Raw genomic sequence first — 113,653 nt, forward strand, 5'->3', positions numbered from 1 at the left:
GCGTATCAATCACTTGCTGTACTTGTCCATCTACAGTTTCTGGCTGAGTTGGTTCTTCTACACTTTTTTCCTCAACAAAGCTCTGACGTTCAGGAATCCATTTCTCAGACGGACGGATGATAGCATAGCCATAGGCATCACTTTCCTCGGCAATCTGAATCCAGTCATCCTGGGTAAAGGATTCGAGCAGAATCATGAGAAGGATTGATTCTTCCTTAAATATCATACTTTCAAACTCTGTCGCAAAAGTTTCAAAAGCTTCCTTTACAGTGCTAATTGGTATCTCTGGTAAAGATTTAACAGATGATAAAGCTTTTTGATAGAGTTCCCTGATTTGATCATCGACTCCCCACATGACTTTTGGTGGCGAATCATGTCCATAACGCTCCATGATAGGAAAAAAGAGTTCTTCCTTACGCTGGTAGTGACGATCGAACTGGCCTACAAGTCCCATTTGCCGAACCAAACCCTTACGCATCTCCGCCAGCATTTCCTCGTCTTCCATCGACTCATAAGTGTCTAGCAATCTACGAACACGAATCAAGGCTGCACGAAGAGCTAGATTTTCATCCTTAAAGATACGCACAGGGTGACCTGGATGTTCGGTATCTTCAACTTCCACTCCTTTAACAGCATTTTTAAAGAGATTGGCATGGACATCACAGAGCTCCATGACATCTTCAAATGTCACACCTGAGTCAGAGTTCATCAACTCATGTTCCATGAGAGAAATCTCAATGGCTGATACACCTGTAAAGGTTGCGTCAAAGCGTTCCTGAACGGACTCTGGAGAAGCTCCATGATGCAATTCTAATAAAATATCCCGCAGGATATGAATACGTTCATCTGCCATTAGTCTAACCCGATCACTTCATAACCATTTGCTTCAAGTGTACGCACAATCTTATCCATAGGAGTTCCTTCAAGCTTTGAGCCTTGTTTGAGCGATACTTTTCGCCCAACCGTATTACGCATCAAGGGATTTGCAAGAGGTTTAAAACCAAGCTCAACCAAAATATCTAAAATTTCTGGATGTTTATCCACCACTTCCGCAACGGGAATAGATACGTCAATAATATTATCCATCACAACCTCCATTCTGTTTTCACACAGGATTTTCTTTTTTCATTATACCACAAGGGATAGGATAAAAAAACTAGCAGTACAAGCCTACTAGTTTCTTCCTATTACTCTGCTTCGATGATTTCTGCTTCTTTTCGAATCGTTTCTATATCTCTTTGATACTGATCTTCACTATAATTGACTAGTTTGGATAATTCCCTTTGCAAACTTTTACCCATAGGTTTCATGGTCGTATAGGTTAAACCACCTGAAACTACACCTCCTAGGATTGGGATAAATTTGCCCATTCCTTTAGCAAAGCCTCCCTTTGTCAGATTCACCCCAAAAATTTTCAAAACTTTTTCTAAAATGGGATACCACAAAGTCTTGGCCAAAGCCTTCTGGGGAACTGTCTTCATGACATGTTTAGCAACTGATACTCCCCCAGCTCGAAGGAGTGCTCCAGCACTATTGACCCCAAGCATGACCCCGAGATAGAGCAAGAGCGTATTTTTGGCTTCTTCACTTAATTCATTTCGTGAAGCCCAAAGATCATCATAGCCATAAATATATCCCAATTCTTGAGCCAATTTTAACGAAAAAGCATAAAACTGAGCAACATCAGTTGGAATGGTGATTGCAAGGGCTAGACCACCAGGAATACCTGCAAGAACAGAAGTTCCACTCGCCATTAGAACATTATCCTTAATACAAGAATCGGCAACTTTATCTAAAATATCCTGGGATAACAAGGCTGTTGGTCCCTCTTCTAGTAATCGAGGAATATCTTTTGGGTCTAATAGTTTGGAAAATTTATCTACTAAAAATTTTGAACGATCAACTTTAACAACAGGGAGTTTCACGACTTGTTGCAATACTTGCATAGCTAAATCTTGTTTAGACATCTAGTTTCTTCTCTTTTTCTTTCAATTTGAACTATATCATATCACATTTGCTCCATAAAAGAAATTTTAAGAACTTATTTTTTCTTTCTGATTAGCCTTTAAGTCTAGAATACTCTCATTCTTCTAAACAAAAAAGAGGGTTGCCCCTCTTTCTTATTTCTTATCCAGATTGCGTAACATTTCGTCAATCTTGTTTCCATACTCGATGGATTCGTCTTTGACGAAGGTCAAGTCTGGAATTTTATACAATTTCAAATTGTGACCAAGCTCACGTTTGATAGTTCCGGTTGCTTTTTCAAGCCCGATTTGAGCTTTTTGATTATCTGAGGCAAGGTTACTCAAAATAGTGTAGTAGACCTTCGCTACAGACAAGTCACCTAGCATCTGAACATCTGTGATGGTCACTCCTTGGACACGAGGATCACGGATTTTCTTTTGTAAAATCTCATTGACTTCACGCTTGATTTCCATGCCCACACGATCCGTACGGAAATGATTTCCCATGCTATTCCTTCCTCTCTATTGAATCAAAAGCTAGGCCAGCAGACCTAGCTATTTTTAAACTTATTGTTTTTCAATTCAAATTGAAACGAAGTTCAATTTGAATTCATCTGCTTCCTTCGCCGTGGTGAAAGTGATTGGGCTGATAATTCAGTTCAAGCATTGGTTTGCTTGCGTCCCGCATCACTTAAGAAAGGAGCAAAAATCTTAGCGTTTAATTTCTTCCATGATATAAGCTTCAATCACATCATCCATCTTGATATCATTGTAGCCATCAATCATGAGACCACCTTCACGGCCGTTTGTAACTTCTTTGACGTCATCTTTATAGTGTTTCAAGCTTGCAAGTTCACCATCGTAAATAACGACACCGTCACGAATAACACGGACTTTAGAGTCACGGGTAACTTTACCGCTAGTAACCATAAATCCACCGATTGTTCCGACTTTAGAAACTTTGAAGGTTTCACGGATAATTGCTTCACCTATAACTTTTTCTTCAAATTCTGGATCAAGCATACCTTTCATGGCTTCTTCCATCTCTTCGATAACCTTGTAGATGATGCTGTGGAGACGGATTTCTACATCGTCTGCTTCTGCTTGTTGGCGGGCTTGTGGTGTAGGACGTACGTTGAAACCTACGATAAAGGCATTTGAAGCTTCGGCAAGAGTCACGTCAGATTCGTTGATAGCACCAACTGCTGAGTGGACGATGGTAACTTTTACACCTTCCACATCAATCTTTTGTAGTGAGGCAGAAAGGGCTTCAACTGAACCTTGTACGTCGGCTTTGATGATGACGTTAACAGACTTAAGTTCACCAGCTTTAAGAGTATCAAAGAGGTTTTCAAGACTTACACGCTGTGTAGCTTGACGTTGTTTCATAAGAGCACGTTTGGCACGTTCTTCACCAGCTGCACGAGCAGATTTTTCATCTTCGTATACAGCAAAGTGATCACCCGCCATCGGTGCTTCGTTCAAACCTGTAATTGATACTGGTGTTGATGGTCCTGCAACCTTAACACGACGTCCAAGGTCATTGGTCATGGCACGGACACGTCCGAAAGTATTACCAACAACGATTGGGTCTTGGACATTCAAGGTACCTTGTTGAACAAGGAGGGTTGCAACCGCACCTTTTCCTTTATCCAAACGGGCTTCGATAACAGTACCGATGGCGCGTACGGTTGGGTCTGCTTTGAGCTCTTGAATTTCAGCTACAAGAAGAACAGTTTCCAAGAGTTCATCGATATTTTGGTTGAACTTAGCTGAGATTTCTACAAACTCAGAATCTCCACCCCAAGCTGTTGACATAACACCGTGTTCAGCCAATTCGCCGATAACGCGTTCTGGGTTAGCACCTGGTTTATCAATCTTGTTAATAGCAACGATGATTGGAACATTAGCTGCTTTTGAGTGGTTGATGGCTTCGATAGTTTGAGGCATAACCCCGTCATCTGCCGCTACGACCAAGATCGTAATATCGGTAACAGAGGCACCACGTGCACGCATAGAAGTAAAGGCCGCGTGTCCTGGTGTATCAAGGAAGGTAATCTTCTTACCATTTTCCTCAATCTGGTAGGCACCAATATGCTGAGTGATCCCACCTGCTTCTCCTGTAGCGACACGAGAATTACGTAGGGTATCCAAAAGGGTTGTTTTACCATGGTCAACGTGTCCCATGATAGTTACAACTGGTGGACGTTCAACCAACTTGTCTTCATTTAGATATCCATCTTCTACGAAGAAACGTTCGATATCCGCATTGTCCACTTCTACCTTTTGTTTAGCTTCAATTCCATAATCAACCATGAGGAGTTCGATTGTTTCTCCATCCAAAGATTGGTTTTGAGTGGCCATAACGCCCATCATAAATAGTTTCTTAACAATCTCAGCTGGTTCACGTTTGATACGTTTTGCGATTTCCGCAACAGTCATACCATCTGTATATTCAAATTCTGTTGGCAATTCATGGAATTTACGCTCTGTAATAGGTTTTGGAGCCTGATTACGGTTATTTTGTTTATTGCCTTTTTTATTTTTCTTATTGTTATTCCAGTTACTATTTCTTTGATTTCTCACTTGATTCTGACTACTTCGATTCTTTTGTTGTTTTCTAGGACCATCTTCCTCGTGATCGTAATCATCACGATCTTTGTCTGGTCGAGCTTGCTTTTTACGACGTGTATCCACTACAGCCTCTTTGGCTACAGGAGCTACTTCAACTACAGGCTGAGTTTGTTCAGCTAGTTTAGCAGCTTCCTCAAAGATTTCCTCTGGCTCCTTACGTTTATTAGCTTGAGCCAAGGCTTCTTTGGCAACTTGAGACTGTTTGAAGCGTTCCTCGCTTGAGCGTGCGTATTCTGCATTTTGCTCAGCCTTCAGAGCTGCTGCTCGGGCTTTAAAGTCAATACGAGGACCAGCTTGGTTGGGACGATTATCAGCTTGTTGGCGATAATCATTGCCACGATTTCCTTGGCCTTGTGGTTTCTTCCCTTGGTCGTTAAAACGACGATTGTCACGGTTCCCTTGACCAGGTTTCCCACCATTACGGTTATCGTTCTTTTGACGGTTACCGTTTTGTTGTTGATCGCGGTTGTTACCCTTGTTTTGCTTGCGTCTTTCCGCTTGCTCTTTGGCACGCGCTTCACGTTCCGCCTTAAAGTTTCGACTCTGCGGTCTTGCAGCTACAACTTTTTCTTCCTTAGAAGCTGCAGGTGTAGCTGGTTTGCTTTCTTCCTTAGCGACAACTGGTTTAGCTGATGCAGGCTTTTCAACTTTCTTTTCTACACTTGCTTTTGCCTCTGCCTTAGGAGCAGCAGGCTTAAAGCTAGCTATAATTTTTTCAGCAGCATCTGCTTCAACGCTTGACGAGTGGCTCTTTACTTCCAAGCCCAACTCTTTTGCACGCGCTACAACTTCCTTACTTTCTTTTCCAAGTTCTTTTGCGATTTCGTACAATCTTTTCTTAGACAAATCATGTCCTCCTCTTCTATTCCATAAGAGACCTCATTTTCTTTGTAAATCCAGCATCTGTTACAGCCAGAACCTTTCTCGATTTTCCGACTGCTATGCTTAATTCCAGTGTTGAAAACACGGTAATAACTTCTACTTGATAATAGTGGCTTTTATCCTGAATCTTCTTGGTTAGATTTGGGCTAGCATCATGAGCTAGAAATACCAATTTAACTTTCCGGTCTTGAATGGCTTTGACAACCATTTCTTCACCCGAGATGATTTTCCCCGCTCGCTGAGCCAATCCCAAGAGATTACTTACTTTTTGCTTATTCAAGTCCTAACTCTCTTCTTTTTACTTTGTGATCAACATAGGCGATCAACTCGTCATAAAAGCTTTCTTCAATTTCCATATTAAAGCTACGGTTAAAGACTTTTTTCTTTTTAGCCTCTAGGGCTTCTGCATTGTCTAGCTTGATATAAGCGCCCCGGCCATTAGCCTTGCCTGTCGGGTCGATAAAGACCTCACCTTCTTTGTTCTTGACAATACGAAGTAAATCTCGCTTGTCAATCACATCGTTGGAAACAACAGACTTGCGCAAAGGGATTTTTCTTGTTTTCATCTTTCCCTCCTCTAGCAGATCTTATTCTTCAGTCAATTCGTCTGTTTCAGCGTAATCCACTTGACCTGCTTCTTCCATAGCTTCAAATTCACTTGCAGACTTGATATCAATACGGTAACCAGTCAAATGTGCTGCTAAACGAACATTTTGTCCACGACGACCGATTGCAAGAGATAGCTTGTTATCTGGAACAACCACCAAGGCACGTTTGCTGTCATTTTCATCAAAGATAACTTGGTCAACTTCAGCAGGAGCAATAGCATTGTAAATAAACTCAGCTGGATCCGCTACCCACTCGATAACGTCGATGTTTTCTTCTACCGGTACCATGCGGTCGCTCTTAGCATCGTAGCGAGCTGGGTGGAATTTGCTAGTTATTTTCTTGATGTTAGCACCACCGCGTCCAACGATTGTTCCAATAGCATCCACGTTAGGATTGTGGCTACGAACAGCAACTTTCGTACGATCACCTGCTTCACGGGCTACGCTCATGATTTCAACAGTTCCATCATATACTTCAGGAATTTCTTGCTCCATCAAACGTTTGATCATTTCTGGATGGCTACGGCTAACAAAGACGTTTACTCCACGAGGATTATCTTCAACCTTGTAGACATAAACTTCGATACGATCATGAGAAGCAAAAACTTCTCCAGGAATTTGGTCTTGTTTTGACAATTGGGCTTCAATGCTGCCAAGATTGACATAAATGAAGCGGTTATCAAAACGTTCAACTGTACCTGACATGATTTCTTGTTCATGCTCTTTGTATGTATTGTAGGTAATGGCACGTGTTTGCTTACGCATTTTTTCCATGATTGTTTGTTTAGCAGATTGGGCTGCTACACGACCAAACTCTCCTGGTGCTTCTTCAAATTTGATTTTGTCACCAAGCTCATAGGCTGAATTAATAGCAAGGGCATCTTTTAAACTGATTTCCAAACGGCTATCAAATACTTCATCAACAACTTCACGGACAGTATAGACAGTAAAGTCCCCTGTCTTTTCGTTAAAATCAATAGCTACACTATCAGATTGACCATAGCGTCTACGGTAAGCAGAACGAAGTGATTCTACTACTGCGTCGATGATATCTTCTTTCTTGATTCCCTTGTCTTCTTCCAAAATGCGGAAGGCCTCTAGCATTTCTTTACTCATGTTCTTTTTACTTTTGAATTCTCAAAAGCTATCCTTTCTTTCTATAAATTTACTGCTAAACGTGCTTTTGATACCAAGTTATATGGAATTTGGACTGTTTTCTTGCGAGTTTTATCCATATATTCCATAGTCAACTCATCCTCTTCAAAGGACAACAAGGTTCCTTCAAAAACCTTTTGCTTATCGATGGCTTGATAGAGCCCGACATGGATGTATTTCCCAACCGCTCCAGCGACTGCTTCCTTGGTTTTCAAAGGACGCTCCAATCCTGGACTTGTAATTTCTAGGAAATATTGTTCTGGGAAGGGATCCGGCTTGATAGTATCTAGGACCGGACTGATAATTTCAGTCAAGTCTGCCGTATCATTCAAGGTGATTCCTTCAGGCTTGTCTACAAAAATACTAAGAATCATGTCACTGCCAATCTTTCCGTACTCGATATCTACGAGTTCAAAAGGAGCTTCAATAACAGGTTCTACGACTTCTCTGACTAATTCAACGATAGTTGCGATTGCGTCCACCTCCTCATAAGCAAGAGGCGAAGATATCTCCCCGCCTCTCTTTCTTATATTCTTGCTAATAGTATAGCACTTTTATGTACTAATGTAAAGCATAAGCACCCAAATAGCTTGGATTCAAGCTTTTTCTTAAAATTCTGCCTCAACTCGATAGATGACTTGGCCCTTGCTTGAGAACTTTTGCTCATACTCAGTCATGACATTTCCTTCAAAGTCGCTGGCATGTAAATCTAGCCAAACGCCATTGAGTTTCATGCCATATTGTGAAAAGCTCACTAAGCTATATTCAAACAAGCCACGATTATCTGTCTTGAAATGAATTTCACCGTGTTCAGGCAAGATTCGTTTGAAAGTATCCAAGAAGCTCTTATAAGTCAAACGACGCTTCTCATGGCGTTTTTTAGGCCATGGATCCGAAAAATTCAAATACAAGCGGTCGATTTCACCATCTTCAAAATAATTGGTCAATTCTGAACCATCAACCCATAGAAGTTTGATGTTGGGAACTCCAACTTCTAAGACCTTGTCTAATGCATAGCTTAATACAGACTTCTGAATATCAATCCCGATATAGTTGATGCCAGGATTTTGTTTGGCCATTCCTGTTACAAAACCACCTTTGCCGCTACCAACCTCTACATGGATTGGATTGTCATTGCCAAATAAATCTCGCCACTTTCCTTTAGCTTCTGCGGGGTTTAAGACAACATACTGCGGATTAGCCTCTAACAGTTCTGTTGCCCCTTTACGATTTCTAACTCTCATTTTTTCTTTCCATACTTATCTCGGAAACTACGCAAAGCATAGATTTCCCGATTTACATTATCCAAATCTTGATTTTCATAGTATTTGGTAATGAGGCTCAAAAATGACAGTTGAGCATACCAATATAACTTATTCAAGACAGTTTGATTATACTTATAGCCATAATTAGTTAGCCATTCTTGCCACTGATACTCTGGAATATAGTGACAGAGCAGATAGGCCACATCAAACATACGATCAGTCAAGCGAACGGAATCCCAATCTACTAAATAAATCAAGCCACTCTCTGTCTCAAACCAGTTGCTATGACGGACATCCCCATGGACTATGGTTGCATAGTCTTCCCTAAAGCCAGGAAGATTCTCACGCAAATCACCTAAAACCATACGTAGATACTGGTTGTTTTTTAAAGCATCCGGAGCCTTGTTTACCCATGACTGAAGTAAATCCGAAGGTGTTTCCATTGCATATCCCAATCGTGTCAACTGGGTCATTAAGGGACGTGAACAGTGTAAACGTGTCAAAATATCGATAATTTGTTTACGGTTCATATCGCTTGGCGTCAAAATTTTTCCTGTCAACCATTCCTGAGCGGACATATCACGGCCGTCTGGTAAACGACGGCTCCAGAGCAATTGTGGTGCAATTTGCTCTCTAGCTAAACCAGGCAGGATTGGAGAAGTATTCATTTTTATAAAAACACGTTTTCCATCAGGATAACTTCCCATATAAGCTTTTCCGCTCTTCCCAGATATCGGGGTTAGCGTTAGCTCAATATCACCCAAGTCCATTTCTTTCCTCCGAATAAAGTTTCCTTATTATTCTACTAATTTTTATGCTATTCGTCAACCAATCTTCTCAGTTGATACGGCAAATAAAGAAATTGCAAGACAAGACTTGCTCCCACAAGTGCTAGAACAAGAATTTTGTCCTTAAAAACAAGCAATCCTATGAGACTTTCCAAGATTAATACAAAAACCCCAATCGCTCTCAAAATTTCCTTCAAGCCTTTCTCTTTTTGCCCCTTACCTACTGGGAATAATTGCGTCAAATATTGATAGTCAAAGGCATGATAGAGGGCTAGAAGCTGGAATAACAAAAGATAATTGAATAAAATTACAATTGCGACTGCAATCCAAGATTGCTCAATGAAGATGAGAGCGGTCAAAGATAGGATTATGAGTCGCAGACTAAGGGCGAATAAATCTCCATTTCTCAGATAGGAACGAAGATAGAGGTTCTGCCAGATTTTTCCTGGCACTTTCTGAACTCCCTTGAGAATAAAGTCCAGATAAGCTCGGCGCTTAACACTATTTGAAATCCCCTTGACCTGTGTAAAGAGGGCAAAGAATCGAAGCAAGAACTGCTTACGTTTACTTTCTTGTGCAATGACATAATCCCAGTCAAGTCCATTTCCAAGGAAAAAGTTGCTAGACTTTTGGCGAAAAATCACATATTTTACTATCCCCAAGACAAGGAGATAGACTCCAAAAATCGGCAAACCAAGGCCCATGGCTAAGAATAAAGGCGCAAACAGGAGCAAAAAGAAAGTCTGTACACTGACCCAAAAGATGAAAGAAATCAGACTTTGCTTCTGGATGTGTTCTCTCACTTCTTCTTCAGCAACTAAAAGAAATAGTTTGTCAGGCACTTCTAGATAGGTCGCAATACCACCCCAAAGCAAAAGTAAAATAGATATCATCCCAATCAAAATTAGGATTGGGAAATGATTCTCAGGAAAGTGTTGGAGCAACTGGTTGTACTGGTAGGCCAAAAATCCTAACAACACCAACAAAAATAAGACAAAATGATCATTGAGCACATAACGGAGATAGGCCAAGCATTCCTTGCGAAATTCCTGCTTTCGTTTTAAAAACAAGTCCTTCATAGCTCCTCCTCTTTGGTCAGAGCCAAATAGATATCATTGAGGCTTGCTTCTGGCATGGCAAAAGCTTGTCTCAGTTCTTCAAGATCCCCTTTAGCCCTCACTTGTCCTTTGTGAAGAATGACAAAAGAGTCACACATCTTTTCAGCAGAATCAAGAACGTGGGTACTCATAAGGATAGACTTTCCTTTTTTCTTTTCCGCTTCTAGAAGTTGAATCAAATCTGAAATCGCTAAAGGATCAAGACCAAGGAAAGGTTCGTCTACGATAAAGAGACTAGGATCCACGACAAAGGCACAGATAATCATAACCTTTTGCTTCATCCCTTTGGAAAAATGAACTGGAAACCAATCCAATTTTTGATCCAAACGGAACATTTTTAAAAGCGGCTCTACACGTTCAAAAGCTAGATTTTGCTCGATACCATAGGCCATAGCAACCGTCTCAATATGCTCTCTGAGGGTCAATTCCTCGTACAAGCTAGGAGTTTCAGGGATATAACCAATTTTCTTGCGATAGTTCGTAGCATCCTCTCCTAGAGTCAATCCGTCAATCTTAATCTCCCCACTATATGGCGTCAAAAGACCAATAATCTCATTGATAGTCGTAGATTTTCCCGCACCATTCAAACCTATCAAACCTACCAACTGTCCGCTCTCAACTGTAAAGGACACATCTTTCAAGACAGGGACATGAACATAGCCTCCTGTCAGATTTTTAATTTCTAACATATTTTCTCCGAATCTGGTATAATGTAGCTATATTATATCAAAATTCAATACACTAGAGGTGGTTTTTATGTCAGATTGTATTTTTTGTAAGATTTTAGCAGGAGAAATCCCTGCAGCCAAGGTTTATGAGGATGAGCAAGTCCTTGCCTTTCTTGATATTTCTCAAGTAACACCTGGACATACCTTGGTCGTACCTAAAGAACACTATCGCAACCTTTTAGAAATGGATTCGACGAGCGCTAGCCAACTCTTTGCAAGGATTCCAGTCATTGCTCAAAAGGTTATGAAGGCTACCCAAGCTGAAGGCATGAATATCATCGCCAACTGCGAAGAAGTCGCTGGACAAACCGTTTTTCATACCCATGTCCACCTTGTTCCTCGTTATAGTGCAGATGATGACCTAAAAATTGACTTTGTTGCCCATGAACCTGACTTTGACAAACTTGCCCAAGTCGCTGAAACGATCAAAAACGCTTAAGGAGTTCCTATGAAACTATCAAATTTACTACTTTTTGCTGGATCAGCAGTCGGATCTTACCTCCTCGTTAAAAATCGTGAAGTTATCACTGAAGAAGTTATAGATACAACTGATCGCGTTGAAGCAATCAAAGGTGATTTAGATGTTATCCAAAATAACTTACAAATTATCAATCAACAAAAAGAAGTCATCAAGGAATACCAAGAAGACCTAACCTATAAATTTAAAGTCTTAGAGAAAGACCTCCAAGCAAGACTTGCTGTGATAAAAGAACTACGAGAAACTGAAGAAAACTAAAGAAAGGAAAGCATCCAACTTTCCTCATATCCCCTTAAATCCATCTTGGATTACCAGCTCCTAATAGAAAAGGGAGGGACTAAACATGAAACAGTTTTTAAAAGTCATCTTGATTATTTCTGGTTGCTTCTGTCTTTTTGTAACCCTAGCTTTTCTACTTGTGGCCAATCTTTTCAAGGCCTCATCAAGTGACATTCGAGAAGGAAATGAAACCTTAAAACAAATCTTTATCTCCCTTGACCTGCCTCCTGAGAAAGTTGAATCAAACGGACACTATCAATACGAGGGGGGAGGCTTGGATTTTTATGTGACTTTTTCAGATGAGGTTATCAATAGCCACCCTGTCCTGAAAGAAAGTCCAAACCTCACTAAAAACCGACTCAAAGTCTATGTCCTACAGGCAGGTGATATTTCCTATAGAAAAGTAGAAGATAATTTGTTTAATCATGGTTTATTCCAGTTTTTAGAGGAGGAAGGCGAGAAATATTTCCGAGAAAACGGAAAGAAATCACATTCTTCTTACACAATTCTAACTTTGAAGGATTCGGAAAGCATGAAAAAGGGAATCGCATTCTATGAAAAAGCTTTGACCTTGGTGGATATCCAGGATAATTCGGCGATTAAGCACATTGATACCGTAACTGTGAAACCCGGCAAAGAATCAGAACTCAAGCAACTCATCCAGGAAATGGATAAAGCCGGCTTGCTCATTCAAAAGTATAAATAGTAGACTAACTGGAAAATGATTTTCTGAAGCTAAATTTTTCAAGATAACACAAAAAGAGCCAATCGGCTCTTTTGTTTTATTCACCTTCGAAGGCATCCTTAATATGGTCAAAGAAGCCTTTTTTCTTTGGATTAACTTTCAAATCACCTGCAGCTGCGAATTCTTTCAAGGCTGCTTTTTGACGTTCGTTCAAGCCTGTTGGAGTCACGACATTAACAGTGACATATTGGTCACCAACAGCACCACCACGAAGGCTTGGAGCTCCCTTACCACGTAGGCGGAATCGTTTACCGGTTTGAGTTCCCTCTGGAATCACTAATTCAACATCACCGTGAACAGTTGGGATATCTACAGTATCACCAAGAGTTGCTTGGACGATATTGAGGTTTAACTTGTAGAAAATAGTTGTTCCTTCACGTTCAAATTTGTCGCTCGGCTCAACATTAACAACAACATACAAGTCACCGTATGGTCCGCCGTTAAATCCAGCCTCCCCTTGACCAGCTAGACGAATTTGTTGACCAGTTTCGACACCTGCTGGAATTTTTACATGGACACTGTGGGCTTGTTTTTCATGACCTGTTCCATGACAAGTTGTACATGGATCTTTGATTTCTTTTCCACGACCATGACAGACATCACAGGTTACTTGGCGACGCATCATACCAAGCGGTGTTTGAGTATCGACGTTGATAACACCAGAACCGTGACAGCGTCCACAAGTAACTGGACTTGTTCCAGGCTTAGCACCAGATCCGTTACAAGTACGACAGCTAGCTTCACGATTGTATTTGACTTCTTTTTCAGTACCAAAGATGGCTTCTTCAAAAGTCAAATTGACGCGATATTGGAGGTCATCCCCTTGACGAGGTGCGTTTGGATTGCGAGAAGAACCGCCTCCGCCGAAAAAACTTGAGAAGATATCTTCAAAGCCACCAAAGCCTCCTGCACCATCGAAGCCACCGAAACCGCCTGCACCACCAAAGCCACCATTGGCACCAGCAGCACCATATTGGTCGTAAGCAGCACGTTTTTGTTCGTCACTTAAGGTCTCATAAGCTTCTTGAACTTCCTTGTACTTGTCCTCAGCACCAGGCTCCTTGTTGATATCTGGGTGATATTTTTTAGATAATTTCCGATAGGCTTTCTTGATTTCATCCTGAGATGCATTCTTTGAAACGCCCAAACGGTCATAAAATTCAGTATTGTTCATACAAGATACTAAGAGCGAACAGAAAGCGACTGAAATTTAGGAAACCGACAAGAAATCCTGATTTCTTAGGTGGTTTATCTAATTTCCAAGCTTTCCGCTCGAGTTCAATTCCCCGAACGCTCTTTGTTCCTTTCTATTGATGTTGTAAATCAAACCACGATGTAGGTCGGGTTCAATTCCTTTCTTTCATATTGAGTAAGAAACTTTAGAGCTCGGCTTCAATTCCCCGAACACTCTTTGTTCCTTTCTATTGATGTTGTGAATCAAACCACGATTTAGGTCGGGTTCAGTTCCTTTCTTTCATATTGAGTAAGAAACTTTAGAGCACGGGTTCAATTCCCCGAACACTCTTTGTTCCTTTCTATAATTTTTATGTAAATCTTCAGAGGCTGTTTTCTATACTTCGCTTCACTTGATCAAACTCTTGGTCTGATAGAGTAAATATCAAATCCTCTTCTGAGTAGTCGTTTCGTTCTTTAAAATAGTTGTCCGTATTAGCTGCCAAGCCTAAACTTAGAATCACTTTTCTTGCAAACTCTTGATGGGCAAAACCGATAGCCGTAATGATCTGTTTATCTTGCACAAGAACTTTCGGTTGGAAATTTTCACGTGGAAGAAATTCAAAATAGTCAAAGAAGTTTTGCCAAATTCCACCTGTAAATTTCGTGTCCTTCAACAGACCTGCTTTCGCTAATAAAAGAGGCGCTGAAGAAATGGCTGCAATGAGGATATCTTGCTCACCAAGATCCCTCAAGAACGAAATCAATTTCTCATCCTGTAGGGCAGGGCCTATATTGACCATTCCTGGCAAAATCACGCAAGAATACTCTTCTATACAGATTTGATCTAGTGTTTTAGTTGGTTGACAGGGCAAGCCATCCTCAGAGACCACCATCGAATGATCTGAAGCGGCATAATCAATCATGACGTCAAAAGACAGAGCTAAAGTACTTGTTAAAGCGGTTATCTCATAGAGAGAAAAATTAGGATAAATGATACAAAGTACTTTTTTCATACGCAACATCCTCTATTTTACCGAAAAACAGAGGCTGGGTTGCAACCTCTGGATTTCTTCCTATCATTACGACATTCTAAAACAAAGTCGATTATACTTTGTTTTAGAACTAGTAAGGCTGAATTGAGTTTCGGCTAGATCGAGCACGCCCTAACCTCTTGGTGAAAAAGACAAATCTTTCTAGAAACTAAAGTTTCTGCGTCAGATTTCCTATTTTCACTGTGAGGTTTTAACGGGCTTTGCATCTTATTTTTCAGTAAACTCTCCGTCTACGACGTCATCGCCTGCGTTTCCTGTTGCTTGTGCGCCTTCTGCTCCTGCTTGAGCTTGTTGCGCTGCTGCGGCTTGTTCGTAGAGTTTAACAGCAAGTCCTTGTGCTTTTTCGTTCAATGCTTCAAGTTTTGCTTTCATTTCGTCCAAGTTGTTGTCTTCTTGAGCTTTCTTAAGATCATCAAGGGCAGCTTGTGCAGCATCACGTTCTGCATCGAAGCCTTTGCCTTCAGTTTCTTTGATTGTCTTTTCAGTCGCAAAGATAGCTTGGTCTACTTCATTACGAAGGTCAACTTCTTCTTTACGTTTCTTATCTGCTTCAGCGTTTGCTTCTGCATCTTTCATCATGCGGTCGATTTCTTCGTCTGTCAAACCTGAGTTCGATTGGATAACAATTGTTTGTTCTTTTTGAGTTCCAAGATCTTTGGCTTTAACAGATACGATACCGTTCTTATCGATGTCAAATGTAACTTCGATTTGTGGGATACCACGAGGTGCAGCTGGGATATCTGTCAATTGGAAGCGTCCAAGAGTCTTGTTATCTGCTGCCATTGGGCGTTCACCTTGAAGAACATGGATATCAACGGCTGGTTGGTTGTCTGCTGCAGTTGAGAAGACTTGTGATTTAGATGTTGGAATCGTTGTGTTGCGGTCGATGAGTTTTGTGAAGACACCACCCATTGTTTCGATACCAAGTGACAATGGCGTTACGTCAAGAAGAACAACGTCTTTCACATCACCAGTGATGACACCACCTTGGATCGCAGCACCCATAGCAACAACTTCATCAGGGTTTACTGATTTGTTTGGTTCTTTACCAGTTTCAGCCTTAACAGCTTCAACAACGGCAGGGATACGAGTTGAACCACCGACAAGGATCACTTCGTCGATTTCTGACAAGCTCAAACCTGCATCAGAAAGGGCTTGGCGAACTGGAGTTTTAGTACGTTCTACGAGGTCACGAGTCAAATCGTCGAATTTAGCACGAGTCAAAGTCATTTCCAAGTGAAGAGGTCCAGCCTCACCAGCAGTGATAAATGGCAAGCTGATTTGAGTTGAAGTCACTCCAGAAAGGTCTTTCTTCGCTTTTTCAGCTGCGTCTTTCAAACGTTGAAGAGCCATCTTGTCGTTTGACAAGTCGATACCATTTTCTTTCTTGAATTCTGCTACTAAGTAGTCGATGATTTTTTGGTCAAAGTCGTCACCACCGAGTTTGTTATCCCCTGCAGTTGCCAATACATCGAAGACACCATCACCCAATTCAAGGATAGATACGTCAAATGTACCACCACCAAGGTCGAATACCAAGATTTTTTCTTCTTTGTCAGTCTTATCCAAACCGTAAGCAAGAGCTGCTGCAGTTGGTTCGTTGACGATACGTTCTACTTCAAGGCCAGCGATTTTACCAGCGTCTTTAGTTGCTTGACGTTGAGCATCGTTAAAGTAAGCTGGAACTGTGATAACAGCCTTGGTTACTTTTTCACCAAGGTATTCTTCAGCATAACCTTTCAAGTATTGAAGGATCATAGCTGAAATTTCTTGTGGAGTGTATTCTTTCCCGTTAGCAGAAACTTTTTCAGAAGTTCCCATCTTAGATTTGATAGAGATGACTGTATCTGGGTTTGTGACTGCTTGACGTTTTGCAGCGTCACCAACGATGATTTCACCGTTTTTGAATGACACAACAGATGGAGTTGTGCGGTTTCCTTCTGGGTTTGCGATGATTTTGCTTTCTGTTCCTTCAAGAACTGCTACTGCTGAGTTTGTTGTACCTAAGTCAATACCGATAATTTTAGACATGTGTTTTTCTCCTTAAATTTTATATTCTATTTTTCTTTTTGATACTCTTCTTAGGTGGCGGCGCCGTCAGAGCTTAACTTCGTTAATCTCTTTGACTAAACTTTGAGCCTAAGGTCTCAAAGTTTGCGCAAATAGCGCCACGGCGAAGAGTATCGCCAATGGTTCGCTTCGCTCACTATTGGTAAAGCCGAACCATTTTTTATCTTTCTTTCATAGTTTAGTGTCGTTTCGGACAAGGTTTTTAAGTTCTCTAGCCTAGTTATATACAACCACCATGGCTGGGCGTAGGATGCGGTCATGGAGTTTGTAGCCTTTTTGAAAGACTTGTGCGATGGTGTCTGCTGGATGCTCATCATCAGCTGGAACTGTTTGAATAGCCATATGGTAGTTATGGTCAAACTCTCCATCAGCTGCGATTTCCTCGATTCCTTCTTCTTTCAGAGCGTGAATCAAACTTTCTTGGACCATTTCCAAGCCTTTTTTGACATCATCTGTCAACCCTTCGACAGCAAGAGCTCGTTCAAGGTTATCAAGCGATGGTAAGATAGCTTTTGCCAAATCTTGACTGCGATAGCGTTGCAAGAGTTGGCGCTCTTCGTTGGCACGGCGCTGAATGTTTTGCATTTCTGCATGAGCACGAAGGTATTTATTTTCAAATTCTTCAGCACGTTCATTGGCCAAGTCCAATTCAGACTTTTCAGGAGTTGTTTCTTCAGCTGTTTCCACAACTTCCTCTTCTTTTACTTCTTCATTTTTAATATCTTGGGCCATTTTCGCCTCCTTTAATGATTTCAATCTTAATTCACTTCATAGTGATTACTGCTGAGATAGCGGTAAAAATCCGTCAACTTCATAGTCAAAACTCGATTAACTACATTGAGTTGATTGACCAATTGTTGATAATCCAGATTAACGGGACCTATAATTGCAAGAATTCCAAACCCACGATAGGGAATCAGGAACTTACTGCTAATCACTGCTAAGTCAGCTAAACAGGATTCTTGGCTATCCGCAACTCGGACACTTTGCATCTGGTCGCCAATCAGATTTTCTCGAATTTCCAAAGCAACCTTTTGTGGCTGATCAAAGAATTGATAGGCAGCTAAATTAGCGAAATTCAGAAGATTGACTTTCCCAGAAACCACGATATTTTCATTGAACATTTCTTTAAAGATATGTTCGATGAGATCCATAACATTATCCGTTGTTGTGAAGTAACGTTGGATAATTTGCGGGATCTCTGTCCGAATCTTGTAGTGAATATCCAAAACAGTCTGATCCAGGAAACGTTCTTGAATCATGGTCTTGAGGCGGTTCAAATCCTCCTGCAAGAAATTTCTCGGAATCAAAAACTGACTGGTAACTGTTCTAGACTCATCAAGCGTAAAAACAGCAAGAGCTGTATGTTGCCCGAGGACAACAATATCAAAAGCTGTTAACTTCTGCCTACTTGGTTCTACATCCAGTGCTACAACCGTACAACCACTCAAGTCTGTCAAGATTCTCGTTGCCTCTTGAAGAATATCCTCAAGCTTGAAGAATTCTTGATCAAAGGCTTTTACAATCTCATAAACTTGATTCTCAGCTAAACGGTCGAAGGATAAGGAGTGTTTGACATAGTATTGAAATCCAGCCACACTCGGCATCCGACCACTGGAAGTATGTGCCTTTTCAAGCAAACCTTGCTTTTCTAAAGCCGCCATGTCATTTCGAATGGTAGCACTACTAGAGTTGATAGACTCTTGTAAGGCTTTGGATCCAACAGGTTCGTGCGTTTTGGTAAAGATGTCAATAATCAGATTTAAAATATTCTGCTGACGTTCTGTAACCATCTCGCTACTCCTCTCTGATAGATCTTTTTAGCACTCGTAACCTCCAAGTGCTAACTTATGATTCTATTATACACCCTTAGAAAAGAATGTCAAGACAAAAACTCAAAAAATTAGCACTCTTTTATCAAGAGTGCTAAAAATCAGTCTGAGGACCTAGAAAATCATCTTACATTCTCAAGATATTTCTTTTTAAGTCTGTAAAAACTATAGATTAGATAGGAAATCATGAGGGCATAAAGGGCAAAAATAAGGAAGAAAGATTGAGAGAGACTTTCGCGAAACAAGCTCATACAAATAACTAGACCGCCAGAGATAGAAACTGTAGATGTACGAAGTCTAGATTTCACATCAGCCCATTGAAGACGATTATCCATGAAAGATTGATCATTTAAATCTACATCACAAATTGCTTTTCCAAAAACAGAATAAGAACAATTTTCCACAAATTCCCATCCTCTATCCTTCATACTTTGTAAATCTACCTCATTTTTTCTAAGGTAGCTAGTATTCCACACACGGTACATCACATCATCTGGTTGGCATTGTTCAAAATAGAAAAAGCCAAAACGATTCGATTTAAATTTCCAACCTTTCAAACGCATCTCATGCAAATAATCTTCTACCTTATCCAAATCAAAAATGGTAAACATTCGAAATTGTACTTTGCTATTCATTGTCTAACCTCCAAAATGGTTTTATTTATCAGATAATTCTTTCCACTTTTGAAACAATCTCCAAAAAATATAAGAAATCTGAATCGCGAAAACTATCAATAAAGTACAGTCTATGATAACAATCAAAAACATTCCCCAACTGAAATAACCTCTTCCACTGAGTAACTTTGAGAAAACCGGTAGTAGAGCCGAAAAGAGAAGCAAAATAGGAAGCATCCGCATTATTAAAATGCGCTTGACCATGGCTAACTTCTCGGCCGCGTCATTATAAATTTCAAACTCGGCATCCGACTCAACTCCAGAATAAAGCTTTCTAAAATAGGAAAACCCATTAAAGTTTGTAATATGCTCCCAGCCACAATCTTTAAATAGTTGTAAATAGGAAGCTCTCTCTGACTTTTTCATAGGATAAAAGTCCAACTGATAAACCACCTGGTCCGGTTGGCACTTTTCAAAAGTATACTTAACCGCAACTACTAAGTTAGAGTAGTTTACTTCCTTAAGTTTCCAGCCCTGAGCATGCATTTCTCCGAGATAGAGAGCCTCTCTATCATAATCCGCAATGGTAGCAATTCTATAAACAACCTTCTTTTCCATCAAAGCTCCTCCCGACTATTTCTGTAGAGCCGCTCAATACGTTTCAACTCAATCTCTAAAACTTTTCGACCCAAGTCTGTTATCTGATAGATTTTACGTTTTTCCTCTTCTCGGACAAAAGAAACCAAACCATCCTTTTCCATCTTTGACAAGGTCCCATACATGGTTCCAGGACTAATGGAAACCTGTGAATCTGTCATCTCTTTAACCTTTTGAGTAATACCATAGCCATGGTTCTCCTTTTGCAGACAGAATAGAATATAAAAACCCGTTTCAGTCATAGGAAGGTAAACCCGCCTAATCTTATCTGTTAATTCCATTTAATCAGTCCTCCTATTTAGTTCGATATATCGCACCTCGTTATATAAAATATATCACATCTCGATATAATTTGCAAGAAAAAAAGATCGTCCTCACGGACAATCTTTCTGATTTATCATTAGTATAGATCTAGGTAGTTATCAATTTCCCATTGTGAGACAAAGGTTGCATAGCTTGCCCACTCAATTCGTTTGGCTTCAAGGAAGCTAGTGTAGATGTGTTCACCGAGAGCTGCTTTAACCACTTCGTCTTCTGTCAAAGCTTTCAAAGCGTTGTGAAGAGTTGATGGAAGGTCTGTGATACCAGCCTCTTTACGCTCTTCTGCAGTCATGATATAGATGTTTTCTTCAATTGGTGCTGGTGCTTCGATTTTGTTTTCAATACCGTGCAAACCAACTTCCAAAAGCACAGCCATAGCGATATATGGATTTGCCATTGGGTCTACTGAGCGTAATTCCAAACGTGTTCCCATTCCACGAGTAGCAGGAACGCGGACAAGTGGAGAACGGTTACGACCAGCCCAAGCGATGTAAACCGGCGCTTCGTAGCCTGGAACCAAACGTTTGTATGAGTTAACTGTTGGGTTCATAATAGCTGTGTAATTGTAAGCGTGCTTGATCAAACCACCAAGGAAGTGATAAGCTGTTTCTGACAATTGCATTCCTTTTGGATCATTTGGATCAAAGAAGGCGTTGTTTCCTTCCGCGTCAAACAAGGACATATTGCAGTGCATCCCTGAACCAGCGATACCAAATTTAGGTTTAGCCATAAAGGTTGCATACAAACCATGTTTACGAGCAATGGTTTTTACAACAAGTTTAAAGATTTGAATCTTATCACAAGCACGAAGAACTTCATCATACTTAAAGTCAATCTCATGTTGACCTACGGCAACTTCGTGGTGACTTGCTTCTACCTCAAATCCCATTTTAGTCAAGACATTTACAATCTCACGACGAGTGTTATCAGCAAGGTCTGTAGGCGCCAAATCAAAGTAACCACCCTTGTCATTCACTTCAAGAGTTGGGTCTCCATTTTCATCAAGCTTAAATAGGAAGAATTCTGGCTCTGGTCCAAGGTTGAAAGATTTGAATCCAACTTCTTCCATATGACGAAGAGCACGTTTAAGATTTCCACGAGGGTCTCCTGCAAATGGTTCCCCTTCTGTTGTATAGACATCACAAATCAATCCTGCGACACTACCGTTCTCATCTCCCCATGGGAAGACCGTCCAAGAGTCCAAATCTGGATATAGATACATGTCTGATTCATTGATACGGACAAATCCTTCAATAGAAGACCCATCAAACATAGCCTTATTTGACAAGACCTTGTCTAGTTGTTCATCTGTAGCAGGAATTTCGACGTTTTTCATCGTTCCCAAAATATCTGAAAACATGAGACGGATAAAGGTTACATTTTTTTCCTTAACTTCACGACGAATATCTGCAGCTGTGATTGGCATGTTTTTTCTCCTTATATTTGACGACTAGCGGTTGCCTAACCGCGACCAAAAGGTGATTGTTGAGAAGCAAAGCGACTTTGTTGAAGAACTTCATTCCTAAGTGCTCGGCGCACCTCAGTTTGACTGACAGGTTTTTTAGCTTTCGCCTCACGTTCGGCATATTTTTTCTTGATAGCAGCAATGTTGAGGCCTTCAGAGATATAGTCCTTAATCTCAAGCAACCGATCCATATCATTTAAAGAATACATCCGGCGATTACCTTCGTTTCGATCAGGTTTTATCAACTCTTGATCTTCATAATAACGAATTTGACGCGCTGAAAGATCGGTCAACTTCATAACACTGCCAATGGGGAAAACTGCCATATTGCGACGAAATTCTTTTTCCTTCATGTGCACTTCCTCTTCTTTCTGTCTATTATAGTCTAAAAAAATTCAATCGTCAATTGTTTATGTCATATCTTGTGACATAATTTTTATTTTTTCTGCAAAAGGCTCCGTAAACGATCGATATCGTAATTGACTAGAATTGCCACGAAAACACCCATAAATGTCTCAAAAACTCGAGCAAACACGTACAAAACAGTCTCTCCGCTCGGAATTGATAGGGTAATAATCAGCATGGCTGCAACTCCCCCAATGACCCCTGACTTATTGTTCATGGCAACATTTGTCATGATGGTTAACATGGTACATATCGGAACCACAAGGAGAGTTACCCAAAAGGCTCCATGAAAAAAGTTGTTCAAGAGAAAGAACATCAGCGCATAAAAACCACCGATACTATTCCCTAAAATACGTGATGTCCCAAAGTGGACACTCTTATCAAAGTCTTCTCTCAAGCTAAAAACGGCTGTAAGAGCCCCAATCTGAAGTCCCTTCCATCCAAAAAAACCAAAAATCATGAGAACCAAAAAAACAGCGATTCCTGTTTTAAACGTTCGCATCCCTAACTTAAACTTAGATTTATCAAATGTATACTTTTTAAAATAACTCATCATTTCATCTTTCTTTTTTCCATTTTATCATAATTTTACTTTTTTGAGAAAAGGATTCCTCAATTGAAGAAAATAGGAACTAAAAAGAGAAGGGTATAAATCCTTCTCTTTTATATTCCAATATTCTATTTTAGAATAAATACATGAAAGCCAAGGTCACGAGACTAGCAAGCAAGCCCACTCCCCAGAAGAAGAAATCGACCTTCCACTCACTCCAGGATTGACCTTTACCAGAAAATCCACCCAACTCAAAATGGTGATGAACTGGTGTCATCCGGAAGATACGTTTTCCTCCAGTCAACTTAAAGTAGGTAACTTGCATCATGACAGATGTTGTTTCAAAAACATACACTATCCCAATCAAGAGCAAGGTCCATTCTTGGTGTAACGCCATAGAAATAGCGGCCAACATTCCTCCAAGAGCAAGACTTCCGACATCTCCCATAAAAACTTTAGCAGGCTTATGGTTAAAGACAAAGAAACCAAGAAGACCACCAATCATGGCAAGAATCACTAGGAGAATATCCAATTGGTTTTGTACATAAGCAATGACTCCATAGGCAGATAGGCTAATCACTACTGAGATACTTGCCAACCCATCAATTCCGTCAGTCAAGTTAACAGCATTCGAAAAACCAACTAACCAGAAGAGAGCAAAGAAAATGTAAAGAACGCCTAGGTGCAATGGATACCCAAATACATTTAAGACATCCCCTCCTCTTTCATAAAAGAAATAGAAGATTACTCCTCCAACTAATTGAAGTAGGAGTTTTTGCTTGGGATTAAGTCCTTCATTGATTTTGCGGAAAACCTTGAGGAAATCATCCAAGAAACCGACCAAACCATATAAGACCAGGATAAAAAGAATCATCCCAGCATTATTGGTTAACTGATTCGTCGCAAGAGCAAGAACTAAACTAACTAAGACACCCGTTACAAGAAAGACGATACCCCCCATTGTTGGGGTTCCGGCCTTAGCCTGATGTTGTTTCACATCCTCATGCATCTGTTGACCGGTAATCTGTGCTTTATGGTAAAAACGGATAAAGGCTGGAATTCCTATGACTGTTAGAATAAAGGCAATCACTCCAGCAAAGATAGAAATAAGCATTCTAATCTCCTAATGTTATTTTTATTTTCTGTAAATCTTTTAAAGCTGTATTGGAACGAACACTTTGCTTTTTAACAGTTTCTCCTGTACCTTCAAACTCAACTTCAAGATTCAACCATTTGGCAAAGGTTTCAACATTTTTCTTAGACCAGCCATATAAGTCAGGCATCTCTTCTACCTTGTCTGAAAGGAGTAAGATTTGCTCATTAGCGTCTAGATTGGTTCCTTCTGCCACTGAACTGTCCTTGATTTTTGTTCCTGAACCGATAACGATTGGTTGAACAAGATTGCGTCTCAGTTCCTCTGCCATATCTCCCGGACTATAGTCCTTGGTCGCTGGCATTGCATAACTAGTTGTTGTTGTAACTTGATCCAGATTTTTAGCTGTAGACTGAAGATTAAGAGATTCTTTCATGGCAGAAGCTCGTTCAAGAATAGGATTAGCAAATTCTCCAAACCAAGGGTTAGAAAAGTGTTCTGGCTGTTGAACCGTTACATACAAGATAAAATCAGGATTTTCAGCAGGATTCATAGTCACAACTGAGAAAATATAATTGGTAGAACCAACCAAGTATCCTCCATTTTTCTCATCAGCGATTTGAGCCGTACCGGATTTAACTGCTACATTTTGTCCAGGAACTGTTATAATTGGCTTTCCTGTGTAGTGATTATACATAGTTCCATATAGAGGGTCCGTCCCAACTAAGATCATGTGATTTCGAGTTGTGCTTGCTGCCTCTTTGGAAACAGGATTTCCTACTATTTCTTTTTGTGACTTACGTACAGACTGATTGTTAGTATCATAAATAGCACTTATAAATTTTGGCTCCAGCATAACTCCATCATTAGCAATAGCTGTAAAGGCACGAAGCATTTGTGTTTGTGTCACTGAAATTCCTTGCCCAAATGAGCTTTGAGCAATACTAACAATATTATCAGCTGGAAGTTGACCAGCGTATTCATCTGTCAAGCCAAAGCGAGTTGGAACCCCAAATTTAAAGCGTTTTAGATAATCCAACCAAGTAGCATCTCCCATTTTTTGTTCAAGTAGACTCATTCCAACATTACTGGAGTGAGCGAAACCTTGTAAGAAAGTCATCATCCCACCAGTAGTCAAACCTTCATTAACATCCCAATCTCGAGTCGTCGCATCCGCTATTTTGAATTCACTGCTATTGAAGTATTCTCCACTTGGGAAGGTATTATTATCAATAGAAGAAGCTAACGTCATAACCTTCATGCCTGATCCTGGTTCATAGTTACTTTGATAAAGAATATCACGCCAAACAAAGTCCTCAGTGATTCCTTCTTTAGTATCTGCATTAAAGGTAGGTCGTTGGGTGGTAGCGAGGATTTCACCGGTCTTTGCACTGACCAAGGTCGCGGTCATATACTTGCCTTTTAGTTTTTCTTGGAAGGCATCCATTTGAGTTTCCATGAAAGATTGTAGCGGACTAGACAATGTTGTATAAACATCCTTGCCATCCACAGTTTGTTGCGATACCAGTTCTGTACCTGGTACGATATTTCCTACACGGTCTTTTTCATAGGTAATAATACCGTCTGTCCCAGCAAGAATGGTATTTAAAGAACTCTCCAAACCAGAAGTCCCTAACAAACTCTTACTACCATCCTCATTTTCATGAAGTTGGGCTAAGCCAATAAAGCTAGAAGCAAATTGTCCATTTGGATAGCTTCTGTTAGGGCTAGTTGTAAAGTCAATCCCTTCCACACTAGCATCTTTCAAATCTTTTTTAATAGCCATCATATTGGCATATGTAATCCCATTTCCTTTTGCACCAAAGGAAACCTGGGTCAGATTTGGTTGAGCCAGTTGCTCTTTCACATAAGCCTCATCCATATCCAAATACTTATGGAAAATTTCTGCTACCTTATTAAACTGCGAATCCTCTACATAAAGAATTTTTCCCGTTGCTGACTTGTATTTTTTATCAATAACAGCATACACGTTATAAGAGGTCGCATCTTCAGCAATAGGCACTCCATTTCGGTCATAGATAGTCCCACGTTTGGCAGGAACTGTTCGGGTTGTTTGGTGGACCCTGCTTGCTTCCTTAACTAGGTCAACACCAAATTTTGAGCCTGTACCAATAATTACCGCAAAGTTAACCAAAAAAACAGCAAAGAGAAAGACGGCCAAGAGACTGAGACTCTTCCCAACTCGTCTGCGGTTTTCAAGGGGAGATTTGCGATTCTTAATGGCAAAGTGTACTATTTTTTCTTTCCATGTTTTCATATATTACTCCGCCGATCGGATATTTCCATTGTTTAATTGCAAGTCTTGCGAATCCGCGACACCCGCCAAACGTTCTGATCGGATCAATTCATTAACTTCTTGTTTAGCATCATCCAACTCTGTCTTTTTTTCCTCAATTTGTGAATTGACTGTTGTCAAATCACTCTGAACCTGCAAAAGTTGAGTCTGCATATAGACTACACTGATTGCTAAGACGAGAGCCGTGATGGCAATTGAAAGGTAAAAGGCCTTTTCAACACGTGAAAATTTTTTTATACGAGCTTGTAGCAATTGGCTCGTTGTTCCTCTGTTTTCTGCCATGGTTTCCTCTTACTTGTGAATTTTTCTTGCCACTCGAAGCTTGGCTGAGTGGGAACGATTATTGGCTTCCAATTCTTCCTTGCTTGGTAAAATCGGTTTCCGAGATACCAATTCCATTTTGGGCTTGAGATCGTCTGGGATGAAAGGCAAACCTTTTGGCACCTCCACTGTTGAAGCCTCTTTGAACAATTGCTTGGTCAAACGGTCTTCCAGCGAATGAAAGGTAATAACTGAGATTCTTCCATCCACTGCTAGTAATTCCATAGCTTGTTGGATGGACTCATCTGCAGCCCCGAGTTCATCATTGACCTCAATACGGATAGCTTGGAAAATCTGTTTAGCGGGATGACCTTTTTTCTTGAGTTCCTTAGCAGGCTTGGCGGACTTGATAATCTCGGCCAATTCTGTCGTTGTCTCAATCGGCTTCAACTCACGCGCCTGTTCAATCTTCCGAGCGATCTGCTTGGAAAACTTATCTTCTCCATATTTGAAAAAGATTCGTACCAAGTCATGATAGTCATAATGATTTACAACCTCATAAGCTGTCAAACTAGCTTCTTGGTTCATCCGCATATCGAGTGGAGCATCCTTTTTATAAGAAAAACCACGTTCACGCTGATCCAACTGCGGGCTCGACACACCTAAGTCATAACAAATTCCATCAATCTCGGTTACACCTAAGTCATGTAAGCGGTCCTTCAAATGACGGAAATTATCCTTGATGAAGGTGACCATTCCCTTTTCAATATAGGGAGCCAGACGTTTTTGCGCATTATCAATGGCATTCTGGTCTTGGTCAAAGGCATAGAGGTGCCCCTTTTCACTTAGTTTGCTTAATAAATACTCGCTATGGCCCGCTCCACCTAAGGTCGCATCAACGTAAATACCGTCAGGTTTCACATCAAGCATATCAATAGTCTCATGGAGCATGACCGTTACATGATGAAATTCTTTAGTCATATCTTATCTATTTTACCACAAATCCGACTAGCTTGCACTCACTAAAGCTAAAACATTCCACTGTTGCTTTATTCCTTATACTCGACAGGCTTCTCAGCTACTTGAGCTAGCCCTGAGTCTACTTCTGGATTCAGGTGATGATGAACTGCCTCTGCCACTGCTCTTGGTATACCAACAGCGACAATCTCATCCACACTGGCTTCCTTGATTTTTGTCAGAGATTTGAAATATTTCATCAAATTCTGCTTGCGTTTGGGGCCTAAGCCTTCAATTCCATCCAATTGAGAGGAGAAGGAATTTTTAGAACGAAGTTGACGGTGGAATGTAATGGCAAAGCGGTGCACCTCATCCTGAATGCGTTGCAAGAGGAAAAATTCCTGAGAATTGCGAGACAACTCTACCACCTCAAGCGGATCTCCAAAAAGTAATTCATGGGTTTGGTGCTTATCATTCTTCTGCAAACCTGCGATTGGAATATCCAACCCCAACTCTTCTTGAATGACCTGTTTGGCAATATTAACTTGGCCTTGTCCTCCATCAATGACAATCAAATCTGGCGGGGTCAAGCCATCACGCTGGACGCGCCCATAGCGTCTACGGATGACCTCACGCATACTAGCATAGTCGTCTGGTCCGACTACGGTCTTGATTTTATACTTGCGGTAATCTTTTTTGCTTGGTTTCCCGTTGACAAAAACTACCATAGCAGAGACAGGACTGGTTCCCATGATATTAGAGTTGTCGAAGGACTCAATTCGGACTGGTGTTGGAATCTTAAGCAGACGTCCTAAATTTTCAATGGCCCCTTGAGTCTTTTCAACTGATTTCTCTAATAGATTAAACTTCTGCTCCAGACTGACACGAGCATTTTTTATGGCGAGATTGACCAGTTGCTTCTTCTCACCACGTTGGGGCTTGAGAATTTTGGTATCCACCAAAGCCTTAACAGCTTCTTCATCAATATCCTGAGGAATCAAGATTTCATTAGGTACCAAGTGAGATTTTTCTTGATAAAACTGCCCAACATAGGTCAGGAAATCTTCATCCGGATCATTGTAGTAAGGAAAGAGATTGACATCCCGTTCAATCAGTTTACCCTGACGAACAAAGAAAACCTGTACACACATCCATCCCTTATCTACATAGTAGCCAAATACATCACGATTTTGGAGGTCCTTGGCCATAACTCGTTGCTTGGTTCGAAGAGTTCCAATCGCTTGAATCAGATCTCGGTATTCAGCCGCACGCTCAAATTCCATACTTTGGGCAGCAGAGTTCATCTTTTCCTTGAGGTCATTTATGATTTTGTCATCTTGTCCTTTTAGAAAATCAGAAACTTCTTGGGCCATGGATTTGAAATAGGCCTCATCCTTGTGGCAGACTGTGTGAGCCATGCACTGACCTATATGGTAATAAAAACAGACCTTAGATGGTGGATTGGTACACTTGCGGAAAGGAAAAATTCGGTCTAAAAGACGTTTGATTTCATTGGCAGCACCCACATCCGGATAAGGTCCAAAATAGAGACCTCCGTCTTTTTTGACCTGACGAGTAATGATTAGTCGAGGATAACGCTCATTGGTGATTTTGATAAAAGGATAGGACTTATCGTCCTTGAGCATAATATTGTACTTAGGCTTATTTTCCTTAATGAGATTAATCTCTAAAAGAAGCGCCTCAATATTGGACTCCGTGACTATAAACTCAAAATCTACAATCTCAGACACCAAGGCTTCTGTCTTGGTATCATGACTTCCGCGGAAATAAGACCGTACACGATTACGCAGATTTTTAGCCTTTCCTACATAGATAATTGTGCCGTTTTTATCCTTGTGAATGTAACAACCAGGGCTGGTAGGCAAGAGCTCCAGTTTTGATTTAATCAAGTTATTCATAGTTCCATTATAGCAAAAACTCCTTACCATTGCTGACATCAAGAAGTCCTATTTGAGCTTAAAAACACTTATTCTCCAGAGCCGTAAAGTTTCTGAACTGCTTGAACATCTTGAGCCTGAATACCATAGTATGACCCCGCTGGCTGCATGACCGAAACTTCATTGGTATGTTCCAAACCAATGGCATGCCCTAGCTCATGCTCTGCTGTATGCAAGATGCGGTCGTAGGTATAGCCATAGTTTTGATTAGATAAATAATAATGATTCAGGCGAACGGTCACTGAAGTGAATTGTTTGGTTAGGAGATTTGTCTGACTCTCCGCCTCACCAGCAACGGCTGTCGAACCATCATTCATTTCAGTCGCAAAAATATTGGCCTGATCCGGTTCGGTTACAATTTCAAAATGAAATACTCCAGTCTGATTCCAGTTAGCAATAGCTTCAAGATAGGCCCTTTGGAAAGTCGCATCCATTTGAGGATCGATATAGATAGTCGCTTGCGCCTTTGGCCATTTTGCCCCTGAATCTTGATGATGATCGGTCTGAGACAAGCCTTGCAACTTACCAGTTTCTTGCCATTGATGCCAACCTGCTTGACCAACTTGAACTAGTTGTCCCGCTTGATGGAAGACACCAGATAAATCTCCCGTCACATACCAGAGAATCCCTAAAGCAATGAGAATTAAGACTACAAGAGTCCACACAAGGCGCCAGAACATGCGCCAAATCCCTAGTAACAATCGACATAGAACACGTATAATCCAGAACATGATTTCCCGCCTTTCTAAAAAAATAAGAATCTATCTTTTAGCCAAGGTTTCCCATTCTAAAGATAGATTTCTTATTTTACTCGAGTAAGCTGAAAGAAAACTAAAACCACTTTGTTCACTTATCTTCCGATTATTTTTTTCAAAAATTGTAAACACTTAAACTTGATTGGATTTGGATAATATCGGAAAGTTCCTGCCTTTCTCACAATATAACCATTAAAGTTCTGCTTAAATCGTAATACGCCATCACTTCCATCAAAAATCCCTTGAATACCCAGAAAGTTATATTTGCCAATTCTTCTTTCCAGAGCCTGCTTCATTGCATGATATTGAAGCAAAAACGGAGCAGAAAACTTCTGATACTCTGTAAATGAGCCTCCAAACAAATATGCTACTTCCGTATTTGTGTAAATGATTAAAGCACAAGCTAAAGCAATGTTGTCAGATTCACTATCCAAGTTCCACAAAAGATCTTTTTTCTTTTGTAAAGCTTGATATTGCTGTTTAAATTGCTTTGATCTTTCATCAAGACCAGCCTGCTTCACATCGAGAGCTTCGATTGATTTTTTAGGATTCACTTCAGCAATTAGAAAAGCCGCCTTGTCCTCAAAAGCATCATACAATTTACAGTAATAATCTAAATTCTTATCCTTAAACCCTTGTATTTTTCCTGTTTCTTCAATAATTTGTTTGAATTTCGAAATTTCATTTCGTTCTATATTTCTTACAATCAGATTAAAATCATATGCTGATTGAATATTTCGAATACTGTTTTTATTAAAGGATTTCAGCAAAGATTTCTCATCGTAACCCTCCAAATCTTTGATAAAATGCCAAAAAATTTCGCCATTAGGATAACCGGTTGGCAAACCATCAAATTGGTAGCCTAAATTACACAAATCTTGGATAATACTTTTTTCTTCTTCATCTATTGGCTTCCCATCACTGTCAAAAGCTTAACAGGTCTCATAGGGTTTTACAAGCAACTCTAATACACCATTTTGCTTGGCATATTCTTTTAACTCCGCATAAAAAACTGGAAGGGCATCTTGTTGGATATAAACGGCCCCGAATTGAGCTCCATATGCAGACCACCTAGCATAGGCAAGCTATAAACCAGAGCTGCAACTTGAATTTCTCCTTCTTGTTTTAAAGCAAGATAAACAATTTGAGCTCCTCTTTTTTCTATCAAATCACCCATCTGGACAGATTGCATAAAGGAACGAGAAAAAACCTGATTAGAAGTAAGTACGAAACTCTTCTTTCGTGAGTGTAATTAGTGCCATATACTTACTTTCTATGTTTTTTTCTTAATGTTTTACGGAAATCAAGAACAAGTCTTAACAGAGGATAGAGAGGATGAGTGGGCATTGTAAATTCACCCAAGTATTCTTCAATCGTTGGATTAAATTTCTCCTTAAAATGATAAAGTCCACCATCTAAAGCATTCTCGACGCCTCCTAAATTTTGCCATAAAATGCCACGTTCAAAGGAATATCGAGCTGTCTCATACCAAGTCAAAATAGGAGCTTTATAACGTCTAAAATCTTCATTCATTCCTGCGTATAGATTGACAGAAGTTTGTCCGAATTCTAAAGTCAAGGTAGCCGCCAAGGGAACTCTTGATTGACCTGCATCCATATATTCCTGCAAGAAAGTCAATTCCTCTAACAAACGTTCTTTTTCCTTCTTCTGCGCTTCTACTTTTGAAGTGCGAGTTGACTCAGTAAAGGTCTCTTCCAAGGTTCTGTTTTTCGCCAACTGTTCTTCTAATTCTTGCGAACGTTTAGAGACATCCAAGGTTGCCAAGGTGATGTAGGCCTTGTCCTTAAAATTATCTAACAACTTTTTATAATAGGCTTCATTCCTCAAATGAATCTCTTTTCGCTTCTCGGTTTTTTTCATCAAAAAGGAAAAAGGCGCTAATAATTCAGTTCCACCAAATTGGATCTCTACTCCCTTATTTTGCGCTGTTCGAATAGCCTGTTTTGTTGACTTAGAAAGTTTATCTTCTTCAAAATTTTCCTTGTATATTTTCGCCTGAATACGAGGTTGAATAGTGTCTCCCATTTCCTCCGTTTTTCCTGACCACCTTACTCCCATTTGTTGCAAACTATCAATAATAGCCAAATTTTCAGGATATTCTGTCTTTTCCTGATTGATTAAACTTTGAGATAGGCAAATACTTGGGTCAAAAGTCACAAAAACCGCTCTCTTACTGCGAGCATAAGACTTAATAGACTGCAGGACAAACTTTAAAAGTTCTGTATCCCTATAATCCAATATGGGACCTCTTGGAATATAAAACATTTTATACCCCAAAGGCAGAGACTTAATGAGAATACTAGCCACAGCCAGTAATGTTTTCCCTTCATAAACACCAAGTCTCTCATGATTCCAATCAGATTTCACTTTTTCCCAAGCACTACTTTGTAATATATTGACCAACTCATGTTGTTCGATAAATCGATCATGCTCTAACGAAGAAATACCAATTTGATAACGATACATATCTCACTCTCTTTCACCTAGTATCTCATTACTATTTTACTACTTTCAATTAAAAAGTCTAGTGAAAATAAACTCTCATTTTCATTTTTAACCTTAGAGAAATAGTCTATATTATTTTATCGATAAAAAACTAGCTCAATCTCTCTTCCAAAACAAAATCAATCGGCAGTGTAGCCAAAAACCGTTCCAATTGTTTTTCCCAATAATACCATTCATGAGTTCCTGCACTATGGCTATAGGTCACATCAAAACCAAGCCTTTTGAGGTTCTTCACCGCTAGGTTATTGGCAGCATACAAGAAATCTTGCTCGCCACACCAAACCCAGAGTTTGGTCTCCTTGTCTGACTTTTTGGCAAGGGTCTCAAGCGAGTAAGGGCTATTTACCCAATCATTAACTTTGCCAAAAACACCTCGCCAGTAGGCACGCGTTCCTAAATCTTGACTCTCAGGAGAAAACTCCTCGAAGCTAAGCGCTCCAGAAAAGCTAGCCGCATGAGAAAAACGGTCAGTTGACAGTGCTAACTTAAAGGAACCGTAGCCACCCATTGATAAACCAGCAATGAAGGTTTTATCTCGCTCGTTGGTCATATTGGGGAAGAAGCGTTTGAGCACCTTAGGCAATTCTTCTGCTAGAGCCGTGTAATAGTTATAGCCATACTGAGTATCTGTATACCAGCCATTGTTTGTATTTGGCATGACAACAATCAGATTGGTCCCTCGTAGCAAGCGCTCTACATTGGTCCGCTTGAGCCAACTGTTGTGGTTCCCTGACATTCCATGAAGGAGATAGAGAACTGGAATATCTTTACTGTTTGGCTCTGTCACCCGAGATGCATCCGGATAGAGTACATTTACTCCCCACTCCATACCTAAAACTTCTGAGTAGTACTCAATCTTCATTACTGCCATAACTTGCTCCTTATTCGTTTGAGATAAGAAAAAGCCGAAACTCGACTTTCTCTCTTGCTATTTAATCCTTATTTTGCTTCCATGACTACTGGTAAAATGGCTGGACGACGTTTCGTTTGTTCAAAAAGGAATTTAGCCAAATTGTCACGAACCTTACCTTTAAGATCAGCCCAGTCAAAGTCCTCACCTTGGAGATAGTCTTCGACCGTTTGGTTCACCAACTCTGTACTTTCGCGCAGAATATCTCGACTCTTCTTGAGATAGACAAAGCCACGTGTATGCACTCGCGCTTTGGCAATGATTTTCTTCTCGCGACGGTTAACAGTGATAGCCACGATGAAAATACCATCTTCTGACAAGACCTTACGGTCACGAAGAACAACATTACCAACATCCCCGATGGCATTTCCGTCAATCAAGACATCACCTGCAGCAACTGCACCAGACGGGACAAAGTCCCCATGTTCATAAGACATGGTTGTACCTTTTTTCGGGATAAAAATGCGTTCTGGCAACAACCCTACGGCCATAGCAGCCTTGGCATGAGCGTCCAACTCACGGTATTCACCCTGGATTGGGAAGAGATACTGGGGTTGTAAAAGATTAATCATCAATTGAAGATCACGCGCATTCCCATGTCCTGATACACGTAAACTTTGAGTAATCGGCTTAACGACACCACCTGCTTGGTAGACCATATTTTCTACACGTGCCATCACAGCTTCTTTAGCGATTGATGGCGTTGTAACGATATAAACCAAGTCTCCATCCTTGATTTCAACATAGCGGTGACGACCGATAGACATTTTACGGAGTCCGTTAATCGGTTCACCCATACGCCCAGTTTCAAGAATAATTAACTCGTGGTCTTCAAAACGAGACATATCTTTAGGTTTAATCAAGAGACTTTCGTTAGCCAATGACAATTTTTTCAAGCGAATGGCTGTACGAACGATATTTTCAATATCAAATCCAGTCAAAACAACGCGACGTCCTGTATCTGCAGCAGCATCAAAGACTTGTTGAATACGAGAAAGGTTACTTGCAACGGCAGCTACGATGATACGTCCATCCCAGTCAGAAATGGTTTGCGTAATTTCATCACCAACTTCACTTTCGCTGGCTACTTGAATATTACTGTCAGCATTTGCAGAATCACTTAGAAGAGCCAAAACTCCTTCACGACCAATTTCAGCTAGACGTCCGAAATCTGTTGCGTATGATTCGCTAGCCGTTTGGTCAAATTTGAAGTCCCCTGTATAAACGATACTTCCTTCAGATGTTTTTAAAACGACACCCAGACTCTCTGGGATAGAATGAGTTGTGCGGAAGAAGGAAACCTCCGTACCGCGAAAGTCGATTTCTGTATTTTCATCAATAACATGGAAGTCATCGAATTTTTTAGCACTATCATTTCCTTTAACAAAAAGCTTAGCAAGCTCAATTGTCAACTCTGAACCAAAAACAGGAACTTTCACTTCTGACAAAAGATAAGGAAGAGCTCCAATCGCATCCGCATGTCCGTGCGTTAAAAAGACACCTGCAATACGGTCGCTATTTTCAAACAGATATTCCATATTTGGAATAACGACATCGACACCCAACTGCTCATTTTCAGGATATTTTAAACCTGCATCTAAAACAAAGATTGAGTCATTAATTTCTGCGATGTACATGTTTTTTCCATTTTCACGAACACCGCCTAAAGTTGTTAATTTAATATTGGTCATTTTTCCTCCGAAGCATTACTATAACGTGTTTGTAGAGTCTTCACAACTCTCTTTTTTTAAAAGTTCAATTTACTTTTATCCGAATCTTTTCCTCTCATTATACCATTTTTTTACTAATTTTCAAAATGAAGATAGGATTTCAACTAGAGAACATTCACTACTCATCATCAAATAGGTTTTTTGAGATTCCGTCTAAAATCATTAAACTATCAAACCAAATGAAGTTACGAATTCTCTAGCTGACTAAGATGAAAAATTACTCAGTAAACAACTACTAAGTCGGAGCAAATAAAAAAAAGATTTAGAAGCTCTAAATCTTTTTAAGTATCTTTAATTTGGATAAATGTATCTTACAGTACCTCTTGATGCTGTTGGATTAAACCATCCACGATAGTTTCCGATTGGTTGAGTTCCACTACCATCATAGTTTGCTTCCAATACCTGGATAGAATTTTCACTTTGTACATCTGTTACATAAGCAACGTGTCCATATTCACCACCGTCCCAAACGGCGATTGCGCCTACTACTGGAACATCTCCTACACGATAACCTTGAGTACTAGCATAAATCGCCCAAGTATTAGCATTTCCCCACCAGTTGCTAGCCCAAGGTGCCAATTCTTTTACGCCCCAGGTACACTGACCAATAGGGTATGAGTTCCCGTAGTTTGTAGGAGTATTTATGACAACATCATCAGCTGCTACCCCATTCACAGTACTTGTTGCTTCATAAGCCGGAGCATTGTATGAATAGCTAGCTTGAGTTAGACCACTCACTTCTAGCACATCACCTGGGTGGATGGTGTCAAAAATGCTTTTTCCATTATTTGCCGCCAACACATAAGGATCCATACCACTTGCAGCAGCAATACCAAAAAATGAATCACCATCTTGAACAACGTAAGAGTCTGCGCTAACAGTCTGAGCACCAACTGTAGCCAAAATAGCTGTAGATGTTAAACCAAGAGTCAGTTTAGCAACTGTTTTTTTCATAACAATTTTCTCCTAAAATTTTATTGATAATTTTTAATTTTTATGTTGATAAGAGAATCATACCTGATTTACATGTCAGTTGTTTTAGATTTATGTTGTAGTCATGTTACAAATCTGTATACTTTTACTACATAAAGTTAAAAATCACTTACAAAAAGAGACTGAAATAGGTTACTTCAGCCTCTTTGTATTTATTTTTTCATCAAGAAATCATATATTTCCTGTACTGTTCCAAGTGCCATCATTTCTTGATCTTTAACAGTTAGTTTGAGATTTTGATAAATCTGACTTTCAGCGATGTCCCGTTTAGCCGCATCTTTATTAACCCTCATCACACCATTTTCAATGGTGACAAAACCAAGTTCTTCAAAAATCTGAATCATTTTGACTAGCAAGATCTGTTCTATCTTCAAATAAGCTGATAAGTCCTTGAGCTTATAACGAATATCAAATTCTGGGAACTGGTAGATTGTCTTGTAAAGCTTAGCGAATTGCTCTCTTGTACCATAACCTGTCAAATAGTATGCTTTAGCGATATCATTTTTAAAGTAAATAGCAGAGAAATCCTGTTCTTGCAACACTTGTTTGAGAAGACTGAGATCCTCGGGAATATTTTTTACAACGATTGCTGGGCTAGAAAGCATTTCTGGTAAATCACTGGTAAAATCTAGGACAGGCACTCCCTCTGGTAGCTCTACACTCTTACTACGGATGTTAAAAAGTTGAACACCGTCCACACGGGCATCTACCATCATCAACTGGAGGGTTGTTTGCCCATTCCATTGGTTAACAGAAAGGGTAACTGCCAATTCCAGTTGTTTTACCTGAGAAAACTCTGTAGCCTTTGATCCTTGACCAAAAGCTACTACCTCAAAGCTCGCGATCCCTTTGGAAATCTTCAATTTCAGATGACTGTCTCCCGCTCCCATAGAACGAGCATTTTCAACTTGAAAATCTCGAATATAAAAAACAGGTTTTTGGTTATCCATTCCAAAAGGAGCTAATCGTTCAAAGCTTTTAACCGTCTCTAAACTTAGGCTTTCCAAATCTAATTCTTCATCTAGATATAATGTATTCTTGCCCTTGGCATCTATCCCTTTGTCTTTTACATAGGTTTCTAAAATTTCCGATAAGGCGTCTAGCTGTTCCGCTTCAAGTGTCATACCTGCAGCGCCTGCATGCCCACCAAAGGCGATAAAAAGTTCCCGATGCGGATTCAAGGCTTCAAAGATATCGACTGCTTCAATACTTCGAGCACTTCCCTTGGCACGGCCATCTTCAATATTCAGAACAATAACTGTCTGCCCTAATTCTTCCAACAAGCGCCCAGCTACAATCCCAAGCACTCCTGGATTCCAACCTTCTTTGGCTAAAACTTGAACACTTTTGTTAGGGTCTACCAAACTTTTAGCTACTTCATAAATGGCTTGAACGATTTCCTTACGTTCTTCATTTTTATCTTGAATCATGAGGGCAATCTCACGCACCTCTTCATCATCAAAGCCAGTTAGTAACTCAATAGCTGGATTGGGATCATCCAAGCGTCCTAGCGCATTCAAACGAGGAGCTAGTTGAAAACCAACTGTCTCTTCTGTAAGGTCACTACTAGAAATCCCTGCAATTTCAAATAGTTCTTGGAGGCCTAGTCTTTGGGTATTGCGCAAAACTTCTAGACCATATTGAACCATAATACGATTTTCATCCGTCAAGCTGACCATATCGGCAATTGTCCCAATAGCAACCAAATCAAGCAACTCAACCTGTACTTCCTCCAAGAGGGCACAAGCTAGTTTAAACGCCACTCCACAACCTGCTAAATGTTTAAAAGGATAGTCTGCTTCTGGACGTTCAGGATGGACAATCGCATAGGCATCTGGCAAAACTTCTGGCATAGAGTGATGGTCTGTCACAATGACATCTACCCCCATAGATTGAGCCAAGTCAATAGCCTCATGGCCTGCAACTCCATTATCTACAGTTACAATCAAAGATATCCCTTGTTGCTCAATGAAGTACTTGTAAACACTAGCATTAGGACCATAACCATCTGTAAAACGATTAGGAAGATAGACTAAACACTCGGCTCCTAATTGTTCTAATGTTTCTTTAAGGATAGAAGCTGATGTCATCCCATCTGCATCGTAGTCTCCATAAACGAGAATAAATTCACCCTGCTCTATAGCACGACGAATACGATTCACTGCCTTGTCCATATCGTGGAGAAGATAGGGGTCGTGTAAATCATCTAGACTTGGTGCCAAAAAACGAGACAAACTATCTTCATCCTTAATACCACGGCTAAATAATAGACGAGCAGCTTCAGGCCCTAGCCCAGCTTTCTTGGCGATTTTTGTAAAATCCGCATCCTCAACTTGAGGTGCAAATTGCCAATTATAAGTCGGAATAATCAAAATTCATCCACTCTTTCTTACGATTCTATCGTTTTATTATAACATGATTTTTAGTTTTTCTCTTGCTAATCTAACCACATTCCTTGCTAAATTTTCAGGCCACTTCAGCTAACACCCAGCATATTTAATTACGCAAAAAGCACCTAAACAACCAAGCTTTTCAGCTTAGCAATTCAGGTGTTCCTTATTTTAAAATTTATTCTTTAATTCTCGCTTCTGTATCAGCCACTAGTTGAGCGAGACTCGTTAGGCTCAATTCTTTTTCCATAGCTTGCTGGATTTTTAGCAATTTCTCATCTAAAACCACATGAATATTGGCTCCAACTGGACAATTTGGATTAGGATTATCATGAAAACTAAAGAGTTGTCCAGTCTTTCCAAGGCATTCCACTGCTTGATAAATATCCAAAAGACTGATATCCTCAAGATTTTTGATAATCTCTGCCCCTCCAGTTCCACGCGCGACGGAAATCAAGTCTGCTTTTTTCAGTTGGGACAAAGTTTTTCGGATAATAACAGGATTGACTCCAACACTACTAGCTAGAAAATCACTAGTCACCTTGCTTTCCTTCCCCTTTAGGGCAATGATTACCAACATATGTGTCGCAATGGTAAATCGGCTTGAAATTTGCATGCAGTCCTCCTTTATTATCAACAAAGCTCATTCTTCTCTTATATTTATTATATCTCCTAGAGTTGTAATGTCAAGAGTTACGACTAAGCCAGTCGTCCAATTCAACATCATGTCCTTGACTCTGAGCGATTTCGTGCAACAAGTCCTGATTATGGGTATGGTGAATTCCATTGACTAAGCTTTCATAGTATACCTCATAGTAGGGCAATTTCAAATCTCTAGCCAATTGTAATTCTGATTCAACATCGTAATCAACACGACGAAAATCGATATCTTTCAAGCCTTTTTCATCAAACTCTAAAATCATGTACTGAGCACGTAAATCCTTGCGAAGACTTGCTGATAAAAAGAACGGTTGCCCAATTGATCCTGGATTTAAAATGAGTTGTCCCTCGCTCCCATAGCGAAGAAATTGCTGGTGAATATGCCCATAAATCGCAATATCATAGTCAGGATTGGTTACCAAACGGTCAAAATCTTCCTGCTTGCCAAGATGGATCAGTTCTCTTCCCCAATTTTTATCCGGCAAATGATGGCTTATCCCTACCTTCAGATTTCCAAACTGGCGGTGTGTGTGCATGGGAAATGCCTGTAGAGCTTCAATATCATCTAGACTAATTTCTTCCATAATATACTGGCATTGGCGCAAGAGGTATCGATGGCTAGGTCTACTTGTATCTAATTTTCGATGAGCAGCCCGCCACAAACTCTCTTCCCAATTCCCCAAAACTCGAACCGTTATTGGCAAGTCCTCTAATCGTCTGAGAATATTTTTTCGTCCTGTCCCAGGCATGAGAATATCTCCCAAGAGCCAATATTCCTCAGCGCCTGCCTTCTCTGCATCTGCTAAAACAGCTTCCAGTGCTCTTGTATTTCCATGGATATCTGAAAGTACCGCAATTTTTGTCATATGATTCCCTCTTGCATTCTCTCCTTTAATTATAGCACTCTCAAAATCAAAGTCAAAAAGCATTTTTACTATCATGTTTTACTTTACTTTTTTAGTGAAAAGGATTACAATGAAGGTGATAAGAAATGAGGAGGTTTTTGATATGACACAACGTTACGAAAACATCATGGTAGCAGTCGACGGTTCTAAAGAAGCTGATTTGGCTTTTATCAAAGGAGTTCAGTCAGCATTACGTAACCAGGCTAAATTAACCATTGCGCATGTAATCGATACTCGTGCTCTTCAAAGCATTTCAACATTCGATGCAGAAGTTTACGAAGAGTTACAAGTCGAGGCACAAGAGTTGATGGCAGAATATGAAAAGCGTGCAAGAGACGCTGGTCTTAAAGATATTCAAGTTGTCATCGAAATGGGAAATCCTAAAACTCTTTTGGCTAAAACAATCCCTGATCAAGAACACGTTGATTTGATTTTGGTTGGAGCAACAGGGCTTAACGCCTTCGAACGTTTGCTTGTCGGATCTTCATCAGAATATATCCTACGCCATACAAGCGTTGACCTTCTCGTCGTCCGAGACAAGGATAAAACTTTATAAACCAAAAATAAAAGGAGCATCTGCTCCTTTTATTTTTGGTTTTCTCTTTCCTTATGACGTTCATAAGCCTTGATTTGGCGCTCTATTTCCTTTTTTATTGCAGGCTCTGGAGCGTACTTTTCTTTCCAGTTATCTGGTTTCAAGATTTTGTGGGTTACTGGATCAAAATGAGCCTTACCATCTGGGAAGATTTTACCCATGTTTGCTTGATGGACAATCTCAAAGATTCTCTCTGGGTCTACCCCCATTAAAACGAAACTTCCATAAGTAAAGTAGAGCGTGTCAATCAAAGCATCCACTTGACCAACGAGGGTTTTCTCAGCTGGTGTTGACTGAGATACTTTTTCGGCAGCTATATCAAGTGCTTGGTGTAAATCCTGCACAGCTTGTTGGAATTCCTCTTCAGAATTGCTTGCAGCACGGACAAATTCAACTAACTCTTCAATCTTAAAGCCAGCACGGTGGGTCGCCCCTTCTAAATCCCAAGCTATAGGTTCTTCTTGAGTTCGCTCATCCATCATACGATGGAAGGTCTTAACCTTGTTGAAATGATAGTCACGACTGACAAAGACTTTTTCAGAAGCCAAGACTCCAAAATATTCCAAAGCCTTGTGAATCCCATCATCTTGGTTACTGGTAGTAATATGCTTAGCAACTTCTTTTACACTGCTACTACCATTTCCCATGGCAACAGACATACCAACACCAGCCAACATTTCCAAGTCATTATCCGAGTCCCCAAAGGCCATGACTTGATTGAGTTCAAAACCATACTCTTTCCCGACACGACGGATACCCTCTAACTTAGAATTTTCTTGATTGATAATATCGGCCGCGAATGGATTACTTCTGGTAAATTTCAAATGATTTAATGCTTCAGCAGCATGGTTTGTCTCCTCAGGCGTCATCAACATAAGCACCTGATAGATTGGTTGGTTGATTAAGTCCAACAAATCATCTTCCTTCTGAGGAAGGGCCTTACTGACCATACGATTAAAGGAATGACTAACAGTACGAGTCAAAAATTTAGGTACAAATCGACTAACTAGCTGTGAAAGAGGACTGAGCCCAAAAGACATAATCCGAGAACCGACAACGTCTTGTCGCGTTCCCATGGCAATCTCTTTTCGATTTTTCTTAGCATAAGAGATGATTTGTCTGAGGCTTCTCTTATCAATAGGGCTAGCAAAAAGAACACGATCTTTGTTAAAGATATATTGGCCATTGTAAGTTACTGCAAAATCCAGGTCCAAATCATCCATCAAATCCTTAACAAAAAAAGGTCCTCGCCCTGTTGCTACCCCAACAAGCACCCCTTGTTCTTTCACAATCTTGATAGCTTCCTTAGTGGACTTCAAAACACTCTTACTGTCATTTACAAGCGTTCCATCAATATCAAAAAAAACAGCTTTGACTTCCATTCTATCTCATTCCTTTCTTTTATGATACAATGATTATACCACATTTCAGAAAAAGTGAGTGAATCATGACTAAGAAAATCCTTGTTTTACATACTGGTGGCACTATCTCCATGCAGGCAGATGAATCTGGAGCTGTAAGGACTAGTGCTAATAACCCTATGAATCATATCTCTAATCCTCTCGAAGGTATCGAAGTCCATTCCTTGGATTTTTTAAATTTACCTAGTCCCCATATCAAACCTAAGCATATGTTGGCCCTCTACCAAAAAATTAAACAAGAGGCATCGTCCTATGATGGTGTTGTCATTACACATGGGACAGATACACTAGAAGAAACGGCCTATTTCCTCGATACCATGGAAGTACCTCATATACCCATCATCCTGACAGGTGCCATGAGAAGCTCCAATGAACTGGGAAGTGATGGTGTCTACAACTATCTTAGCGCCTTACGTGTGGCCAGTGATGACAAGGCTGCAGATAAGGGTGTGTTGGTCGTTATGAACGATGAAATTCACGCCGCCAAATATGTCACAAAAACGCATACTACTAACGTTAGTACCTTTCAAACACCAACTCATGGGCCACTCGGGCTCATTATGAAGCAGGAAATTCTCTACTTCAAAACGGCAGAACCTCGTGTTCGTTTTGATCTTGAGAGAATTCAAGGGCTGGTCCCTATTATCCCTGTTTATGCGGGCATGACCGATGAACTTTTAGATTTACTTCCTGTTGACCAACTAGATGGATTGATTATTCAGGCTTTTGGCGCTGGAAATGTACCAAAGGAAACAGCTGAAAAATTAAAATTTCTCAGTCAAGCAGGACTTCCTATTGCACTAGTCTCACGTTGTTTCAATGGGATTGCAGAACCTGTTTACGCCTACGAAGGCGGTGGTGTTTGTCTTCAGAATGATGGTGTATATTTTGTAAAAGAACTAAACGCTCAAAAAGCACGACTGAAGCTTCTTATCGCAATCAATGCTGGACTTAAAGGCGATGAGCTCCAAGCTTATATGGAAGGATAATAAAAAACCAGGAAATCAGCTAGATTCCTGGTTTTTTATTACTTTTTGCGAGTTGATTTGCGCTCTGTCAAACCGTGAGGGAGGAGAACTTCACGTTCTTCTAATTCCTCTTTATGCATAATCTTAGTCAACATACGCATACTAATCGCACCTAAGTCATACAAGGGTTGTGCGATAGTTGTAAGGCTTGGTCGAGTAAAGCGAGCGATTTGAGAATCATCACTCGTAATGATTTCAAAGTCTTCTGGGACTGAAACTCCATGATCAGCCAAGCCGTTCAAGAGACCAGCTGCCAATTCATCACCAGTCACAATCGCTGCAGTTGCTTTTGAGGAAACTAAGCGCTCTGCCAGAGCATAACCATCATCATAGCGATATTTAGATTCAAATACAAGTCCTTCACTATAGTTGACTCCTGCTGCTTTCAAAGCTTCTTTGTAGCCAACCAAGCGAATTTTACCGTTAATATCATCTACCAACGGGCCACTCACAAAGGCAATTTTTTTGTTACGCTTCAACAAATGGCGAACAGCATCCGCAGTAGCATTCTTATAGTCAATATTAACACTTGGAAGCTGGTGTTCTACATCCACTGTTCCTGCAAGAACTACAGGGGTACGTGAACGTGAAAACTCTGAGCGAATTTTCTCTGTTAAGTGATAGCCCATAAAGATAATACCATCAACTTGTTTTGAAAAGAGTGTATTCACTACTGCCACTTCTTTTTCATCATCCTCATCACTATTGGCAAGGACGATGTTATACTTGTACATCTCTGCAATATCATCAATTCCTTTTGCTAGCGCAGCAAAATACGTGTTAGTGATATCTGGGATGACAACCCCAACAGTTGTTGTTCGTTTGCTTGCCAAGCCACGAGCTACTGCATTTGGACGATAGTCTAGGCGATCAATCACCTCTAGAACTTTCTTACGAGTGTTTTCTTTGACATTCTTGTTGCCATTGACTACACGACTGACAGTTGCCATTGAAACTCCTGCTTCTCGGGCAACGTCATAAATTGTTACTGTATCATCTGTGTTCATACCTTTTCCTTTCTAATGTTGAAAATTTTGTTTTCATGTTTACACCACTACTAGTTTACCACTAATTGTAAGCATTTTCAAGGATTAATTGAACTTTCTTTGAAAAAATTTCACCTATAATCATATTTTTGTAAATTAGTTTACTTTTCTTGATTTTTAGACCAGTTTGCAGTATGATAATAAAAAATTAAGTAGGAGGCATGGATGGCTTTTACGGATTCTCATAGACGTTGTGCCAGCTTTGGTGTGGTAACCAATCTCCCAGACGATGTGATTGACTCAATCTGGTACATTATTGATCATTTTTTAAAGCATGTTTTTGAATTAGAAGATGAGTTGGAATTTCAGCTCTTAAACAATAACGGTTCCATCACCTTCCGTTTTTCAAGTAAGCATCTACCGACAACGATTGACTTCGATTTTAATCATCCCTTTGACCCATTGTACCCACCGAAAGTACTTGTTATGGAGATGGACGGTAAGGAAACCATCCTCCTACCTGAAGAAAATGACCTATTTTAAAAACTCTAGCCTTCTGACTAGAGTTTCTTTTAATAAATAGAACGACTGACCACGATACCACTCGGTTTTTTAAATTCTAAATCAAGATAGTCCTGATAAGTCCCCGGGACGATAAAACCTTGAGGACTCAGGATATCCGTTCCAGCCTCTCCAACAATAGAGTCGGCCAATAGAACACAGTTTGTACTGAGAACAAAGTAGGTTTTAAATTTAGATGATGTGAACTTATAGAGGGTTGCATCAGCCTCGTGTTTCAGCTGATAAGAGTAGGTATGTTTGACCTCTCCTTCCCTTCTTTTCAATAGTTGTGAACTTGGCTCCCAAGGTATCAAGAGGCTTTCTATCTCTCTCAATCGTTCTTCGATGGCTTTTTTCTGTTGTTGAGACAGGCTTAAACCATAGGCGAATAGGGTTTTCTGGCTTTCTCTCTTACAAAGTTCAATATATTTTTCACGATTGGCCTTAAAGAGAACCCCATCACCAATTGTACCAAACAAGCGCTCTGAATGTGGGTCATAAGAGCCGTAGGAAATAACCTGACCTTGATAGCAGATATCTACATGACCCATTGCCAAGAAGAAGGATGATTCTGAAGCATGGATAAAAATTTCTAAATCAACTGATTTTTCATTTTTTCTCTCCAAATGAACTTGGTTTTCTTCCGTCTGATGGGTAGCTAAGGTTTCATTCCATCTTCGTAAGGTACTAATGGGAATCAAAGCCGTCACAAATATAGGCAGTGTCATTCTAATTCTGCGCTTCAGCTTGGGATTACTTCTCCCTTTTTCAAAAAAGAGTCCATCTCTGAGGCTGCTTGCCCCCAACATAATTGAGTAAAAACCTAGCAGGAGCAACTCAAAATTTGTTGCATCATGAAAAGGGGAGATACTATAGAGACCAAATCCCATCATCCACAAAGCATCAAATAAGTAATTGAGCCTCGGATGGATATGATTATTCTTATAAATCAACCAGGTAATCAGGCTAATTAAACCTGTAAATAATTGATAACTTCCAATAGCAACGACTAAGACATAGAGGGCAATCCCCTGCAAGATAACAGAGTCAAATAGGATAACTGCAATCGAGAGTTTGGCTAGAGTTACAAAAATATTTTCTCTCCGGGACTTTTCTTGAAACCACCGTGTCAATAAATGCCAAACGGCAGACAAAGAAAAATAGCCCATTAATAACTGGTAACCTAACCTCGGTACCAGCTGCCCAAAACAAATCAGGAGAAGACCAAGGATAATAGCTAGCGCTCCCTCCCCTAGACTTCTCCATTTACTATAAGATTCAGAAAACTTGGCCATTTTCTTTCTCCAATTGACGATACAAGTGACGAATTGGTAGTTCTAGGACTGGATGGATGAAATGAGGCGCTATTTCCTGAAGAGACTCTAGGACAAAAAGACGCTCTGCAAGATAAGGATGAGGCAAGATGAGGTCATCTGTATAGATAACTTGATCCTCTACAAAGAGCAAGTCCAAGTCAATTAAACGAGGTCCCCAATGCACTTCTCTAACCCGACCCATTTCTGCCTCAATGTCCAACAAGGTTTCTAACAAGATTGGAGCCGGCAGCCAAGTTTCGACTTCAACCACCTGATTAGCAAAACTTTCTTGTTCTACACCACCCCAAGGCTCAGTTGTAATCACACTAGATTCTTTGAGAATACGAATCCCTCGAGTACGCATCTTGTCAAGAGCTAGTTCGAGATTAGCCGTCTTATCCCCCATATTGCTACCTAGAGCAATAAAGGCTCTTTGTTTGCGGCGATGGATGGTTACTGAACAGGTGTCTAGTGGTAGATGAATAGGCGCCCATGGTTTTTTGAGTTCCAGTTTAATTTCTTGAACTATTGGATAGGTTTCAAAAGTGCGCTCTACTAGTTTGTAGGCAACTGTTTCAATCAAGTCTTCAGTGGTTTCCTGAAACCAAGTCGTCCATTGCTGACAGAGCTCGCCATAATGGACAGAAGCTTCTAAATCTAAGTCCGTAGCAGCCTTGGTCATATCATAGGATAAGCTTGCATCAATGATAAATTTTTGACCCAGTTCCTTCTCACTCGGGAAAAGACCATGATAGGCAAAAATTTCCAAATCCTTAATGCGCAATTGATCCATAACTAGTCCTTTCTAGAAAAAATCGTTTGAATCGATTTTTATAACCCCATAAGACGGTATGCTTGATCTCGAAGATCTTTGTCTGTCTCAAATACTCCACGAGCTACTGTTGTCAAGGTTGCAGTTCCTGGTTTTCGAACACCGCGCATACTCATACACATATGTTCTGCTTCAATGACAACGAAGGCTCCCTTGGCTCCCAAATACTCCATCAAGGCATCAGCCACTTCGATATTCAAACGCTCTTGAATCTGTGGCTTTTTAGAGTAGACTTCCACCGTACGAGCTAACTTTGATAAGCCTGCTACACGGCCATCTGGAATGTAGGCTATGTGCGCTCTACCATAAAATGGCAAGAAGTGGTGTTCACACATGGTATGGAAAAAGATATCCTTTTCCACTACCATATTATCATCAATAATCTCAAAGGATTTTGACAAATGCTCCTCCGCAGTTTGACCAAGTCCTGAAAAAATCTCCTGGTACATGCGAGCTACACGTGCAGGAGTTTCCTGCAAGCCTTCGCGGTTAACATCTTCACCGACCGCTTCGATAATCATTTTTACAGCCGTCTCAATTTTTTGTGTATCCATTCTCTAGTTTTTCCTCTCCATTAGATAGGCTCTTACCTGGCTCAAGAAATACAAGGAGCCCGTAACTATCCTAACTGTTTTTTTCTCTTCATTTTCTGTCATTTTTTGATCTAGAAATTCCTTCCAACTTTGATAGTTGAGATTTCTAGAATAAGCTACTTTTTTTAGTACTTCTTCGTCTGTCGCTCGATCATCATCAAAGTGAGTCAATGTCAGCTCAGTATCTGGCAAAGTTCCTAACAAGTCTAACATTTCCCCCAAGGCCTTAGTTTTGATACATGTAAAAAGTATTTCCTTGTGATAATCAGCAAATCGTTCTTGCAATGTTTCTACCAAAGCCTCGATGGCATGGGGATTATGGGCCCCATCTAAAATCATTAAGGGGCTTCTAGAAACAACTTCAAAGCGTCCTGGCCAACTTGTTTCTTCTAAGGCCTGAGCCACTATGTCATTACTTGACAATTCTCGTCTAGTCTCTTGAAAATAGGTATCTAACAGGGTTATGGCCATCCCAGCATTCTCTATCTGGTGCAAACCCAGCAATCCTGTCTGAAAACGACCTTGTCTAAGCGGGCTTGTATAGTCAAAGACTTCTCCCGTCTCCACACTCCCTTGATGACTGACTTGATAATCTTCCCCATAAACAAGCCTAGGAGCCTCTTTCGCTTTCGCGATTTGGTTGATAACTGCTAAGGCTTCTGGGACAATATTTCCTGTTACCAGGGGAACTCCTTGTTTGATAATTCCAGCTTTCTGCTCCGCGATAGCTTCCAAGCTATCCCCTAGTAAAGCTACGTGATCCAGGCCAATGGTCGTAATACCTGTTAAGATAGGCTGGCAAACATTGGTACTATCCAAAAATCCACCCATACCGACTTCCATAATGGCCACATCGACTTGCTCAGAAGCAAAATAGTCATAGGCTATAGCAGTGATAATCTCAAACTCTGTTGTCCCCTGCAAATCATGAGCATGCTCCCCCTCAAGTAGTGAGCGATAGTCTACCATCAAGGTCTCTAATCTTGCTTCTGGGATAGATTCCTCATCAATGGCAATCTGATCGGTATAATGAATCAGATAGGGTGAACTAAAGACTCCAACTCTTAGCCCCATCTTTCCCAACATATTCTTCAAAAAGGCTATAGTAGACCCCTTACCATTGGTTCCTCCGATATGGATAACCTTGAGTTTCAGATGGGGATTGCCACGTAGGGCTAATAGCTTCACCATCCTCTCCAAACCAAAATGCGGTTGGTCTGTCCGATAGTTAGCTATCCACTGATTTGTTTCGTTTTTATTCATCTTATTTATACTGTTTCAAATTTAAATTTTCCGCATCATCAGCTAGGCGGATAGCTGATGCAATGTCGACTGCCATCTTGTGGCTAGCTACATCGTGTACACGCACCACTTCCACACCTTGTCTGGCAGCGATACTGGTTACATGAGCCGAAGCAATATCGCGATTTCGGAAGCCAGCTTCAGTATCTGGATTGACTTCAAATCCATTTTCTTCCAGAATATTGATGACAAATCGTTTACGAGAGACTCCCAAAAAGATTGGATAGCCCATCTCGTGCAACTTATCAAGGTCACGTAAAAGTACCAGATTTTCCTTTTTGGTCAAGCCAAAGCCAATCCCCGGATCCAGCATGATGTTTTCTTTTGCAATACCAGCTTCCTTCGCTCTTGCCAATGCACGATCAAAGAAAGCTGCCATCAATTCTTCAACAGATAGTTGTTCAAATTCAGCCAAGTCTTCCTTTGTGAAAGTCTCTCCAAATCCAAAATGAGGGAAGATGAGCGAACTAGGGTGCTGAGGGCGTGCCATGACTGGATTAAACATGATGACTACCTGAGCTCCTGCTTTAGCAACCACTTTCGCCATGACATCATCACCTATAAGGCCGGTGATGTCATTGACTATATTGGCACCAGCCTGTAAAGCTGCTTCTGCCACTTGACTCTTCCAAGTGTCGACCGAAATCAGAACATCACTTTCTTGACGGATAGCCTGAATGACTGGAACAACACGTTGGATTTCCTCTTCTATCTTAACCTTAACGTAGCTACTTCCAGGTCGAGTAGATTCACCACCGATATCTAAGATAGTAGCACCTTCAGCAATCAATTTTCGAGCTTGTTTTAAGGCTTCTTCAATAGCAAAAAATTGGCCCCCATCAGAGAAAGAATCTGGGGTGACATTGATAATACCGCAAATAGCTGTTTTTGTAAGATTGTCTCTTTTTTCCACGATTATCACTCAAATTTCATTTAGATTGGTATTCCTCTATTTTACTGTTTTTTTTGGATTCTGTCCAATTATCCCTCGCTACTCTCAAACTTTAAAAGAGCGAAAAAAAGAGAGTGGGACAGAAATCGGTAATTCGTTAGAATCCGATTTCGTCGTCCCACCTCCTCACAGTTGAGTAGGGCTGTAAAAGCTGATGAAATCAGCGTAGAAGAGACCACTCAACCACTGCGTCCTGCTCGAAAATCCAAAGACAATTGAGAGGCTAGAACTTTTGTCCCAGCCTCCTTTTTTATGTTCTTATTTTTCAGTCAAAGCTGCAAGTCCTGGAAGTTCTTTACCTTCAAGGAGTTCCATAGAAGCACCACCACCAGTAGAGATCCATGAGAATTTGTCTGCACGTCCAAGATTGATCGCTGCGGCAGCTGAGTCACCACCACCGATGATTGATTTAACGCCTGGTTGTTTCACGATAGCATCCATCACACCGATTGTACCAGCTTGGAAGTCAGGGTTTTCAAATACACCCATAGGACCATTCCATACAACTGTTTTCGCACCAGTCAATTCTTGGTCGAATTTAGCGATTGATTTAGGACCGATATCAAGACCAAGGAATCCTGGATCTACTGCTTCACCTTCAGTGTCTTTCACTTCAGTGTAGTCAGCAAATGCGTTTGCTTCTTTTGAGTCAACTGGCAAAATCAATTTGCCGTTTGATTTTTCAAGAAGAGCTTTCGCCACATCCAATTTGTCTTCTTCTACAAGTGAGTTACCGATTTCGATACCTTGAGCTTTGTAGAATGTGTAAGTCATCCCACCACCAATAAGAACTTTATCAGCTTTTTCAAGCAAGTTTTCGATAACACCGATCTTGTCAGATACTTTTGAACCACCAAGGATAGCTACGAATGGACGTTCTGGAGCTTCAACTGCTTCTTTGATGTAAGCAATTTCGTTTTCAAGAAGGAATCCAGCAACGGCTTTATCAACGTTTGCAGAGATACCAACGTTAGATGCATGTGCACGGTGAGCTGTACCGAAGGCATCGTTTACAAAGATACCATCTCCAAGTGATGCCCAGTATTTACCAAGTTCAGGATCGTTTTTAGATTCTTTCTTGCCGTCAACATCTTCGTAACGAGTGTTTTCAACCAAGAGAACTTGTCCATCTTCAAGAGCGTTAATCGCTGCTTCCAATTCAGCACCACGAGTAACACCTGGAAGGAAAGTAACTTCTTGACCCAATTTAGCAGCCAAGTCAGCAGCTACAGGAGCAAGTGATTTACCTTCTTTGTCTGCTTCTTCTTTCACACGTCCAAGGTGAGAGAAGAGGATTGCACGTCCACCTTGTTCAAGGATGTACTTGATTGTTGGAAGAGCAGCAGTGATACGGTTATCGTTAGTGATCACGCCATCTTTTACAGGTACGTTGAAGTCAACACGAACGAGAACTTTTTTCCCTTTCAAGTCAACGTCTTTAACAGTCAATTTTGCCATTAGATATGACTCCTTCTTTTTTTTTACGTGTTAATTATATCACAAAATCAATAAAAGAGATAGCAAAACCTTAAACTTTTCTCTTTCTCGATTAGTCTGTTACTTTAAAAATAAGAGTATAAAACTAGTGATTATTAGATAATCGGAACTCTCACTAATTTTAAATTTTCATCCAAAAAATCATTAAATGCTTACTAGTTGGAATAATGATATCCCAACTAAATGATACTTTTTAATAAAAGATTCATTACATTTTTATTAAAATTTACTATTTACTACTTGTTAGATTGCTTAGAATCCTTTAAAATAGAATGGGAGAAATTCCGCGATTAGTTTTCGGAGGGAAAATAAAATGTCCATTAATTGGCAGGAAATTGCATTTCACTTTTTAGGTGGCCTGGGACTATTCTTATATAGTATCAAAACCATGGGGGACGGTTTGCAACAAGCAGCTGGAGATCGTCTTCGATATTACATTGACAAATATACTAGCAATCCTTTCTTTGGAATTTTAGTTGGAATTGGGATGACTGCCCTGATTCAATCGAGTTCAGGTGTTACGGTTATTACAGTTGGTCTGGTTAGCGCTGGACTATTGACCTTACGTCAGGCCATTGGGATTGTTATGGGAGCCAATATTGGAACAACTGTCACATCCTTTATCATTGGTTTTAAATTGGGAGACTACGCATTACCTATGCTCTTTCTCGGAGCAGTCTGTCTCTTCTTCACAAAAAATAGAACCATCAATAACATCGGACGGATTGTCTTTGGTGTCGGTGGTATCTTCTTTGCCCTCAATCTTATGAGTGGCGCCATGGAACCCCTTAAGGATTTACAAGTCTTTAAAGACTACATGGTAGAACTTAGTAAAAATCCAATCTTGGGTGTTCTTGTCGGAACAGGTTTAACCCTTCTGATTCAAGCCTCCTCAGCGACCATCGGGATTCTACAGAATCTATACGCTAGCAATCTGATTGACCTTCAGGGTGCCCTACCAGTTCTCTTTGGAGATAACATTGGAACAACCATCACTGCTATTATCGCTTCCTTGGGTGCTAATATTGCTGCCAAACGTGTGGCGGCAGCCCATGTGGCCTTTAACGTTATCGGGACTGTTATCTGTATTATCTTCCTCGTTCCATTTACAGGCTTAATCCAATGGTTTGAGAGCTTCTTAAATCTAGCTCCAGAAATGACCATTGCCTTCGCCCACGGAACCTTCAACATTACCAATACAATCATTCAGTTTCCATTCATCGGAGCTCTTGCCTTCTTGGTAACCAAACTTATCCCTGGAGAAGACGAAGTTGTCAAATACGAGCCACTTTACCTTGATGAGCAACTGATCAAACAAGCTCCATCTATCGCTCTTGGAAATGCTAAAAAAGAACTTCTACACTTGGGTAATTATGCTGCGAAAGCCTTTGACCTCTCTTACGACTATATCATCAATTCTAATGAAAAAGTTGCAGAAAAGGGACATAAGACTGAAGAAGCTATCAATACCATTGATGAAAAATTGACTCGTTACCTCATTAGTTTATCTGGTGAAGCTTTGAGCCAAAAAGAGAGTGAAGTCTTAACAAATATCCTTGACTCTTCACGAGACTTGGAACGTATCGGAGACCACGCAGAAGCCCTGCTCAATCTTAACGATTATTTGCAACGCAAGAATGTTCAATTCTCTGAGGCTGCCTTAGAAGAACTAGCAGAGATTTATCTTAAAACTAGTGATTTCGTCAAAGATGCTCTTGAGAGTGTGGAAAACAACGACTTCGAGAAAGCTCAAGCTCTTATCGAGCGACACGAAGACATCAACAACATGGAACGTGTCCTTCGTAAGACTCACATCAAACGTCTCAACAACGGTGAATGTTCTACCCAAGCAGGTGTCAACTTTATCGATATTATTTCACACTACACTCGTGTATCAGACCACGCTATGAACCTTGCTGAAAAGGTTTTGGCAGAACAAATTTAAAGCGAAAAAATGCTTTGATTCTTTCGAATCAAAGCATTTTAAATAGTTCTCCAATCATAAAGGAAGATGCGGCTGCACCCCTGTATCTCGCTTCTTCCTTTTTGATAAAGCGGGCCAGATTGACTAACTCTGGCGCTGGGGTCTTGGGATTCTTGAGAAGTTCAAGGGTGACCAGACCCGATAGCCGTACTGCTAGCAAGCGCTCATTGGTACTTGGCAATTGCTTAGCAGTCTCTACAAGTGCAAGCACTAGATCTTCACTCAGGTTTTGACGGGCATGATTGTAAAGATCCCGTATCAAGGTTTCTAGGTTTGGTTCTTCCATCCCTATTGCCTCCATCATTTCTGTTTAATAATTTTTAATCAAATCTACTGTAGAACGATCCAATTTTTTAACCAAGGCTTGTAAGAAAGCTTGAGCTTCAAGGAAATCGTCCATAGCATAAAGGGTTTGGTGAGAGTGGATATAACGGGCACAAACACCGATTGTTGTTGATGGTACTCCACCATTTTTCAGATGAGCTGCACCTGCGTCAGTTCCACCTTTTCCACAATAGTATTGGTATTTGATACCAGCTTCTTCGGCAGTTGTCAAAAGAAAATCTTTCATGCCTGGGAGGAGCAAGTGACCTGGATCGTAGAAACGAATCAAGGTTCCATCACCAATTTTACCCTGACCACCATAAACATCACCAGCAGGTGAACAGTCAACTGCCAAAAATACTTCTGGATCAAATTTGGTTGTTGAGGTATGAGCACCACGAAGTCCAACTTCTTCTTGGACATTAGCCCCAAGATAAAGTTCATTGCCTAGTTTTTGGCCTGACAAGTTTTCTGCCAATTCACTAACCATGAGAACTCCGTAACGGTTATCCCAAGCTTTGGAGATGATATTTTTTTCGTTAGCTGTTAGGATTGCGCTACTATCTGGAACGATGGTATCTCCTGGGCGGATACCAAAACTTTCGGCCTCAGCCTTATCCGCAAAACCACCATCAAAGACGATATCTGAAATAGCTGGCATGGTTGGCCCGCCTGTCCCACGAGTCAAATGTGGAGGTACTGAACCTGAGATGACTGGAATTTCACGTCCTTGGCGCGTAAAGAGTTTAAATCGTTGGCTGCTGACAACCATCGGGTTCCAACCGCCAATTTCAACTACTCGGAAAGTTCCATCTGGCTTGATTTCACTCACCATAAAACCAACTTCATCCATGTGAGACGCTACTAAGACACGAGGTGCATCGACTGCTTCTGAATGTTTGATACCAAAAATACCACCTAGGCCATCTGTTACCACTTCATCCACGTGAGGAGTTATTTTCTCACGAAGATAAGCGCGTACCGGTGCTTCATGACCTGAGATAGCAGAAAGTTCTGTTACTTCTTTGATTTTAGAAAATAATGTTGTCATTTCTATCCCTTCTTTCTTTCAACCATTTTACCACTTTTTATAGGAGAAGGGTAGTGAAAATCATCAATCTATAGATCTATCTACACCAAAAAAGAATCACGACTGTGATTCTTTTTATTTTGAATTTCTCTTTAAAGAAAAGTGATCTGGTACGAGGTCCTTACCTATTTCAGACCAAGGATGACATCGTAAAATCCGTGCCAATCCCATCAGAACCCCCTTAAATCCATGCTTTTCAATAGCCTGAATCATGTAGTTTGAACAAGTAGGCTCAAATCTACAAGAAGGTGGGAATGCAGGGGATATAAAGCGTTGGTAAAAGCGCACAGGCGCAATTAAAATTCGTTTCATTATTTATTAATTGTTACAGCCATGGTGTGTAGTTGGCTGATTTCTTTTTTATTGAGACGACGTGATTCTCCTGGACGAAGACCCGTCAAGTCTAGGTGTCCAAAACGTGTCCGTGATAACTTATCCACTTGGAGACCGACAGCTTCAAACATCTTTTTAACCTGGTGGTTACGTCCTTCATGAATGGTCAACTGTACTACAGAGCGGTTTTTGACTGGGTCTACTTTAAGAATCTCATAAACCGCTGGCTTAGTTTTCTTACCATCAATCTCAAGACCACGAGTTAAGGGGCGGAGATTTTCCTTGTTAGCAATTCCTTTAACACGCGCCACATAAACCTTATCGATTTCATTACGTGGGTGAATCATCTCATCTGTAAAGTCACCATCATTGGTCAAAATCAAGACACCTGATGTATCCCAGTCCAAACGTCCTACAGGATAGATACGCTCTTTCACATTAGGCAAGAGGTCGACAACCGTCTTACGTCCCTTATCATCTGTTACACTGGAAATCACTCCACGTGGTTTATTGAGCAGATAGTAGACCTTTTCTTCGTTGTAGATTGGTTGACCTTCAACTTCTACCTTATCGCCAGACTTAATGGTTGTCGCTAGTTCACGCACTACCTGACCGTTAACAGTCACCAAGCCTTGTTTGATCAACTCTTCTGCTTTTCTCCTACTGGCCACACCTGCGTGGGCAATATATTTATTGATTCTCATCTTCTTCTATCCTTTCACCAAATAATTGGCTTTCTTGTGCTTGAATTTCAAGCTCGTCAATCACAGGCAATTCTTCCAAATGGTTAATACCCATGTAATCCAGAAAATAATCCGTAGTTACATAGAGATTAGGGCGACCAAGAACTTCTTTCTTTCCATCTTCTCGTATCAAGTCAAAGGCCTGTAACTTTGCCAAAGCTCCACTCGAATTAACCCCACGAATAGCATCGATTTCTATACGTGTGATAGGTTGCTTATAAGCAATAATGGACAAGGTTTCAAGCGCAGCCCGAGATAGACTCTGGTTGATGGGCGCCTTAGAATATTCCTTCAAAACATCAGCAAATTGAGGCTTGGTCACCAATCTGTAGGCCCCTCCTGTCTCAATAAGGGCCAGACTAGAATCCTGGTCTTTTTCATACTTTTTGGCTAATTTTTCTAAGCTTTGCTGAATTCCTGTTGGTGGCAACGATAAGAGCTCTGCTAACTGGCGAGCCCTAATTCCATCTTCACCCGACACAAACAGGAGTGCTTCTATTTTTGCTAAAGTACTCATACTTCCTCTCTATCAAGCCTGACTTTGCCCTACTTGACTTTCCTCATTCTTTTTCATGAGATAGATATCTCCAAAACTCTCTTTTTGAATCAAGAGAATTTCTTGGGTTTTAATCAACTCCAGGGTCGCCAAAAAAAGTGTAATGACCTCTTGTAAATCCTTGGTTTCTTTAAACAAATCCTGCAAACATAGCTGTTGCCCTTCTACCAAGGCTTCCCGAACGATGAGCATCATATCCTCAATTTTATACTCATCCCGTAAAATAGTTGTGTGATTTTTTGAGAATTCTTCCTTTTTCTTGGTCAGTAAGGTTGAAAAGGCTAAGAAAAGATCAATCGTGGTCTTATCATGCACAAGTTCTGCATCCTCGTAAATCAACTCTGTCGGTGCTTTAGAATAATACTGGGCTCGATCTTGGTGTTTGACTTCCAACTGCTCTCCCAAAAGTTTAAACTTGCGGTATTCTTCGATTTGAGAAAGAAGGTCCTGTTCAAGATCATCTTCTAAATCTGACACTTCCGCAACCTTTGGCAAGAGCTTTCGACTTTTGATCAGCATCAGTTGGCTAGCCATCACCATATATTCACCTGCCACTTCTAAACGCATGGCTTGTAAGGTTGATATGTAGGCTAGATACTGCTCAATAACTTCTGTAATCGGTACATCATAGATATCCATCTGATACTTTGAAACCAAGTGTAAGAGCAAGTCCAAAGGCCCTTCAAAATCTTTTAATTTAATATCCATTATCTATATTTTTCTAAGGTCATGACTGTTTTTAATCCCAATTTTTTGGCGATTTCATACAAGTCAACCTTCTCTTCAATTTGTCTCAGTATAAACTGTTCTCTCAATCCTTGAGCCGATAAATCTGCAAAACCTTTTTCCTTTAGAAAGGCTTCTAACTGACGAAAGGCCCATTGACGAGAGTATGGCTTACCAGTTTTTTCAAAGAGGTAAGTCTGTCCCATCAAGGGTTCTAACTCTGCAAGTAATTTTGTGGTAAGACTCAAGATTCTTTGTTGAGAGGCTTTATTGATTCTCAACACTTGAAAATCTAGATTCACATCACTTATTTTTATGGTTAGAATTTCACTAGGTAAGAGGCCTAATTCAACTATCAATAAGGCTATTAAACGCCCTTCTGGATAGGTACTTTCTTGCCAGAAAGAACTCAAGTTTAAAAGCTCTGACTTGACTTGTTTTTTCTCAGCCTGTTTCGGCAATTCCAAACGATAAAAGGTGCCAATCTTTCCTTTCTGGTATAAAAAGTAAAGAAATTGATTGCAGGCAGAAACTTTACGCTTTTGGGCACTAATTTTAAAATTTGATAATTGAGCTTGGTAGATTTTTAAACTTGTCTCAGAAATTCGTTCTCCAATAAGATCTAAAAACTGCTCCAAGTCATATTTATAAGACTGCTTAGAATTAATAGATAGATTTTGCTTTTCTTCTAAAAATGTTAAAATCCATTCTCTCATTTGCTTCGAATCTCATATTCCTTACTAAAGTCATGCAGGAGGGCATTGACAGCCTTGAGAATTGACTTCCGCGTGATAATCCCTTGGAAAAGGCCATCCTTACCAACGACTGGCAGGAAAGACTCATCCACTAGCTTATGTAAAACATCCGTCAATGTATAGTCTGGATTAACTACCGCGACATCCTTCTTTGTCATGTGAACAATATCCATATCCGCCATGACTTCCTGACTCAAACCCTGCTCCATTTGATATGCAAAGATATCTCTAAGCCCTATGGTCCCAACAAATTTTTTCTCAGCAGTCACTACTGGAACTCGTGTATAAGTCATCTGGCTAAGGAGGAGAATTGCATGATCTGCATTGTGAGTATCAATGAGCACAGCCAAATTTTCAGCAGGAGTCAAAAAGGTTTCCTCTTGCTCCAGCAAAAAGAGTTCAAATTCTTTGGCAATCATCGAGCAAACTCCTTGGATAAGCCAGGATAAACCTCATGATTACGTGTCAAAAAGTCCACTTTGAAATAGCTGTCATCAATCTCTACACGAGCGTAAAGACATTCTCTGATGGTTCCACGTGGTTGGCTGATAGAACCTGGATTTAGAAAGAGGGTCTTCCCTTCCATCCAAGCATTTGGCACATGTAAGTGACCATAGAGACAGATATCAGCATCTTCCTCTTGGGCCCAGAAATCTAGTTTTTGGAAATTGAAGTTAATGTCAAATAAGTGTCCGTGAGTCTGGATAATCTTGGTAGGACCCAGTTGAGTCACTAAGCGTTCTGGATAATCTGAATAGAAATCCATGTTTCCTCTAACTACCTGAATTCCTTCCCAGAGTGGTGAATCTGGGCGAAGCTCCGAGTCACCATCGTGAAAAATGGCATCAACTTTCCCAAGATAGCGATCACGTATTTCTTCTACAATCAAGCTATCTCCATGGGAGTCGCTCATTACAATGATGGTTTGCTTTGCCATGATGGAAATACCTCCAAAAGTTTCTTAACGGCTAAGGCACGGTGAGATTGACTATTTTTTTCTTCAAGAGTTAATTCAGCTGATGACTTGCCTGTTTCTCCTACTAGGAAAAGAGGGTCATAGCCAAAACCATTTTCACCCTTAGGTTCAAAGTTAATGTAGCCTGGCCAATCGGCTTCGACCACCAAGCTTTCCTTACCTGGGCTAGCCACAACCAAAGTGGTGTGGAATTGTGCCGAACGGTCCTTGAGTTCAAAGACCATGGCTAATTCGTGCAAGAGTTTAGCATTGTTTTCCTGGTCAGTGGCTCCCACTCCTGCAAATCGAGCTGACCAAACGCCTGGCAATCCACCGAGGACATCGACTTTAAGACCTGAATCATCTGCTAGAACCATCTTGCCTGTCAATTTGGAGATGGTTTCAGCCTTAAGGCGAGCATTTTCTTCAAAGGTCATACCAGTTTCAGCAACTTCAGGCAGATCTGGGTAATCATTGAGATTCTCCACATCATATCCAAGTTTATCAAATATAGCACGAAATTCCTTGGTCTTCCCTTCATTACGAGTCGCTATCAACAAGGTTTCTCTGACTTTGCTAGTTTCAAAGAAGGCTTCAACATCTACTCCTTCTTTAGGTAATTCCACATGCAAGAGTTGTCCATTTTCAACTAAGAGCAAGGCACCTTGGCGTTGAATGACTTCCAAGTTTCGACCGGCTTCTGCATTTAAAATCTCAACGATAAAAGAGAGTAAACGGAAGTTGGAAGACCAACGCATTACCGTAATCGTGATTGGAAAACCATTTTCCTCATCACTGAAAATACGAGCCAAATCCATAAAATCGAGATCAAGAGGATCTTTTATGAGGCTATAGATTCCACCGTAGACGTCCCAGACACCTACATACCAGTCCTGGTCATCCTTGTATTCATAAATTTTGTTTGTCATAATGTTACATGCTCCACATGAATCTCTTTTTCTAGCCATTCCGCTCCAATCTGAGCAAAACTATGGCTATTTGCAGTCGTATAAAAACGGTGTTGTAGAGGGCCGGCATCCCGGCTACGATTAATCTCGAAATAATTAAGTAATACAGAAATATCCCGTACACACTCTGCTCCACTATCAATCAGTTTTACCTCTGGTCCCATCACATTTTGGATAATGGGTCTGAGTAGCGGATAGTGGGTACAGCCCAAAATCAAGCTGTCTACCTTGCCGACCAAAGGACGCAAGGTTTCATAAACTACTTTCTTGGTCACACTGGTTGAAAGGGCCCCAGACTCAACCAAGGGAGCAAACTTAGGGCAGGCCAAACTTTCAACTTGCAAATTTGGATCTAGGTCATGAATTTTTTGACGATAGATATCTGATTGCACTGTCATCGGTGTTCCAATCACACCGATTCTCCCACCCTGACTTGCTTTGATAGCAGCTGAAGCGCCCGGTAAAATCACTCCAAGAACAGGAATATCGAGTTTGGATTTAATTTCTTCCCAAACAACTGCTGTTGCAGTATTACAAGCGATGACAATCATCTTGACATCCTTAGTCAAAAGAAAGTTGACCAGTTGCCAAGTGTATTCACGAATTTGCTCAGCAGGACGAGGACCATAGGGTGCCCGTGCCGAATCTCCAATATAGACGATTTCTTCATGAGGAAGCTGGCGCATGAGCTCACGTACAACGGTCAAACCTCCAACGCCCGAATCCAAAAAACCAATTGGTCGATTATCCATACAGTCTTCTTTCTAGTCTTATTTTTCTGATTAATAGTTCATTATCATTACATTTCTCGCTGAAATTTCTGACAGACTGGTAAACTCCAGACTATCTCCCTCTTAATCATAATCAAATATCAATAGAATGCAAGGAAAAAGTCTTATCCTTAAATATCAGTTGAACATAGTGAGAAGTCTGGAATTTTCATCCCAGACTTTTCCTATTTATTTCTTTTTATTGTTAGCAAGGGCTGCTTTTTGTTGGCGAATGATTTGGTGGTAAACTTGTTGTACCTTAGCTTCGCTTGGCTTTTGACCATTTGCACTCAACAGAGTACGAACTGCTTCTGCATTCAAACGTGGGTTATCAGCAAATTCTTTTTCAATTTGCTTGCGCACCAAGTACATTCCTCCAAGAGCTCCACCAAGAAAAGCTAAAACAATCAAGACAATTGCTAAAATAAGGTCCATAATATTTCTCCTGTTTCTTTTTGAATCTTCTATATTATACCATAAAGTCCCACGCCTGACTAGTTTGATTTACGCTTTCAAAAGGGTAGGGCATTACTCAGATTCTTTTTCTGCTCTAATCTTTTTTAATTCAATAAAATTAAAAAAAGAACTAAAATTTGGTAAAATAATTCAGTTTTTCCTAAAAAAACTTGCATTGGATTGATTTATTTGCTATATTAAGATTATACAAAACAAAGGAAACATCTTTCTGCAAGGCTTATTTTTTTTACAAAAAATGTATGCGCTTACAGAATCGAGAAAGGAGTTTTTATGGAGAAGAGCTATTGGGAAAATCCTGTAAGTATAGCATCCGAAAATTGACCGTTGGAACTGCTTCTGTTTTTATAGCGACACAGAATGTAGCTTCCGATGGCATCGAAGTGAAAGAAAATCAAGCAAGTGTCAGTGAGACTACGGTTCAAGTGAATACAAAAGTAGAGGAACCCACTCAAGAGGATAAGGAAAATCAACCAAGCACAGAAAATCAAACTTCTACTGAATTAGCTGCCAAAGAGGTAAAACCTGAAAAAGAAACACCTCAAATACATCATCAATCAGAGACTAACGCTGTAGTTGAACCTTCTGAAAATAAGGAGAGTGAAAAACCAGAACTTCCTATGACTAAGCAAGAAAACTATCAACTTCATTACGACCAACCAACTGCCCCTTCTTATGACGGCTGGGAAAAACAAGCCCTGCCAGTCGGAAATGGAGAAATGGGGGCAAAAGTTTTTGGGCTCATCGGTGAAGAAAGAATCCAATACAATGAAAAAACTCTCTGGTCTGGTGGACCGCAACCGGATAGCACCGATTACAATGGAGGAAACTATCAAGACCGCTATAAGGTCTTATCAGAAATTCGTAAGGCATTAGAAGAAGGAAACCGTCAAAAGGCAAAGCAATTAGCGGAGCGCAACCTAGTCGGACCAAACAATGCTCAGTATGGTCGTTACTTATCTTTTGGTGATATCTTTATGGTCTTTAACAACCAAAAGAAAGGTTTGGAGAATGTTACCGACTATCATCGTGGCTTAGATATTTCTGAGGCCATCTCGACCACTTCTTATACCCAAGACGGTACAAACTTTAAACGCGAAACCTTCTCTAGCTATCCTGACGATGTTACTGTGACCCACTTGAGTAAAAAAGGTGATAAGACTCTTGATTTTACACTTTGGAATAGCTTGACTGAAGATTTGATTGCGAATGGCGACTACTCCTGGGAATATTCGAATTATAAACAAGGAGCAGTTACGACTGATTCTAATGGTATTTTGCTCAAAGGAACTGTCAAAGACAATGGTCTGAAATTTGCTTCCTATCTTGGAATCAAGACAGACGGACAAGTTACTGCCCAAGATGGCTACTTGACTGTCACTGGAGCCAGCTATGCAACTCTTTTACTGAGTGCCAAGACCAATTTTGCTCAAAATCCAAAAACCAACTATCGTAAGGATATTGATCTAGAAAAAACTGTCAAATCGATTGTCGAAGCTTCTAAGGCAAAAGATTATGAAACTCTAAAAAATAATCACATCAAGGATTACCAAAGTCTCTTTAATCGTGTTCAACTAAATCTTGGCGGTAGCAGGTCTAATCAAACCACAAAAGAAGCGCTACATACCTATAACCCAGAAAAAGGGCAAAAACTAGAAGAGCTCTTCTTCCAATACGGACGTTATCTACTCATCAGTTCTTCTCGTGACCGGACAGATGCCCTTCCTGCCAACTTGCAAGGAGTCTGGAATGCTGTAGACAATCCAACTTGGAACTCAGACTACCACCTCAATGTCAATCTACAAATGAACTACTGGCCTGCCTACATGAACAATCTTGCAGAAACGGCTAAGCCAATGATCAATTATATCGATGACATGCGCTACTATGGTCGTATCGCTGCTAAAGAATATGCAGGTATCGAGTCCAAAGAAGGCCAAGAAAACGGTTGGCTGGTTCATACCCAGGCGACACCATTTGGCTGGACTACTCCTGGTTGGAACTACTATTGGGGCTGGTCTCCGGCTGCCAATGCTTGGATGATGCAGAACGTCTATGACTACTACAAATTCACCAAGGATGAAACTTATCTTAAAGAAAAGATTTATCCAATGCTCAAGGAAACAGCCAAGTTCTGGAATTCCTTCTTGCACTACGACAAGGCTAGTGACCGTTGGGTTTCTTCTCCATCTTACTCGCCAGAGCATGGAACCATCACGATTGGGAACACCTTTGACCAATCTCTAGTTTGGCAACTCTTCCATGACTATATGGAAGCAGCTAATCATCTCAATGTCGACCAAGACTTGGTAACCGAAGTAAAGGCTAAATTTGACAAGCTCAAACCACTTCATATCAACCAAGATGGCCGAATCAAGGAATGGTACGAAGAAGACAGTCCTCAATTCACTAATGAAGGAATTGAAAACTATCACCGTCACGTTTCCCATCTAGTTGGGCTCTTCCCAGGAACTCTATTTAGCAAGGATCATCCGGAATACCTGGAGGCTGCACGCGCAACCTTAAACCATCGTGGAGATGGGGGGACTGGTTGGTCCAAGGCCAATAAAATCAACCTCTGGGCTCGTCTCCTAGATGGAAATCGTGCCCATCGTTTGTTGGCTGAACAGCTTAAATCTTCAACTCTAGAAAACCTCTGGGATACACACGCGCCTTTCCAAATCGATGGGAACTTTGGTGCCACTAGCGGGATGGCAGAAATGCTCCTTCAATCTCACACAGGCTACATTGCTCCATTACCAGCTCTTCCGGATGCCTGGAAAGATGGGCAAATTTCAGGTCTAGTCGCTCGTGGCAACTTCGAAGTCAGCATGAAATGGAAAGAAAAAAATCTTGAGTCATTAGCTTTCCTTTCCCATGCTGGGGGAGATTTAGTGGTCGATTATCCAGACATCGAATCGAGTATTGTCAAGATTAATGGCAAGGAAGTTCAAGCTAGTCGCCTCAAAGATAACCGTATCCAGCTTGCTACTCAAAAGGGAGATGTCATTACCTTTGAGAACTTTCCTGTGCCTATACCGTCTGAATTTGATTAGACTAAATCTAATCTATATCATAGACTCTCTACGAATCTATTATTTGCATCAGCTTTTTAAAACTTCGCCTTAATCTTATTGCTATAAACAAAAAAGATGGAATATCTTCCATCTTTTTTGTGATAATAAAGTTATATATGAGTATATATATGTACGTACTTCCAATTTCTAGTCTCTAAAATAAACTAAAAAGCCAGTTATAAATCCAGTTAAAAATCGAATATAACAAATTCAAAAGGAATTCATAAAAAAATAAACAAATGTGATACCAAATAAATTCTACAATCGTAATCAGTGGCTTGACTAGGATATAAAATAAAATATCCCAAATAAATTTCATTTTTTATCTTCCTTTCTAGGAAGTCCCGCAATCCAAGGCAGAGCAGATAACATTTTATAAGCCGCAAGAAATTTAGCAACCTCTAGGGCTTTTGGCTCAGATTCCTTCTTCTCAGTCAGTACTCCCATTCCTCTTACCCAGAGGCATGTTCCAATAATTCTAGCCATTCCTGTAAAAAAATTTGGTTGGTTGTCCATATGATTCTCCCGTAGTTCATATCATTTCTAACAGATTAGTTCTTATTGTATTCAGTATATCAAATTTATATAGTTTATCAAGTTTTTATCTGCAAAATAAAAAAGTTTCATAACCTTTCTAGAATAATACTAGGAAGATTATAAAACTTTTCATTAGTTCATATCTTTTTTATAGCGTTCCAATTCTGCTTGGTTAGCCCAAACATAATGTCCTGGACGAATTTCAACCATAGACGGTTTATCAGTTTCGTAGTCGTGTTGGTCTGGATCATAGACTTTCAAAACTTTCTTACGTTCCAAGATTGGATCTGGAATCGGTACAGCTGATAAAAGTGCTTGTGTATATGGATGAACTGGATTGTTAAACAATTCTTCAGTTTCAGCCACTTCAACAATGACACCCTTATAAATTACCGCGATACGATCAGAGATAAAACGAACTACTGACAAATCGTGGGCGATAAAGAGATAGGTCAAGCCCAATTCTTTTTGGAATTTCTTGAGCAAGTTCAAAACTTGGGCACGAACAGAAACGTCCAAGGCTGAAATTGGCTCATCCGCGATAACGAAATCAGGTTCCATAACCAAAGCGCGGGCAATCCCGATACGTTGACGTTGTCCACCTGAAAACTCATGAGGATAACGCGTCAAATGCTCAGACAAAAGTCCAACTTCACTGATAATCTTTTTAACTTTTTCTTGTCTTTCTTCCTCATCCTTAAATAGGTGATAGTTATAAAGACCTTCAGAAATAATATAGTCAACTGTTGCACGTTCATTCAAACTAGCAGCAGGGTCTTGGAAAATCATTTGGATTCGGCGGACTAATTCTGACGCTTGAGTACGTGATTTTTTACCATTAATTTTTTGACCATCAAAGATGATATCACCTTTGCTGGTATTATTCAAACCGATAATTGCACGACCAATTGTTGTTTTACCACTACCTGATTCTCCAACAAGTGAGAATGTTTCACCTTTGTTGATAAAGAAGTTAGCATTTTTAACAGCTACAAACTTTTTACTTCCTTCACCGAAGGAAATCTCTAAGTCTTTAATTTCTACTAATTTTTCAGACATTTCCTTCCTCCTAGTTTTCCAGATGAACAAGACCCATTCTCTCACGAATCTTGTCATGTAAATTTGCAATTACTGCTGGTTTTGCAACTTTTGGTGCTTGCTCATGAAGTAACCATGTTTTAGCCCAATGAGTATCTGAAACAGCAAATTGGGGTGCTTTTTCTTCGAAATCAATTTTCATTGCGTAATCTGAACGAAGAGCAAAAGCATCTCCCTTCAATTCTGTATAAAGTGATGGAGGTGTTCCCGGAATTGAATACAATTCCCCTTTATCGTCAGCCAACTGTGGCAAACTTGATAAGAGGCTCCATGTGTATGGGTGACGTGGATCGTAGAAGATTTCCTCAACTGTACCATACTCAACGATTTCACCAGCATACATAACCGCAACTTTGTCAGCAATACTTGCTACCACACCAAGGTCGTGTGTGATAAAGATTGTTGTAAAGTGGTATTCATTTTGTAGAGACTTCAACAAGTCAATAATCTGAGCCTGAATCGTCACATCAAGGGCAGTTGTTGGCTCATCACAGATAAGAACATCTGGACGACACGCAAGAGCAATAGCGATAACGATACGTTGACGCATCCCTCCAGAATATTGGAATGGATACTCCTCAAAACGCTTTTCAGCATCAGGAATACCAACCTTATTCATGTAGTCGATAGCCATTTCTTTTGCTTCTTTTGCTGTTTTACCTTGGTGTTTAATGATAACTTCAGTAATTTGGCTTCCGATTGTTTTGATTGGGTCCAAACTAGTCATAGGATCTTGGAAGATAGTTGCAATCTTGGCCCCACGAATTTGTTCCCAATCTTTGTGAGACGAAAGTGCTGTTAGGTCTTGTCCACGGTAATCGATGCTCCCCTGAGCAATACGCCCGTTTTCTTCTAACATTCCTGTAAAAGTTTTTGTCAAAACTGATTTACCCGAACCAGATTCTCCAACCAAGGCAAGAACTTCTCCTTCAATCAACTCAAGAGAAACTCCGCGGATAGCGGTCAAAACTTTGTCACGAACATCAAATTCCACGACAATATCTTGAGCAGATAAAATTACATTTTTATTATTTGTCATTTCTACTCCTATCTGTGTGTACGTGGATCACTAGCATCGGCTAAATTTTGTCCAACAATGAAAAGTGATAAGGAAACCAAAACCAAAGTTGTCAATGGAATCCAGAAGAGGTAGGCATTTGTAGTTACGTTCTGAGAATAATCTGAGATCAAACGTCCCAAACTTGGAACTGTAATCGGCAATCCGAGTCCAAAGAATGAAAGGAAAGCTTCATATGAGATAAAGGCTGGAAGCATTTGCGTCAAAGTCGTTACGATAACAGATACCAACTGAGGCATAATATTTTTTACTATAATTTTATATGTCGGTGTCCCCAGTGTCTGAGAAGCAAGGTTATATTCCAAATCACGATAACGCATGATTTGAATACGGATAGAATAAGCAATACCAATCCATGTAGTTACACTCATGGCGAAAATCAAGTTCCAGAAACCTGCACCGATAGAGTAAGTCAAAACGATAACGATCAATAACGATGGAATATTGTTGATAACGTTGTAGACTTCCATCATGATACGGTCTACTGATTTTGAAATACCCCAAATTCCACCTACAATCACACCGATAACAAGGTTTATAAAGGTCGCAATTACAGAAATCAAGATAGAGTTACGAGCTCCAAACCAGACACCATCAAAGAGAGATTTCCCGTTACTATCTGTACCAAACCAATGTTCACCATTCGGTTTGATATAGCGAGCACTAAAATCATTTACCTTACTTACATCGTTAAAGTCAAAATCTGAGAACATTGGATAGATGAAACTCATCAAAACGATGGCAATCAAGATACCGAGCATGATGACTGTTGATTTTTTCTTCAAAAACTGTCTAAAGACAGAACCCCAGTATGAATAGGCAGGAGTATCAATTGCTTCAGAGGCATAATCATCACGTTTTACAAATTGAAATTTATCATTACTAATTGTAGACATTATTTGCCTCCTTTCTCTGTCAATTTAATACGTGGGTCAATCATAGTCATCCAAATATCCCCTACAAATAATGAGAAGATAGAGATACATGTAAAGATAAAGACAAGACCAACAACCATATTGTTGTTTGATGCTTTTACAGAGTCAATCAGCATTTTACCCATACCAGGGAAAGCGAAGACTGTTTCTGTAAGAGTTGCTCCACCGATAACACCAATAATAGAACCTGGAATACCTGAAACGAGCGGTACCATAGCGTTCTTAAAGATGTGTTTATTTGAAATTTCTTTCTCAGATAGACCTTTTGCACGTGCAAAACGAACAAAGTCTTGAGATTGTAAGTCAATCATGTAACGACGAATCCAAATTGCCATACCAGGTGCACCCAACAAGCCCAAAATCACTGCAGGAAGGACATAAGAACGCCAATCTCCAGCACCCAAAATTGGGAATGAATCAGGGAACCCGATAGATGAACCAATCAAACGAATGATATAAACCAAGGCAATGGTTGGAAGAGCAAGCAAGAAAGTCAAGGTTCCTGTTGAGAAACTATCAATCCAAGTATTCTTGAATCGAGCCATTGCAGAACCAAGCGGAATCGCAATCGCATATGAAATCGCAAGACCAATTAAACCTGTGATAGCAGAACTTGCAATCATTGAAGGATATTGATAATTACTTTCAGTAGCTGTATAAGGATCATCCTTACCATAGTTTGCTACTTCACGTGCATCTGCCTGACTTGGAGATTTGTAGGTTCTTGAGTAAATATTGACTGATGATGTTTTCTTACCTGTTGGGAATTGAACTTCTGAAGTCTTCGTTTGTCCTTGACCTTGTGTGATAACTTGAAGAACAGGAGTATTGGCATAAGTTGGGTAAGAATCTCCTAAGTTCAAGTTGACAAAGTTTTGGTGAACAAATGGGAATTGACTGTTGAAGTACAAGAGGTATTTATGTTTAGTCCCTGAACCTACTAGAGACCATCCAATAGCTGGATCGTTTTCAAAACGCAAATAACGCTCTAAATTAGGATTTTCCGGGTCTTGAATCTTGTTTGTATGGTCAATTTCAAGCAAGTTTGCATAGAACTTGAACACACGCTCGAAAATAGGGATTTCACGAGTAGCATAGAATTGTCCGCTCTCTGTGAATTCACCCAAAGTCCAACCGTTACCAAGTTGTTGGATATATTTTTCGTAGATAGCTTTATTTGTATCGTTTGCATCAACGGTTACAGAAGGGTCAATGCTACTAGCTTTTTCCTGCAACTCTTTCGTATCGTAATACTCGATATAACCCATACGCTCATAAACGGTATTTTCATAATTATCACGTTTATCAGCTGTTGTTGCAATTTTATTGTAGTTAGTATCTTGTTTGAAGATCAACTTCCGTGGAACCATCGTATAGATGATTGTGTAAATCAAGGTCGTTACTAAAAAGATAGAAACTAACGACCGCAAGATACGCATAAAAACATATTTTTTCATATTATTTCCTTTAAAATCCCAAAAGAACCTTCTCCTTTTGGAGAGAAAGTTCTGATGAGCATTATTTATTTCACGTGGCTCGCTAATTCTTTTTGAGCTTTTTCGTTTGATTCAGCTTTTTCTTTGAGCCATTTTTCACGAGCTTTTTTGTATTCTTCTTTTGTAATAGGTTTTTCACCAACTTCAGTGTACTTCAAGTAACCTGAGGTTTCTCCTTTAAGACCCGCAACTGAGTAAGAAGAAGTAAATGGAATAACTTTAGATACAAATGATACAGCGGTTTCTTTTGGACCTGCCATTACAGGAATTGTCAAACCGTTGTCTGTTAACCAAGCTTGTGCAAGGGCATATTTTTCATAACGTTTTTGAACGTCTTGATTTTCTTTGTTTGCTTCATCAAGTAATTTTTCATAGTCAGACAAACCAAGTTTTTGGATAACTGATGCATCAGTATCTTTATCGATACCCATAATCAAACGAGTATTACCACCTTTAATCGTGAACTGGTCTAAGAATGTTGATGGATCCTGATAATCTGGATTCCATCCAGTCAAGGTATGAATATCCCAGTCTTGTTCTTTGGCTGTTGGAGCACTAAATGAAAGTGGTAATGCTTCTGCTTGGGTCATTTGTTGAAGATCAATGACAACATTGTCAGATCCAAGTACGTTTTCAATAGACTGTTTAAGCGATTGAACACGGTTTACAACAGCTGTAGATTCTTGGATTGTTAGAGCATCCAAATGGATTGGGAATTCTACTCCTTCTGCTTTCAAACTTTCTTTTGCTTTAGCAAAGGCAGCCTTAGCTTTTTCTTCGTTGTAGAGACCGTTTTGTGAATCAGCAAGCGATACGTTTGACCATGTGCTTGAGTTTGTCTTCGCAAGACTTTCTTCTACAAGTTTACCAAATTGTTTGTCCCCAACTTGAAGATCATATGGCGAGAAAGTATTACGGATTCCAACCGCAGCTCCCTCTGTACCATTTGTCTGAGCCGAGTATGAATTACGGTCTACCGCAAAGTTAAGAGCTTGACGGAATTCCTTGTTTAGCAAAGCTTTTCTTGTAGATTCTTTTTGGCTATCTGTTGTTTTTGAAGTATGGTTATAAGTTGTACGACCATAGTTCACACTTACAGTAGCGATAGCTGATCCTGGTTCATTAAAGAAGATATTATCTTTGAACTCAGACGCATATTTTTCGTATGTTGAGCTAGTAGGATAAATACGAGCTTTACTGTATTGTCCTTCTGAGAATCCTTTGGCAACAACATCTTGGTCTTTACCATCCCAGTAAGTAAATTTGATGTTTTGAATTTTAACAGCATCTTTATCCCAATAAGCGTCGTTCTTAGCCATTTCAATTGATGATTTAGCTGTGATTGATTTCAAAACAAATGGTCCATTGTACAAAATAGAAGATGGATCTGTAGGTGCACCAAAGCTTTCCCCTTTTGATTTAAGGAAATCTTCGTTAATTGGCATCATCACGCCGTTTGTTGTTTTGTCATTCCAGAAAGTTTCTGGTTGGTTCAATGTATATTCAAGAGTGTTGTCGTCAACTGCTTTTACACCAACCGTTGAAAAGTCGTTTGTTTCACCATTAATGTAAGCGTTTAGTCCTTTAATTGATGAACTAATAACTGACAAACCTTTTGATTTGCCTTCTACCGCGTGTTTCAAACCTGTCACAAAGTCTTGGGCTTTAACTGGAGCATATTCTTCTCCTTCAGCAGTAACCCACTTAGCATCCTTACGGATCTTATAAGTGTAAGTCAAACCATCTTGTGAAACTGTCCATGATTCAGCAATCGATGGTACAAGGTTTCCATATTTATCATTAGCAAGCAAACCATCTACCGCATTTGTAGTAACAAAAGAAGTAGAGTCAACGTTGTTAACAACATAATCCAATGTTTCAGGATCAACTGAATAAACGTATTTATAATCTGATGCTAATTTTGTGTTGCTTGAACCTGCATTTGAATTTGAACATGCAGCAAGTACTCCGACAGCAAGCAAGGATACTCCCGCTACCGCAAGAATCCGACTTTTTTTCATTTTTTAAACTCCTCGTTTTAAATAGTGGATATTGAAGATTATACCACAGTTTTCGTAAAAAGTAAACGAATTTTCAGAATATTTTGTCGCATGTTTTTTTAAACATTTGAATCTTATGTTTTCAGAAAAGAAAACTATTGACGAGAAACAATTTTCAAGGTATAATAATAAAAGTTAAGGCGGTATAGCCAAGTGGTAAGGCACGGCTCTGCAAAAGCTTGATCGTCGGTTCAAATCCGTCTACCGCCTCTATATAAACGAAGACTCCTAACGGAGTCTTTTCTTTTTTGCACTTAAAAAGCTTTATCAGTTTTCTCTGATAAAGCTTTTGTTTTATTCAGTTTCTTCTTCTGATTCAAGTTCTTGGATTTGAACCTTAAGCTTGGTTACACGACCATTTTTTACCTTGTCATTTGTCAAGGTGATATGCTTGTTGCCACTATCTAACTCATAACTGAGTTTTTCTGATGTTGGAATAGTTCCCACACCTGTCAAATAATAACCAGCAATGGTATCTACATTGTCACTTTCAAGCTCGACATCAAAATAATCATTGAAATCGTTCAAATTCATTGTCCCTTGGACAATATGAGTGTCCTCGCCGATAGTATGAACATAGACTTCAGCACGGTCAGTTTCATCATCAATCTCACCAACAATCTCTTCAAGGAGATCCTCAAGTGTTACCAAACCAGCCATTCCTCCGTATTCATCAAGAAGAATAGCCATCTGTCTTTGTGAATTTCTCAGTTCTTTTAACAAATCGTCCACAAAAATGGTTTCAGGTACAAATAGAGGTTCCTGTAATATCTTTCTCAATACAATATTATCAAAACCATCGGTAAACCCTGCTTTTAGCAGATTCTTTGTATGAATCAAACCAATGACATTGTCCTTATCGCCGTCATAAACAGGAATTCGAGAAAAGTTTTGTTTTAAGATACTTTCGATAATAGTCTGAGTGTCATCTTGGATATCTACCATAAAGGCATCTGTTCGAGGAACCATGACTTCACGCGCCATAAGCTCATCCAGTGAGAAAATCCCCTGCAACATCTCGATTTCATCAGCATCCAAAGTTTCTTCGCTTTTAGTCAGCATGTACTCAATCTCATCACGAGTCATTTTTTCGTCTGCATCGTCAAATGTCATCGGCGTCAAACGGCTCAAAAGGTTGGTTGATGCAGATAGCAACCAAACAAAGGGACTCACAATCTTACCGATAGCAATAATAAATGGCACAGTTCGGATTGCCAAGGCATCCTTAAGATTTAGAGCAATGCGTTTAGGATAAAGTTCACCAAAAACGATAGAGATATAGGTCAAGAAAGCAAGTGACAGGAAGCTTGCGATTGCGTGCGCAGTCTCGCTATTTCCCATCCATGAGGCAATCAATTCGCCAAGAGAGTCTGCTAGTTTAGCCCCTGACAAGATTGTAATTAAAGTAATACCAACTTGAATGGTTGATAAAAAGTGATTGGGGTTTTCAAGTACCTTTAGCAAACGGATATAGCGTTTATCCCCCTCTTCAGCCTTTTGTTCAACACGTGAGCGACTAAGAGAAACCATAGCCATCTCTGTAGCAGAGAAAAAAGCATTTAAAAAGGTCAAAACAACTAATAATACAAATTGCAGTAACAAATCCTGACTGCTCGGGTCTTCCATTTTCCTTCTCCTAAAAAGTATAATTGTGACTATTATACCATATTTTTCAACTTCTACACATTAAATTGTGATTTCTATAGTAAATCCCCTACCGAAACAATAAGGGACCGACTATCTATTAGTTCTTTGTAACAGTTACTTTTCCTGTTCGGTAATCTAACTGAATTCCCTTTTGAACGTTAGGAACTACGACGTTAAACTCCAATTCACCATCAGATGATTTGGCTTCAATCTGAGATGCAGAAGGAACCAAATCTTCTTCTGTAGCGTAGAGCAATGTGACACGGTAACGCACGCGCTTATTTTGATCCAAAGCCTTTCGAACTAAACTTTCATAGTAGTTTTGTCCAGTCGAATCTTCTGCGCGTGCTTGGTTGGCCCAGGCTGTTTGTACAGCGATATTTTTGGGATTGCTAGTAGATGCATCAAAACCATCTAAACCACCAATCAAGGCATAGCCTAATAAATGTCCTCTATCTACAGCGTGATTATAAGTCCCTTTTAGGTTTTTGACTTGATGCCATCCTGCTGGGGTCCAAGAAGTTGAACCATTACCGGTTTCTTCACGGTCTTTGTACTGTCTTGTTGCTTTTGACATAAGGGCATTAGCCACAGTTGGAACCGTCTCCCCACCTACAGTTTTTGTCTTGTTATCAGCATAGGGTTTACTTGAAACCTTTGCATCTAAGTTCGTTTTGTTTCCATTTACGATAAAGGCACCTGCTCCATTCCACTCAAGAGTACCCTTTATTTGTTTTTTTACCGAATCAGTCAGTACACTCTCGGCCAATTCTTGACTTGGAGTATCAAGCGACCCTGACTTCTGTTGTACCTGTGTTCGTGGTGTGGCATTCGAAGCCTGCATTTCTTTTATGTAGTAACTTCCTGCCGACAAAAGTAGGAAAATCAGAAGACCTATGAGGGCCTGCCTTGTTTTTTTGTTCATACTTTCTCCTTCATTTCACTTCCTAGAAAAAGACTGGTCTCCCAGCCTATTTTCCTGTAAATTTCGCAATTAACTCATGCCATTTTTCTGGAGCTAAAATCGCCCATGGATCTTGCCCCTTGCCTAAGATACCGTAGCCAATCATCAAGCCAATTCCAAGTGCTAAGAGACCTAAAAGTAAAACAATGATGACTAAAAGAAATCGACGCAGCACATAAGCTACTTCTTTATTCATCTTCATCTTCATCAGCTTCCACACTTACCCGTTCAATATTAGCTCCTAACTGAGCTAACTTTTCATGAAAACGATAATAACCTCTATCCAAATGGACAAGTTTTCCAACAACAGTCTCACCCTCGGCCACTAAGCCTGTCAATATCAAGGCTGCACTTGCACGAAGGTCCGTAGACAGCACTTCTGCCCCTTGGAGAGGTTGCCCGCCAACAATACGAGCAGTGTCACGGATAATCTCAGAATGCAAGCCCATGCGACGCATTTCCTCTAGATGTTGGAAACGATTCTCAAAAACTGTCTCAACCATAGTTGATTCTCCTTGAGCAACCGTCATAAGAGCAGTAAACTGCGCCTGCATGTCCGTAGGAAACCCTGGATGTGGTAGGGTCTTGACATGAACTGCTTTTAGTTTGTCCCGTTGAGAACGGATGCGGATACCTTCATCCTCATCGATGACTTCAACACCCATTTCTTGTAATTTCGCCAACAAGGGACGGTTGTGTTCCCAGATAGCATCTTGAATCAGGACATCTCCACCTGTCATTGCAGCAGCAACCATGAATGTCCCTGCTTCGATGCGGTCTTGAACAACGTTATGGGTTGCACCATGCAAGTTTTCAACACCAGTGATGGTAATGCTCTCTGTTCCTGCGCCTTTGACTTTAGCTCCCATTTTATTCAAGAGGACAGCCAAGTCTACAATTTCAGGTTCACGCGCAGCATTTTCGATAACAGTTACGCCATCAGCTAGCGTTGCAGCCATCATCAAGTTTTGGGTTGCCCCAACACTAGGAAAGTCCATATAGATATGGGCCCCATGCAAGCGTTCTGCCTTAGCTTCGATATAGCCAGCTGTTTGGGTAATCTTAGCCCCCATTGCTTCCAAACCTTTAAGGTGAAGGTCAATCGGACGACTACCAATTGTACAACCACCTGGCATCGAAACTTTAGCGTGACCAACCCTAGCTAGGATTGGACCCAAGACTACAATAGAAGCACGCATCTTGCTAACATACTTATAGGGAGCTTCTTCTGTGATATCATCTGTCGCATCCACTTCAACAATGTGTGCATCTTGATCAAAATTAACTTTCGCATTTAATCCACGAACTACTTGGTTCATGGTAAAGACATCCGATAGGATAGGAACATTTTTTAAAACTGTTTTTCCTTCGCTTGCTAAAATTGTCGCCGCAAGTAGTGGCAAAACTGCATTTTTCGCGCCCTCAATGGTAACACTTCCGACAAGGCGATTATCGCCACCTCGAACTACAATTTTTTCCATAAATATTTTCCTTTACTTTCGAATTTAGAATAATGTCCGTACAGCTTCTTGCCATAATTGGTAGAGATTTAGGAAAAAAGAACTGATTAGATATCCTAAACCGATACTACACAATACTACCAAAAGTCGTACCTTCCTCGCATTGTCCTTGGTCACCTTCAAAATTTGATCCCATTTGACTAAATCTTTCAAAAGTTGAAAAACTAGGTAGACAAAAAACATATGACTACTGAGAGTAAAAAACAATTGAATCATCTGCCTATTATACCATCTTCTTTTTTTCTACGCTAGTCTATGGACTTGCACTATATTCTATGGGTTGTTTTTCAAGTAATCAATTGCATCCTGAAGTGTTTTTACAGGAACAATCTTCATGTCTGTTTTAATCATTTCAGCCGCTTCTACAGCCGTGTCATAATTACTTTTAGCATTAGGATTGGCCTTTTTAGCTTCTTCAGTTACTGGATTGTTAGGAGCAAAGAATACAGTAGCTCCTTTTTTTGCAGCAGCAACAACTTTTTTGTCAATTCCACCAATATCACCAACATTTCCATCTCTGTCGATACTTCCTGTACCAGCAATGATACGTCCATTTCGAAGAGTTGGATTTGCAATTTGCGTATAGATGGATAAACTAAACATCATTCCAGCACTCGGACCACCAATGCCAGCAGTTGAAAACTTGATTGGCACGTCACTTGACACTTCTGTGCGGTCAATCAAACCGATTCCAATACCGTTTTTCCCATTTTCCAGAGTAATGATTTTTCCTTCAGCGGTTTTGACTTTCCCGTCTTCTTGGTAAGTAACCTTAACCTTGTCACCTAGCGTTTGAGAATTAACGTAGTCGACCATCTCCTTAGAACTCTCAAAAGTCTTATCATTGACAGCCGTTACTGTGTCAGCGATATTGAGAATACCCTTGAAGGTTGAGTTATCTGTTACGGTCAAAACATAGACTCCCAGGTATTTGAGTTCTATCTCCTTGCCCGCTGCCTTCAGACCTTGATATTTGGCCATGTTCTGCGAAGTTTCCATGTAAAACTGGTTGATTCGCATAAATTCCGCATCTGACGAACCACCAGTCATCTCTTTAGCACTATGTATGTCCGTAAAAGGTGTTAGCCAAGCATAAACCAAGTCAACCAGTCTAGCGTGCTTAACTCCAACTGTTACAAATTGGTAGGAACCTTCTTCTTGGTCAGATTGGTTATTTACTTGTAAAACCTTTCGAATATCTTCTGAAGTCCCTGGCACCTCAATGTAATAAGGAAGTGGTACCGTAAAAGATATAAAAGTGATAATGAGCCCGATGATTAAATATATGGGCCATCTAGTTTTTTTCTTCATTCTTTAACTCCTCTAAGACAGCATTTGGTACATACTTGCTAATATCTTGACCAAACTTCAATAGTTCTCTCACAGCTGAAGAGCTGATGTAAACATGCTCTGGGCGACTATGGAGATAGACTGTCTCAATCTCTCCTGCTAATTGATGGTTGTAAAAATCAAAACTGGCTTCATACTGAAGATCCGCAGCGTTACGCAAACCACGAACAAGAACATGGACACCCAGTTTTCTAGCAACATCAACGACTAATTCATCATGAGAGGCAATGACTTGGACATTTTTAAGGTGTCCCACCGCTTTTTCAACCGTCTCTAGCCGACTTTCTATCGGTAAAAATCCATTTTTGTGTGGATTATAAAAAATTCCCACATACAATCTATCAAAGAGCTTACTTGCGCGTTCAATAAGGTCCAAATGACCATTGGTAATTGGATCAAACGAACCTGTAAATAGCCCAATTTTATCTGACATAAACCGTCACCTTACTAATCCCATATATTTTTTCCTTCCAGATGCCTAAACAGGCGATTTCTTCTGGAAGCTCTACTGATTTATCGGTCTCGCAGACCACCATGACATCTTCTGAAAAAAGATTTCTCTCAGCCATTTTTTCAATGTCGGATACGATCTGTTCCTTTGCATAGGGAGGGTCCAAAAAGATGAGATCAAAGACACCATCCACTTGCTCCAATGCGCGACTGGATTCCATTTTCAATAATTGAAATTTAGAGGTTTCCTTGGTCATCTGAATGTTTTCTGCCACAATATTCTGTGCTCGGCGATCCTTCTCAACTAGGACAGCGCTCGACATCCCTCTTGAAACTGCTTCAATGGATAAGCCCCCACTACCAGCATAGAGATCTAGCACACGCCCTCCTTCAAAGTAAGGGCCAATCATATTGAAAATAGCCCCTCGGACCTTGTCCGATGTCGGCCTCGTTGTTTTCCCGTCCAAGGTCTTTAAAGGACGTCCTCCGTAGATTCCTGATACGATTTTCATAAGGTATATTATACCAAATTCTGATGAAATAAGAAAATCGAACCTCTCGGTTCGATTGATTAAAGAATATTCTCGTAAGTATCTCTAACTTCTTGTGGCCAAACACTAGTTTGGACTTCACCGATGTGCTTCTTACGAAGCAAGAACATCGCCATACGAGACTGTCCAATTCCTCCACCAATTGTCAATGGGAAGAGTCCGTTCAAGAGAGCCCTATGCCATTCTAGGGATAAACGGTCTTCATCTCCTGTAATCGCAACCTGACGACGAAGGGTGTCTTCATCAACACGAATTCCCATAGAAGACAACTCAAAGGCCGCACCTAAGTTATCATTCCAAACAAGGATGTCTCCATTCAAGCCATGATAACCATTTTCAGACTCAGTTGTCCAGTCATCATAGTCTGGTGCGCGTCCGTCATGGGGTTTTCCATCTGACAATACGCCACCGATACCAATCAAGAAAACTGCACCGAATTCCTTACAGATAGCATTTTCACGTTCTTTTGGAGTTAAGTCTGGGTAGCGTTCTACCAATTCTTCAGTATGGATAAAGGTAATTTGCTTCGGCAAGATTGACTCAATATCATAACGGGCTTCGACTGCCAACTCTGTTAAACGAATAGCCTTGTAAATCTTTTCAACTGTTTCCTTGAGATAGGCTAGATTGCGTTGCCCATTTGGAATGACTTTTTCCCAGTCCCACTGGTCGACATAAACTGAGTGAGTCGCATCTAGTGAATCTTCATCCGGACGAAGAGCCTTCATATGAACAAAGAGACCTTCTCCTTCACCAAAACCAAAACGTGCTAAGGTATGGCGTTTCCACTTAGCAAGGGAATGCACCACCTCATAGGTTTCATCTGGAATTTGCAGAACTTTAACAGATACTGGGTGTTCAATACCTGAAAGGTTATCCTGCATCCCGTCCCCAACCTTGCTCAAGATTGGTCCCTGTACTTCTACGACTTCTAACTTATCTTTCAAATATTGGGTAAAGGTATTTTTTACAAAGGAAATCTCTTCTTGCTGATGGATAAAACTTTTCTTCATACGTTGCTCCTTTTGAATAATAAAAAGATTATACCTTTTTGTTGGTGAAAATGAAAGTAAAAATTAAAAAAGAGCTCATTTTAGCTCTAAAAGTATTAATCGTTTCTTCCAAAAATTCGTAAGAAGCTAAGGAAGAGGTTGATAAAGTCGAGGTAGAGGCTAAGTGCTAAAGAAATTGCCCAACCAGTAGCTACCTGGCCATCTGACTCTTCGTAAACATAACGAATTTTTTGATTATCCCAAGCAATCAATCCTGAAAAGACAAGAACCATAATGATACTAATGATATAATCCATAAGGTCACTATTTAAGAAGATATTGATAACCATGGCTAGTATCAAACCAAATAAGGCTGCAATCAAAGCACGACCGATTCCACTCAAATCCTTTTTAATGACTACTCCTACGATAGCCATCACAAAGAAGAGGGCCGCACTGGAGATAAAGGCTGTCAGAACTGTCCCTGGAAGATAAAGTGACACAATGAAGCTTAGTGAGAAACCATTGACCGCTGAATATAGCAGGAATATCGGAAGAGTTGCTGGACTATTCTTTGCTGCTAAACCACTTGCAAAAATCACTAGAGCAACTTCAACAATTCCTGTTACGATTAGCCATACGCGAGCGTTAAGCATTAACTGAACAAGAAGATCTTGAAAGGTTGTTAACATCAAGGCTGAAACAATTGCAGATAAGGCAATCCCAATCCCGACAAAAGCATAGACTTTTGCATAAAATTGATTCAGACCAGAACGTCCTTGAATAATTGTTTGATTCATATCTTTTTCTCCTTATGAAATCTTTTTACTGATTATAACAAAAATAAAACAATTTAACTCAAATAAAACATGAGTATGCCTGCAGCAATGGCAACGTTGAGACTTTCCGCTTGCCCTTTCATGGTAATATGAACCAGTTGGTCTGCCTGATTTGTCATGAATGGGCTAATGCCTTGACCTTCATTTCCCATAACTAGGGCAAAATTCTCTAGCCGAGCAAGCTCACGATAGTCTTTAGAGTTTTGTGATAAGGTGGTTGCTAGAATTGGTAAATTGCTCTTTTTAGCCTCTTCTACAAATGTTTCAACAGGCATCCGATAAATCGGCAAATGAAAATGACTGCCCTGCATGGATCGGAGAGTCTTCAAACTATAAATATCTGCTGACTTGCTTGAAACGATGACTCCAGAAAAACCTGCTGCATCTGCCGTTCGGATCATTGTGCCAACATTTCCAGGATCCTGCACGTCTTCCAAGAAAAGATATTTCCCTTGACTCAAATCCGGCAACTGCTCTTCTTCCTTTTGAACAATGGCTACAATGCCCTGAGGAGTTTGTGAATCTGCTAAATCAAGCAAAATTTCTTCGGCCACAAAGACAGTCTGAGGATAGTCCGTTAATTTTTTACCATACTCTGTAAGGGAAAAAATTCTCTCTATCTTTGCACCTGCTTGAACAGCCTCTTCAAACAAATGCCATCCTTCTATTAAATAAGATGATTTTCGATATTTTTTTTGATGCAATTTCTTGGCATTTTTTACCACAGAATTCGCTTTAGAGGTTATAATAGTCATAGGAGTATTATAACACAATCAAGGAGGTTTGGTATGCAAAAGGTCAAAATGATCGCACAGGGTCGCGTTCAAGGCGTTGGTTTCCGCTGGGGCGTCTATACCCTTGCCCTCGAGCTAGGTGGAATCACTGGACGTGTCTGGAACAACGATGACGGAACAGTTGAAATTCTTGCCCAAGCAGAGTCTTCAGCTATCATGGCTAAGTTCATCCAAGAGATCCGAAAAGGACCTACTCCCTTCTCAAAAGTAACCTATCTAGATGTTCAATTGAGCAACTTCCCATCCTATTCAGATTTCAAAGTAGCAAATTAGGTCTCTAGAACTATTGTATATTTTCAAAAAAAACAGTAGAATAGAAAGGTATCATTTTTAAGAAGGAATTAAAACAGTGAAATCAATTAAACGAATCGCCCTCTCTATCATGGGAGTGGCCATGCTATTAGTCTTAACAGGCTGTGTCCAGGTTGATAAAGCAACCGGACAACCAACAGGATTTATTTGGAATACAATCGGAGCACCTATGGCTGAAGCCATCAAGTACTTTGCTACTGATAAAGGGCTAGGCTTCGGGGTCGCTATTATTATCGTAACCATTATCGTCCGCTTGATTATTTTGCCACTTGGGATCTACCAATCATGGAAGGCAACGCTTCATTCTGAAAAGATGAACGCCCTCAAGCATGTTCTTGAGCCACATCAAACTCGTCTCAAAGAAGCAACTACTCAAGAAGAAAAACTGGAAGCCCAACAAGCTCTCTTTGCTGCTCAAAAAGAGCACGGTATCAGCATGTTTGGCGGAGTAGGATGTTTCCCTATCCTCATTCAAATGCCTTTCTTCTCAGCAATCTACTTTGCAGCTCAACATACAGAAGGTGTTTCTGAAGCTAGCTTCTTAGGAATTGCACTTGGTTCTCCAAGTTGGATTCTTATCGCCTGTGCAGGTGTTCTCTACTACGTCCAATCGCTCCTTTCACTACACGGAGTTGAAGACGAGACTCAAAGAGAACAACTCAAAAAGATGATTTACATGAGTCCAATGATGATTGTCATGTTCTCTATCTTCTCACCAGCCAGCGTTACGCTTTACTGGGTTGTCGGTGGTTTCATGATGATCCTTCAACAATTCATCGTCAACTACATCATTCGTCCAAAACTTCGTAAAAAAGTACGTGAAGAATATGCCAAGAACCCACCAAAAGCAAGTAAAACTTCAGGTGCTCGTAAAGATGTAACCCCTGAATCAGCTGCAATTATCTCAACTTCTGCTAAGAAGAAAAATAAAAAACGCAATTCTGGAAAACAACATTCTAGATAAAAAATAAAAGGCTTAGCATTCGAGCTAAGCTTTTTTTATATCAGAAAAGCCCGATATTTTCATCAGGCTTATTTTTTATCCATGAACACGTTTCATGTAATCTTGATAGCTTTCTGTATCCATCAATTCCTTAGCGTTTTTAACACGATCTGCTGTTGGAGGTTTAACCCCTTCAAGTGAATACGGAATCCCAAGTTCACGCCACTTGAACTCACCCATGGTATGGTAAGGCAAAATCTCAAATTTATCAACATTTTTAAGAGTTTTTACGAATTTCCCAAGCTCAATCAAATCTTCATCACGGTCTGTCAATCCTGGCACGAGAACATGACGAATCCAAACAGGTTTCCCAATATCTGACAAGTACTGCGCACACGCCAAGATATTTTTGTTGGTTTGACTGGTTACAATCTTGTGCTGTGCTTCGTTGATTTCCTTGATATCAAGAAGAACCAAGTCTGTCACGGCCATTAGTTTATTGAATTTCTCTAAATAACGTGGTTTATTACGGAATGGAAGGGCACAAGTATCCAAGGTACAGTGGATGCCTTTTTCTTTTGCTTTTGTAAAGAGAGCAATTAGGAAATCAATCTGTAAGAGAGCTTCTCCTCCACTGACAGTAATTCCACCCTTATCTCCCCAGAAACCACGAAAACGAAGCGCTTCTTCTAGAACATCGTCTACTGTTCGTACACGAGATTTATTGGTTTCCATTGCCCATGTGTCAGGGTTATGGCAATACTGGCAACGCATCTGACAGCCCTGCAAAAAGACAATGAAACGAATTCCGGGACCATCTACCGCCCCAAAACTCTCTGTCGAATGTACCATTCCTGTCACTTGTCCGTAGTCTATTGTTTCTTCTGACATCACGTCACCTTCCTTGAAACCGTTTTATAATTTTATTATATCACGCTTGAAAGGAAAAACAATAGATTTTGTCTATTTTTTAGAAAACAATCTGTTTTTCACTTTCAACTTTCATGATTTTCAAAATTCCTCTATTCCTTGTCAAAGTCAAAGCCATAGAGAGTCGCAAAATAGTCCTCAGGTCGCTCTGCTCTACGGATTAGTCGAGCACCACCGTCCTCTGTGTAGAGAATCTCTGCCGAACGAAGTTTCGCATTGTACTGGTATCCCATAGAGAAGCCATGGGCACCTGTATCATGAATCACTAACAAATCACCAATTTCTGTTTGAGGCAACTCACGATTTACTGCAAACTTGTCGTTGTTTTCACAAAGAGAACCAACAACATCAACCATTTCAGTCTGACCATCAGGATGCATCATGTTAGTAATATGATGGTAAGCACCGTACATAGCTGGTCTCATAAGATTGACAGCTGACGCATCTACTCCTAGATAAGTACGGTAGGTTTTCTTTTTATGAGTAACTTTTGTAACGAGAATGCCATGAGGTGCCAACATAAAGCGACCTAGTTCTGTAAAGATTTTAACCTGACCAAGATCTGCTGGCGTAAGAACTTCTTCATAAACCTGACGAACTCCCTCACCAATCAAGGCGATGTCATTTGGCTCTTGATCTGGACGATAGTTGACTCCGATACCTCCAGAAAGGTTGATAAAGTCCAGCGAAATACCCAACTTTTCCTTGATTTCTACTGCTAACTCAAAGAGCTGACGTGCTAATTCTGGATAGTAGAGGTGGGTCACAGTATTGGAAGCTAGGAAGGAATGAATCCCAAAGGTTTTAGCTCCCTTTTCTTTCAGGATAGCAAAGGCTTCAAAGAGTTGCTCCTTGGTCATCCCAAACTTAGCTTCACCAGGATTATCCATAATGTCTGTCCCTAGTTCAAATACGCCTCCAGGATTGTAACGACAAGAGATAATCTCAGGAATCCCCGCAGCGCGCTCTAAATGGTCGATATCTTCAAAGGCATCCAAGTTGATAGTCGCCCCTAATTCACGGGCATAAGCGTACTCTTGGTCTGGTGTATTGTTAGATGAAAACATCATCTCCGCCCCTGAAAACCCGAGCTTATGACTCATTAAGAGTTCTACATAACTAGAACAATCCACTCCACATCCTTCTTCTTGCAAAATCTTCAAGATAGCTGGAGTTGGGGTTGCCTTAACTGCGAAGTATTCTTTAAAGCCTTTATTCCAAGAGAAGGCTTTGTTTACTGCGCGTGCTTTCTTGCGAATACCTTTTTCATCGTAGAGATGGAATGGAGTTGGAAACTCTTCAACAATCTTTTCTAAGTCTTCACGTTTAATAAATGGCGTCTTCATAGGGCTCCTTCATATTCATTATCAAAGAAAGGCTGGGACGAAAGTTCCAACCTTTAAGCATCTTATTCTCTCTTATTTTTCTGTTTCGAAGATGTTCCCAACTTCAACTTCAATTTGTTGGTTCTTCACATCAATATTGGTAACTTTTAAGAGTGATTTGTAGTCAAACTGCTGTTCACGATCTTCCTGCGCATTATCAGCAAAGACAGCTACACCAGCTAACTCAGAATCAAACTCTGTTAAAAGGCTAATCATACCGTTAATCGTTCCTCCGCCTTTCAAAAAGTCATCAACAATCAGGACACGGCTTCCTGCCTTAAGGCTACGTTTTGAAAGGAACATTTTTTCAATACGGTCGCTAGAACCTGAGACGTAGTTAACACTCACAGTTGAACCTTCTGTGATTTTCAAGTCACGACGAACAATGACAAAAGGTACGTTGAGAACATTTGCTACTGCATTTGCAAGCGGAACCCCTTTGGTCGCTACCGTCATAACAGCATCAATCTTTTGGTCCATAAAGCTCTTGGCAATAATACGTCCAATATTTTTCAAAATAGCTGGAGTGCTAAGGAGATCAGACAAATAAATGTAGCCTCCTGGAAGAATGCGGTCGCTCTCTGAAAGTTTATCGCGAAGCTCTTGGATGATTGTTTTGGACTCAAGGGTAGAGATAGAAGGTGTGAAAATAACCCCACCACCAGCACCTGTCACCGTTTGAATATGACCAATTTCAATTTCTTCAAAGGCGCGCTTAATAATGACAATATCTTCTGAAATAGAAGACTTGGCAGATTCATACTTTTCCGCAAAGGTATTGAGACTGGTTAATTTGTATGGATTGTTAATCAAATAATTGGAAATAACAACCATCCGATCACTTCTTCTTAATTTCATTAGTTATTCACCATTCTTTTTAATTAGTCTTTTTCTCATTATAACACACTAAAGCAAAAAAACGAACTTTATTGTCTAAATAAAGCTCATTTTTTTAGTTTCTAGTCTAATTTTGGCTTGTAGAAGGAACGATTGTCCATTGCAAAGACCTTATTGGTCATTTCCCCCTCATCAACAAGGGCGAGCGCTGTTGACATCATCATCATACTCGCATCCAAATTATCAATCATATGAATAATTTCAGCTTCCATCACACGAGGACGAACAGGACTACCATACTCGAGTAATCCATGGTGGCTGAGAATCACATGGCGCAGAAGCACCACTTCTTCTCGAGTATCATCAATGCCAAGTTCCATAACTGCTTTGGTAATCTCGCTATCAATCAAGGCGATATGCCCGATAAGATTTCCTCTCACTGTATACTCTGTCTGGTCCGGACCTGTTAACTCAATAACCTTAGCCAGGTCATGAAGCATAATTCCCGCATAGAGCAAGCTCTTATTGAGTTGTGGGTACACATCAGCAATTGCCTCTGCTAAACGAACCATAGTCGCTGTATGATAAGCTAGCCCTGTTTCAAAGGCATGGTGGTTGGTTTTTGCAGCTGGATAGGAATAAAATTCTTTATCATATTTAGTATAGAGGGCCCGAACGATTCGTTGCCAGATGGGATTTTCAATCTTGAAAATCATCTGTGCCATGTACTCACGGATTTCTTTAACATCCACTGGTGATTTGACCTTGAAGTCTGCTGGGTCATTGGGTTCGCCAGGCTGAGGTAAGCGAAGGGTAATTTGATTTACCTGTGGAGTGTTGTTGTAAACTTCACGACGCCCTTGCATGTGGACAACTTTTCCTGCAGTAAAGGCCTCAACGTTATGAGGTTGGGCATCCCAGAGCTTTCCTTCGATTTCCCCACTATCATCTTGGAAGGTGAAAGCTAGGTAGTTTTTCCCAGCACGCGTCTGTCTCAGATCGGCTGATTTGATTAGGTAAAAGCCTTCGAACAGTTCATCTTTTTTCATGTGACTAATCTTCATATTCTTCCTCATCTTCTTGGAACTGGAGCAAATCAAGCATAGGCTCACCTTCTGACAATTCAATATGTCGGAGAGTTCGCTCAATAGCTGAAGTACGTCGGTTTAACAATTCATCAATATTACCAGTGGCATGTTGGAGGTGTTTTTGCGCTTTAACCAGAATGCCACCAAACTTGCCAAATTCGGTTTTGACGTTGGCTAGAGTTTGGCTAATATGGTCAGCACTCTTTTGGATATTCAGAGTCTTGAAGCCGACCGATAGGGAGTTAAGAAGGGCTGACAAGGTACTTGGTCCCGCAACGATAATCTGCTCTTCCCGTCTCAAGCCATCAAAAAAAATCGGATTTCTAACGATTTCTGAGTAAAGACCTTCTGTCGGAACAAACAAGACTCCAAAATTGGTTGTCCGAGGTGGCGCCAGGTACTTACTCTTAATATCCTTAGCAAAACGCTTGACGCTTGCTAGGAGAGACTTACGACAGCGCTCAATCTCGTCCTTGTCACCTGCTTCATAGGCTTCTTCCAGACGGTAATAATCTGCCAGTGGAAACTTAGAATCAATCGGTAGATAGACATATTCCTGGTCACCTTGTCCAGGTAACTTGATGGCGTATTCCACACGTTCACTAGAGTTTTCAACCGTTGCAAATTCTCGTTCATACTGGGCAGGTGTCATGATATCTTCAATAATCTGTCCCAGTTGTAATTCTCCTAGAATTCCTCGAGTTTTTGTACCAGATAAGATCTTATTAAGAGCGCCGACATCACGGGCAACCGTCTGCATTTCACCCAAACCTCGGTTGACAGATTCCAGTTGTTTTGAAACTGTCTCGAAAGACGCTTGCAAACGTGTCTGCAAGGTCTTTTCTAACTTTTCCTCGACCGTTTGGCGCATCTGCTCTAAACGTTGCTCATTTGACTCCTGCAAGGCCTGTAGTCTTTGGTCAGTCTTATCTCTGGTTTGGAGGAGGTTTTCATTCATCTCCTGTCGAACCTGAGTCAGACCTTGGTGCAATTCAATCCGCACCTCCTGCAAACGGTCGCTAACAGCCACTTCTAGATTTTTTTGGTCCAACTGACTAGCTTGTCGTGCTTGTTCAAATCGATAATCTAACTGGTCTGAGAGATTATCTGCCTGGTCTTCTAAACTCTTGGTCAAATATTGCTCCTGCTTGTCCTGCCTTTGCCAAATGAGAAAGAGGCCAGCCAGGTTAGCAATTAATAACAGTAGTAATACAATCTCCATCCTATCTCCTGTCCTTACTATGCAGTACGACCACATAGCCATCCGGGCATGTTACCGAAACTTCCCTATCTATATATTCGTTAGAAGCATAAACTTTCTTAAAGAAAAAATTCTCCTCAGTTAGTTCATACTTGGCTCCGATAATAGTCAACTGACTATCCCTCACAGGCATAAAAGCAAGGTAATCATAGTCCGAACGTGGTTCTAGCTGACTGGTTCCTTCTGGACAATAGCTAATCAAGTTTTGCCCATCCTCAATCTCTATCTGACGCATATAGGGCGCCAATTTAGGATTGCTAGGCAGAAAGACATTAGCCAACATATGGTCAATGCGACCACCTAGGGCACCAAAAATAGTCACCCGAGCTTGAGGATTCTTTTCAAAAATCGTTAAAAGTGCTAGTTCCAGATCGGTATCATCTTTTTCTGGCTGGGCTTGAACAAAATGCTGGGCACGTTTTTGAATCAACTGACGTTCTTCTACAGTCACAGAATCAAAATCCCCAACGGCTAAAGCAAGAGGAAGTTTTTCCTCCAGTACCCAAAGTGAGCCTCGATCCACACCGACAAAGCAGTCAAAATCTGTCCGATAGTGACCGCGGTCTCCGCCTGCAAAAACTGCAACTTTAGTCCAGTTGTTTTCTGAGAGCTTGCACTCGTTCATTGACATCTCCCTTAAAGACATAGGACCCTGCTACAAAGACTGTTGCACCAGCTTCTTTGGCTTGAGCAATAGTTTTATCATCAATCCCACCATCAACTTCGATTTCAAAGTTCAAGCCTTTTTCTTCACGAAGAGCAACTAACTCACGAATCTTATCCATGGTTTCAGGCAGAAAAGCTTGCCCACCAAATCCAGGGTTCACCGTCATGACCAAAACTTGATCAACTAAGTGAAGGACATGTTTAATCGCCTCAATAGGCGTACCTGGATTAATGACAACCGAAGGTTTAACACCGAGAGAACGAATCTTTTGAAGAGCGCCATGAATATGAGGTGTCGCTTCAACATGGATGCTGATGATGTCAGCTCCTGCACGCGCAAAATCCTCTAAATGATGTTCTGGGTTAGAGACCATCAAGTGGCAGTCAAAGACCATCTTACTATGAGGTCGAAGACTTTCGACTACACCTGCACCAAAGCTGATCTGAGGTACAAAGTGACCATCCATGATATCGATATGGGCGTATTCTGCCCCAGTTGCTTCTAGGCGTTTAATTTCACGTTCAAAGTTGGCATAATCTGCTGCCAGAATTGACGGAGCAATCTTGTATTGAGACATAGGTTTCTCCTTATTTTGGAATTTTTTTGCTGACTTTTTTATAGGTTTCTCTGCGATTTTCAATCTCACTGAGGAATTGTAGATAGTTGTCGAAACGGAAGTTTGCAATGATGCCCTCTTCTACTGCTGGTTTCACTGCACAAGATGGTTCATGAGTATGCGTACAAGTACGGAACTTACAGTCGCGACTGACACTAGCAATCTCTGGAAAGGCCTGGTTCAGCTCTTCAGCACTTGATACTTCATAATCTAGCGACGAAAAACCTGGTGTATCTGCGATTTTGCCTCCATTTAGGTTGTAAAAACTAACAGCTCGAGTGGTATGACGACCACGGCCTAGACTATCAGAGATTTCTCCCGTCTCTAGATTGAGGTCAGGAGCAATTTTATTAAGCAGGGTTGACTTCCCAACACCTGTCTGCCCCATAAAGACTGTCACTTTGTCTGTCAACAAGGGTAAAAGTTCTTCTTTACTCGTCACAAAATCGTAACCAATAGCACGATAGGTTTTCTCGTAGAAATCCAGTTCTCTCCTATCCTCTAGTAAGTCCATTTTGGAAATATAGACGATAGGATGAATGTCCTTGTGCTCTAAAAGAACCAAAAAACGATCCAACAAGTTGCTATTAAAGTCAGGTTCTTTAACGGACATAATGACAACGGCTTGGTCAATATTGACAATGGGTGGACGAACCAGACTATTTTTTCGTTCATGAATCTTGAGAATATAACCTTCAGAATTTTCCTCCGCAGAAAAATCTACCCAATCTCCAACATAGGGTGTGTGGCCTTTTTTACGAAAATTCCCACGCGCGCGTGTTTGATAAACCTGACCATCACTTTCCACATAGTAGAAACCCGCTAAGGCTTTAATGATTTGTCCCTGCATCTTAGAGCCCTTGTCCTTTAAGCGCATCTGCTAGACTAGCAAATTCTGCCAAGCTGAGAGCTTCACCACGTACAGATGGTGACAAGCCTGCTTGGTCCAAAGCCTTGGTCAATTTATCCTTGACTTCTTCAGACTTCCCAAAGTAACCTGTCAAGTTGTTCCACAAGGTCTTACGACGATGAGTAAAACTAGCCTTGGAAACTTTAAAGAAGAAGTTCTCATCTTTTACTGCTACAGCAGGTTCTGGACGGCGTACCATTTTTAAGATAGCTGAATCTACGTTGGGCGCTGGCACAAATACTGTACGAGGCACGATAAAGGCAACCTTGGCCGTCATGTAATACTGAACTGCAATTGACAAGCTACCGTATGCCTTGGTATTTGGCTTAGCAGAGATACGATCTGCCACTTCTTTTTGCATCATGACCACAAACTCACTAAAAGGAATACCACTTTCAATCAAGTGCATGAGAATAGGCGTCGTGATATAGTAAGGCAAGTTGGCTACTACCTTAATAGGCAGGTCAGGATTTTTAAAATTTTGGATATGTTGCGCTAGGTCAACTTTTAGAATGTCCTCGTTGACTACGGTCACATTATCAAAATCACGCAGAGTATCCGCTAGAATTGGCACCAAACGGTGGTCAATCTCAAAGGCCATGACTTGAGCTGCACGCTCAGCTAAAAATTCCGTCAAAGCACCAATCCCTGGACCGATTTCGATGACATTGACCTGGTCATCAATTTCAGCCGTATCCACAATTTTTTGAAGGATATTGGTATCGGTCAAGAAATTTTGTCCGAAGGATTTTTTAAAGGTAAAACCGTGACGCTCCAGCACTGCCTTGGTCACGCTATAATCTGCAATTCTCATTTATTCTCTTTTCTAATATTAAAGAACTTTCTAATCTTGAGCTCTTCCTTCTTGTTCCTCACTAAGCTTTTGCATGTCTCTAAAAGCTGTTAGGCTAACATAGGCACCCGCTTCATAGTATTCCGTTGGGTTAATGGCATAGTCAAAAACTTCAATCATGCCTCCTGCTTCTTCTATCATGCCATTCCACTTTTCATCAAAGACCATTCTCAGACGTTTCCAATCAGTAAATACTGGAACAGAATTTCTGCCATTTTTTCCTTCTTTGACTGGAATGTTAAAACTGGAATCTTTTTCCAAGACAAAGGAGTTCCCTTCCTGACTCTCTCCCTTAAATTCCGAAGCTGCATCTAAAGGCAATAGGAATTTTGCTTTAGGCATAGCTTCTGAGAAGAACTTATAATAGAGTTTATAAAGTAATTCTTGCTCTTCCGTAATCGGATAATCTAGTTGCCCCATCAACAGCATCCATCTTACCAGGTCAGGATTCATGACAGGCACTTGTATTTCTGGTAAATCAGAAAAATCTGGTTTTTGAACCAAGGCAGAGGCACTGATGCTGACTTCCTTGGAATTAAAGATTGCTCCCAAGGCACCATTTAGGTAAAAGGCTGTCCCTAGGAAATTTTCAATCCCTTTTTTATCTTCCGTATTTTCAATCAGTTTTACGACTGAATTTGGTCGACTATCAATGGTTTCCTTGAATTGGCGATACCAAGATGGGGTCAAAAGCATGATCATGGGATCAGTACACAGATAACCTTCCTCACCTCTGTCATAAGTAGTTGAAAAGAGATAAGGTTCGCCTGTTTTTTCAGAATAAACTGCATAAATAGAATCTGCTACTAACAACTTGTCTTTGACGATTTCCGCGAGACGTTCCAACTTGCGAGTGTTGGCTTGATAGCTTTCTTCACTTTCAGTTTCCTGATTTTGACGGCATTTCCATAAAAAGAGACGTAAAATCTCTACACTGTCATCAAGGCTAGCTGCCAAATAGTCTTCATTTGTTAACTGACCCTCTTGGATGGCTACAAAAGCACGATAAAGAGCATCTGAATAAGCAGACAAGCGAGTCTCTTCATCCACACCTGGGCTATAAAGTACACTTCCTTTTTTCAATTTATCCAAAGAAGGATTCCTATCAACCACTAGATGGGCAAGAACTTCATCAGTTAGACTATCTGCATCTTTGTTTTGACTGCTGAGTTTTTTAACCTCTACAGTACCAAGACTTTCCATTCCTTGGTCGGGATTGCAAAACTGCAACTGATCTCCAACCTTGATACTACCTTCTAGACTCCCAACAATCAATAATTGGTTCGTTTCCTTCATCGGGAACAGATCTAGAACACCCACGCAAGCATTGCCTTTCGCCTCTTCTACTTCCTTATTGGATTCATTTGTTTCAGTAGGTTTTGTTGCTTCTGTCTTTTTTAAAAAATCAAAGATTCCCATAACTTTTCCTCATCATCTCCACTTAACTCAATTCCTATGGAGTCACTTTTCTAATGCTTGCTACCAAGCCTGATTAAACCGTATATGATTACTTCTATTGTATCACATTCCCTCCACATTTTGGGGGAGTTTCTCAATTATCATAATATTTCATGGCCTCTTCAATTTCTGCCAAACTGATACCAAATAACTCTAAACGTTTAAGAAGTTGTTTCCCATTGGAATAACCGATGCGAAGATTCTCTCCTAAATATTCTCTGCGTTTTCGGCTATCTGCTCCAGCTAGAAAACCAAGGCGAATCAAGTCACTACGGCTAATATCAAAGTCGCTTTCTACTTCAAACTGCTCAGTTACTTGTTCCAGCGCTGTTCTCAAGTCTTCGTAGCTAGCATGCTCAATTCCTAGAGAACGTCCCTTGGTCTTAGATTTTGGCACTGCCTCATCACGTTTGAGAAAGGCGTGCTGAACTGTCGGAATGGCCGTCATAATCATCCGACGAATGCGTTCCCCGTTAAAATCAGGATCCGTAAAGACAATCACCCCATAACGTTGGTGTAGACGTTGGATTCGTTCAAGGTCCTGTTCATTGATAGCCGAGCCACGAGTCTCATAGGTCTCCACATCAAAATAACGTTTGAGATTGGCCGTATCATCGCGTCCTTCTACCACGATGACTTGGGAAATTTTCTCTTTCATGATTCACGTTCCAATCCAAAGATGCCTTCTGCATTAGCACTTGTCACTTCTGCCAATTCTTCTGTCGTCATACCACGCAAGTCTGCAATAAAGTCTACTACATAGCGCGTGTAAGCTGTCTTGTTTTCACGACCACGCTTGGGTACTGGGGCTAAATAAGGGGCATCTGTCTCTACCAAAATCTTATCCAAAGGTAAACCTTTAGCTGCCTCCTGTATGTCAGTCGCTTTTTTAAAGGTTACTACTCCAGAAAAGGAAATGGTCATGCCAAGCTCCACAAACTTCTCCGCCCAATCCAAAGAACCTGAAAAGGAGTGCATAATCCCACCACGTGGACCGACTCCCTCACTCTTAATAATTTCATAGGTATCTTCGAGCGCATCACGGGTGTGAACCACAAAAGGTAAATCTAATTCCTTAGATAGCTGAATCTGACGACGAAAAACCTTTTCTTGAACTTCCTTAGATGCCGTCATCCAGTGGTAGTCCAAACCAATCTCGCCCAAGGCAACAACTTTTGGATGTTTTAGTTTTTCTAGCAAGTAATTCTCAACATCCGTTGTATAGGTTCCTGCTTCCGTTGGATGCCAGCCAATCGTCGCATAGAGTTGGCCATACTTATCCACTAGTTCAAGAGCACGCTCAATAGTCGGTTTGTCAAAACCAACAATATTCATCCGAGTTACGCCCATTTCAGCCGCTAAGGCAAGTTCTTCTTCTTCGCGTCCCAAAAATTCTTCCACATTCAAGTGGGTATGAGTATCAAAAATCATTTATATTTCCTCGTTTTTTCTACCTTCTATTATACCAAAAAAACTAGCCTCATCCTTATAGGAAAAAATATTTTGAAATCATTCATTTTTTCTTGACGACTTTTTTTCATAGCAGTATAATAACTCTTGTTGAAATTTTCAGAAAAGGAAAGAAAATGTTTACAAAACTAAAATATACCTTTATCGGTCGTCCCCTTAAATCCTTAACTGAAGGCGAGGGAGGACTACTTGGAAAAACGCAGGCACTCGCAATGCTATCAAGTGATGCCCTATCTTCTATCGCTTATGGACCTGAACAGGTCGTTCTCGTATTGGCTAGTCTTTCTCCGCTTGCTATCTGGTGGAGTCTCCCTATTGGCATTTTTGTCCTCTTACTATTAGCTAGCCTGACCATTTCTTATAGACAAATCATCCATGCCTACCCTCAAGGTGGAGGTGCCTATATGGTTACTCGAGAAAACCTCTCTCCTGAGTTAGGTTTGATTGCTGGGGGAAGTCTGCTTGTCGACTATATGCTAACAGTAGCCGTATCAGTGGCTGCAGGTGCGGATGCAATCACTGCTGCACTTCCCGCACTCCATCCTTACAACCTCCACATCTCCATTTTTCTGGTCTGTTTGCTCATGCTTTTGAATCTGCGAGGCTTGAGGGAATCTGCTAGTTCTCTGATGATTCCGGTCTACCTCTTTATCTTTAGTACAGTCTTCCTCTTATTGTTTGGTATCTTCCAACTATTGACAGGTTCTCTAAGCTATCATGCAACTTCTGCAATTGGTCAAACTGTCCCAAGTCTCTCAATTGTCCTGATTTTAAGAGCCTTTACCAGCGGTTCAGCTTCATTAACTGGGGTTGAAGCCATCTCAAATGCTGTTCCATTTTTCAAGACCCCTAAAGAAAAGAACGCAGCTCAGACACTGACCATCATGTCTCTGATTCTTGGATTTCTCTTTGCAGGAATTACTTTCCTAAACTACTGGATGGGGATTACACCTCAACACGGAGAAACAATCCTCTCACAAATGGCTAAAGGAATTTTAGGGGATTCAGCTCTCGGTCAGGTTGTTTATTATCTCTTCCAATTTTCAACAGCTCTCATCCTTGCCGTAGCTGCAAATACTGGTTTTTCTGCCTTTCCGATGTTGGCTTACAATATGGCTAAAAACAAGTACATGCCCCATCTCTTTATGGAGAAGGGAGATCGCCTAGGTTACTCAAACGGTATCTTAACACTAGCCTTTGGCGCTATGATTCTTCTGCTCATTTTTAACGGAAATACGGAACGCTTGATTCCTCTCTATACTATCGGAGTTTTCGTTCCTTTTGCACTTTCTCAAACAGGGATGATTCGCCATTGGAAAAAAGAAAAAGGCTCTCATTTCTTAAAATCTGCCTTTGCAAATATCCTCGGTGCCATCATTTGTTACGCTATCGTTCTTATTCTACTCCTCTTCAGACTTGGAGATATCTGGCCATTCTTCCCAATTATCCTGGTCCTAACCTTCCTATTTCTGTCCATCCACAGTCATTACCAAAAAGTGGCCAAGCAACTTCGACTTTATGAAGGGATTCAAAAACAAAGCTACGATGGCAATGTCGTCCTTGTCTTAGTAGGAAATGTTACTCGAGTCAGTGTTGGAGCGATTAATTACGCTCAAAGCATAGGAGATGAAGTTTTGGCTATGCACATTTCCACCAAGGAAACTGAGGAAAAAGACCAAGAAATCCTCCAAGAATTTGCCGACTACTTCCCAAATATTACTCTTAAAAACATTAATACCAGCTATCGCGATATTATCACACCTACAGTTCGATATGTTCGAAAGATTTCTCAAGAAGCCAAGAAAAAGAACTACACGGTTACAGTTCTTGTACCCCAATTTATCCCTAACAAACCTTGGCAAAATATCCTCCACAATCAAATGAGCCTTAAATTAAAATATGCTCTCAGATGGCACGAAGATGTCGTCGTTGCTAGCTACTCTTATCATTTGAAAGAATAAAGAAAAGCTCAAAATCAGAGAAATTATCTTCTGATCTTGAGCTTTTTCTATATGTGATTTTTTCAAGACGTCTTCTAAAATGTTTATTCTCAATCAATAACTTTAGAAAACAATCTTTTTAAATAAAAGAAAAATCAGTAGGCTCGAGTTCCTACTGACTTCTTTGTTTCATTTGTTTGGATTATGCAGCCAAAACTTTGCGTCCTTTACGACGACGAGCTGCCAATACGCGACGACCGTTTTTAGTTGACATACGGTTACGGAATCCGTGTTTGCGCGCACGACGAAGTTTACTTGGTTGATAAGTACGTTTCACGATGAATACCTCCTCATAGATTTTGTATTCGTTTAGCCGGCTATAAAGTGATCAGTTACTAAACATACTTTACTATTCTATCTGATTCTTACGTATTTGTCAATAGCTCTGACAAATGTTTCCAGCTTTTTTGCTATGAAAGCCTTATCTACGATACTGCTTCAAGAAGCGAGTCATCTTTTCCTGTATTTGGGCCAACTCATCGACACGTGGTAGATAAACGATACGGAAGTGATCTGGTTCTTTCCAGTTAAAGCCACGTCCATGTACCAAAAGCACTTTTTCTTGTTTCAAGAAATTAAGGACAAATTGTTCATCGTCATCGATACGGTACATATTGCGGTCGATTTTAGGGAAGATATAAAGACCTGCTTTTGGCTTAACAGCTGATAAACCAGGGATATCTTGAATGGCATTATAAATAAAGTTTCTTTGCTCATAGATACGACCACCAGGAAGAAGCAACTCATCCACTGACTGGTGACCACCTAGTGACGTTTGAACCACCTGTTGAGCAAGGACGTTCGAACAGAGACGCATGTTTGAGAGCATGTTGAGACCTTCAATGTAGCCCTTTACATGATGTTTAGGTCCAGACAAGACCATCCAACCAACACGGAAACCAGCGATACGGTGAGATTTAGACAAACCATTCATGCTGACACAGAAAAGGTCTGGAGCCAAACTAGCGACTGGTGTGTGGACATTGCCATCCATCACCATACGGTCGTAAATTTCATCCGCAAAGATAATCAAGTCATTTTGACGAGCAATCTCGATGATATCTAGTAAGAGTTCTTTAGGATAGAGAGCCCCCGTTGGGTTATTCGGATTGATCAAAACAATGGCCTTGGTATTTGAACTAATCTTAGACTTGATATCATCTAGGTCTGGATACCATTCCGCTTCTTCATCACAGACGTAGTGAACGGCATTTCCCCCAGCCAAGCTGACAGCAGCAGTCCAAAGAGGATAGTCAGGCATAGGAACCAAGACCTCATCGCCATTATCCAAAAGCCCTTGCATAGACATAACGATTAGCTCACTAACCCCATTTCCAAGGTAGATATCATCAATATCCACATTGGGGAATTTCTTCAGTTGACAATACTGCATGATGGCCTTGCGAGCTGAGAAAATCCCTTTGGAGTCAGAATATCCCTCACTATCACGCGCATTCATAATCAAGTCGTGGATAACCTCATCTGGAGCCGTAAAGCCAAACTCAGCTGGGTTTCCTGTATTTAGACGCAAAATCTTTTCACCATTTGCGCGCATGCGCATCGCTTCTTCCAAAACTGGACCACGGATATCATAAGCCACATGCTCTAATTTTATTGATTTGTTAAATTCTTTCATTTGAGTTCCTCTATTCATCAGGATAGTTAATATTATACCACTCCAAAAAGAAATCGTAAATCTCCCAGTACTATTCCACAAAAAAACCTTGCTTAACGCAAGGTAACAGGACAAATCCGATTTCTTTCTATTTTTGGAGAAGAAAGAGTAGATATACTTCTCTAAAAAGCTGGACAAATTGGACCAAAATCTTTGTAGAGAAACTCTGGTGATCGAAAACAAAGTCATTGTAAGGGATGGTAATTGCATGAACAAAAGAATTTCTACTTCTATCCAGCAAAACGCAAAGAAAAAATAAGTAGACTAACCAACATTAGGAATAATGTTAGACTATGCCGAGTCTAGCTGTAAAAATACCATCTCACTAACTTATTTCCTTGCCCTGTCAATTCATATTATACACTAAAATCTTTGCATTTTCAAACAAGTATACATATAAAAAGAACTCAATATTTGAGCTCTTTTTGTATGCTATTTTGCAATTTCTGCCAACATTTTCTCAATGTGTTGGATTGATTTTTCACGTCCAAGCAAGTAGATGGTATCTGGCAATTCAGGACCATGCATTTCACCTGAAACGGCGATACGGATTGGCATGAAGAGATTTTTCCCTTTGATACCAGTTTCCTTTTGGACTGCTTTGATTTGTGGGAAGATATTTTCTACCACAAACTCATCGTCTGACATGGCTTCGAGTTTGGCTTTAAAGGCTTCAAGTACAGTCGGAACGGTTTCACCAGCCATGACTTCTTTCTCTGCTTCTGTCAATTCTGGGAAATCTGAGAAGAAAAGGTCTGTCAATGGAACAATTTCGTCCACTGACTTCATTTGTGGTTTGTAGAGTTCCACCAATTTCTCAGCCTTGTCTGTCAAACGTCCTGCTTCTTCAAGGAATGGTTTTGCCATTTCAAAGATAGTCTCAAGATCCGCATTCTTAATGTACTCATTGCTCATCCAGTCCATTTTCTTCTGATCGAAGGCTGCTGGAGACTTGCTGAGACGGTTTTCATCAAAGAGGTTAATGAGTTCTTGACGAGAGAAGATTTCATCTTCCCCACCAGGATTCCAGCCAAGAAGAGCGATGAAGTTAAAGACTGCTTCTGGAAGGTACCCTTTCTTACGGTAATCTTCGATAAACTGAAGGGTGTTCGTATCACGTTTAGATAACTTCTTACCAGTTTCAGAGTTGATAATCAAGGTCATGTGACCAAATTCAGGTGCATCCCAACCAAGCGCTTCATAGACCATGAGTTGTTTTGGTGTATTGGCAATGTGGTCATCTCCACGGATGACGTGAGAAATTTGCATATCATGGTCATCAATGACAACGGCAAAGTTGTATGTTGGGTAACCATCTTTCTTTTGGATAACCCAGTCCCCACCGATATTGCCACCTTCAAATTCGATATCGCCTTTAACCATATCATGCCACTTGTAAATACCAGACTCATTCACTGCCAAACGAACCGTCGGGATAATCCCCGCTGCTTCACGTTCTGCAACGTAAACTGCTTTTTCTTCTTGGCTCATACCAAGGTATTCGTTAATGTAGCGAGGTGTTTCACCTGCTGCTTCTTGACGTTCACGTTCTGCTGCTAGTTCTTCTTCTGTAACGTAAGATTTGTAGGCTTTTCCTTCAGCTAAGAGTTGGTCGATATATTTTTGATAGAGTTCCAAACGCTCAGACTGGCGGTAGTTTTCATGAGTCTCTGGACTTTCATCCCAGTCCATGCCTAACCAACGAAGGTTTTCAAGCTGTGAACGTTCTCCGTCTTCGACATGACGTTTGCGGTCAGTATCTTCGATACGGATGATAAAAGTTCCACCATGGTGGCGTGCATACAAATAGTTAAACAATGCTGTACGGGCATTACCGATGTGTAATAGTCCTGTTGGACTTGGTGCGTAACGCACACGAATATCTTTTGACATATCTTCTCCTATAAAGTCTCTAGGCGTCTGCCTTTTTGCTCTCTATATTATATCACAAGTCTCGCCAGAGTCCAATTTCTCTTTTCGAGAAAAAGCAAAAAGAGTGGTAAAACCACTCTTTTTTATTCTATTATAGACGAGCGTTAAGTTCTTTGCTCAATTCTTCAAATCCTGGTTTACCAAGAAGGGCAAACATGTTACGTTTGTAAGCTTCAACACCTGGTTGGTCAAATGGGTTGATGGCATTCAAGTAACCTGAAAGGGCGATGGCCAATTCGAAGAAGTAGATCGTGTAACCAAGAGTGAAGGCATCTTGCTCAGGAAGAGTCACGTACATGTTTGGTACGTCACCGTCAGTGTGGGCAAGAAGAACACCGTCAGTTGCTTTTTTGTTTACAAAGTCAACGTCTTTCCCTTGAAGGTAGCCAAGTCCGTCAAGGTCTTCTTCCAAAGTAGGGATGATCACGTTCTTACGAGGTTTGTCAACACGGACAACTGTTTCAAACATGATACGAGTTCCTTCTTGGATAAATTGACCCAATGAGTGCAAGTCTGTTGAGAAGTTAGCTGAAGTTGGGTAAATCCCTTTTTGGTCTTTCCCTTCTGACTCACCAGCCAATTGTTTCCACCATTCTGAGAAGTATTGAAGGGATGGCTCGTAGTTTACCAAGATTTCAGTTGCATAACCTTTACGGTAAAGGATGTTACGAACAGCTGCATATTGGTAAGCTTCGTTTTCAGAGATTTTATCTGAAGTATAGTCTTTACGAGCTGCGTTAGCACCTTCCATAAGGGCTTTGATGTCTGCACCTGACGCAGCGATTGGAAGCAATCCAACTGCTGTCAATACTGAGAAGCGTCCACCGATATCATCTGGAACAACAAATGTTTCCCAACCGTTAGCATCTGCTTCAACCTTAACAGCACCTTTTTGGCGGTCAGTTGTTGCGTAGATACGTTTGTTAGCTTCTTCTTGTCCGTATTTCTTAACCAAAAGTTCTTTGAAGACACGGAAAGCAATCGCTGGTTCAGTTGTTGTACCTGATTTAGAAATCACGTTTACTGAGAAATCTTTATCTGAAACGTACTCTACCAAGTCAGCAAGGTAAGTAGATGAGATTGAGTTCCCAGCGTAAAGGATTTGTGGTGCTTTACGTTCTTCTTTTGTTTGCAAGTTTGCAAAGTGGTGGTTCAAGAAGTCAATGGCAGCTTTCGCTCCAAGGTAAGATCCACCGATACCGATAACCACCAAAACATCGCTGTCTGCTTTGATTTGCTCAGCAGCTTTCAAGATGCGGTCAAATTCTTCGCGGTCATAGTTTTCAGGAAGGTCCAACCAACCCAAGAAGTCGCTACCAGCACCAGTTCCTTTACGGATCAATTCGTCTGCTGCTGTAACTTGTGCTTGCATGTATTCCACTTCATGTGGTGCAACAAATTTGTCTAATACTTTTGAATAATCAAATTTAATATGTGACATAGTATTCCTCCAAAATTTCTTCTTTTCTATCATAACGCTTACTAACAATTTTTTCAAGTTTTTATACTAAAAATTTCCAATTTTTATCACAATTCAAACGTTTGCGTAAAAACACGATTCTATAAAGATTCGTAAATAATGAATAAAAAAACGACTAAGATTCTAGTCGTTATAATTCATTCAATAAATACTCAAATAATTCTAAGTTGCCATCTTCTTCATTGACCAAGAATTCTGGATGCCACTGCAAGCCGATAATGCGGTGTTCGTCGATAGATTCGATTGCTTCAACAGTTTGATCACGTGGATCCACAGCCGTCACACGGAAATTGGGTGCCAGATCTTTAATGCTCTGACGATGCACTGAATTAACCTGACTTTCTTTACCAAACAATTTAGATACTACACTGCCATCCACTGTCTCAATAGAATGTGAAGTCCCAAAAGGTAGACCTTGCCAATGACCTTCAATATCCTGATTGAGTGTCCCACCAAAGGCAACGTTGACAAGCTGAACGCCACGGCAAATGGCTAAGATTGGCTTGTTCTGACGCAAGGCTTCTTGTAGAAGAGCTAGCTCAAACTCGTCGCGAGTTAGGTTATAGTCGTCGCTATCAATTGTTTTTTCCTCACCATAAAACTGAGGATGAACATTTTGTCCCCCAGTCAAGATGAGTTTATCAATCATTTCTACATAGTCATGGACCACCGACTCATCACCAACTGGAATGACCAAAGGAAGTCCGCCAACCTGACGAATACTCTCAGCAAATTTACAAGAGACTGATGAATGAATATTTTTTCCTTCTGCGTCCACAGGACATAGATTTGCTGCAACTCCAACAACTGTTCTTGCCATCACTGATTTCCTTTCCTTCTCCATTGATAATCTTATCTTATCATCCTTGCCCACTCCTGTCTAATATGTATTTTTTAAGTCCGTGATAAAAATTTTTTATCAGAAAAAGTTGCCCAAAATTAGGACAACTTTTTTGCTTATACTCAATGAAAATCAAAGAGCAAACTAGGACGCTGACGTGGTTTGAAGAGATTTTCGAAGAGTATTATTCAAAGACAAATTGATTGTGATAAAGTTCGGAGTAAAAACCTCCAAGCTTGAGCAATTCGTGATGATTTCCTTGTTCGATAACCTCACCATCCTTAAGAACAATAATCTGATCTGCATTGAGAATAGTTTTCAAGCGATGGGCAATCACAAAACTAGTTCTTCCTGCTACAATTGCCTCCATGGCATTTTGAATCTTGCTCTCTGTTACAGTATCCACGTTTGATGTTGCCTCATCCAAAATTAAGACCTGAGGATCTGTCATCAAGGTACGAGCAATAGAAATCAACTGCTTCTGACCGGTTGAGAATACGCTCTGATCATCATTAATCAGAGTATCGTACTTATCTGGTAGACTTTCGATATATTCATGGATATGCGTAGCCTTAGCTGCCGCTTCTACCATTTCTTGACTAGCATCAGGGGCACCAAAGCGAATATTGTCTCGGATGGTTCCGCTAAATAAAACTGAATCCTGTAAGACAATTCCCACCTTGCTTCGCAAGCTATCCAAATCAAACTCGCGAATATCTGTTCCATCAAAGCTGATACTACCTGCATCCACATCATAAAAACGATTGATTAAGTTCATGATGGTTGTTTTCCCTGAACCTGTCGGACCAACTACCGCAATCATTTTCCCTTTTAGAGCTGAAATGCTGACATCTTTTAGAATCGGTTTCCCTGGCAGGTAGGAGAAGTCTACCTTGCGAATCTCTACACCCTCTCGCAATTCTGTGAAAACTGGAGCATCTTGAGGACGAATCTCTTCTTCTGCATCAAACATTTCTTGGATACGTTCTGCACCTGTAAAGGCCAGTTGCAAACTTCCCCAGCTCGCTGCCAATTGGATAATGGGTTGGTAATATTGCTGAGAAAACTGGGTAAACATGACAATCAAACCCAGAGCTGTCGCTGTCTCGATATTCTGATCATTCAGTAAGACAGCTGAACCGACAAAAATAACAATAGCTGTATTGACCAAGCTCATTCCGTTCATGACAGGAAAGAGAATTCCTGAAAACATTCTGCCCTTAAAAGTTGCTTTACGGACACGCTCGTTTTGCTCAACAAAACCTGCGATCACATCATCTTGAATACCCTGAACGATAACGGCTTTTTGACCTGAAATACTCTCATCCATGTAGGCGTTTAGCTTCCCAACCTCTTTTTGCTGAAGATTGGTATATTTTCTTGCCAATTTTAAAATGACAATCAACATGATGACAGCTATCGGAGTGCTAGCAACCGTAATCAAAGCCAAGGTCACATTTTTTGCGAACATGACAATCAACAAACCAATATAAAGGGCAATATTGGTCATAACAGACACCAGACTTTCGTTGAAAGCCTGTAGGATGTTATCCAAATCACTGGTAAAACGTGACAGGATATCACCATCTTGATGGCGGTCAAAGAAGGAAACAGTCAAGCGAGAAAGCTTGCCAAAAAGTCCCTTACGCATCTCATTTGTCGATTCGGCAATAATACGGCTCATCAAAACCATATAGATAAGACTCGACACCACGAGCACAATTAAAATATAGGCAAGATTGACCAGGAGTCCTAATAGACTTTGCCAAACCATATCAGGATTTCCATTTTGATAAGCTATAACCAAATTAGCCAGTTCTGTGACTGTTTGACCTGCAAATACTGGAAAGAGGGCTTGTGCTACCGTTGCAATGATAATCATAGCAATGACAACGACAAAGGATATCTTATAAACTTTAAAATAGTTCCAAAAGAATTCAAATGTCTTCATCCTACTCCTCCTTTCCTTTTTGCGTTTCGTAAATTTCTCGATAAACTGCGTTTGTTGCAACCAAGTCAGCGTGTTTGCCTTGACCAATCAAACGCCCTTGGTCAAGCACTAAGATTTTATCGGCATGTACAACAGAGCTAATCTTTTGCGCGATGATAATCGTAGTTGTCCCCTTCAAATCCTTGTTGAGGGCTTCTTGAACCAAACGTTCCGATTTGGCATCAAGGGCAGAGGTTGAATCATCAAAAATCAAGATACGAGGATTGCTGACAATCCCACGCGCAATAGACATTCTTTGTTTTTGTCCACCAGAAAAGTTAGTCCCACGTTCCTCAACCGGACTCTCAAAGGCCAAGTCCATACGACTAATAAATTCACTGGCCTGGGCGATGCGAGCTGCGCGTTCCATTTCTGAAACTGTCGCATCTCCCTTACCTTGTCTGAGATTATCTGCGATAGTTCCACTAAAGAGAATGGCTTTTTGTAGGACGATAGAAACTGTCTTACGAAGCGTCCCTTCACTAACTGTCCGAATATCCTTTCCACCAATCTTGATCGAACCTTGCTGAGGATCAAATAATCGTGGAATCAACTGAGCCAAGGTTGATTTCCCTGCACCAGTTGCTCCGACAACCCCAACCATTTCACCAGCTGCGATATCGAAGGATACATCTTTTAGGATAGGTTCTTCATCATTTGGATAGGTAAAGGTAACATTTTCAAAACTGAGACTTCCTTCCAATTCTTCATCTTCCACATCATTGAAAGTCATAGCTGGTTCTGTATCAAGGATTTCACGAATACGACGAAGGGAAATCATAGCACGAGTGACTGAATTCCCCAAAAATCCAACCATGACGATGGTAAAGATAATCTGACTCAGGTAGTTTACAAAGGAAGCAATGGAACCAACTACTGATGGATCTGACTCTGCCATACCTGCTACAAGCCAGATTGAGAGAAAAACAGCCCCGTAAGAAATCAACATCATTGCAGGTTGCATAACAGAAAAGGCATAACCGATATAAAGGTTTTCTCCCAACAATTCATCTGACACCTGCGTAAATTTATCAAACTGATCTTTTTCTCGGACAAAAGACTTAACCACGCGCACACCACGCAAATTTTCTTTAGCAATGGCATTGATACGCTCTAGTAAGGTCTGGAATTTTGCAAAGCGCGGTCCCACAACTCCCATCATAAAACCCATTATGGCAACAATCAGAACGACCATGAGAACTAGCACCCACCACAGAGAAGGTAGGGTGACAACTGCTAGAATAAAGGAACCGATAAATAAAATCGGTAGTCGAAAGAGGATTTGGAAGGTCATCATAACGACGTTTTGAATCTGGTTGATATCGTTGGTCATACGCACAACGAGGTTCCCTGCATTAAACTTCTCAATATTGGCGTATGAAAAAGTTTGAATCTTACGAAAGGCATCTTCACGTAAGTCAGACGAAACTCCTTGAGCAATGTAAGCTGCTAACACTACATTGATCCCACCTGCAACCAAACCAATCAAGGCAACAAGAATTAACCAAAAACCGATAGTATAAATAGCTTCATTATCACCCGTTAACAGTGCCTCTAAAACCTCCTGCAAATAACGTGGTTGCAAGAGTGAACTCGTTACCATTAGACCTGTCATGACCAAGGAAGTCAGGGCCTGCCATTTATAGGCTTTTATTTTCTGAAACAGCATATTTCCCCCTTATAAGATAGACAAAAGGGGACGACAGTTCTGTCAGTCCCTTCGTTGATACTATTCTAACAAAAAAGAATGCTATTGTCAAAGCACTCAGCTCTCAGAAGCTTGTGCAAGCACGACATTAGCATTCTATCAATCCTTTAAAAATTCTTCTAAATTTAGTGCTGAATTTTATTGTTCTGAACTATCTTGCTCGTCTAGCTTAACTCGTCCAATTTCACGGTAGCTACAGTCCCCAACAATTTTTACTGAAAACTGACCATCTTCGTACTCAAGAATCGTCACACTTCCGTTATCAAGACCATGTGGATGCATGCCGTTAATGAGGTAAACAATAGTTCCAATTGTCATTCCATGACTGACAACGAGAGCATTTCCTCCCCCATTAGCTTCCATTTCCTTGGCAATGGCTTCAAAACCTTCCCAGATACGACCACTTAGTTTTTCCCAGCCTTCAGCCCAACCTGCTGTGTCTACTTCTACCAGACCCTCAGCTAGCTCCGCATAGGACAAACGATGCACATGATCGACATTAAAGATACGAGGAATAATCCCCATAAATAAGTCCCCATCATAAGCACCATCAAAACTACCAAAGCACCATTCACGGATTCGCTTATCCATCCGATAAGGAATTTGCCCTGTTAAACCTAGTTCCTCAAGGATAATTCCCATAGTCTGGATGGTACGTCCTGAGTCACTTGAATAAGCACGCTCAAACTTTAAGCCTGATTCACGCAAACCAATTCCCAGTTCGTGAATGCCTCGCTCACCTTCAGCTGTTAAAGGAGTATCACTCCAGCCTTGAGCACGCCCAATCGTATTAAACATTGTTTTCCCATGACGCACTAGATACAATTTTACACTTGCCATTTTTGGTCCTCCATATGTATCTATTATAGCATGATTTCAGGTAAAAACCTCGTCCAAACTACTCTGTGCCCTTCTTTGAAGGTGCTAATTTTGAAGATCTAGCAGTCTCTTTTTTGCCCCCTTCTTCTTTTTTCTCCTCATTTCCTTCTTTGGGCTTGTTTTCTGTTTTCTCAGACTTTTGACCGGTCTTTTTTAAAGGAGAAAAGTGAAATTCAAACTTATTTTTTCCTGTGTCAATAGTCGTTGTGAAGAAATTCTCGTCATTTCGATAAGTTGACTTCCCTACATTAAATGACTGCTCTCCATTTTCAGAAGAAGCTTTTTCATAGGTTCTCTTAGCCATAGCAAATGCAAGAAGTTTTTCTTTATTTAAGGCATAATCCTGATGATGTGCTAGTTGCCGATTTAGATAAAACTGCAACAAAAGACTAAAAATTCCAGCAATAGTGACAGCGTATAGGAGAACTCCTGCTCTAACTTTTTTCTTTTTCAACACGATAGATAAATTCCCTCTCTAGTCCCTTTTCAAACTGAAAGTGAAAGTGCAACTCCTGCCCTTTTTCTTGAATTCGAGCTGATTTTAGACCGTAGACCATGGGTTGATAACCACGTCCACTGGCATCTGTTTTCCGGAAATCATTTGACTTTGATTTACCCATGGAAATGGGGTTACCTTCCTGTCTGAGGTAAAGCCTATCATTCTCCACTTTTTCAAATTGGGCTCGATTCAGCTCTGCTTCTAGCTGATCCACAAATAAAAGCCATTCTTTTTGCTCACTTCTCTGCTGATAGCGAACCTCTGAAACCAAGAGTTGGCTCATAGCTTGAAAAAGAAGTAAGCTACCACTAATAACGATAAGGGCAACCAAGGATTCTAAAAGTGTAAAAGCTCTGACCCTACTTGTCTTGAATCGCCAGTAATTTCTCCGTTCCATGGTATACCTCCAAACCTCGCTCATTCGAGACAACATGAACCGTAAGGCCATTGACAGTTAACTGCTTTTGTCCAGTCTGCAAAGCCATACGAGCCACTCGCAAAACTTCTTCCTGTTTTAGAAGTTCTACTTCTCTTTTTCTACTTTCTTGAATCTGTCCCAGCAAGAGGGTGGCTATACTGGCAAAAATGGCTAGTGAAATCACTGCCTCTAGTAGAATAACAGCCTTAATTTTTTGCTTCTTGAATACGTTTAATCTTTCCATTTCCTAGATATAGTTGGTAGCGAACCACTTCTTTCCTTGTTTGAAATCTCACGCTAGCTAGAGACGAATTCCCTCCAGCCTTATCAAAGGTAATTGACTGATTAGACTGCAATTGAATGCCTTTAGGAATAGCCAATTTCTGATAGCCATTCCCAATACTTCTCTCTTCTAGCATTAAGTTCATCTTCTGCTGGCTAGCCAGACTTCGCTTCTGGGTTTCTCGATAAAGTTCCTCAAACTCCATAAAGAAAATTTGCTCTTCCACAGCTGCAAAAGTTGATTGAACTGAACTCGACAAGCCCAAGGCTAACAGGCTGACTATTCCTAAGACCAATAAACTTTCTAGCATAGTAAAAGCCCTAATCCGAAACTGTTTGACTTGTCTTTTGTTTTGCATGATATTCCTTATAGGCTTTTGCTTGCTCAGCAGTAATGCGTCCATCTGCCTGTAATTTGCTTAGACTAGCATCTTCATTTTTATCCAGACTATACAGTTCTGCTTGGCTTTCTACCACCTTGACGACAGCTGCTTTCCCCTTATCATTGACTGCATCCTTTTGCTTAGTAAGATTTGGCACAAACAATAAGAGTAGGACGCTAATGATAAGAAGGACCACTAACATTTCTACCAGTGTAAAAGCTTTTGCCTTCGTTTCTTTTAATTTCATCATCATTTTTTTCATCTAAAAATTTACCTCCATATTTTGATACATCGGCAGCAACATAGCTGCATACAATAAAACGATTAGCAGGGCTACAAAAATAAAGACCAGTGGTTGAACAAGGTTCATGGTCCGATTAACTCGAGTAAAGAAGGATTCCCAGGTTTTTTCCGCATAGATTTCCAATTCGCTTCCCAATTTGGATTTAACCTCTCCATATTCAATGATTAATCCCAACTCCTTTCTAAAGAAGGGATAGGTCTGAACAACCTTAGAAAATTCCTGCCCATTTTGCAAAGATTGCTCTAAATCGTATCCAATTTCCTTAAAAAGAGGATTCCCTTGCTCCTGCATCATCTGGAAAATCTGTGCCAACTCTAAACCTTGTCCAATCATATTTCCCCATTCCCGAGCATAATAGGCAGTTAGATAATACTGAACAAACACACCTAGAAATGGAAATTTAGCCAGAAAAGAGAAGACTGATATCTTCCTAGATTTCCTGTAGAAAATCAGCCCTGTTAAAGATGCAAAACTTAGTACCACAGTAAGTCCGAGAAAAATCTGTGGTAGATTGCTAATCACTAAGGTAGCTATGTTACTACTATCCAGTTGGGGCAAGAGATAATTTCGCAACCCCAACATTATGAGCAGTAAGAAAGCTAGCAAAATAAGTGGGTAGGTCGCAACTTCAATTAACCTCTTCTTGACCTTAGCAAGATTATCCAAATATTCTTCAATTTTCCCCAAACTCAAATGGAGATTTCCATGAACTTCAGCCAATGAAAGTTGAGTGACAATCGCACTCGAAAAACCTAAATTCCCCATCATTTCCGAGAAAGATTTTCCTTTCGATAGTCCTAGGTGCATCTGCGAAACATATTCCTTCTCCAACAAAAGACTTCTATCAAGAAAGGAAATGATTTCTACCAAGTGAAAACCACTCGAAAACAAATTGTTAAAGAGAGTGATAATTTTCTTCTGCTTACTGGTAGCTAATTTTCTCCGTTTCAGCTTGAAGGGCAGTGATATGTCCGTCTTTAAGAAGCTGATCAATTTGCTCATTCCACTTTTCTGCCTGGTGTTCTGAATAATTTTGGTTTGCAAAATCAATAATTCCTCCTCCCCCGATTAGTCTCTGGTAGCAAATACCTTGTAAAACAACTGCGAGTTCATCTTCACTGACACCCAGTTCTAAAAGACGCTCATAGACCCCACGAATACTCTTTGCATGTATGGTCGAAAACACTGTAGCTCCCGTTAAGCTCGCTCTTACAACAGCACGGGCTGTTTCGCTATCCCGGATTTCTCCAATGATTAAAAGATCTGGGCGGTGGCGCAAAGAAAGTTTTATCAAGTTTTCATAACTCAGTCCAATAGCTTCATTGAGTTGTAATTGCAGCATCTCTTTTTGCTTAATCTCGACTGGGTCCTCAATGGACATGACTTGTTGTCCCTTAAAAAATGACTTAGCTAATTCATGCATTAAGGTAGTTTTACCACTTCCTACAGGTCCTGCAAATAGATAAAGGCCGCGTTGCCTAAAGCCCTTTTCTAGTTCCTTAAGGTCTTGAAACCAGAAACGCAACTCTTGTTCTTCATCATGCAAAAGGCGAATAACTAAACTCTCATGACCACGATAATCTCCTACCGTCGATAAGCGTAGTGAAGAAACCTTGCCATCATGCTGATAATCACAGGACCCAAGCTGACTACGACGCTTTTCTCCAACATTCATCCCCGCAATAAACTTAAAATGACTAATCACTGCGCCCAACTTTTCAAAGTCATAGCTATTAATCAAACGCCTTTCATCTCCTATTCGCATATGCAACTCATAAACCTTATCCTTGGGAATAAAATAGATATCCTGAGCTCCATCCTTTTTTGCGAAACTAATCAATTCTTGTGCAAGTGCTTGTACCATATTCCCTCCTCAGTTAATTATTCGAAGAAAATACAAAAAAAGAACAACTTTATTAAAAAGTTGTTCCATCTTTTTTAATGCGACACGTCCGGTGGATTTCTAAACCAGTTTGTTTTTCATAACCCGGTCTGAATTTTTCATCTGGTATAACTTGACCATCTTCCAGTAAAGCCAAGGAATGATATTGCTGCAGAAATTCATCACATTCCTCACACCAACGCTTATCCTCTGGATTCCAAAATATGGTCATTAAGTCTCCTCGACTTTTATATAGTGGAATTTTCTTTTCCAGTTCAAACCAGCAAGATTTATAATACTTCAAGGCATCATAGTAATTTTCAAATTTCTTACTACTAATGACGTCTTCTTCCCATCCTTCTATGAACCACCAAGGTTCAAAATCCCCGTACATTTCTATCACTCGATACATAGTTTCATTTCCTTTGTATCGTATATTATAGCGAAATTTTAAGAACAATGAAAGAAATTTGCTTGCTTTCACGAATTATCTAATATTTTCAAAAAATCCAGCTATTCTAGAAAGAATAACTGGATTCAAAATTCGACTAACCTTCTGAAATATCGTTTTCAATGATAACCTTAATCGCATGATGATCTGCAGCCTTACCAAATACTTCATAGGCCTTTTCAATTTCACTTAGTTTGAAGTAATGAGTTACCAATTTTTCTGGTTCAATTTTATGGCTTTCTAAAGCTTTCAAAAGCTGAGGAGTTGTGTTGGTAGAAACCAAACCGGTAGTTACGTTAATGTTACGAATCCATAGAGTATCCAAATCAAACTGAACTGGCTTACCATGCACACCACAGTTGGCTACTGTTCCATCTACACCGATAATCTTTTGGCAAAGATCAAACGTTTCAGGAATACCAACAGCTTCTATAGCAACATCGACACCTCTACCATCTGTTAAATCATAAATTTCTTGAATTGCTTTTTCAGGGTCTGAAGAATTAATCTTATGAGTAGCACCGAAAGAAACTGCAGTATCCAAACGGTTATCGTCTAGGTCTACCATGATCAATTTAGCAGGTGAATAGAATTGAGCAGTCAATAGAGCTGCTAAGCCAACTGGACCTGAACCAACGATAGCCACACTACAACCAGGCTCTACTTTCCCTTTTAAGACACCAATTTCATAACCAGTTGGTAGGATATCAGATAACATAACCAAGGCTTCATCAGACAAATCAGCTGGAGTGTGATAGAGAGTATTATCAGCATGAGGAACACGAAGATATTCTGCTTGCATACCGTCGATCAAATGTCCAAAAATCCAACCGCCTTCATCTTCACAGTGTGCATAGATTCCTTTTTTACAGTAGTAGCATTTACCACAGGCACAAACACAAGAAATCAAAACCTTATCGCCTTTTTTGAAGTTTGAAACGCCTGCTCCAACTTCCTCTACAATCCCGATTCCTTCATGGCCAAGGATAGTTCCACTCTTACATGCAGGGACATCTCCTTTGATAATATGAAGATCTGTTCCACAAATCGTAGTTTTTACAATACGCACAATAGCGTCAGTTGGCTTGCGAATAACTGGTTTGTCAACATCAACAAATGAAGCAAGTCCTGGTTTAACATAAGTATAGGCTTTCATAAAGCTTACCTCCGTTTTTTTATTTGTATTGTTTATATCATAATTGTAAGCCTTTACATAGAGAAAATCAAGTAATATGTGAAGAAACTAACAAACTAAATTAAAAAAAGTAGAAACTAAACTAGTTTCTACTTTAGAGATTATGCTTGATAACGTTTTTCACCATCAAGGTAAGTTGCTACCAATTCCAAATCCTTATCAAGAACGATAAAGTCAGCATCGTAGCCTTCACGGATTTGTCCACAAACGTCATCAATATGAACTGATTTTGCTGGGTTGAGACTGGCCATCATAACTGCTTCATGTGGATTTGCAATACCCCATTCAACAACATTTTTCAAACCGTCTTTAAGTTTGAGAATAGAACCTGCCAAGTTCCCAGTAGATTTGAGACGTGCAGTACCATTTGCAACCACAACTGGGAATTCTCCTAGCATGTAGTCACCATCTTGCAAACCACCCGCTGTCATACAGTCAGTGATAAGAGCAATATTTTCAGTACCTTTTTGTTTAAGTAGAATGTCACAGGCCTTAGGATCAACGTGATGCCCATCGCATATCAATTCAGCATAAGTATGTGGCAATTCATACATAGCACCAACCATACCAAGCTCACGGTGAGTTAAGCCACGCATACCATTATAAGCATGAACCCAAACACTTGCACCAGCGTCAACAGCCTTCTTAGCCTGATCAAAAGTTGCATTTGAGTGACCTAAAGCAACAGTAACACCCTCACCAGTAACCGTACGTACAAAGTCCTCAACACCTTCCCGTTCAGGTGCAAGGGCAATTTTATTTAGAAGACCATTAGCAGCCTTCTGCCAAGCACGAAATTCATCCATGCGAGGATCTTTCATGTAAGCAGGATTTTGAGCTCCTTTAAATTCCTCAGTAAAGTATGGACCTTCAAAGTAAATTCCACGAATTTTAGCACCAGAAGCCTCTTGATAACGTGCACCAATATTTTCAGTAACAGCTAATAATTGTTCGTATGATGATGTTAGAGTAGTTGGTAGGAAACTAGTAACACCTGTGCTAAGAAGACCTTCACTCATTGTATGAAGAGTACCTTCGATGTTATTATCCATAACATCAACCCCACCAAATCCGTGGATATGTGTATCAACAAGACCAGGAGCAATACTATAACCAGTATAGTCAATAATTTCTGCGTCCTCAGATACTTGATCCACATGCTTACCAAATTTACCATCAACTAGTTCTAGAAAACCGCCACGGCGAACACCATGAGGATAGAAAAATTGATCCGCTTTAATATATTTAGGCATAATGATAACCTCCGTAATTCATTTTTCTAATATTTATTATGTCAATTACATTATAAACCTTTCTGTGTAATTTGTAAATGGTATAGACCTATTATAGTTAAATTTATAAAGAAATAATATAAGATTTAGTAAACATATAATAAAATAATATTGAACATTGAGGTTTACAATAGAATTTAGAAAAATATAAGTAATTTTAAGTAACTGCGAGAGAAAAAATGGAAGAAAAAATAAAAAGACAAGGTCTGAAAACCTTGTCTTTATTACTATACCGGCGGCCGGGGTCGAACCGGCACGTCCTTGCGGACACTGGATTTTGAGTCCAGCGCGTCTGCCAATTCCGCCACGCCGGCAAATAGTAACTGGGGTAGCTGGATTCGAACCAACGCATGAGGGAGTCAAAGTCCCTTGCCTTACCGCTTGGCTATACCCCAATAATATAAAATAGGCGAGTGAGGGGAATCGAACCCCCGAATGTCAGAGCCACAATCTGATGTGTTAACCACTTCACCACACCCGCCATAACGTTTAACACGGGCAGTAGGAATTGAACCCACACTGAAGGTTTTGGAGACCTTAGTTCTACCTTTAAACTATGCCCGTATAAGATGGAAGGGGAGGGATTCGAACCCCCGAACCCGAAGGAGCGGATTTACAGTCCGCCGCGTTTAGCCTCTTCGCTACCCTTCCGTATAATATAAGAAATGGCGCGAGACGGAATCGAACCGCCGACACATGGAGCTTCAATCCATTGCTCTACCAACTGAGCTACCGAGCCAAATATTGCGGGAGCAGGATTTGAACCTACGACCTTCGGGTTATGAGCCCGACGAGCTACCGAGCTGCTCCATCCCGCGTTAATAATAAATAAAGGAGGATGTGGGATTCGAACCCACGCACGCTTTTACACGCCTGACGGTTTTCAAGACCGTTCCCTTCAGCCGGACTTGGGTAATCCTCCAACAAAATAGTCCGTACGGGATTCGAACCCGTGTTACCGCCGTGAAAAGGCGGTGTCTTAACCCCTTGACCAACGGACCATATTTATAAAAATGGGCACGAGTGGACTCGAACCACCGACCTCACGCTTATCAGGCGTGCGCTCTAACCACCTGAGCTACGCGCCCAAGTTAAAAACTTGGTAATTGAACAAAGTTCAAAGCGGGTGACGAGAATCGAACTCGCGACAACAGCTTGGAAGGCTGTAGTTTTACCACTAAACTACACCCGCTTATATGGGAGTTAACGGGATCGAACCGCTGACCCTCTGCTTGTAAGGCAGATGCTCTCCCAGCTGAGCTAAACTCCCTCGAGCTAAGCGACTTCCATATCTCACAGGGGGCAACCCCCAACTACTTCCG

Annotated in this window: 114 protein-coding genes, 13 tRNA genes and 2 pseudogenes (1 of these 129 running past the window's edge); 12 read left to right on the top strand and 117 right to left on the bottom strand. The window is 40.5% G+C overall.

The features are described 5' to 3' along the window. The 13 genes from LG369_RS06895 to LG369_RS06955 form a co-directional block, all read right to left on the bottom strand. A protein-coding gene (locus LG369_RS06895; protein WP_225750703.1) for a DUF438 domain-containing protein crosses the window boundary here: on the bottom strand, positions 1 to 853 show its 5' portion. Its footprint begins 482 nt before the window's first position; the window shows 853 of its 1,335 coding nt (coding positions 1–853); it begins with the start codon at positions 851 to 853; its stop codon lies off the left edge, out of view. Beyond that, a complete protein-coding gene (locus LG369_RS06900) occupies positions 853 to 1,086 on the bottom strand; it encodes a DUF1858 domain-containing protein (protein WP_225750704.1) in 234 nt (77 codons plus the stop codon). Before LG369_RS06900 ends, LG369_RS06895 begins: the two co-directional genes overlap by 1 nt. Before the next feature lie 101 nt (positions 1,087 to 1,187). Continuing rightward, positions 1,188 to 1,967, bottom strand: coding sequence for a hypothetical protein (locus LG369_RS06905; protein WP_225750705.1), 780 nt, complete (start codon positions 1,965 to 1,967; stop codon positions 1,188 to 1,190). A 153-nt stretch (positions 1,968 to 2,120) separates the two neighbouring features. Continuing rightward, a complete protein-coding gene (gene rbfA, locus LG369_RS06910; protein ID WP_225750706.1) occupies positions 2,121 to 2,471 on the bottom strand; it encodes a 30S ribosome-binding factor RbfA in 351 nt (116 codons plus the stop codon). A gap of 204 nt (positions 2,472 to 2,675) precedes the next feature. Continuing rightward, the gene (gene infB, locus LG369_RS06915; protein ID WP_225750707.1) at positions 2,676 to 5,444 is read right to left on the bottom strand and encodes a translation initiation factor IF-2; all 2,769 of its coding nucleotides are present in this window, start codon (positions 5,442 to 5,444) and stop codon (positions 2,676 to 2,678) included. A gap of 16 nt (positions 5,445 to 5,460) precedes the next feature. Beyond that, positions 5,461 to 5,760, bottom strand: coding sequence for a YlxQ-related RNA-binding protein (locus tag LG369_RS06920; protein ID WP_004251819.1), 300 nt, complete (start codon positions 5,758 to 5,760; stop codon positions 5,461 to 5,463). Continuing rightward, on the bottom strand, positions 5,753 to 6,046 hold the full coding sequence (gene rnpM, locus LG369_RS06925) for an RNase P modulator RnpM (RefSeq protein ID WP_225750708.1): 294 nt from the start codon (positions 6,044 to 6,046) through the stop codon (positions 5,753 to 5,755). Before rnpM ends, LG369_RS06920 begins: the two co-directional genes overlap by 8 nt. Positions 6,047 to 6,067: 21 nt before the next feature. Further along, positions 6,068 to 7,204: a transcription termination factor NusA gene (gene nusA, locus LG369_RS06930; protein WP_006147911.1), complete on the bottom strand. Its 1,137-nt coding sequence runs from the start codon at positions 7,202 to 7,204 to the stop codon at positions 6,068 to 6,070. Between the two features lie 41 nt (positions 7,205 to 7,245). After that, positions 7,246 to 7,725 (bottom strand): ribosome maturation factor RimP, encoded by a 480-nt coding sequence (rimP, locus tag LG369_RS06935; protein ID WP_225750709.1) that lies wholly within the window; start codon positions 7,723 to 7,725, stop codon positions 7,246 to 7,248. Between the two features lie 126 nt (positions 7,726 to 7,851). Beyond that, positions 7,852 to 8,487 carry a tRNA (guanosine(46)-N7)-methyltransferase TrmB gene (trmB, locus tag LG369_RS06940; protein WP_225750710.1) on the bottom strand — a complete coding sequence of 212 codons (636 nt, stop codon included), beginning with the start codon at positions 8,485 to 8,487 and terminating at the stop codon, positions 7,852 to 7,854. Further along, positions 8,484 to 9,278, bottom strand: a complete 795-nt coding sequence (ccrZ, locus tag LG369_RS06945; RefSeq protein ID WP_195183828.1) for a cell cycle regulator CcrZ — start codon at positions 9,276 to 9,278, stop codon at positions 8,484 to 8,486. Before ccrZ ends, trmB begins: the two co-directional genes overlap by 4 nt. Before the next feature lie 47 nt (positions 9,279 to 9,325). After that, complete coding sequence (locus LG369_RS06950; RefSeq protein ID WP_225750711.1) at positions 9,326 to 10,375, bottom strand: ABC transporter permease; 1,050 nt, start codon at positions 10,373 to 10,375, stop codon at positions 9,326 to 9,328. After that, positions 10,372 to 11,103, bottom strand: coding sequence for an ABC transporter ATP-binding protein (locus LG369_RS06955; RefSeq protein WP_225750712.1), 732 nt, complete (start codon positions 11,101 to 11,103; stop codon positions 10,372 to 10,374). Before LG369_RS06955 ends, LG369_RS06950 begins: the two co-directional genes overlap by 4 nt. A gap of 67 nt (positions 11,104 to 11,170) precedes the next feature. On the opposite strand from LG369_RS06955, the gene LG369_RS06960 reads away from it, so the two are divergent. The 3 genes from LG369_RS06960 (at position 11,171) to LG369_RS06970 (ending at position 12,605) form a co-directional block, all read left to right on the top strand. Continuing rightward, on the top strand, positions 11,171 to 11,581 hold the full coding sequence (locus LG369_RS06960) for an HIT family protein (protein WP_225750713.1): 411 nt from the start codon (positions 11,171 to 11,173) through the stop codon (positions 11,579 to 11,581). A 9-nt stretch (positions 11,582 to 11,590) separates the two neighbouring features. Beyond that, the gene (locus tag LG369_RS06965; RefSeq protein WP_225750714.1) at positions 11,591 to 11,878 is read left to right on the top strand and encodes a hypothetical protein; all 288 of its coding nucleotides are present in this window, start codon (positions 11,591 to 11,593) and stop codon (positions 11,876 to 11,878) included. Positions 11,879 to 11,963: 85 nt separating this feature from the next. After that, positions 11,964 to 12,605: a hypothetical protein gene (locus LG369_RS06970; protein ID WP_178895433.1), complete on the top strand. Its 642-nt coding sequence runs from the start codon at positions 11,964 to 11,966 to the stop codon at positions 12,603 to 12,605. 76 nt (positions 12,606 to 12,681) lie between these two features. Here LG369_RS06970 and dnaJ read toward each other — a convergent pair whose 3' ends face one another. From dnaJ to LG369_RS07095, 25 genes and pseudogenes are all read right to left on the bottom strand, one after another. Then, positions 12,682 to 13,818: a molecular chaperone DnaJ gene (gene dnaJ, locus LG369_RS06975; RefSeq protein ID WP_178895434.1), complete on the bottom strand. Its 1,137-nt coding sequence runs from the start codon at positions 13,816 to 13,818 to the stop codon at positions 12,682 to 12,684. Positions 13,819 to 14,200: 382 nt separating this feature from the next. Further along, a complete protein-coding gene (locus LG369_RS06980; protein ID WP_178895435.1) occupies positions 14,201 to 14,833 on the bottom strand; it encodes a DJ-1/PfpI family protein in 633 nt (210 codons plus the stop codon). A gap of 246 nt (positions 14,834 to 15,079) precedes the next feature. Further along, complete coding sequence (gene dnaK, locus LG369_RS06985) at positions 15,080 to 16,903, bottom strand: molecular chaperone DnaK (protein ID WP_036754815.1); 1,824 nt, start codon at positions 16,901 to 16,903, stop codon at positions 15,080 to 15,082. Positions 16,904 to 17,158: 255 nt separating this feature from the next. After that, positions 17,159 to 17,674 carry a nucleotide exchange factor GrpE gene (grpE, locus tag LG369_RS06990; protein WP_225750715.1) on the bottom strand — a complete coding sequence of 172 codons (516 nt, stop codon included), beginning with the start codon at positions 17,672 to 17,674 and terminating at the stop codon, positions 17,159 to 17,161. Positions 17,675 to 17,700: 26 nt separating this feature from the next. Beyond that, entirely contained in the window at positions 17,701 to 18,735 is a 1,035-nt protein-coding gene (hrcA, locus tag LG369_RS06995) for a heat-inducible transcriptional repressor HrcA (RefSeq protein ID WP_225750716.1), read from the bottom strand. Positions 18,736 to 18,896: 161 nt separating this feature from the next. Next, positions 18,897 to 19,409, bottom strand: coding sequence for a DUF2812 domain-containing protein (locus LG369_RS07000; RefSeq protein ID WP_225750717.1), 513 nt, complete (start codon positions 19,407 to 19,409; stop codon positions 18,897 to 18,899). Positions 19,410 to 19,430: 21 nt separating this feature from the next. Continuing rightward, the gene (locus LG369_RS07005) at positions 19,431 to 20,006 is read right to left on the bottom strand and encodes a DUF2812 domain-containing protein (RefSeq protein ID WP_225750718.1); all 576 of its coding nucleotides are present in this window, start codon (positions 20,004 to 20,006) and stop codon (positions 19,431 to 19,433) included. Next, positions 20,006 to 20,326 carry a PadR family transcriptional regulator gene (locus LG369_RS07010; protein ID WP_000423982.1) on the bottom strand — a complete coding sequence of 107 codons (321 nt, stop codon included), beginning with the start codon at positions 20,324 to 20,326 and terminating at the stop codon, positions 20,006 to 20,008. The genes LG369_RS07005 and LG369_RS07010 overlap by 1 nt, the downstream gene beginning before the upstream one ends. A gap of 119 nt (positions 20,327 to 20,445) precedes the next feature. Beyond that, complete coding sequence (gene glnA, locus LG369_RS07015) at positions 20,446 to 21,792, bottom strand: type I glutamate--ammonia ligase (RefSeq protein ID WP_225750719.1); 1,347 nt, start codon at positions 21,790 to 21,792, stop codon at positions 20,446 to 20,448. A gap of 35 nt (positions 21,793 to 21,827) precedes the next feature. Then, positions 21,828 to 22,184 (bottom strand): transcriptional repressor GlnR, encoded by a 357-nt coding sequence (gene glnR / locus LG369_RS07020; protein WP_000659542.1) that lies wholly within the window; start codon positions 22,182 to 22,184, stop codon positions 21,828 to 21,830. Between the two features lie 83 nt (positions 22,185 to 22,267). Beyond that, a complete protein-coding gene (locus tag LG369_RS07025; RefSeq protein WP_225750756.1) occupies positions 22,268 to 22,789 on the bottom strand; it encodes an FUSC family protein in 522 nt (173 codons plus the stop codon). 130 nt (positions 22,790 to 22,919) lie between these two features. Then, entirely contained in the window at positions 22,920 to 23,900 is a 981-nt protein-coding gene (gene mraY, locus LG369_RS07030; protein WP_225750720.1) for a phospho-N-acetylmuramoyl-pentapeptide-transferase, read from the bottom strand. 1 nt (position 23,901) lies between these two features. Then, positions 23,902 to 26,157: a penicillin-binding protein PBP2X gene (gene pbp2X / locus LG369_RS07035; RefSeq protein ID WP_225750721.1), complete on the bottom strand. Its 2,256-nt coding sequence runs from the start codon at positions 26,155 to 26,157 to the stop codon at positions 23,902 to 23,904. A 3-nt stretch (positions 26,158 to 26,160) separates the two neighbouring features. Next, positions 26,161 to 26,478, bottom strand: coding sequence for a cell division protein FtsL (gene ftsL / locus LG369_RS07040; RefSeq protein WP_049494144.1), 318 nt, complete (start codon positions 26,476 to 26,478; stop codon positions 26,161 to 26,163). A 9-nt stretch (positions 26,479 to 26,487) separates the two neighbouring features. Beyond that, positions 26,488 to 27,438 (bottom strand): 16S rRNA (cytosine(1402)-N(4))-methyltransferase RsmH, encoded by a 951-nt coding sequence (gene rsmH, locus LG369_RS07045; protein WP_004251773.1) that lies wholly within the window; start codon positions 27,436 to 27,438, stop codon positions 26,488 to 26,490. Positions 27,439 to 27,506: 68 nt separating this feature from the next. Next, a complete protein-coding gene (gene uvrC, locus LG369_RS07050; RefSeq protein WP_225750722.1) occupies positions 27,507 to 29,333 on the bottom strand; it encodes an excinuclease ABC subunit UvrC in 1,827 nt (608 codons plus the stop codon). A gap of 68 nt (positions 29,334 to 29,401) precedes the next feature. Beyond that, a complete protein-coding gene (locus tag LG369_RS07055; RefSeq protein ID WP_074324342.1) occupies positions 29,402 to 30,103 on the bottom strand; it encodes a M57 family metalloprotease in 702 nt (233 codons plus the stop codon). Positions 30,104 to 30,222: 119 nt separating this feature from the next. Then, positions 30,223 to 31,389 (bottom strand): annotated as a pseudogene (locus LG369_RS07060) (peptidoglycan bridge formation glycyltransferase FemA/FemB family protein). Between the two features lie 4 nt (positions 31,390 to 31,393). Continuing rightward, positions 31,394 to 32,614, bottom strand: a complete 1,221-nt coding sequence (locus LG369_RS07065) for an aminoacyltransferase (RefSeq protein WP_225750723.1) — start codon at positions 32,612 to 32,614, stop codon at positions 31,394 to 31,396. A 130-nt stretch (positions 32,615 to 32,744) separates the two neighbouring features. After that, a complete protein-coding gene (locus LG369_RS07070) occupies positions 32,745 to 33,524 on the bottom strand; it encodes an alpha/beta hydrolase (RefSeq protein WP_225750724.1) in 780 nt (259 codons plus the stop codon). Positions 33,525 to 33,592: 68 nt separating this feature from the next. After that, positions 33,593 to 35,254 carry a ribonuclease J gene (locus tag LG369_RS07075; RefSeq protein WP_225750725.1) on the bottom strand — a complete coding sequence of 554 codons (1,662 nt, stop codon included), beginning with the start codon at positions 35,252 to 35,254 and terminating at the stop codon, positions 33,593 to 33,595. Positions 35,255 to 35,584: 330 nt separating this feature from the next. Then, positions 35,585 to 36,247 (bottom strand): COG3942 and LysM peptidoglycan-binding domain-containing protein, encoded by a 663-nt coding sequence (locus LG369_RS07080; protein ID WP_225750726.1) that lies wholly within the window; start codon positions 36,245 to 36,247, stop codon positions 35,585 to 35,587. 191 nt (positions 36,248 to 36,438) lie between these two features. Further along, positions 36,439 to 38,658, bottom strand: coding sequence for a single-stranded-DNA-specific exonuclease RecJ (gene recJ, locus LG369_RS07085; protein ID WP_225750727.1), 2,220 nt, complete (start codon positions 38,656 to 38,658; stop codon positions 36,439 to 36,441). Between the two features lie 196 nt (positions 38,659 to 38,854). After that, positions 38,855 to 39,292 carry an Rrf2 family transcriptional regulator gene (locus LG369_RS07090; RefSeq protein WP_225750728.1) on the bottom strand — a complete coding sequence of 146 codons (438 nt, stop codon included), beginning with the start codon at positions 39,290 to 39,292 and terminating at the stop codon, positions 38,855 to 38,857. A 70-nt stretch (positions 39,293 to 39,362) separates the two neighbouring features. Further along, a complete protein-coding gene (locus tag LG369_RS07095) occupies positions 39,363 to 40,202 on the bottom strand; it encodes a metallophosphoesterase family protein (protein ID WP_225750729.1) in 840 nt (279 codons plus the stop codon). 142 nt (positions 40,203 to 40,344) lie between these two features. Here LG369_RS07095 and LG369_RS07100 point away from each other — a divergent pair, with 142 nt between their 5' ends. Next, on the top strand, positions 40,345 to 40,797 hold the full coding sequence (locus LG369_RS07100; protein WP_006155803.1) for a universal stress protein: 453 nt from the start codon (positions 40,345 to 40,347) through the stop codon (positions 40,795 to 40,797). 29 nt (positions 40,798 to 40,826) lie between these two features. On the opposite strand, the gene LG369_RS07105 is transcribed toward LG369_RS07100, so the two are convergent. After that, positions 40,827 to 42,218, bottom strand: a complete 1,392-nt coding sequence (locus LG369_RS07105) for a Cof-type HAD-IIB family hydrolase (RefSeq protein ID WP_225750730.1) — start codon at positions 42,216 to 42,218, stop codon at positions 40,827 to 40,829. Between the two features lie 65 nt (positions 42,219 to 42,283). Here LG369_RS07105 and LG369_RS07110 point away from each other — a divergent pair, with 65 nt between their 5' ends. Further along, positions 42,284 to 43,246 carry an asparaginase gene (locus LG369_RS07110; protein WP_225750731.1) on the top strand — a complete coding sequence of 321 codons (963 nt, stop codon included), beginning with the start codon at positions 42,284 to 42,286 and terminating at the stop codon, positions 43,244 to 43,246. Positions 43,247 to 43,284: 38 nt separating this feature from the next. Here the strand turns inward: LG369_RS07110 and ccpA are convergent, their stop codons facing one another. Further along, positions 43,285 to 44,292: a catabolite control protein A gene (gene ccpA / locus LG369_RS07115; RefSeq protein ID WP_004251755.1), complete on the bottom strand. Its 1,008-nt coding sequence runs from the start codon at positions 44,290 to 44,292 to the stop codon at positions 43,285 to 43,287. A gap of 204 nt (positions 44,293 to 44,496) precedes the next feature. On the opposite strand from ccpA, the gene LG369_RS07120 reads away from it, so the two are divergent. Next, positions 44,497 to 44,814, top strand: a complete 318-nt coding sequence (locus tag LG369_RS07120) for a DUF960 domain-containing protein (RefSeq protein ID WP_225750732.1) — start codon at positions 44,497 to 44,499, stop codon at positions 44,812 to 44,814. Positions 44,815 to 44,843: 29 nt separating this feature from the next. Here LG369_RS07120 and LG369_RS07125 read toward each other — a convergent pair whose 3' ends face one another. The 6 genes from LG369_RS07125 to LG369_RS07150 all read right to left on the bottom strand — a co-directional run bounded on the left by LG369_RS07125 (position 44,844) and on the right by LG369_RS07150 (position 51,285). Next, complete coding sequence (locus tag LG369_RS07125; RefSeq protein ID WP_225750733.1) at positions 44,844 to 46,127, bottom strand: DUF308 domain-containing protein; 1,284 nt, start codon at positions 46,125 to 46,127, stop codon at positions 44,844 to 44,846. Beyond that, on the bottom strand, positions 46,111 to 46,941 hold the full coding sequence (folB, locus tag LG369_RS07130; protein WP_225750734.1) for a dihydroneopterin aldolase: 831 nt from the start codon (positions 46,939 to 46,941) through the stop codon (positions 46,111 to 46,113). Before folB ends, LG369_RS07125 begins: the two co-directional genes overlap by 17 nt. A gap of 38 nt (positions 46,942 to 46,979) precedes the next feature. Further along, positions 46,980 to 47,534 (bottom strand): GTP cyclohydrolase I FolE, encoded by a 555-nt coding sequence (gene folE, locus LG369_RS07135; RefSeq protein WP_225750735.1) that lies wholly within the window; start codon positions 47,532 to 47,534, stop codon positions 46,980 to 46,982. Positions 47,535 to 47,537: 3 nt separating this feature from the next. Continuing rightward, entirely contained in the window at positions 47,538 to 48,836 is a 1,299-nt protein-coding gene (locus tag LG369_RS07140) for a bifunctional folylpolyglutamate synthase/dihydrofolate synthase (RefSeq protein ID WP_225750736.1), read from the bottom strand. Position 48,837: 1 nt separating this feature from the next. After that, on the bottom strand, positions 48,838 to 49,788 hold the full coding sequence (folP, locus tag LG369_RS07145) for a dihydropteroate synthase (protein ID WP_225750737.1): 951 nt from the start codon (positions 49,786 to 49,788) through the stop codon (positions 48,838 to 48,840). Positions 49,789 to 50,085: 297 nt separating this feature from the next. Then, positions 50,086 to 51,285: a phosphoglycerate kinase gene (locus LG369_RS07150; protein WP_225750738.1), complete on the bottom strand. Its 1,200-nt coding sequence runs from the start codon at positions 51,283 to 51,285 to the stop codon at positions 50,086 to 50,088. A 352-nt stretch (positions 51,286 to 51,637) separates the two neighbouring features. On the opposite strand from LG369_RS07150, the gene LG369_RS07155 reads away from it, so the two are divergent. Further along, the gene (locus tag LG369_RS07155) at positions 51,638 to 53,269 is read left to right on the top strand and encodes a Na/Pi cotransporter family protein (RefSeq protein ID WP_225750739.1); all 1,632 of its coding nucleotides are present in this window, start codon (positions 51,638 to 51,640) and stop codon (positions 53,267 to 53,269) included. A 28-nt stretch (positions 53,270 to 53,297) separates the two neighbouring features. On the opposite strand, the gene LG369_RS07160 is transcribed toward LG369_RS07155, so the two are convergent. The 12 genes from LG369_RS07160 to LG369_RS07215 all read right to left on the bottom strand — a co-directional run bounded on the left by LG369_RS07160 (position 53,298) and on the right by LG369_RS07215 (position 60,963). Then, entirely contained in the window at positions 53,298 to 53,594 is a 297-nt protein-coding gene (locus LG369_RS07160; RefSeq protein WP_225750740.1) for a bacteriocin immunity protein, read from the bottom strand. Positions 53,595 to 53,618: 24 nt separating this feature from the next. Beyond that, positions 53,619 to 54,683: a glutamyl aminopeptidase gene (gene pepA / locus LG369_RS07165; protein WP_004251727.1), complete on the bottom strand. Its 1,065-nt coding sequence runs from the start codon at positions 54,681 to 54,683 to the stop codon at positions 53,619 to 53,621. 114 nt (positions 54,684 to 54,797) lie between these two features. Beyond that, positions 54,798 to 55,034: a membrane protein insertion efficiency factor YidD gene (yidD, locus tag LG369_RS07170; protein WP_225750741.1), complete on the bottom strand. Its 237-nt coding sequence runs from the start codon at positions 55,032 to 55,034 to the stop codon at positions 54,798 to 54,800. Next, a complete protein-coding gene (locus tag LG369_RS07175) occupies positions 55,034 to 55,759 on the bottom strand; it encodes a pseudouridine synthase (protein ID WP_225750742.1) in 726 nt (241 codons plus the stop codon). Before LG369_RS07175 ends, yidD begins: the two co-directional genes overlap by 1 nt. After that, entirely contained in the window at positions 55,746 to 56,315 is a 570-nt protein-coding gene (gene scpB, locus LG369_RS07180) for an SMC-Scp complex subunit ScpB (protein ID WP_049494492.1), read from the bottom strand. Before scpB ends, LG369_RS07175 begins: the two co-directional genes overlap by 14 nt. A gap of 12 nt (positions 56,316 to 56,327) precedes the next feature. Next, the gene (locus LG369_RS07185) at positions 56,328 to 57,062 is read right to left on the bottom strand and encodes a segregation/condensation protein A (RefSeq protein ID WP_225750743.1); all 735 of its coding nucleotides are present in this window, start codon (positions 57,060 to 57,062) and stop codon (positions 56,328 to 56,330) included. Continuing rightward, a complete protein-coding gene (xerD, locus tag LG369_RS07190; protein WP_225750744.1) occupies positions 57,062 to 57,796 on the bottom strand; it encodes a site-specific tyrosine recombinase XerD in 735 nt (244 codons plus the stop codon). Before xerD ends, LG369_RS07185 begins: the two co-directional genes overlap by 1 nt. After that, positions 57,793 to 58,254, bottom strand: coding sequence for a cyclic-di-AMP-binding protein CbpB (gene cbpB / locus LG369_RS07195; RefSeq protein ID WP_004251714.1), 462 nt, complete (start codon positions 58,252 to 58,254; stop codon positions 57,793 to 57,795). The genes xerD and cbpB overlap by 4 nt, the downstream gene beginning before the upstream one ends. Then, on the bottom strand, positions 58,251 to 58,772 hold the full coding sequence (locus tag LG369_RS07200) for a metallophosphoesterase (RefSeq protein WP_004251713.1): 522 nt from the start codon (positions 58,770 to 58,772) through the stop codon (positions 58,251 to 58,253). Before LG369_RS07200 ends, cbpB begins: the two co-directional genes overlap by 4 nt. Then, the gene (locus LG369_RS07205) at positions 58,748 to 59,758 is read right to left on the bottom strand and encodes a nucleoside-triphosphate diphosphatase (protein ID WP_413252026.1); all 1,011 of its coding nucleotides are present in this window, start codon (positions 59,756 to 59,758) and stop codon (positions 58,748 to 58,750) included. Before LG369_RS07205 ends, LG369_RS07200 begins: the two co-directional genes overlap by 25 nt. After that, positions 59,716 to 60,510, bottom strand: coding sequence for a glutamate racemase (racE, locus tag LG369_RS07210; protein WP_004251710.1), 795 nt, complete (start codon positions 60,508 to 60,510; stop codon positions 59,716 to 59,718). Before racE ends, LG369_RS07205 begins: the two co-directional genes overlap by 43 nt. 207 nt (positions 60,511 to 60,717) lie before the next feature. After that, positions 60,718 to 60,963, bottom strand: a complete 246-nt coding sequence (locus LG369_RS07215; protein WP_004251708.1) for a YneF family protein — start codon at positions 60,961 to 60,963, stop codon at positions 60,718 to 60,720. Between the two features lie 312 nt (positions 60,964 to 61,275). Here LG369_RS07215 and LG369_RS07220 point away from each other — a divergent pair. Continuing rightward, positions 61,276 to 64,031 (top strand): annotated as a pseudogene (locus tag LG369_RS07220) (glycosyl hydrolase family 95 catalytic domain-containing protein); the annotation flags it as partial. A 363-nt stretch (positions 64,032 to 64,394) separates the two neighbouring features. On the opposite strand, the gene LG369_RS07225 reads toward LG369_RS07220, so the two are convergent. The 6 genes from LG369_RS07225 to LG369_RS07250 form a co-directional block, all read right to left on the bottom strand. Further along, positions 64,395 to 64,595: a hypothetical protein gene (locus LG369_RS07225; RefSeq protein ID WP_004251701.1), complete on the bottom strand. Its 201-nt coding sequence runs from the start codon at positions 64,593 to 64,595 to the stop codon at positions 64,395 to 64,397. Positions 64,596 to 64,748: 153 nt separating this feature from the next. After that, complete coding sequence (locus LG369_RS07230) at positions 64,749 to 65,675, bottom strand: ATP-binding cassette domain-containing protein (RefSeq protein WP_004251696.1); 927 nt, start codon at positions 65,673 to 65,675, stop codon at positions 64,749 to 64,751. 10 nt (positions 65,676 to 65,685) lie between these two features. After that, a complete protein-coding gene (locus LG369_RS07235; protein ID WP_004251684.1) occupies positions 65,686 to 66,753 on the bottom strand; it encodes an ABC transporter ATP-binding protein in 1,068 nt (355 codons plus the stop codon). Between the two features lie 8 nt (positions 66,754 to 66,761). Continuing rightward, on the bottom strand, positions 66,762 to 67,688 hold the full coding sequence (gene oppC, locus LG369_RS07240; RefSeq protein WP_004251681.1) for an oligopeptide ABC transporter permease OppC: 927 nt from the start codon (positions 67,686 to 67,688) through the stop codon (positions 66,762 to 66,764). Next, positions 67,688 to 69,184, bottom strand: coding sequence for an ABC transporter permease (locus LG369_RS07245; protein WP_070677018.1), 1,497 nt, complete (start codon positions 69,182 to 69,184; stop codon positions 67,688 to 67,690). The genes oppC and LG369_RS07245 overlap by 1 nt, the downstream gene beginning before the upstream one ends. A gap of 65 nt (positions 69,185 to 69,249) precedes the next feature. Further along, complete coding sequence (locus tag LG369_RS07250; RefSeq protein WP_070677017.1) at positions 69,250 to 71,244, bottom strand: peptide ABC transporter substrate-binding protein; 1,995 nt, start codon at positions 71,242 to 71,244, stop codon at positions 69,250 to 69,252. A gap of 178 nt (positions 71,245 to 71,422) precedes the next feature. Between LG369_RS07250 and LG369_RS07255 the strand changes: the two genes are divergently transcribed. Further along, positions 71,423 to 71,493: transfer RNA gene (locus LG369_RS07255), tRNA-Cys, on the top strand. An 84-nt stretch (positions 71,494 to 71,577) separates the two neighbouring features. On the opposite strand, the gene LG369_RS07260 is transcribed toward LG369_RS07255, so the two are convergent. The 11 genes from LG369_RS07260 to LG369_RS07310 form a co-directional block, all read right to left on the bottom strand. Further along, a complete protein-coding gene (locus tag LG369_RS07260; protein ID WP_070677016.1) occupies positions 71,578 to 72,909 on the bottom strand; it encodes a hemolysin family protein in 1,332 nt (443 codons plus the stop codon). 118 nt (positions 72,910 to 73,027) lie between these two features. Beyond that, positions 73,028 to 73,855 carry a DNA/RNA non-specific endonuclease gene (locus LG369_RS07265; protein ID WP_070677015.1) on the bottom strand — a complete coding sequence of 276 codons (828 nt, stop codon included), beginning with the start codon at positions 73,853 to 73,855 and terminating at the stop codon, positions 73,028 to 73,030. Between the two features lie 46 nt (positions 73,856 to 73,901). Continuing rightward, on the bottom strand, positions 73,902 to 74,096 hold the full coding sequence (locus tag LG369_RS07270; protein ID WP_053092421.1) for a DNA-directed RNA polymerase subunit beta: 195 nt from the start codon (positions 74,094 to 74,096) through the stop codon (positions 73,902 to 73,904). Next, positions 74,083 to 75,375: a UDP-N-acetylglucosamine 1-carboxyvinyltransferase gene (murA, locus tag LG369_RS07275; RefSeq protein ID WP_049494507.1), complete on the bottom strand. Its 1,293-nt coding sequence runs from the start codon at positions 75,373 to 75,375 to the stop codon at positions 74,083 to 74,085. The genes LG369_RS07270 and murA overlap by 14 nt, the downstream gene beginning before the upstream one ends. A gap of 24 nt (positions 75,376 to 75,399) precedes the next feature. Next, positions 75,400 to 75,630 carry a DUF1146 family protein gene (locus tag LG369_RS07280; protein ID WP_033587493.1) on the bottom strand — a complete coding sequence of 77 codons (231 nt, stop codon included), beginning with the start codon at positions 75,628 to 75,630 and terminating at the stop codon, positions 75,400 to 75,402. Between the two features lie 57 nt (positions 75,631 to 75,687). Next, positions 75,688 to 76,725: a SepM family pheromone-processing serine protease gene (locus LG369_RS07285; RefSeq protein ID WP_225750745.1), complete on the bottom strand. Its 1,038-nt coding sequence runs from the start codon at positions 76,723 to 76,725 to the stop codon at positions 75,688 to 75,690. Continuing rightward, on the bottom strand, positions 76,709 to 77,197 hold the full coding sequence (gene coaD / locus LG369_RS07290) for a pantetheine-phosphate adenylyltransferase (protein ID WP_004251661.1): 489 nt from the start codon (positions 77,195 to 77,197) through the stop codon (positions 76,709 to 76,711). The genes LG369_RS07285 and coaD overlap by 17 nt, the downstream gene beginning before the upstream one ends. Beyond that, positions 77,187 to 77,726 carry a 16S rRNA (guanine(966)-N(2))-methyltransferase RsmD gene (gene rsmD / locus LG369_RS07295; protein ID WP_049494510.1) on the bottom strand — a complete coding sequence of 180 codons (540 nt, stop codon included), beginning with the start codon at positions 77,724 to 77,726 and terminating at the stop codon, positions 77,187 to 77,189. The genes coaD and rsmD overlap by 11 nt, the downstream gene beginning before the upstream one ends. Before the next feature lie 59 nt (positions 77,727 to 77,785). Beyond that, positions 77,786 to 78,778, bottom strand: coding sequence for an aspartate--ammonia ligase (asnA, locus tag LG369_RS07300; protein WP_070677014.1), 993 nt, complete (start codon positions 78,776 to 78,778; stop codon positions 77,786 to 77,788). A gap of 95 nt (positions 78,779 to 78,873) precedes the next feature. Beyond that, a complete protein-coding gene (locus LG369_RS07305) occupies positions 78,874 to 79,557 on the bottom strand; it encodes a Bax inhibitor-1/YccA family protein (RefSeq protein ID WP_070677013.1) in 684 nt (227 codons plus the stop codon). A gap of 53 nt (positions 79,558 to 79,610) precedes the next feature. Continuing rightward, on the bottom strand, positions 79,611 to 80,351 hold the full coding sequence (locus LG369_RS07310; protein ID WP_070677012.1) for a TrmH family RNA methyltransferase: 741 nt from the start codon (positions 80,349 to 80,351) through the stop codon (positions 79,611 to 79,613). Positions 80,352 to 80,384: 33 nt separating this feature from the next. Here LG369_RS07310 and LG369_RS07315 point away from each other — a divergent pair, with 33 nt between their 5' ends. Together LG369_RS07315 and yidC are read left to right on the top strand one after the other, a co-directional pair. After that, positions 80,385 to 80,663: an acylphosphatase gene (locus LG369_RS07315; protein ID WP_001174501.1), complete on the top strand. Its 279-nt coding sequence runs from the start codon at positions 80,385 to 80,387 to the stop codon at positions 80,661 to 80,663. Positions 80,664 to 80,739: 76 nt separating this feature from the next. Beyond that, on the top strand, positions 80,740 to 81,666 hold the full coding sequence (gene yidC / locus LG369_RS07320) for a membrane protein insertase YidC (RefSeq protein WP_070677011.1): 927 nt from the start codon (positions 80,740 to 80,742) through the stop codon (positions 81,664 to 81,666). A 75-nt stretch (positions 81,667 to 81,741) separates the two neighbouring features. Here the strand turns inward: yidC and pflA are convergent, their stop codons facing one another. The 12 genes from pflA to LG369_RS07380 form a co-directional block, all read right to left on the bottom strand. After that, positions 81,742 to 82,536, bottom strand: a complete 795-nt coding sequence (pflA, locus tag LG369_RS07325) for a pyruvate formate-lyase-activating protein (protein ID WP_178895488.1) — start codon at positions 82,534 to 82,536, stop codon at positions 81,742 to 81,744. 131 nt (positions 82,537 to 82,667) lie between these two features. Next, a complete protein-coding gene (locus LG369_RS07330) occupies positions 82,668 to 83,921 on the bottom strand; it encodes a diaminopimelate decarboxylase (protein ID WP_178895489.1) in 1,254 nt (417 codons plus the stop codon). A gap of 72 nt (positions 83,922 to 83,993) precedes the next feature. Then, positions 83,994 to 84,818, bottom strand: a complete 825-nt coding sequence (gene purR / locus LG369_RS07335) for a pur operon repressor (protein ID WP_006147832.1) — start codon at positions 84,816 to 84,818, stop codon at positions 83,994 to 83,996. Positions 84,819 to 84,919: 101 nt separating this feature from the next. Beyond that, positions 84,920 to 85,861 (bottom strand): 3'-5' exoribonuclease YhaM family protein, encoded by a 942-nt coding sequence (locus LG369_RS07340; protein ID WP_006152067.1) that lies wholly within the window; start codon positions 85,859 to 85,861, stop codon positions 84,920 to 84,922. Next, a complete protein-coding gene (gene rmuC, locus LG369_RS07345; protein WP_225750746.1) occupies positions 85,851 to 87,107 on the bottom strand; it encodes a DNA recombination protein RmuC in 1,257 nt (418 codons plus the stop codon). Before rmuC ends, LG369_RS07340 begins: the two co-directional genes overlap by 11 nt. A gap of 1 nt (position 87,108) precedes the next feature. Further along, positions 87,109 to 87,771: a thiamine diphosphokinase gene (locus LG369_RS07350; protein ID WP_225750747.1), complete on the bottom strand. Its 663-nt coding sequence runs from the start codon at positions 87,769 to 87,771 to the stop codon at positions 87,109 to 87,111. Then, the gene (rpe, locus tag LG369_RS07355) at positions 87,734 to 88,390 is read right to left on the bottom strand and encodes a ribulose-phosphate 3-epimerase (RefSeq protein WP_225750748.1); all 657 of its coding nucleotides are present in this window, start codon (positions 88,388 to 88,390) and stop codon (positions 87,734 to 87,736) included. Before rpe ends, LG369_RS07350 begins: the two co-directional genes overlap by 38 nt. 10 nt (positions 88,391 to 88,400) lie before the next feature. Next, on the bottom strand, positions 88,401 to 89,279 hold the full coding sequence (gene rsgA / locus LG369_RS07360; protein WP_004251602.1) for a ribosome small subunit-dependent GTPase A: 879 nt from the start codon (positions 89,277 to 89,279) through the stop codon (positions 88,401 to 88,403). A 1-nt stretch (position 89,280) separates the two neighbouring features. Next, positions 89,281 to 90,153, bottom strand: coding sequence for a 16S rRNA (adenine(1518)-N(6)/adenine(1519)-N(6))-dimethyltransferase RsmA (gene rsmA, locus LG369_RS07365; RefSeq protein WP_004251598.1), 873 nt, complete (start codon positions 90,151 to 90,153; stop codon positions 89,281 to 89,283). 30 nt (positions 90,154 to 90,183) lie between these two features. Further along, the gene (locus LG369_RS07370) at positions 90,184 to 91,611 is read right to left on the bottom strand and encodes an SseB family protein (protein ID WP_004251595.1); all 1,428 of its coding nucleotides are present in this window, start codon (positions 91,609 to 91,611) and stop codon (positions 90,184 to 90,186) included. A 133-nt stretch (positions 91,612 to 91,744) separates the two neighbouring features. Beyond that, positions 91,745 to 92,308 (bottom strand): ribonuclease M5, encoded by a 564-nt coding sequence (rnmV, locus tag LG369_RS07375; RefSeq protein ID WP_004251592.1) that lies wholly within the window; start codon positions 92,306 to 92,308, stop codon positions 91,745 to 91,747. Beyond that, entirely contained in the window at positions 92,305 to 93,081 is a 777-nt protein-coding gene (locus tag LG369_RS07380) for a TatD family hydrolase (RefSeq protein WP_004251591.1), read from the bottom strand. The genes rnmV and LG369_RS07380 overlap by 4 nt, the downstream gene beginning before the upstream one ends. A gap of 155 nt (positions 93,082 to 93,236) precedes the next feature. Between LG369_RS07380 and LG369_RS07385 the strand changes: the two genes are divergently transcribed. Then, a complete protein-coding gene (locus LG369_RS07385; protein ID WP_004251587.1) occupies positions 93,237 to 95,081 on the top strand; it encodes an APC family permease in 1,845 nt (614 codons plus the stop codon). A 181-nt stretch (positions 95,082 to 95,262) separates the two neighbouring features. Here the strand turns inward: LG369_RS07385 and rpmH are convergent, their stop codons facing one another. The 30 genes from rpmH to LG369_RS07535 form a co-directional block, all read right to left on the bottom strand. After that, complete coding sequence (gene rpmH, locus LG369_RS07390) at positions 95,263 to 95,397, bottom strand: 50S ribosomal protein L34 (protein WP_000831905.1); 135 nt, start codon at positions 95,395 to 95,397, stop codon at positions 95,263 to 95,265. 144 nt (positions 95,398 to 95,541) lie between these two features. Next, positions 95,542 to 96,756 carry a pyridoxal phosphate-dependent aminotransferase gene (locus LG369_RS07395; RefSeq protein WP_004251584.1) on the bottom strand — a complete coding sequence of 405 codons (1,215 nt, stop codon included), beginning with the start codon at positions 96,754 to 96,756 and terminating at the stop codon, positions 95,542 to 95,544. A gap of 471 nt (positions 96,757 to 97,227) precedes the next feature. Continuing rightward, complete coding sequence (gltX, locus tag LG369_RS07400; protein ID WP_004251581.1) at positions 97,228 to 98,688, bottom strand: glutamate--tRNA ligase; 1,461 nt, start codon at positions 98,686 to 98,688, stop codon at positions 97,228 to 97,230. Between the two features lie 130 nt (positions 98,689 to 98,818). Further along, entirely contained in the window at positions 98,819 to 100,168 is a 1,350-nt protein-coding gene (locus LG369_RS07405) for a glucose-6-phosphate isomerase (RefSeq protein WP_004251578.1), read from the bottom strand. Positions 100,169 to 100,337: 169 nt separating this feature from the next. Beyond that, positions 100,338 to 101,027 carry a gamma-glutamyl-gamma-aminobutyrate hydrolase family protein gene (locus LG369_RS07410; protein ID WP_004251575.1) on the bottom strand — a complete coding sequence of 230 codons (690 nt, stop codon included), beginning with the start codon at positions 101,025 to 101,027 and terminating at the stop codon, positions 100,338 to 100,340. A gap of 205 nt (positions 101,028 to 101,232) precedes the next feature. Beyond that, positions 101,233 to 102,999: an ABC transporter ATP-binding protein gene (locus LG369_RS07415; protein WP_074324297.1), complete on the bottom strand. Its 1,767-nt coding sequence runs from the start codon at positions 102,997 to 102,999 to the stop codon at positions 101,233 to 101,235. Between the two features lies 1 nt (position 103,000). Then, on the bottom strand, positions 103,001 to 104,707 hold the full coding sequence (locus tag LG369_RS07420) for an ABC transporter ATP-binding protein (protein WP_074324296.1): 1,707 nt from the start codon (positions 104,705 to 104,707) through the stop codon (positions 103,001 to 103,003). A gap of 177 nt (positions 104,708 to 104,884) precedes the next feature. Next, entirely contained in the window at positions 104,885 to 105,586 is a 702-nt protein-coding gene (locus LG369_RS07425; protein ID WP_074324295.1) for a histidine phosphatase family protein, read from the bottom strand. A 58-nt stretch (positions 105,587 to 105,644) separates the two neighbouring features. After that, on the bottom strand, positions 105,645 to 106,082 hold the full coding sequence (gene comGG, locus LG369_RS07430; RefSeq protein ID WP_225750749.1) for a competence type IV pilus minor pilin ComGG: 438 nt from the start codon (positions 106,080 to 106,082) through the stop codon (positions 105,645 to 105,647). Next, positions 106,060 to 106,521, bottom strand: a complete 462-nt coding sequence (gene comGF, locus LG369_RS07435; RefSeq protein ID WP_070460858.1) for a competence type IV pilus minor pilin ComGF — start codon at positions 106,519 to 106,521, stop codon at positions 106,060 to 106,062. Before comGF ends, comGG begins: the two co-directional genes overlap by 23 nt. Further along, complete coding sequence (gene comGE, locus LG369_RS07440; protein ID WP_024053803.1) at positions 106,484 to 106,786, bottom strand: competence type IV pilus minor pilin ComGE; 303 nt, start codon at positions 106,784 to 106,786, stop codon at positions 106,484 to 106,486. Before comGE ends, comGF begins: the two co-directional genes overlap by 38 nt. After that, positions 106,749 to 107,183 (bottom strand): competence type IV pilus minor pilin ComGD, encoded by a 435-nt coding sequence (comGD, locus tag LG369_RS07445; protein WP_070460860.1) that lies wholly within the window; start codon positions 107,181 to 107,183, stop codon positions 106,749 to 106,751. Before comGD ends, comGE begins: the two co-directional genes overlap by 38 nt. Then, on the bottom strand, positions 107,146 to 107,469 hold the full coding sequence (gene comGC / locus LG369_RS07450) for a competence type IV pilus major pilin ComGC (protein ID WP_049494534.1): 324 nt from the start codon (positions 107,467 to 107,469) through the stop codon (positions 107,146 to 107,148). Before comGC ends, comGD begins: the two co-directional genes overlap by 38 nt. Next, positions 107,470 to 108,513, bottom strand: a complete 1,044-nt coding sequence (gene comGB, locus LG369_RS07455) for a competence type IV pilus assembly protein ComGB (protein WP_083279643.1) — start codon at positions 108,511 to 108,513, stop codon at positions 107,470 to 107,472. Further along, positions 108,434 to 109,375 carry a competence type IV pilus ATPase ComGA gene (comGA, locus tag LG369_RS07460; protein ID WP_225750750.1) on the bottom strand — a complete coding sequence of 314 codons (942 nt, stop codon included), beginning with the start codon at positions 109,373 to 109,375 and terminating at the stop codon, positions 108,434 to 108,436. Before comGA ends, comGB begins: the two co-directional genes overlap by 80 nt. 52 nt (positions 109,376 to 109,427) lie before the next feature. Then, complete coding sequence (locus LG369_RS07465) at positions 109,428 to 109,805, bottom strand: DUF1033 family protein (RefSeq protein ID WP_036752150.1); 378 nt, start codon at positions 109,803 to 109,805, stop codon at positions 109,428 to 109,430. A gap of 136 nt (positions 109,806 to 109,941) precedes the next feature. Then, a complete protein-coding gene (locus LG369_RS07470) occupies positions 109,942 to 111,000 on the bottom strand; it encodes a zinc-dependent alcohol dehydrogenase family protein (protein ID WP_004251543.1) in 1,059 nt (352 codons plus the stop codon). 140 nt (positions 111,001 to 111,140) lie between these two features. After that, on the bottom strand, positions 111,141 to 112,292 hold the full coding sequence (gene nagA, locus LG369_RS07475; RefSeq protein ID WP_070676994.1) for an N-acetylglucosamine-6-phosphate deacetylase: 1,152 nt from the start codon (positions 112,290 to 112,292) through the stop codon (positions 111,141 to 111,143). Between the two features lie 269 nt (positions 112,293 to 112,561). Then, positions 112,562 to 112,645: transfer RNA gene (locus LG369_RS07480), tRNA-Leu, on the bottom strand. Positions 112,646 to 112,654: 9 nt separating this feature from the next. Beyond that, positions 112,655 to 112,726, bottom strand: a tRNA-Gln gene (locus LG369_RS07485). A 13-nt stretch (positions 112,727 to 112,739) separates the two neighbouring features. Beyond that, positions 112,740 to 112,812: transfer RNA gene (locus LG369_RS07490), tRNA-His, on the bottom strand. A 12-nt stretch (positions 112,813 to 112,824) separates the two neighbouring features. Then, positions 112,825 to 112,895 (bottom strand) — tRNA-Trp (locus tag LG369_RS07495). Positions 112,896 to 112,901: 6 nt separating this feature from the next. Then, positions 112,902 to 112,982, bottom strand: a tRNA-Tyr gene (locus LG369_RS07500). 15 nt (positions 112,983 to 112,997) lie between these two features. After that, positions 112,998 to 113,070: transfer RNA gene (locus LG369_RS07505), tRNA-Phe, on the bottom strand. Between the two features lie 5 nt (positions 113,071 to 113,075). Beyond that, positions 113,076 to 113,149, bottom strand: a tRNA-Met gene (locus tag LG369_RS07510). 14 nt (positions 113,150 to 113,163) lie between these two features. Continuing rightward, a tRNA-Ser gene (locus LG369_RS07515) sits at positions 113,164 to 113,253 on the bottom strand. Positions 113,254 to 113,260: 7 nt separating this feature from the next. Then, positions 113,261 to 113,332, bottom strand: a tRNA-Glu gene (locus tag LG369_RS07520). A gap of 13 nt (positions 113,333 to 113,345) precedes the next feature. Next, a tRNA-Ile gene (locus LG369_RS07525) sits at positions 113,346 to 113,419 on the bottom strand. Positions 113,420 to 113,452: 33 nt separating this feature from the next. Continuing rightward, positions 113,453 to 113,523 (bottom strand) — tRNA-Gly (locus tag LG369_RS07530). Positions 113,524 to 113,528: 5 nt separating this feature from the next. Next, positions 113,529 to 113,601: transfer RNA gene (locus tag LG369_RS07535), tRNA-Val, on the bottom strand. Positions 113,602 to 113,653 lie beyond the last annotated feature (52 nt).

This window comes from Streptococcus sp. Marseille-Q4154, assembly GCF_916700545.1.
Lineage (GTDB): Bacteria > Bacillota > Bacilli > Lactobacillales > Streptococcaceae > Streptococcus > Streptococcus infantis_I.

What these genes read in the sequence shown, in the direction of transcription:
- LG369_RS06900 (WP_225750704.1), bottom strand. Translation starts at nt 1,086, where the DNA reads ATGGATAATATTATTGACGTATCTATTCCCGTTGCGGAAGTGGTGGAT.
- LG369_RS06905 (WP_225750705.1), bottom strand. Translation starts at nt 1,967, where the DNA reads ATGTCTAAACAAGATTTAGCTATGCAAGTATTGCAACAAGTCGTGAAA.
- rbfA (WP_225750706.1), bottom strand. Translation starts at nt 2,471, where the DNA reads ATGGGAAATCATTTCCGTACGGATCGTGTGGGCATGGAAATCAAGCGT.
- rnpM (WP_225750708.1), bottom strand. Translation starts at nt 6,046, where the DNA reads ATGAAAACAAGAAAAATCCCTTTGCGCAAGTCTGTTGTTTCCAACGAT.
- nusA (WP_006147911.1), bottom strand. Translation starts at nt 7,204, where the DNA reads ATGAGTAAAGAAATGCTAGAGGCCTTCCGCATTTTGGAAGAAGACAAG.
- trmB (WP_225750710.1), bottom strand. Translation starts at nt 8,487, where the DNA reads ATGAGAGTTAGAAATCGTAAAGGGGCAACAGAACTGTTAGAGGCTAAT.
- ccrZ (WP_195183828.1), bottom strand. Translation starts at nt 9,278, where the DNA reads ATGGACTTGGGTGATATTGAGCTAACGCTAACCCCGATATCTGGGAAG.
- LG369_RS06950 (WP_225750711.1), bottom strand. Translation starts at nt 10,375, where the DNA reads ATGAAGGACTTGTTTTTAAAACGAAAGCAGGAATTTCGCAAGGAATGC.
- LG369_RS06955 (WP_225750712.1), bottom strand. Translation starts at nt 11,103, where the DNA reads ATGTTAGAAATTAAAAATCTGACAGGAGGCTATGTTCATGTCCCTGTC.
- LG369_RS06960 (WP_225750713.1), top strand. Translation starts at nt 11,171, where the DNA reads ATGTCAGATTGTATTTTTTGTAAGATTTTAGCAGGAGAAATCCCTGCA.
- LG369_RS06965 (WP_225750714.1), top strand. Translation starts at nt 11,591, where the DNA reads ATGAAACTATCAAATTTACTACTTTTTGCTGGATCAGCAGTCGGATCT.
- LG369_RS06970 (WP_178895433.1), top strand. Translation starts at nt 11,964, where the DNA reads ATGAAACAGTTTTTAAAAGTCATCTTGATTATTTCTGGTTGCTTCTGT.
- dnaJ (WP_178895434.1), bottom strand. Translation starts at nt 13,818, where the DNA reads ATGAACAATACTGAATTTTATGACCGTTTGGGCGTTTCAAAGAATGCA.
- LG369_RS06980 (WP_178895435.1), bottom strand. Translation starts at nt 14,833, where the DNA reads ATGAAAAAAGTACTTTGTATCATTTATCCTAATTTTTCTCTCTATGAG.
- dnaK (WP_036754815.1), bottom strand. Translation starts at nt 16,903, where the DNA reads ATGTCTAAAATTATCGGTATTGACTTAGGTACAACAAACTCAGCAGTA.
- grpE (WP_225750715.1), bottom strand. Translation starts at nt 17,674, where the DNA reads ATGGCCCAAGATATTAAAAATGAAGAAGTAAAAGAAGAGGAAGTTGTG.
- hrcA (WP_225750716.1), bottom strand. Translation starts at nt 18,735, where the DNA reads ATGGTTACAGAACGTCAGCAGAATATTTTAAATCTGATTATTGACATC.
- LG369_RS07000 (WP_225750717.1), bottom strand. Translation starts at nt 19,409, where the DNA reads ATGAATAGCAAAGTACAATTTCGAATGTTTACCATTTTTGATTTGGAT.
- LG369_RS07005 (WP_225750718.1), bottom strand. Translation starts at nt 20,006, where the DNA reads ATGGAAAAGAAGGTTGTTTATAGAATTGCTACCATTGCGGATTATGAT.
- LG369_RS07010 (WP_000423982.1), bottom strand. Translation starts at nt 20,326, where the DNA reads ATGGAATTAACAGATAAGATTAGGCGGGTTTACCTTCCTATGACTGAA.
- glnA (WP_225750719.1), bottom strand. Translation starts at nt 21,792, where the DNA reads ATGCCAATCACAGCTGCAGATATTCGTCGTGAAGTTAAGGAAAAAAAT.
- glnR (WP_000659542.1), bottom strand. Translation starts at nt 22,184, where the DNA reads ATGAAGGAAAAAGAATTTCGTCGCAATATGGCAGTTTTCCCCATTGGC.
- LG369_RS07025 (WP_225750756.1), bottom strand. Translation starts at nt 22,789, where the DNA reads ATGAGTTATTTTAAAAAGTATACATTTGATAAATCTAAGTTTAAGTTA.
- mraY (WP_225750720.1), bottom strand. Translation starts at nt 23,900, where the DNA reads ATGCTTATTTCTATCTTTGCTGGAGTGATTGCCTTTATTCTAACAGTC.
- pbp2X (WP_225750721.1), bottom strand. Translation starts at nt 26,157, where the DNA reads ATGAAAACATGGAAAGAAAAAATAGTACACTTTGCCATTAAGAATCGC.
- ftsL (WP_049494144.1), bottom strand. Translation starts at nt 26,478, where the DNA reads ATGGCAGAAAACAGAGGAACAACGAGCCAATTGCTACAAGCTCGTATA.
- rsmH (WP_004251773.1), bottom strand. Translation starts at nt 27,438, where the DNA reads ATGACTAAAGAATTTCATCATGTAACGGTCATGCTCCATGAGACTATT.
- uvrC (WP_225750722.1), bottom strand. Translation starts at nt 29,333, where the DNA reads ATGAATAACTTGATTAAATCAAAACTGGAGCTCTTGCCTACCAGCCCT.
- LG369_RS07055 (WP_074324342.1), bottom strand. Translation starts at nt 30,103, where the DNA reads ATGTTCTGGATTATACGTGTTCTATGTCGATTGTTACTAGGGATTTGG.
- LG369_RS07065 (WP_225750723.1), bottom strand. Translation starts at nt 32,614, where the DNA reads ATGTATCGTTATCAAATTGGTATTTCTTCGTTAGAGCATGATCGATTT.
- LG369_RS07070 (WP_225750724.1), bottom strand. Translation starts at nt 33,524, where the DNA reads ATGGCAGTAATGAAGATTGAGTACTACTCAGAAGTTTTAGGTATGGAG.
- LG369_RS07075 (WP_225750725.1), bottom strand. Translation starts at nt 35,254, where the DNA reads ATGACCAATATTAAATTAACAACTTTAGGCGGTGTTCGTGAAAATGGA.
- LG369_RS07080 (WP_225750726.1), bottom strand. Translation starts at nt 36,247, where the DNA reads ATGAAAAAAACAGTTGCTAAACTGACTCTTGGTTTAACATCTACAGCT.
- LG369_RS07090 (WP_225750728.1), bottom strand. Translation starts at nt 39,292, where the DNA reads ATGCAAATTTCAAGCCGATTTACCATTGCGACACATATGTTGGTAATC.
- LG369_RS07095 (WP_225750729.1), bottom strand. Translation starts at nt 40,202, where the DNA reads ATGACAAAAATTGCGGTACTTTCAGATATCCATGGAAATACAAGAGCA.
- LG369_RS07100 (WP_006155803.1), top strand. Translation starts at nt 40,345, where the DNA reads ATGACACAACGTTACGAAAACATCATGGTAGCAGTCGACGGTTCTAAA.
- LG369_RS07105 (WP_225750730.1), bottom strand. Translation starts at nt 42,218, where the DNA reads ATGGAAGTCAAAGCTGTTTTTTTTGATATTGATGGAACGCTTGTAAAT.
- LG369_RS07110 (WP_225750731.1), top strand. Translation starts at nt 42,284, where the DNA reads ATGACTAAGAAAATCCTTGTTTTACATACTGGTGGCACTATCTCCATG.
- ccpA (WP_004251755.1), bottom strand. Translation starts at nt 44,292, where the DNA reads ATGAACACAGATGATACAGTAACAATTTATGACGTTGCCCGAGAAGCA.
- LG369_RS07120 (WP_225750732.1), top strand. Translation starts at nt 44,497, where the DNA reads ATGGCTTTTACGGATTCTCATAGACGTTGTGCCAGCTTTGGTGTGGTA.
- LG369_RS07125 (WP_225750733.1), bottom strand. Translation starts at nt 46,127, where the DNA reads ATGGCCAAGTTTTCTGAATCTTATAGTAAATGGAGAAGTCTAGGGGAG.
- folB (WP_225750734.1), bottom strand. Translation starts at nt 46,941, where the DNA reads ATGGATCAATTGCGCATTAAGGATTTGGAAATTTTTGCCTATCATGGT.
- folE (WP_225750735.1), bottom strand. Translation starts at nt 47,534, where the DNA reads ATGGATACACAAAAAATTGAGACGGCTGTAAAAATGATTATCGAAGCG.
- LG369_RS07140 (WP_225750736.1), bottom strand. Translation starts at nt 48,836, where the DNA reads ATGAATAAAAACGAAACAAATCAGTGGATAGCTAACTATCGGACAGAC.
- LG369_RS07150 (WP_225750738.1), bottom strand. Translation starts at nt 51,285, where the DNA reads ATGGCAAAATTGACTGTTAAAGACGTTGACTTGAAAGGGAAAAAAGTT.
- LG369_RS07155 (WP_225750739.1), top strand. Translation starts at nt 51,638, where the DNA reads ATGTCCATTAATTGGCAGGAAATTGCATTTCACTTTTTAGGTGGCCTG.
- LG369_RS07160 (WP_225750740.1), bottom strand. Translation starts at nt 53,594, where the DNA reads ATGGAAGAACCAAACCTAGAAACCTTGATACGGGATCTTTACAATCAT.
- pepA (WP_004251727.1), bottom strand. Translation starts at nt 54,683, where the DNA reads ATGACAACATTATTTTCTAAAATCAAAGAAGTAACAGAACTTTCTGCT.
- yidD (WP_225750741.1), bottom strand. Translation starts at nt 55,034, where the DNA reads ATGAAACGAATTTTAATTGCGCCTGTGCGCTTTTACCAACGCTTTATA.
- LG369_RS07175 (WP_225750742.1), bottom strand. Translation starts at nt 55,759, where the DNA reads ATGAGAATCAATAAATATATTGCCCACGCAGGTGTGGCCAGTAGGAGA.
- scpB (WP_049494492.1), bottom strand. Translation starts at nt 56,315, where the DNA reads ATGAGTACTTTAGCAAAAATAGAAGCACTCCTGTTTGTGTCGGGTGAA.
- LG369_RS07185 (WP_225750743.1), bottom strand. Translation starts at nt 57,062, where the DNA reads ATGGATATTAAATTAAAAGATTTTGAAGGGCCTTTGGACTTGCTCTTA.
- xerD (WP_225750744.1), bottom strand. Translation starts at nt 57,796, where the DNA reads ATGAGAGAATGGATTTTAACATTTTTAGAAGAAAAGCAAAATCTATCT.
- cbpB (WP_004251714.1), bottom strand. Translation starts at nt 58,254, where the DNA reads ATGATTGCCAAAGAATTTGAACTCTTTTTGCTGGAGCAAGAGGAAACC.
- LG369_RS07200 (WP_004251713.1), bottom strand. Translation starts at nt 58,772, where the DNA reads ATGGCAAAGCAAACCATCATTGTAATGAGCGACTCCCATGGAGATAGC.
- LG369_RS07205 (WP_413252026.1), bottom strand. Translation starts at nt 59,758, where the DNA reads ATGGCTAGAAAAAGAGATTCATGTGGAGCATGTAACATTATGACAAAC.
- racE (WP_004251710.1), bottom strand. Translation starts at nt 60,510, where the DNA reads ATGGATAATCGACCAATTGGTTTTTTGGATTCGGGCGTTGGAGGTTTG.
- LG369_RS07215 (WP_004251708.1), bottom strand. Translation starts at nt 60,963, where the DNA reads ATGGACCTTATTTTAGCAATTGTCTTGATTGTTTTAGCTTTTCTTGGT.
- LG369_RS07225 (WP_004251701.1), bottom strand. Translation starts at nt 64,595, where the DNA reads ATGGACAACCAACCAAATTTTTTTACAGGAATGGCTAGAATTATTGGA.
- LG369_RS07230 (WP_004251696.1), bottom strand. Translation starts at nt 65,675, where the DNA reads ATGTCTGAAAAATTAGTAGAAATTAAAGACTTAGAGATTTCCTTCGGT.
- LG369_RS07235 (WP_004251684.1), bottom strand. Translation starts at nt 66,753, where the DNA reads ATGACAAATAATAAAAATGTAATTTTATCTGCTCAAGATATTGTCGTG.
- oppC (WP_004251681.1), bottom strand. Translation starts at nt 67,688, where the DNA reads ATGTCTACAATTAGTAATGATAAATTTCAATTTGTAAAACGTGATGAT.
- LG369_RS07245 (WP_070677018.1), bottom strand. Translation starts at nt 69,184, where the DNA reads ATGAAAAAATATGTTTTTATGCGTATCTTGCGGTCGTTAGTTTCTATC.
- LG369_RS07250 (WP_070677017.1), bottom strand. Translation starts at nt 71,244, where the DNA reads ATGAAAAAAAGTCGGATTCTTGCGGTAGCGGGAGTATCCTTGCTTGCT.
- LG369_RS07260 (WP_070677016.1), bottom strand. Translation starts at nt 72,909, where the DNA reads ATGGAAGACCCGAGCAGTCAGGATTTGTTACTGCAATTTGTATTATTA.
- LG369_RS07265 (WP_070677015.1), bottom strand. Translation starts at nt 73,855, where the DNA reads ATGAACAAAAAAACAAGGCAGGCCCTCATAGGTCTTCTGATTTTCCTA.
- LG369_RS07270 (WP_053092421.1), bottom strand. Translation starts at nt 74,096, where the DNA reads ATGAAGATGAATAAAGAAGTAGCTTATGTGCTGCGTCGATTTCTTTTA.
- murA (WP_049494507.1), bottom strand. Translation starts at nt 75,375, where the DNA reads ATGGAAAAAATTGTAGTTCGAGGTGGCGATAATCGCCTTGTCGGAAGT.
- LG369_RS07280 (WP_033587493.1), bottom strand. Translation starts at nt 75,630, where the DNA reads ATGATTCAATTGTTTTTTACTCTCAGTAGTCATATGTTTTTTGTCTAC.
- LG369_RS07285 (WP_225750745.1), bottom strand. Translation starts at nt 76,725, where the DNA reads ATGAAGAAAAAAACTAGATGGCCCATATATTTAATCATCGGGCTCATT.
- coaD (WP_004251661.1), bottom strand. Translation starts at nt 77,197, where the DNA reads ATGTCAGATAAAATTGGGCTATTTACAGGTTCGTTTGATCCAATTACC.
- rsmD (WP_049494510.1), bottom strand. Translation starts at nt 77,726, where the DNA reads ATGAAAATCGTATCAGGAATCTACGGAGGACGTCCTTTAAAGACCTTG.
- asnA (WP_070677014.1), bottom strand. Translation starts at nt 78,778, where the DNA reads ATGAAGAAAAGTTTTATCCATCAGCAAGAAGAGATTTCCTTTGTAAAA.
- LG369_RS07305 (WP_070677013.1), bottom strand. Translation starts at nt 79,557, where the DNA reads ATGAATCAAACAATTATTCAAGGACGTTCTGGTCTGAATCAATTTTAT.
- LG369_RS07310 (WP_070677012.1), bottom strand. Translation starts at nt 80,351, where the DNA reads ATGACTATTATAACCTCTAAAGCGAATTCTGTGGTAAAAAATGCCAAG.
- LG369_RS07315 (WP_001174501.1), top strand. Translation starts at nt 80,385, where the DNA reads ATGCAAAAGGTCAAAATGATCGCACAGGGTCGCGTTCAAGGCGTTGGT.
- pflA (WP_178895488.1), bottom strand. Translation starts at nt 82,536, where the DNA reads ATGTCAGAAGAAACAATAGACTACGGACAAGTGACAGGAATGGTACAT.
- LG369_RS07330 (WP_178895489.1), bottom strand. Translation starts at nt 83,921, where the DNA reads ATGAAGACGCCATTTATTAAACGTGAAGACTTAGAAAAGATTGTTGAA.
- purR (WP_006147832.1), bottom strand. Translation starts at nt 84,818, where the DNA reads ATGAAATTAAGAAGAAGTGATCGGATGGTTGTTATTTCCAATTATTTG.
- LG369_RS07340 (WP_006152067.1), bottom strand. Translation starts at nt 85,861, where the DNA reads ATGAAGATTAGTCACATGAAAAAAGATGAACTGTTCGAAGGCTTTTAC.
- rmuC (WP_225750746.1), bottom strand. Translation starts at nt 87,107, where the DNA reads ATGGAGATTGTATTACTACTGTTATTAATTGCTAACCTGGCTGGCCTC.
- LG369_RS07350 (WP_225750747.1), bottom strand. Translation starts at nt 87,771, where the DNA reads ATGAACGAGTGCAAGCTCTCAGAAAACAACTGGACTAAAGTTGCAGTT.
- rpe (WP_225750748.1), bottom strand. Translation starts at nt 88,390, where the DNA reads ATGTCTCAATACAAGATTGCTCCGTCAATTCTGGCAGCAGATTATGCC.
- rsgA (WP_004251602.1), bottom strand. Translation starts at nt 89,279, where the DNA reads ATGCAGGGACAAATCATTAAAGCCTTAGCGGGTTTCTACTATGTGGAA.
- rsmA (WP_004251598.1), bottom strand. Translation starts at nt 90,153, where the DNA reads ATGAGAATTGCAGATTATAGCGTGACCAAGGCAGTGCTGGAGCGTCAC.
- LG369_RS07370 (WP_004251595.1), bottom strand. Translation starts at nt 91,611, where the DNA reads ATGGGAATCTTTGATTTTTTAAAAAAGACAGAAGCAACAAAACCTACT.
- rnmV (WP_004251592.1), bottom strand. Translation starts at nt 92,308, where the DNA reads ATGAAAGAGAAAATTTCCCAAGTCATCGTGGTAGAAGGACGCGATGAT.
- LG369_RS07380 (WP_004251591.1), bottom strand. Translation starts at nt 93,081, where the DNA reads ATGATTTTTGATACTCATACCCACTTGAATGTGGAAGAATTTTTGGGA.
- LG369_RS07385 (WP_004251587.1), top strand. Translation starts at nt 93,237, where the DNA reads ATGTTTACAAAACTAAAATATACCTTTATCGGTCGTCCCCTTAAATCC.
- LG369_RS07395 (WP_004251584.1), bottom strand. Translation starts at nt 96,756, where the DNA reads ATGAAAGAATTTAACAAATCAATAAAATTAGAGCATGTGGCTTATGAT.
- gltX (WP_004251581.1), bottom strand. Translation starts at nt 98,688, where the DNA reads ATGTCAAAAGATATTCGTGTGCGTTACGCACCAAGTCCAACAGGACTA.
- LG369_RS07405 (WP_004251578.1), bottom strand. Translation starts at nt 100,168, where the DNA reads ATGTCACATATTAAATTTGATTATTCAAAAGTATTAGACAAATTTGTT.
- LG369_RS07410 (WP_004251575.1), bottom strand. Translation starts at nt 101,027, where the DNA reads ATGGCAAGAACAGTTGTTGGAGTTGCAGCAAATCTATGTCCTGTGGAC.
- LG369_RS07415 (WP_074324297.1), bottom strand. Translation starts at nt 102,999, where the DNA reads ATGAAGACATTTGAATTCTTTTGGAACTATTTTAAAGTTTATAAGATA.
- LG369_RS07420 (WP_074324296.1), bottom strand. Translation starts at nt 104,707, where the DNA reads ATGCTGTTTCAGAAAATAAAAGCCTATAAATGGCAGGCCCTGACTTCC.
- LG369_RS07425 (WP_074324295.1), bottom strand. Translation starts at nt 105,586, where the DNA reads ATGGCAAGTGTAAAATTGTATCTAGTGCGTCATGGGAAAACAATGTTT.
- comGF (WP_070460858.1), bottom strand. Translation starts at nt 106,521, where the DNA reads ATGGAACGGAGAAATTACTGGCGATTCAAGACAAGTAGGGTCAGAGCT.
- comGE (WP_024053803.1), bottom strand. Translation starts at nt 106,786, where the DNA reads ATGGAAAGATTAAACGTATTCAAGAAGCAAAAAATTAAGGCTGTTATT.
- comGD (WP_070460860.1), bottom strand. Translation starts at nt 107,183, where the DNA reads ATGCAAAACAAAAGACAAGTCAAACAGTTTCGGATTAGGGCTTTTACT.
- comGC (WP_049494534.1), bottom strand. Translation starts at nt 107,469, where the DNA reads ATGAAAAAAATGATGATGAAATTAAAAGAAACGAAGGCAAAAGCTTTT.
- comGB (WP_083279643.1), bottom strand. Translation starts at nt 108,513, where the DNA reads ATGAGCAAATTGATCAGCTTCTTAAAGACGGACATATCACTGCCCTTC.
- comGA (WP_225750750.1), bottom strand. Translation starts at nt 109,375, where the DNA reads ATGGTACAAGCACTTGCACAAGAATTGATTAGTTTCGCAAAAAAGGAT.
- LG369_RS07465 (WP_036752150.1), bottom strand. Translation starts at nt 109,805, where the DNA reads ATGTATCGAGTGATAGAAATGTACGGGGATTTTGAACCTTGGTGGTTC.
- LG369_RS07470 (WP_004251543.1), bottom strand. Translation starts at nt 111,000, where the DNA reads ATGAAAGCCTATACTTATGTTAAACCAGGACTTGCTTCATTTGTTGAT.
- nagA (WP_070676994.1), bottom strand. Translation starts at nt 112,292, where the DNA reads ATGCCTAAATATATTAAAGCGGATCAATTTTTCTATCCTCATGGTGTT.